Annotated in this window: 117 protein-coding genes, 1 tRNA gene, 4 pseudogenes and 2 riboswitches (2 of these 124 running past the window's edge); of the genes and pseudogenes, 54 read left to right on the top strand and 68 right to left on the bottom strand. The window is 71.9% G+C overall.

Annotated features, from left to right (window positions below; translation table 11 throughout):
• The 5 genes from JAO84_RS17325 to JAO84_RS17305 all read right to left on the bottom strand — a co-directional run.
• On the bottom strand, nt 1-36 hold the 5' end (the start) of the coding sequence (locus JAO84_RS17325) for an APC family permease (protein ID WP_370413699.1). It extends 1,470 nt beyond the left edge of the window; the window shows 36 of its 1,506 coding nt (coding positions 1-36); it begins with the start codon at nt 34-36; the stop codon falls past the left edge of the window.
• Nucleotides 37-298: 262 nt separating this feature from the next.
• Complete coding sequence (locus JAO84_RS17320) at nt 299-2,341, bottom strand: FUSC family protein (RefSeq protein ID WP_370413698.1); 2,043 nt, start codon at nt 2,339-2,341, stop codon at nt 299-301.
• Between the two features lie 58 nt (nt 2,342-2,399).
• Nucleotides 2,400-2,636 (bottom strand): DUF2630 family protein, encoded by a 237-nt coding sequence (locus tag JAO84_RS17315; protein WP_370413697.1) that lies wholly within the window; start codon nt 2,634-2,636, stop codon nt 2,400-2,402.
• A 79-nt stretch (nt 2,637-2,715) separates the two neighbouring features.
• A complete protein-coding gene (locus tag JAO84_RS17310) occupies nt 2,716-3,168 on the bottom strand; it encodes a hypothetical protein (RefSeq protein WP_370413696.1) in 453 nt (150 codons plus the stop codon).
• Entirely contained in the window at nt 3,165-3,617 is a 453-nt protein-coding gene (locus JAO84_RS17305) for a hypothetical protein (protein WP_370413695.1), read from the bottom strand. The genes JAO84_RS17310 and JAO84_RS17305 overlap by 4 nt, the downstream gene beginning before the upstream one ends.
• Nucleotides 3,618-3,714: 97 nt before the next feature.
• Between JAO84_RS17305 and JAO84_RS17300 the strand changes: the two genes are divergently transcribed.
• The 3 genes and pseudogenes from JAO84_RS17300 (at nt 3,715) to JAO84_RS17290 (ending at nt 4,981) form a co-directional block, all read left to right on the top strand.
• The gene (locus tag JAO84_RS17300; protein WP_370416792.1) at nt 3,715-4,188 is read left to right on the top strand and encodes an Rrf2 family transcriptional regulator; all 474 of its coding nucleotides are present in this window, start codon (nt 3,715-3,717) and stop codon (nt 4,186-4,188) included.
• A 3-nt stretch (nt 4,189-4,191) separates the two neighbouring features.
• Nucleotides 4,192-4,470: pseudogene (locus JAO84_RS17295) on the top strand (RidA family protein); the annotation flags it as partial.
• 106 nt (nt 4,471-4,576) lie between these two features.
• Nucleotides 4,577-4,981: a hypothetical protein gene (locus JAO84_RS17290; RefSeq protein WP_370413694.1), complete on the top strand. Its 405-nt coding sequence runs from the start codon at nt 4,577-4,579 to the stop codon at nt 4,979-4,981.
• A 61-nt stretch (nt 4,982-5,042) separates the two neighbouring features.
• Here JAO84_RS17290 and JAO84_RS17285 read toward each other — a convergent pair whose 3' ends face one another.
• Nucleotides 5,043-5,414 (bottom strand): VOC family protein, encoded by a 372-nt coding sequence (locus JAO84_RS17285; protein WP_370413693.1) that lies wholly within the window; start codon nt 5,412-5,414, stop codon nt 5,043-5,045.
• A gap of 131 nt (nt 5,415-5,545) precedes the next feature.
• Here JAO84_RS17285 and JAO84_RS17280 point away from each other — a divergent pair, with 131 nt between their 5' ends.
• Nucleotides 5,546-6,013 carry a helix-turn-helix domain-containing protein gene (locus JAO84_RS17280; RefSeq protein ID WP_370413692.1) on the top strand — a complete coding sequence of 156 codons (468 nt, stop codon included), beginning with the start codon at nt 5,546-5,548 and terminating at the stop codon, nt 6,011-6,013.
• A 37-nt stretch (nt 6,014-6,050) separates the two neighbouring features.
• The gene (locus JAO84_RS17275; protein WP_370413691.1) at nt 6,051-6,602 is read left to right on the top strand and encodes a PP2C family serine/threonine-protein phosphatase; all 552 of its coding nucleotides are present in this window, start codon (nt 6,051-6,053) and stop codon (nt 6,600-6,602) included.
• Here JAO84_RS17275 and JAO84_RS17270 read toward each other — a convergent pair.
• From JAO84_RS17270 to JAO84_RS17255, 4 genes are all read right to left on the bottom strand, one after another.
• Complete coding sequence (locus JAO84_RS17270; RefSeq protein WP_370413690.1) at nt 6,596-6,880, bottom strand: type II toxin-antitoxin system RelE/ParE family toxin; 285 nt, start codon at nt 6,878-6,880, stop codon at nt 6,596-6,598. The genes JAO84_RS17275 and JAO84_RS17270 overlap by 7 nt on opposite strands.
• Nucleotides 6,877-7,137: a type II toxin-antitoxin system Phd/YefM family antitoxin gene (locus tag JAO84_RS17265; RefSeq protein ID WP_370413689.1), complete on the bottom strand. Its 261-nt coding sequence runs from the start codon at nt 7,135-7,137 to the stop codon at nt 6,877-6,879. The genes JAO84_RS17270 and JAO84_RS17265 overlap by 4 nt, the downstream gene beginning before the upstream one ends.
• A gap of 106 nt (nt 7,138-7,243) precedes the next feature.
• Nucleotides 7,244-7,876: an FMN reductase gene (locus JAO84_RS17260; protein ID WP_370413688.1), complete on the bottom strand. Its 633-nt coding sequence runs from the start codon at nt 7,874-7,876 to the stop codon at nt 7,244-7,246.
• Between the two features lie 2 nt (nt 7,877-7,878).
• On the bottom strand, nt 7,879-8,964 hold the full coding sequence (locus JAO84_RS17255; protein WP_370413687.1) for an LLM class flavin-dependent oxidoreductase: 1,086 nt from the start codon (nt 8,962-8,964) through the stop codon (nt 7,879-7,881).
• Between the two features lie 128 nt (nt 8,965-9,092).
• On the opposite strand from JAO84_RS17255, the gene JAO84_RS17250 reads away from it, so the two are divergent.
• Genes JAO84_RS17250 through cobM form a run of 3 tightly spaced genes read left to right on the top strand, consistent with a single transcriptional unit; the run spans nt 9,093 to nt 11,281 of the window.
• Complete coding sequence (locus JAO84_RS17250; protein ID WP_362526901.1) at nt 9,093-9,227, top strand: DUF6126 family protein; 135 nt, start codon at nt 9,093-9,095, stop codon at nt 9,225-9,227.
• Between the two features lie 60 nt (nt 9,228-9,287).
• Entirely contained in the window at nt 9,288-10,535 is a 1,248-nt protein-coding gene (gene cbiE / locus JAO84_RS17245; RefSeq protein ID WP_370413686.1) for a precorrin-6y C5,15-methyltransferase (decarboxylating) subunit CbiE, read from the top strand.
• A complete protein-coding gene (gene cobM / locus JAO84_RS17240) occupies nt 10,532-11,281 on the top strand; it encodes a precorrin-4 C(11)-methyltransferase (RefSeq protein WP_265865108.1) in 750 nt (249 codons plus the stop codon). The genes cbiE and cobM overlap by 4 nt, the downstream gene beginning before the upstream one ends.
• Nucleotides 11,282-11,311: 30 nt before the next feature.
• Here cobM and JAO84_RS17235 read toward each other — a convergent pair whose 3' ends face one another.
• On the bottom strand, nt 11,312-11,386 hold the full coding sequence (locus JAO84_RS17235) for a 50S ribosomal protein bL37 (protein WP_099895366.1): 75 nt from the start codon (nt 11,384-11,386) through the stop codon (nt 11,312-11,314).
• 121 nt (nt 11,387-11,507) lie between these two features.
• Here JAO84_RS17235 and JAO84_RS17230 point away from each other — a divergent pair, with 121 nt between their 5' ends.
• Nucleotides 11,508-12,284 carry a hypothetical protein gene (locus JAO84_RS17230; RefSeq protein WP_370413685.1) on the top strand — a complete coding sequence of 259 codons (777 nt, stop codon included), beginning with the start codon at nt 11,508-11,510 and terminating at the stop codon, nt 12,282-12,284.
• On the opposite strand, the gene JAO84_RS17225 is transcribed toward JAO84_RS17230, so the two are convergent.
• Nucleotides 12,271-12,828, bottom strand: a complete 558-nt coding sequence (locus JAO84_RS17225; protein ID WP_370413684.1) for a GNAT family N-acetyltransferase — start codon at nt 12,826-12,828, stop codon at nt 12,271-12,273. The genes JAO84_RS17230 and JAO84_RS17225 overlap by 14 nt on opposite strands.
• Nucleotides 12,829-12,870: 42 nt before the next feature.
• Nucleotides 12,871-14,016 carry a cobalt-precorrin-5B (C(1))-methyltransferase gene (locus tag JAO84_RS17220; RefSeq protein ID WP_370413683.1) on the bottom strand — a complete coding sequence of 382 codons (1,146 nt, stop codon included), beginning with the start codon at nt 14,014-14,016 and terminating at the stop codon, nt 12,871-12,873.
• A 33-nt stretch (nt 14,017-14,049) separates the two neighbouring features.
• Between JAO84_RS17220 and JAO84_RS17215 the strand changes: the two genes are divergently transcribed.
• Both JAO84_RS17215 and JAO84_RS17210 read left to right on the top strand, forming a co-directional pair.
• The gene (locus JAO84_RS17215) at nt 14,050-14,784 is read left to right on the top strand and encodes a cobalt-precorrin-6A reductase (protein WP_370416791.1); all 735 of its coding nucleotides are present in this window, start codon (nt 14,050-14,052) and stop codon (nt 14,782-14,784) included.
• 37 nt (nt 14,785-14,821) lie between these two features.
• Complete coding sequence (locus tag JAO84_RS17210) at nt 14,822-16,453, top strand: serine hydrolase (protein WP_370413682.1); 1,632 nt, start codon at nt 14,822-14,824, stop codon at nt 16,451-16,453.
• Here the strand turns inward: JAO84_RS17210 and cobJ are convergent.
• From cobJ to JAO84_RS17195, 3 genes are all read right to left on the bottom strand, one after another.
• Nucleotides 16,425-17,858: a precorrin-3B C(17)-methyltransferase gene (cobJ, locus tag JAO84_RS17205; protein ID WP_370416790.1), complete on the bottom strand. Its 1,434-nt coding sequence runs from the start codon at nt 17,856-17,858 to the stop codon at nt 16,425-16,427. The two genes, JAO84_RS17210 and cobJ, sit on opposite strands and share 29 nt — an antisense overlap.
• Before the next feature lie 65 nt (nt 17,859-17,923).
• On the bottom strand, nt 17,924-18,577 hold the full coding sequence (locus JAO84_RS17200) for a precorrin-8X methylmutase (protein WP_265865113.1): 654 nt from the start codon (nt 18,575-18,577) through the stop codon (nt 17,924-17,926).
• Nucleotides 18,574-19,851 carry a cobalamin biosynthesis protein CobG gene (locus JAO84_RS17195; RefSeq protein ID WP_370416789.1) on the bottom strand — a complete coding sequence of 426 codons (1,278 nt, stop codon included), beginning with the start codon at nt 19,849-19,851 and terminating at the stop codon, nt 18,574-18,576. Before JAO84_RS17195 ends, JAO84_RS17200 begins: the two co-directional genes overlap by 4 nt.
• A gap of 64 nt (nt 19,852-19,915) precedes the next feature.
• A riboswitch (cobalamin riboswitch) is annotated at nt 19,916-20,055 on the top strand.
• A gap of 38 nt (nt 20,056-20,093) precedes the next feature.
• On the opposite strand from JAO84_RS17195, the gene cobN reads away from it, so the two are divergent.
• Nucleotides 20,094-23,720, top strand: coding sequence for a cobaltochelatase subunit CobN (gene cobN, locus JAO84_RS17190; RefSeq protein WP_370416788.1), 3,627 nt, complete (start codon nt 20,094-20,096; stop codon nt 23,718-23,720).
• Between the two features lie 92 nt (nt 23,721-23,812).
• Entirely contained in the window at nt 23,813-24,274 is a 462-nt protein-coding gene (locus tag JAO84_RS17185) for a hypothetical protein (RefSeq protein ID WP_370413681.1), read from the top strand.
• On the opposite strand, the gene JAO84_RS17180 is transcribed toward JAO84_RS17185, so the two are convergent.
• Together JAO84_RS17180 and JAO84_RS17175 are read right to left on the bottom strand one after the other, a co-directional pair.
• Nucleotides 24,252-25,934: an ABC-F family ATP-binding cassette domain-containing protein gene (locus tag JAO84_RS17180; RefSeq protein ID WP_370413680.1), complete on the bottom strand. Its 1,683-nt coding sequence runs from the start codon at nt 25,932-25,934 to the stop codon at nt 24,252-24,254. The two genes, JAO84_RS17185 and JAO84_RS17180, sit on opposite strands and share 23 nt — an antisense overlap.
• 157 nt (nt 25,935-26,091) lie before the next feature.
• Nucleotides 26,092-26,439 carry a DoxX family protein gene (locus JAO84_RS17175; protein WP_370413679.1) on the bottom strand — a complete coding sequence of 116 codons (348 nt, stop codon included), beginning with the start codon at nt 26,437-26,439 and terminating at the stop codon, nt 26,092-26,094.
• Nucleotides 26,440-26,548: 109 nt separating this feature from the next.
• On the opposite strand from JAO84_RS17175, the gene JAO84_RS17170 reads away from it, so the two are divergent.
• The 3 genes from JAO84_RS17170 to JAO84_RS17160 all read left to right on the top strand — a co-directional run bounded on the left by JAO84_RS17170 (nt 26,549) and on the right by JAO84_RS17160 (nt 28,456).
• Nucleotides 26,549-26,992 carry a MarR family winged helix-turn-helix transcriptional regulator gene (locus JAO84_RS17170; protein WP_370413678.1) on the top strand — a complete coding sequence of 148 codons (444 nt, stop codon included), beginning with the start codon at nt 26,549-26,551 and terminating at the stop codon, nt 26,990-26,992.
• 109 nt (nt 26,993-27,101) lie between these two features.
• On the top strand, nt 27,102-28,097 hold the full coding sequence (locus tag JAO84_RS17165; protein WP_370413677.1) for a hypothetical protein: 996 nt from the start codon (nt 27,102-27,104) through the stop codon (nt 28,095-28,097).
• A gap of 2 nt (nt 28,098-28,099) precedes the next feature.
• Nucleotides 28,100-28,456, top strand: a complete 357-nt coding sequence (locus JAO84_RS17160) for a GntR family transcriptional regulator (protein WP_370413676.1) — start codon at nt 28,100-28,102, stop codon at nt 28,454-28,456.
• 15 nt (nt 28,457-28,471) lie between these two features.
• Here the strand turns inward: JAO84_RS17160 and JAO84_RS17155 are convergent, their stop codons facing one another.
• On the bottom strand, nt 28,472-29,044 hold the full coding sequence (locus JAO84_RS17155; RefSeq protein ID WP_370413675.1) for a histidine phosphatase family protein: 573 nt from the start codon (nt 29,042-29,044) through the stop codon (nt 28,472-28,474).
• 63 nt (nt 29,045-29,107) lie between these two features.
• Nucleotides 29,108-29,247, top strand: a riboswitch (cobalamin riboswitch).
• Between the two features lie 35 nt (nt 29,248-29,282).
• Here JAO84_RS17155 and JAO84_RS17150 point away from each other — a divergent pair.
• The gene (locus JAO84_RS17150; RefSeq protein ID WP_370413674.1) at nt 29,283-29,510 is read left to right on the top strand and encodes a CbtB-domain containing protein; all 228 of its coding nucleotides are present in this window, start codon (nt 29,283-29,285) and stop codon (nt 29,508-29,510) included.
• Nucleotides 29,511-29,530: 20 nt separating this feature from the next.
• Entirely contained in the window at nt 29,531-30,394 is an 864-nt protein-coding gene (locus JAO84_RS17145) for a CbtA family protein (RefSeq protein WP_370413673.1), read from the top strand.
• A gap of 84 nt (nt 30,395-30,478) precedes the next feature.
• Here JAO84_RS17145 and JAO84_RS17140 read toward each other — a convergent pair whose 3' ends face one another.
• A complete protein-coding gene (locus JAO84_RS17140; protein ID WP_370413672.1) occupies nt 30,479-31,471 on the bottom strand; it encodes a D-2-hydroxyacid dehydrogenase family protein in 993 nt (330 codons plus the stop codon).
• A gap of 206 nt (nt 31,472-31,677) precedes the next feature.
• Between JAO84_RS17140 and JAO84_RS17135 the strand changes: the two genes are divergently transcribed.
• The 5 genes from JAO84_RS17135 (at nt 31,678) to JAO84_RS17115 (ending at nt 36,831) form a co-directional block, all read left to right on the top strand.
• The gene (locus JAO84_RS17135) at nt 31,678-33,153 is read left to right on the top strand and encodes an APC family permease (RefSeq protein ID WP_370413671.1); all 1,476 of its coding nucleotides are present in this window, start codon (nt 31,678-31,680) and stop codon (nt 33,151-33,153) included.
• 14 nt (nt 33,154-33,167) lie between these two features.
• Complete coding sequence (locus JAO84_RS17130; protein WP_370413670.1) at nt 33,168-33,608, top strand: hypothetical protein; 441 nt, start codon at nt 33,168-33,170, stop codon at nt 33,606-33,608.
• Nucleotides 33,605-34,966, top strand: a complete 1,362-nt coding sequence (locus JAO84_RS17125; RefSeq protein ID WP_370413669.1) for a hypothetical protein — start codon at nt 33,605-33,607, stop codon at nt 34,964-34,966. Before JAO84_RS17130 ends, JAO84_RS17125 begins: the two co-directional genes overlap by 4 nt.
• A 309-nt stretch (nt 34,967-35,275) precedes the next feature.
• The gene (locus tag JAO84_RS17120; protein WP_370413668.1) at nt 35,276-36,523 is read left to right on the top strand and encodes a Shedu anti-phage system protein SduA domain-containing protein; all 1,248 of its coding nucleotides are present in this window, start codon (nt 35,276-35,278) and stop codon (nt 36,521-36,523) included.
• Nucleotides 36,520-36,831, top strand: a complete 312-nt coding sequence (locus tag JAO84_RS17115; RefSeq protein ID WP_370413667.1) for a hypothetical protein — start codon at nt 36,520-36,522, stop codon at nt 36,829-36,831. Before JAO84_RS17120 ends, JAO84_RS17115 begins: the two co-directional genes overlap by 4 nt.
• 37 nt (nt 36,832-36,868) lie before the next feature.
• Here the strand turns inward: JAO84_RS17115 and JAO84_RS17110 are convergent, their stop codons facing one another.
• The 3 genes from JAO84_RS17110 to JAO84_RS17100 form a co-directional block, all read right to left on the bottom strand.
• Nucleotides 36,869-38,107, bottom strand: a complete 1,239-nt coding sequence (locus JAO84_RS17110; RefSeq protein ID WP_370413666.1) for an NAD(P)/FAD-dependent oxidoreductase — start codon at nt 38,105-38,107, stop codon at nt 36,869-36,871.
• Between the two features lie 123 nt (nt 38,108-38,230).
• Complete coding sequence (locus JAO84_RS17105; RefSeq protein WP_370413665.1) at nt 38,231-39,175, bottom strand: sigma-70 family RNA polymerase sigma factor; 945 nt, start codon at nt 39,173-39,175, stop codon at nt 38,231-38,233.
• Between the two features lie 51 nt (nt 39,176-39,226).
• Complete coding sequence (locus JAO84_RS17100) at nt 39,227-39,640, bottom strand: hypothetical protein (RefSeq protein WP_370413664.1); 414 nt, start codon at nt 39,638-39,640, stop codon at nt 39,227-39,229.
• 310 nt (nt 39,641-39,950) lie between these two features.
• Here JAO84_RS17100 and JAO84_RS17095 point away from each other — a divergent pair, with 310 nt between their 5' ends.
• The 6 genes from JAO84_RS17095 (at nt 39,951) to JAO84_RS17070 (ending at nt 46,663) form a co-directional block, all read left to right on the top strand.
• Nucleotides 39,951-40,400 (top strand): hypothetical protein, encoded by a 450-nt coding sequence (locus tag JAO84_RS17095; RefSeq protein ID WP_265865132.1) that lies wholly within the window; start codon nt 39,951-39,953, stop codon nt 40,398-40,400.
• A gap of 108 nt (nt 40,401-40,508) precedes the next feature.
• Nucleotides 40,509-41,081, top strand: coding sequence for a toxin (locus tag JAO84_RS17090; RefSeq protein ID WP_370416787.1), 573 nt, complete (start codon nt 40,509-40,511; stop codon nt 41,079-41,081).
• Between the two features lie 56 nt (nt 41,082-41,137).
• The gene (locus JAO84_RS17085) at nt 41,138-42,493 is read left to right on the top strand and encodes an MAB_1171c family putative transporter (protein ID WP_370413663.1); all 1,356 of its coding nucleotides are present in this window, start codon (nt 41,138-41,140) and stop codon (nt 42,491-42,493) included.
• Between the two features lie 59 nt (nt 42,494-42,552).
• On the top strand, nt 42,553-43,059 hold the full coding sequence (locus JAO84_RS17080; RefSeq protein WP_370416786.1) for a hypothetical protein: 507 nt from the start codon (nt 42,553-42,555) through the stop codon (nt 43,057-43,059).
• 337 nt (nt 43,060-43,396) lie between these two features.
• Complete coding sequence (locus JAO84_RS17075) at nt 43,397-45,838, top strand: endonuclease/exonuclease/phosphatase family protein (protein WP_370413662.1); 2,442 nt, start codon at nt 43,397-43,399, stop codon at nt 45,836-45,838.
• Between the two features lie 114 nt (nt 45,839-45,952).
• On the top strand, nt 45,953-46,663 hold the full coding sequence (locus tag JAO84_RS17070; protein WP_370413661.1) for a hypothetical protein: 711 nt from the start codon (nt 45,953-45,955) through the stop codon (nt 46,661-46,663).
• Nucleotides 46,664-46,721: 58 nt separating this feature from the next.
• On the opposite strand, the gene JAO84_RS17065 is transcribed toward JAO84_RS17070, so the two are convergent.
• Both JAO84_RS17065 and JAO84_RS17060 read right to left on the bottom strand, forming a co-directional pair.
• On the bottom strand, nt 46,722-47,066 hold the full coding sequence (locus tag JAO84_RS17065; protein ID WP_370413660.1) for a DUF3040 domain-containing protein: 345 nt from the start codon (nt 47,064-47,066) through the stop codon (nt 46,722-46,724).
• Entirely contained in the window at nt 46,993-48,111 is a 1,119-nt protein-coding gene (locus JAO84_RS17060) for a zinc-dependent alcohol dehydrogenase family protein (protein WP_370416785.1), read from the bottom strand. Before JAO84_RS17060 ends, JAO84_RS17065 begins: the two co-directional genes overlap by 74 nt.
• A 708-nt stretch (nt 48,112-48,819) precedes the next feature.
• Here JAO84_RS17060 and JAO84_RS17055 point away from each other — a divergent pair.
• Entirely contained in the window at nt 48,820-49,287 is a 468-nt protein-coding gene (locus JAO84_RS17055; protein WP_370413659.1) for a universal stress protein, read from the top strand.
• A gap of 65 nt (nt 49,288-49,352) precedes the next feature.
• Here JAO84_RS17055 and JAO84_RS17050 read toward each other — a convergent pair whose 3' ends face one another.
• Nucleotides 49,353-50,309 carry an aldo/keto reductase gene (locus tag JAO84_RS17050; protein ID WP_370416784.1) on the bottom strand — a complete coding sequence of 319 codons (957 nt, stop codon included), beginning with the start codon at nt 50,307-50,309 and terminating at the stop codon, nt 49,353-49,355.
• Between JAO84_RS17050 and JAO84_RS17045 the strand changes: the two genes are divergently transcribed.
• A complete protein-coding gene (locus JAO84_RS17045; RefSeq protein ID WP_370413658.1) occupies nt 50,205-51,023 on the top strand; it encodes an ArsR/SmtB family transcription factor in 819 nt (272 codons plus the stop codon). The genes JAO84_RS17050 and JAO84_RS17045 overlap by 105 nt on opposite strands.
• Before the next feature lie 78 nt (nt 51,024-51,101).
• Nucleotides 51,102-51,305 carry a hypothetical protein gene (locus tag JAO84_RS17040; RefSeq protein WP_370413657.1) on the top strand — a complete coding sequence of 68 codons (204 nt, stop codon included), beginning with the start codon at nt 51,102-51,104 and terminating at the stop codon, nt 51,303-51,305.
• Between the two features lie 199 nt (nt 51,306-51,504).
• Here the strand turns inward: JAO84_RS17040 and JAO84_RS17035 are convergent, their stop codons facing one another.
• The 3 genes from JAO84_RS17035 to JAO84_RS17025 all read right to left on the bottom strand — a co-directional run bounded on the left by JAO84_RS17035 (nt 51,505) and on the right by JAO84_RS17025 (nt 53,578).
• On the bottom strand, nt 51,505-51,924 hold the full coding sequence (locus tag JAO84_RS17035; protein ID WP_370413656.1) for an STAS domain-containing protein: 420 nt from the start codon (nt 51,922-51,924) through the stop codon (nt 51,505-51,507).
• Between the two features lie 144 nt (nt 51,925-52,068).
• Nucleotides 52,069-52,554, bottom strand: coding sequence for a DUF5990 family protein (locus tag JAO84_RS17030; protein ID WP_370413655.1), 486 nt, complete (start codon nt 52,552-52,554; stop codon nt 52,069-52,071).
• 28 nt (nt 52,555-52,582) lie between these two features.
• Entirely contained in the window at nt 52,583-53,578 is a 996-nt protein-coding gene (locus tag JAO84_RS17025) for an alkylmercury lyase family protein (RefSeq protein ID WP_370413654.1), read from the bottom strand.
• 82 nt (nt 53,579-53,660) lie between these two features.
• Here JAO84_RS17025 and JAO84_RS17020 point away from each other — a divergent pair, with 82 nt between their 5' ends.
• Entirely contained in the window at nt 53,661-54,062 is a 402-nt protein-coding gene (locus tag JAO84_RS17020; protein ID WP_370413653.1) for a heavy metal-responsive transcriptional regulator, read from the top strand.
• Nucleotides 54,063-54,401: 339 nt separating this feature from the next.
• On the opposite strand, the gene JAO84_RS17015 is transcribed toward JAO84_RS17020, so the two are convergent.
• Nucleotides 54,402-55,028 carry a TetR/AcrR family transcriptional regulator gene (locus JAO84_RS17015; protein ID WP_370413652.1) on the bottom strand — a complete coding sequence of 209 codons (627 nt, stop codon included), beginning with the start codon at nt 55,026-55,028 and terminating at the stop codon, nt 54,402-54,404.
• 351 nt (nt 55,029-55,379) lie between these two features.
• Here JAO84_RS17015 and JAO84_RS17010 point away from each other — a divergent pair, with 351 nt between their 5' ends.
• On the top strand, nt 55,380-56,867 hold the full coding sequence (locus tag JAO84_RS17010; RefSeq protein ID WP_370413651.1) for a hypothetical protein: 1,488 nt from the start codon (nt 55,380-55,382) through the stop codon (nt 56,865-56,867).
• A gap of 303 nt (nt 56,868-57,170) precedes the next feature.
• Here JAO84_RS17010 and JAO84_RS17005 read toward each other — a convergent pair whose 3' ends face one another.
• The 6 genes and pseudogenes from JAO84_RS17005 to JAO84_RS16980 all read right to left on the bottom strand — a co-directional run bounded on the left by JAO84_RS17005 (nt 57,171) and on the right by JAO84_RS16980 (nt 61,311).
• Entirely contained in the window at nt 57,171-57,509 is a 339-nt protein-coding gene (locus tag JAO84_RS17005; RefSeq protein ID WP_370413650.1) for a MerR family transcriptional regulator, read from the bottom strand.
• Nucleotides 57,510-58,147: 638 nt separating this feature from the next.
• The gene (locus JAO84_RS17000) at nt 58,148-58,435 is read right to left on the bottom strand and encodes a CBS domain-containing protein (protein WP_370413649.1); all 288 of its coding nucleotides are present in this window, start codon (nt 58,433-58,435) and stop codon (nt 58,148-58,150) included.
• Between the two features lie 475 nt (nt 58,436-58,910).
• Nucleotides 58,911-59,120 carry a cold-shock protein gene (locus JAO84_RS16995; protein WP_370413648.1) on the bottom strand — a complete coding sequence of 70 codons (210 nt, stop codon included), beginning with the start codon at nt 59,118-59,120 and terminating at the stop codon, nt 58,911-58,913.
• 321 nt (nt 59,121-59,441) lie between these two features.
• A complete protein-coding gene (locus JAO84_RS16990; RefSeq protein WP_370413647.1) occupies nt 59,442-60,008 on the bottom strand; it encodes a DUF5994 family protein in 567 nt (188 codons plus the stop codon).
• Between the two features lie 174 nt (nt 60,009-60,182).
• Nucleotides 60,183-60,839: pseudogene (locus tag JAO84_RS16985) on the bottom strand (PP2C family protein-serine/threonine phosphatase); the annotation flags it as partial.
• Nucleotides 60,840-61,038: 199 nt separating this feature from the next.
• Entirely contained in the window at nt 61,039-61,311 is a 273-nt protein-coding gene (locus JAO84_RS16980; protein ID WP_370413646.1) for a hypothetical protein, read from the bottom strand.
• Nucleotides 61,312-61,617: 306 nt separating this feature from the next.
• On the opposite strand from JAO84_RS16980, the gene JAO84_RS16975 reads away from it, so the two are divergent.
• Both JAO84_RS16975 and JAO84_RS16970 read left to right on the top strand, forming a co-directional pair.
• A complete protein-coding gene (locus JAO84_RS16975) occupies nt 61,618-61,974 on the top strand; it encodes a PRC-barrel domain-containing protein (protein WP_370413645.1) in 357 nt (118 codons plus the stop codon).
• Nucleotides 61,975-62,004: 30 nt separating this feature from the next.
• Entirely contained in the window at nt 62,005-62,175 is a 171-nt protein-coding gene (locus tag JAO84_RS16970; protein WP_370413644.1) for a hypothetical protein, read from the top strand.
• A 46-nt stretch (nt 62,176-62,221) separates the two neighbouring features.
• Here the strand turns inward: JAO84_RS16970 and JAO84_RS16965 are convergent, their stop codons facing one another.
• From JAO84_RS16965 to JAO84_RS16940, 6 genes and pseudogenes are all read right to left on the bottom strand, one after another.
• Entirely contained in the window at nt 62,222-62,443 is a 222-nt protein-coding gene (locus JAO84_RS16965; protein ID WP_370413643.1) for a hypothetical protein, read from the bottom strand.
• 325 nt (nt 62,444-62,768) lie between these two features.
• Complete coding sequence (locus JAO84_RS16960) at nt 62,769-63,380, bottom strand: TetR/AcrR family transcriptional regulator (RefSeq protein ID WP_370413642.1); 612 nt, start codon at nt 63,378-63,380, stop codon at nt 62,769-62,771.
• A 63-nt stretch (nt 63,381-63,443) separates the two neighbouring features.
• Nucleotides 63,444-64,160, bottom strand: a complete 717-nt coding sequence (locus JAO84_RS16955) for an ABC transporter ATP-binding protein (protein WP_370413641.1) — start codon at nt 64,158-64,160, stop codon at nt 63,444-63,446.
• Nucleotides 64,157-65,284, bottom strand: a complete 1,128-nt coding sequence (locus tag JAO84_RS16950) for an ABC transporter permease (protein WP_370413640.1) — start codon at nt 65,282-65,284, stop codon at nt 64,157-64,159. The genes JAO84_RS16955 and JAO84_RS16950 overlap by 4 nt, the downstream gene beginning before the upstream one ends.
• A 287-nt stretch (nt 65,285-65,571) precedes the next feature.
• Nucleotides 65,572-66,681 (bottom strand): annotated as a pseudogene (locus JAO84_RS16945) (PucR family transcriptional regulator).
• 124 nt (nt 66,682-66,805) lie between these two features.
• A pseudogene (locus tag JAO84_RS16940) lies at nt 66,806-67,120 on the bottom strand (cation:proton antiporter); the annotation flags it as partial.
• A 518-nt stretch (nt 67,121-67,638) separates the two neighbouring features.
• On the opposite strand from JAO84_RS16940, the gene JAO84_RS16935 reads away from it, so the two are divergent.
• A complete protein-coding gene (locus JAO84_RS16935; RefSeq protein ID WP_350972267.1) occupies nt 67,639-68,061 on the top strand; it encodes an STAS domain-containing protein in 423 nt (140 codons plus the stop codon).
• A gap of 458 nt (nt 68,062-68,519) precedes the next feature.
• Here the strand turns inward: JAO84_RS16935 and JAO84_RS16930 are convergent, their stop codons facing one another.
• From JAO84_RS16930 to JAO84_RS16905, 6 genes are all read right to left on the bottom strand, one after another.
• Nucleotides 68,520-68,792 (bottom strand): hypothetical protein, encoded by a 273-nt coding sequence (locus tag JAO84_RS16930; RefSeq protein ID WP_370413639.1) that lies wholly within the window; start codon nt 68,790-68,792, stop codon nt 68,520-68,522.
• 37 nt (nt 68,793-68,829) lie between these two features.
• Complete coding sequence (locus JAO84_RS16925) at nt 68,830-69,096, bottom strand: hypothetical protein (protein ID WP_030747627.1); 267 nt, start codon at nt 69,094-69,096, stop codon at nt 68,830-68,832.
• 105 nt (nt 69,097-69,201) lie between these two features.
• Nucleotides 69,202-69,411 (bottom strand): hypothetical protein, encoded by a 210-nt coding sequence (locus JAO84_RS16920; protein ID WP_370413638.1) that lies wholly within the window; start codon nt 69,409-69,411, stop codon nt 69,202-69,204.
• Nucleotides 69,412-69,415: 4 nt separating this feature from the next.
• Nucleotides 69,416-69,970 (bottom strand): DUF5994 family protein, encoded by a 555-nt coding sequence (locus tag JAO84_RS16915; RefSeq protein WP_370413637.1) that lies wholly within the window; start codon nt 69,968-69,970, stop codon nt 69,416-69,418.
• A gap of 217 nt (nt 69,971-70,187) precedes the next feature.
• Nucleotides 70,188-71,393, bottom strand: coding sequence for a PP2C family protein-serine/threonine phosphatase (locus JAO84_RS16910; protein ID WP_370413636.1), 1,206 nt, complete (start codon nt 71,391-71,393; stop codon nt 70,188-70,190).
• A gap of 263 nt (nt 71,394-71,656) precedes the next feature.
• Nucleotides 71,657-71,863, bottom strand: coding sequence for a hypothetical protein (locus tag JAO84_RS16905; RefSeq protein ID WP_370413635.1), 207 nt, complete (start codon nt 71,861-71,863; stop codon nt 71,657-71,659).
• Nucleotides 71,864-72,041: 178 nt separating this feature from the next.
• On the opposite strand from JAO84_RS16905, the gene JAO84_RS16900 reads away from it, so the two are divergent.
• A complete protein-coding gene (locus JAO84_RS16900) occupies nt 72,042-72,551 on the top strand; it encodes a DUF5994 family protein (protein ID WP_370413634.1) in 510 nt (169 codons plus the stop codon).
• Nucleotides 72,552-72,565: 14 nt separating this feature from the next.
• Here the strand turns inward: JAO84_RS16900 and JAO84_RS16895 are convergent, their stop codons facing one another.
• From JAO84_RS16895 to JAO84_RS16855, 9 genes are all read right to left on the bottom strand, one after another.
• Nucleotides 72,566-72,985, bottom strand: a complete 420-nt coding sequence (locus JAO84_RS16895) for an STAS domain-containing protein (RefSeq protein ID WP_370413633.1) — start codon at nt 72,983-72,985, stop codon at nt 72,566-72,568.
• 85 nt (nt 72,986-73,070) lie between these two features.
• On the bottom strand, nt 73,071-73,469 hold the full coding sequence (locus JAO84_RS16890) for an ATP-binding protein (RefSeq protein WP_128984279.1): 399 nt from the start codon (nt 73,467-73,469) through the stop codon (nt 73,071-73,073).
• A 739-nt stretch (nt 73,470-74,208) separates the two neighbouring features.
• Nucleotides 74,209-75,252: a serine hydrolase domain-containing protein gene (locus JAO84_RS16885; RefSeq protein WP_370413632.1), complete on the bottom strand. Its 1,044-nt coding sequence runs from the start codon at nt 75,250-75,252 to the stop codon at nt 74,209-74,211.
• 111 nt (nt 75,253-75,363) lie between these two features.
• The gene (locus JAO84_RS16880) at nt 75,364-76,485 is read right to left on the bottom strand and encodes a glycosyltransferase family 4 protein (protein ID WP_370413631.1); all 1,122 of its coding nucleotides are present in this window, start codon (nt 76,483-76,485) and stop codon (nt 75,364-75,366) included.
• On the bottom strand, nt 76,482-77,018 hold the full coding sequence (locus tag JAO84_RS16875; RefSeq protein WP_370413630.1) for a deoxycytidine triphosphate deaminase: 537 nt from the start codon (nt 77,016-77,018) through the stop codon (nt 76,482-76,484). The genes JAO84_RS16880 and JAO84_RS16875 overlap by 4 nt, the downstream gene beginning before the upstream one ends.
• Nucleotides 77,015-77,554 carry a dCTP deaminase gene (gene dcd / locus JAO84_RS16870; protein ID WP_128984487.1) on the bottom strand — a complete coding sequence of 180 codons (540 nt, stop codon included), beginning with the start codon at nt 77,552-77,554 and terminating at the stop codon, nt 77,015-77,017. Before dcd (JAO84_RS16870) ends, JAO84_RS16875 begins: the two co-directional genes overlap by 4 nt.
• Nucleotides 77,551-78,789 (bottom strand): bifunctional metallophosphatase/5'-nucleotidase, encoded by a 1,239-nt coding sequence (locus tag JAO84_RS16865; protein WP_370413629.1) that lies wholly within the window; start codon nt 78,787-78,789, stop codon nt 77,551-77,553. Before JAO84_RS16865 ends, dcd (JAO84_RS16870) begins: the two co-directional genes overlap by 4 nt.
• Nucleotides 78,786-80,108, bottom strand: coding sequence for a UDP-N-acetylglucosamine 1-carboxyvinyltransferase (locus JAO84_RS16860; protein ID WP_370413628.1), 1,323 nt, complete (start codon nt 80,106-80,108; stop codon nt 78,786-78,788). The genes JAO84_RS16865 and JAO84_RS16860 overlap by 4 nt, the downstream gene beginning before the upstream one ends.
• Nucleotides 80,105-80,509 carry an ATP-binding protein gene (locus JAO84_RS16855; RefSeq protein WP_370413627.1) on the bottom strand — a complete coding sequence of 135 codons (405 nt, stop codon included), beginning with the start codon at nt 80,507-80,509 and terminating at the stop codon, nt 80,105-80,107. The genes JAO84_RS16860 and JAO84_RS16855 overlap by 4 nt, the downstream gene beginning before the upstream one ends.
• A gap of 218 nt (nt 80,510-80,727) precedes the next feature.
• Between JAO84_RS16855 and JAO84_RS16850 the strand changes: the two genes are divergently transcribed.
• Both JAO84_RS16850 and JAO84_RS16845 read left to right on the top strand, forming a co-directional pair.
• The gene (locus tag JAO84_RS16850; RefSeq protein ID WP_128984485.1) at nt 80,728-82,011 is read left to right on the top strand and encodes a helix-turn-helix domain-containing protein; all 1,284 of its coding nucleotides are present in this window, start codon (nt 80,728-80,730) and stop codon (nt 82,009-82,011) included.
• Entirely contained in the window at nt 82,008-82,550 is a 543-nt protein-coding gene (locus JAO84_RS16845) for a flavoprotein (RefSeq protein ID WP_370413626.1), read from the top strand. Before JAO84_RS16850 ends, JAO84_RS16845 begins: the two co-directional genes overlap by 4 nt.
• Nucleotides 82,551-82,629: 79 nt before the next feature.
• Here JAO84_RS16845 and JAO84_RS16840 read toward each other — a convergent pair whose 3' ends face one another.
• The 4 genes from JAO84_RS16840 to JAO84_RS16825 form a co-directional block, all read right to left on the bottom strand.
• Nucleotides 82,630-84,336, bottom strand: a complete 1,707-nt coding sequence (locus JAO84_RS16840) for a relaxase/mobilization nuclease domain-containing protein (RefSeq protein ID WP_370413625.1) — start codon at nt 84,334-84,336, stop codon at nt 82,630-82,632.
• A 4-nt stretch (nt 84,337-84,340) separates the two neighbouring features.
• A complete protein-coding gene (gene mobC, locus JAO84_RS16835; protein ID WP_370413624.1) occupies nt 84,341-84,922 on the bottom strand; it encodes a plasmid mobilization relaxosome protein MobC in 582 nt (193 codons plus the stop codon).
• Nucleotides 84,923-85,029: 107 nt separating this feature from the next.
• Entirely contained in the window at nt 85,030-85,971 is a 942-nt protein-coding gene (locus JAO84_RS16830) for a DUF2637 domain-containing protein (RefSeq protein WP_370413623.1), read from the bottom strand.
• Nucleotides 85,972-86,315: 344 nt separating this feature from the next.
• Nucleotides 86,316-87,518 (bottom strand): DUF3631 domain-containing protein, encoded by a 1,203-nt coding sequence (locus JAO84_RS16825; RefSeq protein ID WP_370416783.1) that lies wholly within the window; start codon nt 87,516-87,518, stop codon nt 86,316-86,318.
• Between the two features lie 292 nt (nt 87,519-87,810).
• On the opposite strand from JAO84_RS16825, the gene JAO84_RS16820 reads away from it, so the two are divergent.
• The 5 genes from JAO84_RS16820 (at nt 87,811) to JAO84_RS16800 (ending at nt 91,833) form a co-directional block, all read left to right on the top strand.
• Nucleotides 87,811-88,305, top strand: coding sequence for a helix-turn-helix domain-containing protein (locus JAO84_RS16820; RefSeq protein WP_370413622.1), 495 nt, complete (start codon nt 87,811-87,813; stop codon nt 88,303-88,305).
• A gap of 184 nt (nt 88,306-88,489) precedes the next feature.
• A complete protein-coding gene (locus tag JAO84_RS16815) occupies nt 88,490-88,708 on the top strand; it encodes an excisionase family DNA-binding protein (protein WP_370416782.1) in 219 nt (72 codons plus the stop codon).
• Complete coding sequence (locus JAO84_RS16810; protein WP_370413621.1) at nt 88,708-89,847, top strand: tyrosine-type recombinase/integrase; 1,140 nt, start codon at nt 88,708-88,710, stop codon at nt 89,845-89,847. Before JAO84_RS16815 ends, JAO84_RS16810 begins: the two co-directional genes overlap by 1 nt.
• A gap of 153 nt (nt 89,848-90,000) precedes the next feature.
• Entirely contained in the window at nt 90,001-90,648 is a 648-nt protein-coding gene (locus JAO84_RS16805) for a hypothetical protein (protein ID WP_370413620.1), read from the top strand.
• Between the two features lie 30 nt (nt 90,649-90,678).
• A complete protein-coding gene (locus JAO84_RS16800) occupies nt 90,679-91,833 on the top strand; it encodes a helix-turn-helix domain-containing protein (protein WP_370413619.1) in 1,155 nt (384 codons plus the stop codon).
• A 233-nt stretch (nt 91,834-92,066) separates the two neighbouring features.
• Here JAO84_RS16800 and JAO84_RS16795 read toward each other — a convergent pair.
• Nucleotides 92,067-92,137 (bottom strand) — tRNA-Gly (locus tag JAO84_RS16795).
• A gap of 389 nt (nt 92,138-92,526) precedes the next feature.
• Here JAO84_RS16795 and dcd (JAO84_RS16790) point away from each other — a divergent pair.
• Together dcd (JAO84_RS16790) and JAO84_RS16785 are read left to right on the top strand one after the other, a co-directional pair.
• On the top strand, nt 92,527-93,102 hold the full coding sequence (gene dcd / locus JAO84_RS16790; RefSeq protein ID WP_030690788.1) for a dCTP deaminase: 576 nt from the start codon (nt 92,527-92,529) through the stop codon (nt 93,100-93,102).
• Nucleotides 93,103-93,115: 13 nt separating this feature from the next.
• Entirely contained in the window at nt 93,116-93,613 is a 498-nt protein-coding gene (locus JAO84_RS16785; protein ID WP_370413618.1) for a phosphoribosyltransferase, read from the top strand.
• Between the two features lie 79 nt (nt 93,614-93,692).
• Here the strand turns inward: JAO84_RS16785 and JAO84_RS16780 are convergent, their stop codons facing one another.
• Complete coding sequence (locus tag JAO84_RS16780; RefSeq protein ID WP_370413617.1) at nt 93,693-94,583, bottom strand: Yip1 family protein; 891 nt, start codon at nt 94,581-94,583, stop codon at nt 93,693-93,695.
• 205 nt (nt 94,584-94,788) lie between these two features.
• Here JAO84_RS16780 and JAO84_RS16775 point away from each other — a divergent pair, with 205 nt between their 5' ends.
• Nucleotides 94,789-95,727 (top strand): hypothetical protein, encoded by a 939-nt coding sequence (locus JAO84_RS16775; RefSeq protein ID WP_370413616.1) that lies wholly within the window; start codon nt 94,789-94,791, stop codon nt 95,725-95,727.
• Between the two features lie 79 nt (nt 95,728-95,806).
• Here the strand turns inward: JAO84_RS16775 and JAO84_RS16770 are convergent, their stop codons facing one another.
• Together JAO84_RS16770 and JAO84_RS16765 are read right to left on the bottom strand one after the other, a co-directional pair.
• Nucleotides 95,807-98,062, bottom strand: coding sequence for a heterodisulfide reductase-related iron-sulfur binding cluster (locus JAO84_RS16770; RefSeq protein WP_370413615.1), 2,256 nt, complete (start codon nt 98,060-98,062; stop codon nt 95,807-95,809).
• Between the two features lie 121 nt (nt 98,063-98,183).
• On the bottom strand, nt 98,184-98,693 hold the full coding sequence (locus tag JAO84_RS16765) for a sugar transferase (protein WP_370413614.1): 510 nt from the start codon (nt 98,691-98,693) through the stop codon (nt 98,184-98,186).
• 260 nt (nt 98,694-98,953) lie between these two features.
• On the opposite strand from JAO84_RS16765, the gene dnaK reads away from it, so the two are divergent.
• From dnaK to JAO84_RS16745, 4 genes are read left to right on the top strand one after another with little or no spacing between them, the layout of a single operon-like run.
• Nucleotides 98,954-100,798: a molecular chaperone DnaK gene (gene dnaK, locus JAO84_RS16760; RefSeq protein WP_370413613.1), complete on the top strand. Its 1,845-nt coding sequence runs from the start codon at nt 98,954-98,956 to the stop codon at nt 100,796-100,798.
• A complete protein-coding gene (gene grpE, locus JAO84_RS16755; protein WP_370413612.1) occupies nt 100,798-101,436 on the top strand; it encodes a nucleotide exchange factor GrpE in 639 nt (212 codons plus the stop codon). The genes dnaK and grpE overlap by 1 nt, the downstream gene beginning before the upstream one ends.
• 51 nt (nt 101,437-101,487) lie before the next feature.
• On the top strand, nt 101,488-102,672 hold the full coding sequence (dnaJ, locus tag JAO84_RS16750) for a molecular chaperone DnaJ (protein WP_265865156.1): 1,185 nt from the start codon (nt 101,488-101,490) through the stop codon (nt 102,670-102,672).
• Nucleotides 102,673-102,676: 4 nt separating this feature from the next.
• Entirely contained in the window at nt 102,677-103,123 is a 447-nt protein-coding gene (locus JAO84_RS16745; protein ID WP_265865157.1) for a heat shock protein transcriptional repressor HspR, read from the top strand.
• Nucleotides 103,124-103,182: 59 nt separating this feature from the next.
• Here JAO84_RS16745 and JAO84_RS16740 read toward each other — a convergent pair whose 3' ends face one another.
• Nucleotides 103,183-104,187, bottom strand: coding sequence for a helix-turn-helix transcriptional regulator (locus JAO84_RS16740; protein WP_370413611.1), 1,005 nt, complete (start codon nt 104,185-104,187; stop codon nt 103,183-103,185).
• Nucleotides 104,188-104,508: 321 nt separating this feature from the next.
• Here JAO84_RS16740 and JAO84_RS16735 point away from each other — a divergent pair, with 321 nt between their 5' ends.
• A complete protein-coding gene (locus tag JAO84_RS16735) occupies nt 104,509-104,844 on the top strand; it encodes a (2Fe-2S)-binding protein (RefSeq protein WP_128984295.1) in 336 nt (111 codons plus the stop codon).
• Nucleotides 104,845-104,962: 118 nt separating this feature from the next.
• Here JAO84_RS16735 and JAO84_RS16730 read toward each other — a convergent pair whose 3' ends face one another.
• The gene (locus JAO84_RS16730; RefSeq protein ID WP_265865159.1) at nt 104,963-105,376 is read right to left on the bottom strand and encodes a pyridoxamine 5'-phosphate oxidase family protein; all 414 of its coding nucleotides are present in this window, start codon (nt 105,374-105,376) and stop codon (nt 104,963-104,965) included.
• 142 nt (nt 105,377-105,518) lie between these two features.
• Here JAO84_RS16730 and clpB point away from each other — a divergent pair, with 142 nt between their 5' ends.
• Nucleotides 105,519-108,110, top strand: coding sequence for an ATP-dependent chaperone ClpB (clpB, locus tag JAO84_RS16725; RefSeq protein ID WP_370413610.1), 2,592 nt, complete (start codon nt 105,519-105,521; stop codon nt 108,108-108,110).
• 26 nt (nt 108,111-108,136) lie between these two features.
• Here clpB and JAO84_RS16720 read toward each other — a convergent pair whose 3' ends face one another.
• Nucleotides 108,137-108,369: the 3' portion of a hypothetical protein gene (locus JAO84_RS16720; protein WP_370413609.1), read on the bottom strand. It continues 214 nt past the right edge of the window; only the last 233 of its 447 coding nucleotides appear in the window; its start codon lies beyond the right edge, outside the window; its stop codon occupies nt 108,137-108,139.

Raw genomic sequence — 108,369 nt, 5'->3', positions numbered from 1 at the left:
GCCGGAACTGCCGGAACTGCCGGGAGCTGTGCGCATGGCGGTGTCCTCGGGTACGCGGGGAGCGGGGGGAGGGGTACGGCGTGGGGAGGCGTGCGGCGTGGGGACGGGTGCGGCGTGGGGACGGGCAGGCGGGGACGGCGTGATCGTGCCACCAGAGCTCGCTCGTGGCCGGAAAGGGGCGCGGATCACGGTGAATTCGAGCGCATCGTAGTCGTACCCGTGAGTTCCGGTAACGGCGGTGGGAGGGTTCGGTTCCGCAACCGCCGGTAACCGCTTCCGTACGCCCCTTTGGCCGGGTTTACGGCGCGGGAGGCGCGGAAGAGATGGCGCGCGCCGCGCGCACCTCCTGCCGGAGCGGGCCGAGCACGCCCTCCTCGTCGCCGCCGAGATCGGCCCGTACCTCCACGAGCACGTCGCTGGAGCGCAGCCCGTCCGCCAGCTCCCGCAGCTGCTTCTCCACGGCGGCCACCTCGGCCGGTTCGGGCGGTGGAGCGCCGTGGTCGACGCGGATCCGGGCGGCGGTGGTGGCGTCCACGATCCGTTCGACGGCGATGGCGAGCGGCCACCACGCGGCGGCGAGGTCCCCGGCGGGCGGCGGTTCGGTCAGCGCGCGCTGGAACTCCGAGCGTACGGAGGACATGTCGCGGTACAGCTTGCGGCGGGCGCGGTGCCGGGCGGTCGGGTCGTCGTTCTGACCGGACAGGGGCGCGGCGAGGGCAGCGGGGGCGAAGGCCAGGGTCACGTACGCGGCGGTGTCCGCGACCGCGTCCGCGAGCCGGTCCGCGACCCGGGTGTGCCAGGACTCCGGCCACAGCAGATAGCCCGCGACCAGCGCGATGCCGCAGCCGATCAGCGAGTCGTACAGCCGCGGCAGGACGAGGTCGAAGCCCTGGTGGTTGAGCAGGTCGGAGAGGAGCAGGATGACCGGGGTGATGGCGGCGGTCTGGAAGGCGTACCCCTTCGCGGAGAAGGCCGGGATCAGCGCGGCGAGCACCACCATCACCGGCACGTCCCACCACCCGCGCGGCACCGAGGCGAGCAGCGGCGCGGCGATGACGAGCCCGCCCGCGGTGCCGAGGGCGCGCAGCACCGCGCGCGAGAACACCGAGCCGAAGTCCGGCTTCAGGACGAACGTGACGGTGAGCGCCACCCAGTACGAGCGGGGCACGGCGATCAGCGACACCAGCGCCTGCGCGAGCCCGATGCACAGCGCGAGCCGCAGGCCGTAGCGCCAGGAGGCGCCGGAGAGCAGCACGTTGCGGGCGGTGCGCCGGATCCGTACGCGCAGCGCGGCGGGGCGGCCGAGCCGGTCGTCCACGTTGTGCGGGTCCGGCTCGGTCCGGTGCACGACGCTCGCCGCGTGCCGCAGCGCCGTGTCGACGGCCTTCTCGGAGGGCCGGCGGGCCTCGGGCAGCTTCAGCTCGTACGGGCGCCGGCCGGCGCGGTCCCGCTGCCCCTCCCGTCCGACCCTGTCGGCGAGTTCGTGCACGGCGGCCGGGATCTCCGGCGGCAGCGGCCGGTGGAACCGGCGGGCCGCGAGATGGGCGGCGGGCGCGGCCTCCAGGAGCGGGATGAGCACGTTGAGCTCGGCGAGCAGCCGCACCAGGGTGGGCGCCCGGCCGTGCTGCCGGGCACGGCGGGCGAGCACCAGGTCGTAGGACTGGTTGAGCGAGCCGGTGACGGCCTGCCGCTTCTCGTCGTACGCGTCGGTGCCCGCGGCCTCGAAGAGTTCGGCGACCGCCCGGTAGGTCCCGGCGACCGCCGTCCGCTCCGGCGCGCCGCCGCGCAGCGGCCAGCCGAGCAGGGTGAGGGCCAGGACCACGACCCCGCCGAGCCCGAGTAGCAGCGGCGCCTTCCACCACGGGTCGGGCATCGGCAGACCGGCGCCGACCACCGCGTTGAGCAGGAGCAGCAGACCGGAGACGGAGGCGACGGCGCCGATCGACGAGATCATCCCGGAGACCAGCGCGACGAGCGTGAGCGCGGCGACGGCGAGCCAGCCATGGCCGAAGACCAGGGTGCCGAGGGTGACGCCGAGGGCGCCGAAGAGCTGCGGTACGGCGATGTTGAAGAACCGCATCCGGTACGCGTCGGCGGTGTCGCCGATGACCCCGGACAGGGCGCCCATCGACACGAGCGCCCCGTACGCGGGCTGCCCCGCGGCGAGTCCGGCGGCGAGCGGCGCGGCGAGCGCGACCGAGGCGCGGCCGACGGCCGGCCAGGGTACGGGCGTCGGCTGCGGGCGCAGACCGGCGGTCAGCCAGGCGGGCGGGGAGAGCCGTGGGGACTGCCTCGACCGCTCCGATCGCTCTGACCGTTCCGATTGCGCCGATTTCGCCATGGTCAAACGTTACGGCGGAGGCGAGCCACGTGGAGCAACGGCCCGGTCAGGTGCCCGGTCAGCTGCGGTAGCCCTCGACCTCGGCCGCCGGGCGGACGGCGGCGGTGTCCGGGTCCTCGCCGAACTCGGCCTTGGCGCGGCGCTGCCGCAGCAGGTCCCAGCACTGGTCGAGCTGGACCTCCAGCTCGGCGAGCCGGGACCGCTCCTCGTCACGGAGGCCGCCGACGCGCTGGCGCAGGGAGCGTTCCTCCTCGACGAGAGAGCCGATGTTCTCGAGGATCTCGTCGTTCTCCATGTCTTCCAGCGTGGCCGATCGGCGCCAGCTCCGCGAGGCGGGCGGACGCCGATCGGGTACGCAGGACGGGTCGATGCGCTCAGTGCCGCAGGGCCTGGGCGATCTGGGCCTGGGTGGCCCCGGAGAGGGTCCGGTTGCTGCGGGCGGTGCCGGTCTTGGACTGCCCCGGCGCCACGCCGTCGATGTTGAGGACGACGGAGTCGAGGAAGTTCCCGTCCGCGTCACGGAAGTTGACCATCACCGTGTAGTCGGCGGCCTTGTCCGTGGGGTTGGTCGCGGTGATCTCGGCGACCGTGCGGTCCCCGTCCGTGGACGTCGACCCGGCCTTCACGTCGCCGGTCGCGTTGATCCCGTCCTTGACCTCGTCCATCTTCTGCTGCGCGGCCGAGGCCACTGCGGCGGTGGCGGAGGAGACGATCTCGCCCGCCTTGTCCGCGGCCTCGTCGCAGCCGGTCAGGGCGACCGGACCGAACACGGCCAGGGCGAGGAGCGCGGCGGCCGGGGCTGCCGGGGCCGTACGACGCCGGCTCACCAGGTCTCACTCCCGTAGTCCTTGTCCGCCGCCAGCGCCCAGATGACGAAGACGGACACCGCCATGGAGAACAGCGCCCACCACGGCTGGTACGGCAGGAAGAGGAACTGCGCCACGATGTTCAGCGAGGCGAGGGAGATACCCGCGATGCGGCCCCACTCGGCGCCCTTGAGGATGCCGGCGCCGGCGATGGCGACGATCACGCCGAGGCAGAGGTGGATCCAGCCCCAGGACGTCAGGTCGAACTTGAAGACGTAGTCGCCGACGCGCGTGTAGATGTCGTCCTCGGCGATGCCGGCGATGCCCTGGAGGATGTCCATGACGCCGGTGACCAGCATGAGGACACCGGCGAACATGGTGCCGCCGGACGCCCAGGCGCCGGACGTCGACTGCTGCGGTTGCCGCGGCTGCCGGGGTGGCTGCTGCGGGGATGCGGTGTTCTGGCTCATGGGCTCATCGTGGGAGCGTCTGTTCGGTTTCGAACCTTCTGCTGAGCCGTACGAGTGACAGGCCTATCCTGGACAGGTAGCATCCAGAATCATGAGGATGAACGAGGGTGTGGAGTGGGCGCTGCACAGCTGCCTCAACCTCGCCTGGATCGGCGAGGAGCGGGCGGTCACGGCCGCCCGGCTCGCGGCGTACCACGAACTGCCCGCGCCCTACCTCAACAAGCAGCTCCAGGCCCTGGTCCGGGCCGGCATCCTGACCTCCGTCTCCGGACCCCGGGGCGGCTTCCGGCTGGCCCGGACGCTCGACCGGATCACGCTGATGGACGTGGTCGTGGCGATCGAGGGCCCCGACGAGGCCTTCCGCTGCACCGAGATCATCGGCCAGGGCCCCGGCGCGGTGACGACGGGCCGCCCGAGCGCAGAGTGTGCCATCGCCGAGGCGATGGGCCGCGCGGAGCTGGCCTGGCGGCGCGAACTGGCCGCGCGGACCCTGGCCGACGTGCGCGCCCAGGCGGAACGGCGGGCGCCGTCGGCGCCGGACCGGATCCGGCGGTGGTTCGCCGCGGCGTGAGTGAGCGCCGGCGCGCCCGTCCCCGGAGACTTCGCCGCCCAGGTCGAGCTGTCCCTGACCAACCTCCGGCACGCCCTCGCGGGCGCGGGCCTCGGCTTCGAGCACGTGGTCCGGCTCGGCTCGTACATCGTCGAGCACGACCTCGCCAAGCTGGAGGTCCTCGGCAAGGCCCTGCACGCCGCCTTCGGCGACCGGCTCCCGGCGCAGACCCTCAGCGGGGTGGCGGCTCTGGCGCTGCCCGGGATGCTGTTCGAGATCGACGCGGTCGCCGTCCGTCCGTAAACGGGCGGGCCTTTATCCGCTCTGATCCACTTGCGGCGGGCGGGGCGGGGGTGTGCCCTGGAGGGTGCACCCTCAGGTGCGCACCGTGCGGGAAAGGAGTTCCGCCATGGCAGCACACGCAGCCGCCCCCGCCCGCAGGCAGTTCAGCACCCACGGCTGGGGACTGCCCGTCCTCGTCGGTATCAGCTACGGCCTGTACGCCCCGGTCGTCGTCCGGGACGGCGGCCCGCTGGCCTGGAGTCAGTTCTGGATCGGTCTGATCAGCGCCGTCGTGCTGGCCGTCGCCATCCACACGCTCCACCGCTACGGCCGGCGGCTGCGGCGCGAGCTGCACGCGGTCGCCTGGGGCGCCCTCGCCGGCATCGCGCTCGGCTACCTGGTGAGCCTCTCCGGCAAGAGCGTGTTCTCCTCGTCGATGCTCGGGCTGATCACCTGTGGGGTGGTGACCGCCGCCACCTTCTACACCTTCTACACCCACGAGGACGCGGTCGGCCGCCCCGCGCCGTACTGACGGGATCCCCGCGAACAGTCCGGCGCTGCCCACCAGGGCGGCGCCGGGCTCGTAACTTCTCCTACTGCCCGCGGGGCTTGGTCTGCTGCACCGCCCAGCGGTTGCCGTCCGGGTCGGCGAAGTAGACGAAGGAGCCCCACGGCTGGTCGTCGATCGGGCTCACGTCGATGCCGCGGCCGGTGAGGTCGGCGTGTGCCTCCTCGATGTCGGTGACGACGACCTGCATGTTGTCCAGGGAGCCCGGGGTCATCTCGGTGATGCCCTTGCCGAAGGCGATCGAGCAGGCCGAGCCGGGCGGGGTCATCTGGACGAAGCGGATCTCCTCGCTGACGGTCACGTCGTGGTCGGCGTGGAAGCCGACCCGTTCGTAGAAGGCCTTGGCGCGGTCGATGTCGGTGACGGGAACGCCGATCAGCTCCAGCTTGATGTCCATGCCCGCCATCATGCGTCGGGCGGTTGCGGGCCGCCCGTTGACCTTCCCCCACGGGGAAGGCCCACCGTGGCGGATGCCGGGCCACGGGGTCCGGTACAGGGAGGCTTCGGGCTTCGGGGAGGCTGGGGACCATGGACGCGCTGCTCACGATCGGCGACTTCGCCCGCGCGACGGGCCTCACGCCCAAGGCCCTGCGCCGCTACGACGAACTGGGCCTGCTGCGGCCGGCCCGCGTCGATCCGTTCTCCGGCTACCGGTACTACGCCGGCGAGCAGGTGGAGCGGGCCCGTCTGGTGGGCTGGCTGCGGCGGATCGGCATGCCGCTGGCCGAGATCGGGCGGGTCTGCGCGCGGTACGAGACGGATCCGGCGGTGCGGCCAGGGCGATCCGTGCCGCCTCCGTTGTGGCCCTTCGCCCCGTCGGGGCGGCGCCCCGTGCCACCTCCGTTGTGGGCATACGTTCCGCAGGGGCTGGGGGTCCCCCCAGGGCGAAGCCGTCGGGGGAGGGTGGGTGGGCACAACGGACGGCGCCCCTTGCCGGGCCTAGGCTTCCGCGCCTGGACGTTCAGCCCGAGGGCGCCGCGCTCGTGGTGCGGGTAGGCCCGGGTGCGGAGCGCGCCCGCATGGGCGCCGTCCCGTGTGCCCACCCTCCCCCTGGCTTCGCCGGGGGGACCCCCAGCCCCAGCGGGACGAATGCCCACACGGGGGTGGCGAACCCCGGCACCGCCCCCGCCGGGGTGCGGGAGGCACCACCCTCACCGCCGCCCTCCTCGCCGGGAACCGGCTCGCGCTCGCCCACGTGGGCGACTCCCGGGCGTACCTGCTCCGGGACGGCGCCCTGCGCCCGCTCACCCGGGACCACACCGTGGTCCAGGTCCTCGTCGACGCGGGCGAGCTCTCGCCGGCGGAGGCGGCCGCCCGCCCGGACCGGGCGCTGCTCCTGAAGGCCCTCGACGGCGCGGCCGTACCGCCGGAACCGCAGCTGGCCCTCCACGAACTCCGCCCGGGCGACCGCCTGCTGCTCTGCACGGACGGCCTCTCGGCCGTGGTCCCGGAGCAGGAGCTCGCCCCCGCCCTCACCCGGGGCGCCGACCCGGCGGCCACCGCCCGTGACCTCGTCGCCCGGGCCCGCGACCGGGGCGCCCCGGACAACGTGGCGTGCGTCGTCGCCGACGCCGTGGATCAGTAGGGGTCTCTCGCCGCCCACCCCGTACCGCCCCCTCGGCGCAGGCGGCCGAGGTGGATCACACTGACCCGGACCTGCAGGTCACTGATCTCGTACAGGACGCGGTAGATCCCGACGTGGATGCGCAGGATCTCGGAACTTCCGAACGAGCCGTCGGGGCGGGGATCGTCTGCCAGGCGGTCGACGGCGGCGAAGACCTGGCGCACCCCGTGGGGGTCGTCCTTGGCGAACCGCTCCGCCTGGACGAGGGCCTCGGGCTCCCAGATGACCTGGTACGTCACGCCTCATCTCCGCCGAAGACGCGGCGAAGTGCCTCGTCGTGCGGGATGCCGGCGGACTCGCCGCGCTCTCGCCGCGCCCGGTAAGCGGCCAGCGCTCGCATCTCCTGGAGCTCAAGAGCGTCGGCGGGGCTGATCAGTATGGCGATGATGTGTCCGTGGTCGGTGATGGCGACCGGCTCGCGGGTGGCGCTGACCTCGCGGGCGATGGCACCGAGCCGGGCGCGGGCCTCGACGATCGAGTAGGTGGTCTCCGTCATGCTCACCACCTTACAGAAGTGTGCACTTTCCTGTGATCGGATCGCGAGGTCCGGGCCTGGTCGACCAGGCCCGGGGTCTGTCCGACCCTGATCCGCCGGACAGGCCCTAGTCCAGGCGCAGATCCGCCAGCCCCGCCAACTGCTGCTCGAACGGCACGACCTCGTCCTCTGCCGCCGCCCGTTCCGGCCGGCCCGCGATCAGTTCGGCGAATTCGGCGCCCGCCCGGTTGATGCGGTTCGGGAGGCCCTCGGTGTATTCGTCGCCGCCCGTGCCCCAGTCCTCCGAGGCCGCGTAGACGGCGGTCGGGGCGACGAAGGCGCGGAGGTACGCGAAGAGCGGGCGCAGGGCGTGGTCCAGGACCAGCGAGTGGCGGGCGGTGCCGCCGGTCGCGCCGAGGAGGACCGGGGTGCCGGTCAGGGCGGTCGGGTCGAGCAGGTCGAAGAAGGACTTGAAGAGACCGCTGTACGAGGCCGTGAAGACCGGGGTGACGGCGATGACCCCGTCCGCGCCCGTGACCTTGTCGAGCGTCTCCTGGAGCTTCTCGGAGGGGAAGCCCGTCACGAAGTTCTTCGCGATGTCGACGGCCAGGTCGCGCAGTTCGACCACCTCGACGTCGACGGCGTACTCCTGCTCGGCGAGCCGGTAGCGGGCCGCCTGGAGGAGCCGGTCGGCGAGCAGCCGGGTCGAGGACGGGCTGCTGAGGCCGGCGGAGACGGCGACCAGCTTCAACGTACGCACGGTCAGACCTCCTGGTTCTGGGCCTGCTGGACGGCCGGGTGGAGCGGGGCGGTGGCGGGGACGTCGGCCGGGCGCAGGTTCTCGAACTCCTTGCGCAGCACCGGCACGACCTCCTCGCCGAGGATGTCGAGCTGCTCCAGGACGGTCTTCAGGGGCAGTCCGGCGTGGTCGATCAGGAACAGCTGGCGCTGGTAGTCGCCGACGTAGTCGCGGAAGGACAGGGTGCGTTCGATGACCTCCTGCGGCGAGCCGACGGTCAGCGGGGTCTCGCGGCTGAACTCCTCCAGGGACGGCCCGTGGCCGTAGACCGGCGCGTTGTCGAAGTACGGGCGGAACTCCCGTACCGCGTCCTGCGAGTTCTTCCGCATGAAGACCTGCCCGCCGAGCCCGACGATCGCCTGCTCGGGCGTGCCGTGCCCGTAGTGGGCGTAGCGCTGGCGGTAGAGCCGGATCATCTTCTCGGTGTGCTGCTTCGGCCAGAAGATGTGGTTGGCGAAGAAGCCGTCACCGTAGTAGGCCGCCTGCTCGGCGATCTCGGGCGAGCGGATGGAGCCGTGCCAGACGAACGGCGGGACGCCGTCGAGCGGGCGCGGGGTGGCCGTGAAGCCCTGGAGCGCGCTGCGGAACTTGCCCTCCCAGTCGACCACGTCCTCCCTCCACAGCTTGTGGAGCAGCGCGTAGTTCTCGATGGCGAGCGGGATGCCCTGGCGGATGTCCTGCCCGAACCACGGATAGACCGGGCCGGTGTTGCCGCGGCCCATCATCAGGTCGACGCGGCCGTCGGCGAGGTGCTGCAGGGTCGCGTAGTCCTCGGCGATCTTCACCGGGTCGTTGGTGGTGATCAGGGTCGTGGAGGTGGAGAGGATCAGGTTCTCCGTGCGGGCCGCGATGTGCCCGAGGAGCGTGGTCGGGGAGGACGGCACGAACGGCGGGTTGTGGTGCTCGCCGGTCGCGAAGACGTCGAGCCCGACCTCTTCGGCCTTGAGCGCGATGGCGACGGTGTTCTTGATCCGCTCGTGCTCGGTGGGGGTGCGGCCGGTGGTGGGGTCGGTCGTCACGTCACCGACGGTGAAGATCCCGAACTGCATCGTGCTCACCTCTCGCGGGGTCCGCTGCTGATCACATTGGATCGCTATTGGTTGAATTTTAAACTGTCTCGCTCAACGGCGCCACCCGCCGCCCTATTCCCCCGCAATTCACCCGTACTCTGGTGGGCATGGCGGACTTCGATCTGGAACGGTGGAAAGAGCGGGGCGTGATGCTCCGCGTCTTCATCTACGTGTTCGTGACCCACGCCCTCGCCGGCTTCATCTGGCTGCTCTTCTACGTGGGCGAGCACGCCCCGAAGTGACCCGCGAGTGACCCACACCGCGTAGCGGCCGACCGGCAGGGCTCACGTAGAGTCGCCGACGTGAACGCTGCGACATCGGTGCCCGCCATATCGGTCGTCGGGATCGGCGCGGACGGCTGGGACGGGCTCCCCGAGGCCTCCCGCCGCACCCTCCGCGCCGCCGACGTCCTGATCGGCGGCCCCCGCCAGCTCGACCTGCTGCCGTCCGCCGAGTGCCCGGGCGAGCGCGTCCCCTGGCCGAGCCCGCTGCGCCCCGCGATCCCCGGCCTGCTCGCCGCCCACCAGGGCCGCGCCGTCGCCGTCCTGGCCAGCGGGGACCCCATGTTCTACGGAATCGGGCGCACCCTCGCGGAGACCGTCGGCCCCGACCGGCTCCGCGTCCTGCCGCACCCGTCCTCCGTCTCGTACGCCTGCGCCCGCCTCGGCTGGGCCCTGGAGCACACCGAGACGGTCTCGCTCGTCGCCCGTCCGCTCGACGCGCTCACCGCCGCCCTCCACGACGGGCGGCGGCTCCTCGTCCTCGGCGAGGGGCCCGAGAGCCCCGCGCGGGTCGCCGCGCTGCTGCGCGAGCGCGGCTGGGGCGGCACCCGGATCCGGGTCCTGGAGCAGCTCGGCGGCCCGGCCGAGCGGGTCCTCGACGGCACCGCCGCCGACTGGCCGTACGAGCGGACCGACGCCCTCCACGTCCTCGCGCTCCACTGCCTGCGCGACCCGGCCGCCACCGCCCCGCGGCTCGCCCTCACCCCCGGCCTGCCCGACGAGGCGTACGAGCACGACGGCCAGCTCACCAAGCGGTACGTGCGCGCCGCGACCCTCGCCGCGCTCGCGCCCGCGCCCGGCGAACTCCTCTGGGACGTCGGCGGCGGCTCCGGCTCCATCGGCATCGAATGGATGCGGGCACACCGCGCCTGCCGGGCCGTCGCCGTGGAGAAGTCGGAACAGCGGGCGGCGCGGATCTCCCGCAACGCGGCCGCCCTCGGCGTACCGGGCCTGAAGGTGGTCACCGGCCCCGCGCCGGCCGCCCTCGCGGACCTTCCGGTCCCCGACGCGATCTTCATCGGCGGCGGACTCACCGCCCCCGGCCTGCTCGACGCCTGCTGGGACGCGCTCCCGGCCGGCGGCCGGCTCGTCGCCAACACCGTGACCCTGGAGTCCGAGGCGCTGCTCGCCCGGTGGTACGGCCGCCACGGCGGCGAACTGATCCGGCTCGCGGTCGCCGCCGCCGTGCCGGTCGGCGGCTTCACCGGCTGGCGCCAGGCCATGCCGGTCACCCAGTGGTCCGTAACGAAGGGTTGTACAGAGGAATGACCGTCTACTTCATCGGCGCGGGCCCCGGCGCGGCCGACCTGATCACCCTGCGCGGCGCGCGGACCCTCGCCAAGTGCGGCGTCTGCCTCTACGCGGGCTCGCTCGTGCCGCGCGAGCTGCTCGCCGAGTGCCCGCCGGACGCGAAGCTGGTCGACACGGCGAACCTGGACCTCGACCGGATCGTCGCGGAGATCGCCGCCGCGCACGAGGCGGGCCAGGACGTGGCGCGGCTGCACTCCGGCGACCCGTCCGTGTTCAGCGCGATGGCCGAGCAGATGCGGCGCCTGGACGCGGCCGGCATCCCGTACGAGGTCGTGCCCGGCGTCCCGGCCTTCGCCGCCGCCGCGGCCGCTCTCAAGCGCGAACTGACGGTCCCGACCGTCGGCCAGACCGTCATCCTCACCCGCATCGCCCAGCAGGCCACCCCCATGCCGGACGGCGAGGACCTGGCCACCCTGGGCCGCAGCGGCGCGCTTCTCGTACTGCACCTCGGCGCGCGGTACGTCGACCGCATCGTCGCCGAGCTCGTCCCGCACTACGGGACCGACTGCCCGGCCGCCGTCGTCGCCATGGCGTCCCGGCCGGACGAGGTGGTGCTGCGCGGCACCCTGGAGGACATCGCCGCCCAGGTGAAGGCGGCGGGCATCACCAAGACCGCCGTGATCGTCGTGGGCCGCACGCTGGCCGCCGCCGAGTTCCGCGACAGCCACCTCTACGACCCGGCCCGGGACCGCCACACCTGCTGAAGCGCGAGCGGCCCCCGCGGCCGGACGGACTCAGGCGTTGGGCCGCTTGCCGTGGTTCGCCTTCTTCTTCTTGCGGGCCCGCTTCTTGTTGCCGCGCTTCGCCATGGGACTCCCTTTCGGTTCTTCCGGTAACGCGTAGGGGACTGCCGTGGCCAGCCTAGGGTCGGGGGCGGGGGCCCGCATGCGGAATCGCCCGACTGTCAGTGCCGTGCGCTTCCATGTCCCCGTGACCGTCTACGACGTGGCCCGGGCGCTGCCGGGCATCGGGGAACTGCGCGACCACTGCCGGGGGCTCGCGATGCTGGAGGCCGTGCTGAGCCCGGAGTGGGACGGCAGGTACTACTCGTTCGACGCCCACTGGGCGGAGGGCGAGGAGCTGGCCTCCATGCGGGACGGTCAGGGCGACGAGTTCCGGATCGTCTTCTCGGCGGCGGGGGCCTACGCGGAGGGCTTCGCCCACGAGGCCCCGATGAGCCCCTGGGCGCAGCAGGACGACCCGGAGGTCTGGCTGGGCGTCCTGGACTCCGTACCGGAGGCCTTCCGCCCGTACGTCTCCGAGGCCGAGGACGGCGAGCCGGCGCCGGCCGTCACCGCCTGCCTCTGGCGTGAATCCGCCGACGCCGCCTGGCGCACCGGCACCATCGACTTCCCGGCCCGGGGCGACGGCGAGCCGGACGGCGCCGATCACCTCTTCGAGCTGCTCGTCGACCGCTCGGCGGAGGCGTACGCGGAGTGGGCCGCCGACTACTACGAGACGGAGGTCGACGTCGCGGCCGTCCGCCACGTCCTGGCGCTGGAGCCCCTGACGCAGGAGGTCGTCACGGTGCTCAACCCGGAGCTGGAGCTCGCCGACCTCGCCGAGGACATCGCGGAGATCGGCTATCCGCAGGACGAGGAACTTCCGTTCCCGCCGGTCACCGAGGCCGAGCCGGCCGCAGGCCGCGCCGAGCTCGCGGAGCTCCACGCCGAGCACGAGCGCCGCAGAGCGCTCAGGCCCGAGTAGTCCCCCACTCCGGCGCCAGCGCCGCCATCACCGTCGCGTCCACCCGCTCCCCCTCCCACAGCAGCGCCCCGCGCAGCACGCCCTCCGCGCGGAAGCCGGCCTTCTCGTAGGCCCGGCGCGCCCGCGGGTTGAAGGCGTACACCTCAAGGGAGACCCGGTAGAGGCCCACGGCCTCGAAGCCGTAGCCGACGATCAGCCGGGTCGCCTCGGTGCCGAGGCCGTGGCCGAGGACGTCCGGGGCGAGGCAGATGCGGAAGTTGCAGCTCTCGTTGGCCTGGTCCCAGTCGTTCAGCACCACCTCACCGACCACCCGCCCCGTCGCCCGCTCCACCACCGCCAGGTCGAGCCGGTTGCTCTGCGCACCCCGCGACCCGTACCAGGCGCGCAGCGCGGACTCCTCGAAGTCGGCGTGGGAGCCGGTGAGCCGGCCGATCTCGGGGTCCTGAAGCATCGGGAGGAGCGCGGGGACGTCGTCCTCGGTGACGGGGCGGAGCACGACGAGTTCGCCGGTGAGCGTGGGCTTGTGCGAGAAGTCGGTCGTCATGCGGGCATTGTCCGGAGCCGGTCGGCCCCGTGTCCCGCGGTTTTACGCATCGTGCGCATCGGGCGCGGCGCCCGGTCCCCTCACCTCAGACCGGCCCACCACCGTGCCCGCACGGTCGATGCAGATGACGTCGACCGCGACCGGGGCGCCGCGGAGGACGGTGAGGGCCTCGTCGCGGGCGCGGGCGGCGACGAGGTCGCCCAGGGGCACCCCGGCGGCCTCGCAGAGGCGGAGGGCGGCGAGGCCGGTGTTGGCGGTGGCGATCTCCGCGGCCAGGGGGTCGGACGCGCCGCCCGTGCGGGCGAGGGCGGCGAGGAAGGGCTTGTCGACCTGGGAGCGGGCGGAGTGGAGGTCGAGGTGGCCGGCGGCGAGTTTGGAGAGCTTGGCGAAGCCGCCGCAGATGGTCAGCCGGTCCACGGGGTGGCGCCGCACGTATTTGAGGACGGCGCCCGCGAAGTCGCCCATGTCGAGCAGGGCGATCTCCGGCAGGTCGTACAGCTCGGTGACCGTGCGCTCGGAGGTGGAGCCGGTGCAGCCGGCGACGTGGGTGAGGCCGCCGGCGCGGGCCACGTCCACGCCGCGCCGGATCGAGTCGATCCAGGCGGAGCAGGAGTAGGGCACGACGATGCCGGTGGTGCCGAGGATGGACAGGCCGCCGAGGATGCCGATCCGGGGGTTCCAGGTGGAGCGGGCGATCTCGGCGCCGTCGTCGACGGAGAGCGTGATCTCGACGTCGCCGGTGCCGCCGTGCGCGGCCGCGACCTCGGCCACGTGCTCGCGCATCATCTGGCGCGGGACCGGGTTGATCGCCGGTTCGCCGACCTCCAGGGGCAGGCCGGGCAGGGTGACCGTGCCGACCCCGGGACCCGCCCGGAAGACGACGCCGGAACCGGGCGGCAGGAGCCGTACCGTCGAGCGGATCAGCGCGCCGTGCGTGACGTCCGGGTCGTCGCCCGCGTCCTTCACCACACCGGCGGTGGCCGAGTCCGTGCCGTCCAGGGACTCCACCGCCAGCGCGAACCCCGGCGTCTGGCCCTTCGGCAGCGTGATCGTCACCGGGTCCGGGAACTCGCCGGTGAGCAGCGCCGTGTACGCGGCGGTCGTCGCCGCCGTCGCACAGGCACCGGTCGTCCAGCCGGGCCGCAGACCGGTGTGCTTGAGTTGGGCCGCACGCCCGCCGGCACTCACGAACGGACCCCCCGGACTCCCATGCGGCCTCTCCTGCACGTACTCATTCTCGGCGGGACGACCGAGGCCCGCGCCCTCGCCGGGCTGCTGCACGACGACGTGCGCGTGACGAGCTCCCTCGCCGGGCGGGTCGCAACGCCCCGGCTGCCCGCCGGGGAGGTCCGGATCGGCGGCTTCGGCGGCGCGGACGGGCTCGCCGCGTGGCTGCGCGAGCACTCCGTGGACGCGGTCATCGACGCCACCCATCCCTTCGCCGAGCGGATCAGTTTCAACGCGGCCGGGGCGGCCGCCACCGCCCATGTTCCCCTGCTGGCCCTGCGCCGTCCCGGCTGGGTCCCGGTGGAGGGGGACGACTGGCACGAGGTGGCCTCGCTGGAGGCCGCGGCCGCCGCCCTCGACGGGCTCGGCGACGGGGTCGACAGGGTCTTCCTCACCACCGGGCGGATGGGACTCGCCGCCTTCGCCGACCGCCCCGAGTGGTTCCTCGTCCGCTCCGTCGACGCCCCCGAGGCCCCGATGCCGGCCCGCACCGAAGTCCTCCTGGACCGGGGCCCGTTCGGCCTCGACGGCGAGCGCGAGATCCTCTCCCGCCACCGCATCGACGTCCTCGTCACGAAGGACAGCGGCGGCGCCGCGACCGCCCCGAAGCTCCAGGCCGCCCGCGAGGCCGGCATCCCGGTCGTGGTCGTCCGCCGCCCGCCCGTGCCGCAGGGGGTCCCCACGGCAGCCACCCCCGAGGAAGCGGCGGCCTGGGTCCGGAAGGCCTGAGCGCGACAGACGCGGCCGGGCGGCCTTCAATGGAGAAATGAGCACCGCTCACCGGAGTACCGCTCGCCGGAGTGCCGTTCGACGGCTTGCCACGGTCGGTCTCGCGGCCCTCCTCGGCGCCACCGCCCCCACCCTGGCCGGCGCCGCACCCGGCCCCACCCCGACCCCCACCCCGCCTCCACCGTCCCCGCCGCCACCCCAGCCCCCGCCCCAGCTCGACGACGCGGACGTGAACCGGGCCGTCGGCCGGCTCGACGGGGTCGTGCGGGACGCGATGAAACGCACCGGCGTGCCCGGCGTCGCCGTCGCCGTCGTCCACCAGGGCAAGGTCGTCCACCTCAAGGGCTACGGCGTGCGCAAGGCCGGCGAGCAGGCCGCCGTCGACGCCGACACCGTCTTCCAGCTCGCCTCCGTCTCGAAGCCGATCGCCTCGACGATCGTCGCCGGCGCCGTCGGCACCGACGGCTGGACCGAGCCCGTCGCCCCGCACGTGCCGGGCTTCGCCCTGAAGGACCCGTGGGTCACCTCCCACGTGACCGTCGAGGACCTCTTCTCGCACCGCAGCGGGCTCCCCGACCACGCCGGGGACCTCCTCGAAGACCTCGGCTACGACCGCGCGTACATCCTGTCCCACCTGCGCCACGAGCCCCTCGCACCGTTCCGCGCGAGCTACGCCTACACCAACTTCGGCCTGACGGCGGCCGCCCAGGCCGTCGCCGACGAGAAGGGCGTGCCCTGGGAGAAGCTGGCCGACGACATCCTCTACAAGCCGGCCGGCATGGACGCCACCAGCTCCCGCTTCGCCGACTACGCGAACTCCCCCGACCGCGCCTGGGGCCACGTCCAGGTCGACGGCGCGTGGAAACCGGAGTTCGTCCGCGACCCCGACGCCCAGTCCCCGGCCGGCGGGGTCAGCTCCTCCGCCCGCGACATGGCGACCTGGCTGCGCCTCCAGCTCGCGAACGGCGAGCTCGACGGCCGGCGGATCGTCGACGCCGAGGCCCTGGAACGCACCCACTGGCCCGAGTCGGTCTCCAACCCGCCGCACGCCCCCGCCGCCCGCACCGGCTTCTACGGCCTGGGCTGGAACGTGAGTTACGACGACGAGGGCCGGCTCCGCCTCTCGCACACCGGCGCGTTCGCCTCGGGCGCGCACACCAACGTGACGATGCTGCCCGGCGAACAGCTCGGCATCGTCGTCCTCACCAACACCTCACCGGTCGGCGTCGCCGACGCCGTCGCCCTCGACTTCTTCGACATCGCGCAGACCGGCGAGATCAGCCGCGACTGGATCCCGCTCGTCGACGCGCTCTACCAGCAGGAGGCGGACGCCGGCCGGTCGAAGACCGACTACGCCCACCCGCCCGCCGACGCGGCCCCCGCGCAGGCCGCCGCCACCTACACGGGCCGCTTCGCCAACGCGTACTACGGCCCCGCCGAGGTCGTCGCCGCCCCCGACGGGACCCTGACGCTCCGCCTGGGGCCGAAGTCCCAGTCGTATCCGCTGACGCACTACGACGGCGACACGTTCAGCTTCGAGACCCGCGGCGAGAACGCCGTCGGCCGCACCGGGGTCACCTTCGCCTCGGACGGGAAGTCGTTCACCGTCGAGTACCTCGACACCGAGGGCCTGGGCACCTTCACCCGTAACGCCGCGGCGTCCAGGTGATCGTGCGGCCGTCCGCGCGCTCCGTGACCTGCGTCTGCGACGACCCGACGAGCAGCAGCGTGCGCATGTCGACCTCGGCGGGCTCCAGGCTCTTCAGGGTCAGCACGCGCACCGACTGCTCCGGACCGCCGACGTCCCGCGCCACGACCACCGGGGTCTCCGGCGCCCGCAGTTCGAGCAGCAGCTCGCGGGCCGCGGCGACCTGGTGCGTACGGGACTTGGAGCCCGGGTTGTAGATCGCGAGGACCAGGTCGGCCTCGGCGGCGGCGCGCAGCCGGCCGGCGATGACGTCCCAGGGCTTGAGGCGGTCGGAGAGGGAGATGGTGGCGTAGTCGTGGCCGAGCGGGGCGCCCGCGGCGGCGGCCGCGGCGTTCGCGGCGGTCACCCCCGGGAGGACCCGTACGGGCACGTCGGCGTAGCGCTCCTCCGCCGCGATCTCCAGGACGGCCGTGGCCATCGCGAAGACGCCCGGGTCGCCGCCCGACACGACGGCGACGCGCCGCCCGCGCCGGGCCAGGTCGAGGGCGAACTCGGCGCGCTCCGACTCGACCTTGTTGTCGGAGCCGTGGCGGCGCTGCGAGGCGCGCAGGACCGGGACGCGGTCGAGGTAGGTGGTGTAGCCGACGAGGTCGTCGGCGTTGACGAGCGCGCCGCGCGACTCGGGGGTCAGCCAGGGCGCCCCGGCCGGGCCGGTGCCGACGACCACGACCTCGCCCTGCTCCCGTACGGGTGCCTGCTGGTCGATACGGGAGGGCAGCACGGCCACCGAGAAGTACGGGACCGACTCCGGGTCGATGTCGGTGAGCCGCCCGGTGCGCTCGCCCGCCATGAACGCCCGCTCCACGTACCGCGCGTCGTCGATCCGCCCGGCCCGCTCCAGGGCCCGCTTCACGGTCGGGAAGGTGCGGCCGAGCTTCATCACGACGGCCGAGTCGGTGCCCGCGAGCCGGGCCGTCAGCTCGTCCTCCGGCAGCGTGCCGGGGACGATCGTCAGCACCTCCTCGGCCTCGCACAGCGGCTCGCCGAGCCGCGCCGCGGCGGCGCTCACCGACGTCACGCCGGGGATGACGGTGGTGTCGTAACGGTCCGCGAGGCGCTTGTGCATGTGCTGGTACGAGCCGTAGAACAGCGGGTCGCCCTCGGCGAGCACGGCGACGGTGCGGCCGGCGTCGAGGTGCGCGGCGAGCCGGGCCGCGGCCTCCTCGTAGAAGTCGTCGAGCGCGCCCCGGTAGCCGCCGGGGTGGTCGGTGGTCTCCACGGTGAGCGGGTACATCAGCCGCTCCTCGACGTGGTCCTCGCGGATGTGCTCGGCGGCGATGGAGCGCGCGATGGACCGGCCGTGGCGGGCCGAGTGGTAGGCGATGACGTCGGCGCCGGCGATGGCCTTCACGGCGGCGACGGTCATCAGGTTCGGGTCGCCGGGCCCGAGCCCGACCCCGTACAGCTTGCCCTTGGCCACCTGGATGTCGCTCACTTCTGGATCTCCGCTTCGTGCGCGAGGGCGTTGAGCGCGGCCGCCGTCATGGCGCTGCCGCCGCGCCGGCCGCGGACCACCAGGTACTCCAGGCCGAGGGTGTTGGCGGCGAGCGCGTCCTTGGACTCGGCGGCGCCGATGAAGCCGACCGGGATGCCGAGCACGGCCGCCGGCTTCCCGGCGCCCTTCGCGATCATCTCCAGGAGGTGGAAGAGCGCGGTCGGCGCGTTGCCGATGGCCACGACGGAGCCCTCCAGGCGGTCCCGCCACAGCTCCATGGCGGCGGCCGAGCGGGTGGTGCCGAGCTCGGCGGCGAGCCCCGGCACGGCCGGGTCGGAGAGGGTGCACAGCACGTCGTTGTCGGCGGGCAGCCGCTTGCGGGTGACGCCGCTGGCGACCATCTGCGCGTCGCACAGGATCGGCGCGCCGGCGCGCAGCGCGGCGCGGGCGGCGGCGACCACGCCGGGGGAGTACGCGAGGTCCCGGACGAGGTCGGTCATGCCGCACGCGTGGATCATGCGCACCGCGACGGTGGCGACGTCGTCGGGCAGCCCCGCGAGGTCCGCCTCGGCGCGGATCGTGGCAAAGGACCGGCGGTAGATCTCCGCCCCGTCCTTCTCGTACTCGAACATCGTGTCGCTCTCGCTCATCTCGTGGTGGTGCGGGCCGTGGCTATGGCTTCGTGGAGGGAGGTACGGGGGGTGGGCGCGCCGTTCACCAGGTAGGCGCCGTCGCCGGTGGTTCCGGTGGCGCCCGTCGCGAGGACGTCGACCCACGTGCCGTGGGGGTGGCCGCAGCGGCGCTCGCACCCGGAGAAGTGCACGGGCAGCGGGCCGGCGGGCGCGCGGACGGCCTCCGCCCGTACGTCGGCGAGTGACTTGGCGCAGCCGGGCCGCCCGGTGCAGGCGGTCACGCCGACGGCGGGGGCGTCGGGGGCGGTGACGAGCCCGTGCGCGGCGAGCTCCGCCGGAGTGGCCGTGGGTTCGGCGAGGACCACTCCGCGCCAGGGCGTGAGCCGGACCTCGGCGGCCGGGAGCAGGGCCCGCGCCTGGGCGGCGGTGAGCCGGCCGAGCGGCGCGAGCACATGCAGGGCGTCGGCGCCGAGCGGCCCGGGGGCGAGCGGCGCGGCCTGCGGGGTCTGTGGATCTTGTACGGGCTCCGCGGCGATCCCGGCGGCGCTCAGGGCGGCGGCGAGCTCCGGCGCGTACCCCTCGGGCAGCTCGCGCACCCGCCAGGCACCGTTTCCGGCCGCCTCGGCGGTGTCGAGGAAGGCGAGCGCGACGGCGAGCGCGGCGCGCGGCGCGTCGGCGCCGGAGACCCGGAGGGTCTGCCCGGCGCACCGGATCAGCGCGGCCCCGCCCTCCGCTGATCCCGCCGCCGATCCCGCCGCTGCGAGCAAGGTCACATCCCCGCCGAGCCCGGCGACGTCCCCGCGCCCGTCGTCCAGGACGAACAGGAACCGCCCCGAAAGCGCCGCGGCGCGCGGCGTCGCACACAGCAGCCCGTCGAGCTCCCGCACCCACAACTGCACGTCTCCGTGCCCGAGTCCGTCAAGCCCGGCGGCCGGCGAGGCGACCAGATTCCGCACCCGTTCGTGCGTCTCGGACGGCAACAGCCCGCCCCGCCGCAGCCGCGCGGCCAGCTCCGCGCCGCACCCGTCCCCGAGCCCCCGCAGCTCGGCGTTCCCGCGCGAGGTGATCCCGATCCCGCCGTCGCCCAGCTCTTCGGCGGCCGCGGCCAGCACCTCGACCTGATGATCCGTCAACCTCCCGCCGGGCAGCCGGAGTCGGGCGAGGAACCCGTCATCGGCGCGATGCAGACGCAGCGCCCCGGGGCAGGCGTCACCGCGGTCCCGTATGAGAGGTTCGTCCTGTCCGGGGCGTCCGGACGAGGTGTGTCGGCTGGCGGGCATGGCGGCGAGCATACCCACGCGTTTCCCGCCCCCACCCTGTGATCAGCACCCCACCCCATCGCGGGACGAACCCCATAGGATGCAGATCGGCATGGGGTCCCAGGACCCCGGGGAGGAAGCCCGGTGAGAATCCGGCGCGGTCCCGCCACTGTGAGCCGGCCTCGGGGCGATCCCGGGTGCCGGCGAGTCAGGAACTCCCGCCGTCCAACGACCACCCGGGGCGCGGACACCCCGAGGAAGGCCTGAGCCTCGCCATGCTCCTGCTGCTGTCGCATTCCGACACCGACCTGCTCAGTGCCCGCGCGGCGAACGCCGCCGCGACCGAAGGCGAGGGCGTGGAGTGGCGGTACGCCAACCCCGCCCGGCTGCCCCAGCACGAACTCCCCGGCCTCCTCGACGGCGCCGAGCTCGTCGTCGTACGCCTCCTCGGCGGCGTCCGCTCCTGGCAGGAGGGCCTGGACGCGGTGCTCGCGGCCGGGAAGCCGGTGGTGGTGCTGAGCGGGGAACAGGCGCCGGACGCGCAGCTCATGGGCGCCTCCACGGTCCCGGTCGGCGTCGCCACCGAGGCGCACGCCTATCTCGCGCACGGCGGCCCGACGAACCTCGCCCAGCTCGCCCGGTTCCTGTCCGACACCGTGCTGCTCACGGGCCACGGCTTCGAGGCCCCGGCGCCCGCGCCGACCTGGGGCGCGCTGGACCGCACGCCCGGCCGGACCGAGGGTCCGACGGTCGCCGTGCTCTACTACCGCGCCCACCACATGAGCGGCAACACCGCCTTCGTCGGCGCCCTCTGCGACGCGATCGAGGCGCAGGGCGCCCAAGCCAGGCCGCTGTACGTGGCCTCGCTGCGGGCCCCCGAGGACGAGCTGCTCGACACCCTCCGTACCGCCGACGCGATCGTCACCACCGTGCTCGCCGCGGGCGGCACCAAGCCGGCCGAGGCGCAGGCGGGCGGCGACGAGGAGGCGTGGGACGCGGGTGCGCTGGCCGCGCTGGACGTGCCGATCCTGCAGGCGCTGTGCCTCACCGGGTCGCGGTCCGCCTGGGAGGAGAACGACGAGGGCCTCTCCCCGCTGGACGCGGCCAGCCAGGTCGCGGTGCCCGAGTTCGACGGGCGGCTCATCACGGTGCCGTTCTCCTTCAAGGAGATCGACGAGGACGGACTGCCGGCGTACGTGGCGGACCCCGAGCGCGCCGCCCGCGTCGCCGGGATCGCCGTCCGGCACGCGCGCCTGCGGCACATCCCGAACGCCGAGAAGAAGCTGGCGCTCGTCCTCTCCGCGTACCCGACCAAGCACTCGCGGATCGGCAACGCGGTCGGTCTCGACACCCCCGCCTCCGCCGTGGAGCTCCTGAAGCGCCTGATCGCGGAGGGCTATGACTTCGGGCCCGTCGAGGACATCCCCGGCCTGGTCTCCGGCGACGGCGACGAGCTGATCTACGCCCTCATCGAGGCCGGCGGCCACGACCAGGACTGGCTGACCGAGGAGCAGCTCGCCCGCAACCCGGTCCGCATCCCGGCCGCCGACTACAAGCGCTGGTACGCCGAGCTGCCCGCCGAACTGCGCGCGCAGGTCGAGGAGCACTGGGGCCCGGCGCCCGGCGAGATGTTCCTGGACCGGTCCCGGAACCCCGAGGGCGACATCGTGCTCGCCGCCCTGCGCCGCGGGAACCTGCTCGTGCTCATCCAGCCGCCGCGCGGCTTCGGCGAGAACCCGATCGCGATCTACCACGACCCCGACCTGCCGCCCTCGCACCACTACCTCGCCGCCTACCGGTGGATCGCCGCCCGGGCCGAGGACGGCGGCTTCGGCGCCGACGCGATGGTGCACCTGGGCAAGCACGGCAACCTGGAGTGGCTGCCGGGCAAGAACGCCGGCCTGTCCGCCGCCTGCGGCCCGGACGCGGCCCTCGGCGACCTGCCGCTCGTCTACCCGTTCCTGGTCAACGACCCGGGCGAGGGCACCCAGGCCAAGCGCCGCGTGCACGCGACGCTCGTCGACCACTTGGTGCCGCCGATGGCGCGCGCCGACTCGTACGGCGACATCGCGCGCCTGGAGCAGCTGCTCGACGAGTACGCGCAGATCAGCAGCATGGACCCGGCGAAGCTGCCGGCGATCCGCGCGCAGATCTGGACGCTGATCCAGGCCGCCAAGCTGGACCACGACCTGGGCATGGCCGACCGGCCGGACGACGACGGCTTCGACGACTTCCTGCTGCACGTCGACGGCTGGCTGTGCGAGGTCAAGGACGCCCAGATCCGCGACGGTCTGCACGTCCTCGGCGGCGCCCCGACCGGCGAGGCCCGGGTCAACCTGGTCCTCTCGATCCTGCGCGCCCGCCAGATCTGGGGCGGCACGCAGGCGCTGCCCGGGCTGCGCGAGGCCCTCGGCCTGGACGAGTCGGCCGCGACCCGCACCACCGCCGACGAGGCGGAGGCGAAGGCCCGTGAGCTGGTCGAGGCGATGGAGGCGGCGGACTGGGACCCGGCCGCCGTCGCGACCGTCGCCGCCGGTCACGTGCGGGCCGTCGCCGACGTCCTGGAGTTCGCCGCCACCCAGGTGGTGCCGCGCCTGGCCGCCACCACCGACGAACTCGCCCACGCCGTGCACGCCCTGAACGGCGGCTTCGTCCCGGCCGGCCCCTCCGGCTCGCCGCTGCGCGGCCTGGTCAACGTGCTGCCGACCGGCCGCAACTTCTACTCCGTCGACCCCAAGGCCGTGCCCTCCCGGCTCGCCTGGGAGACCGGCCAGGCCCTCGCCGACTCGCTGCTCACCCGCTACCGCGACGACAACGGCGAGTGGCCCACCTCCGTCGGCCTCTCCTTGTGGGGTACGAGCGCGATGCGCACCGCCGGCGACGACGTCGCCGAGGCGCTCGCCCTGCTCGGCGTCCGCCCGCTGTGGGACGACGCCTCGCGCCGCGTGAACGGTCTGGAGGCCGTCCCGCTCGCCGAACTCGGCCGCCCGCGCATCGATGTGACGCTGCGCATCTCCGGCTTCTTCCGAGACGCGTTCCCGCACGTCATCGGGCTTCTCGACGACGCCGTGCGGCTTGTCGCCGGTCTGGCGGACGAGTCCGCCGAGGACAACTTCGTGCGCGCCCACGCCCAGGCCGACCTCGCCGAGCACGGCGACGAGCGCCGCGCCACCACCCGCATCTTCGGCTCCCGGCCGGGTACTTATGGCGCCGGTCTGCTGCAGCTGATCGACTCGCGGGACTGGCGCACCGACGCCGACCTCGCCGAGGTGTACACGGTGTGGGGCGGTTACGCGTACGGGCGCGGGCTCGAAGGGCGCCCGGCGCGCGCCGAGATGGAGTCGGCGTACAAGCGGATCGCGGTCGCGGCGAAGAACACCGACACCCGCGAGCACGACATCGCCGACTCGGACGACTACTTCCAGTACCACGGCGGCATGGTGGCGACCGTCCGCGCGCTGCGCGGCACCGCCCCCGAGGCGTACATCGGCGACTCCACCCGGCCCGAGACCGTCCGCACCCGCACCCTCGTCGAGGAGACCTCCCGGGTCTTCCGCGCCCGCGTGGTCAACCCGCGCTGGATCGAGGCCATGCGCCGGCACGGCTACAAGGGCGCGTTCGAGCTGGCGGCGACCGTCGACTACCTCTTCGGCTACGACGCCACGACCGGGGTCGTCGCCGACTGGATGTACGACAAGCTCACCCAGGAGTACATCCTCGACGAGACGAACCAGGCCTTCCTGAAGGAGGCCAACCCCTGGGCTCTGCACGGCATCGCCGAACGCCTCCTGGAGGCCGAGTCCCGCGGCATGTGGGAGAAGCCGGACCCGGAGACCCTGGCCGCGCTGCGCCGGGTGTTCCTGGAGACGGAGGGCGACCTGGAGGGCGACGACGACGCCTGAGGGCCCTGGGTCCGAGGCCTCCGACCTCGCGTTACGATCCCGGCCGCACATGTGTGCGGATCGAGGACGTGACCAGGGGTGGGGTGGTGGGCATGCGTGCCCGCGGAGCGGTGGCGGTGTCGGTGGTGCTCGGACTGAGCCTGGCCCTGGGGGCCTGCTCGGGCTCGGGGCCGGACGAGGACGGGGACGACAAGGGCCGGAAGAAGCCGGGCGCGACGAGCACGGCGACGCCCACGGCCCCGCCGACCCCGTCCGCGACCCCCTCCGAGGAGCCCTCGGCGAAGCCCACCGGCGCGCCGCCCTCGCCCACCCGGACCCCGCCGACCATCGGCCGCTCGGCGAAGCCGTACCCGACGGGCAGGACGAAGGTGACGAAGAAGACGGCGGCGGTGGAGCCGCAGAACCCCTACGCCGGCCCGAACCCGCCGCCGGCGCCGCCCCGTCCGTCGCCGACGCCCGAGGTGCCCGTGACGACCGGGCCGCCGGAGCCGGTCATGGTTGTCACGATCACCCCGCCCCCGCAGCCGGTGTTCACGCCGGACACGGTGCGCTGACCCCGCCGACCCCGACCTCGCCGACCCCGCTGTGCCACGGCGCCAGGTCGAGCCGCCGGCCCCGGAACCCGGCCCGCAGCCGCCGGTCGTGGCTGACCACGACCAGGGTGCCGGAGTAGCCCGCGAGGGCCGCGTCCAGCTCCTCCACCAGTCCGGGCGACAGATGGTTGGTGGGCTCGTCGAGCAGCAGCAGGTCGGCCGGCCGGGTCACCAGCCGGGCCAGTTCGAGCCGCCGGCGCTGTCCGGCGGACAGCGCGCGGACCGGCATCGTGAGGTCCCGGGCGGTGAACAGACCGAGCGCGAGCAGTTCCGCCTCACGGCCGGTGCCGCCGAACGCCTCGGCCACCGTGCGCGGGTCCCCGGCTCCCGCCGTGTCCTGCCGCAGCAGCCCGATCCGGTCCGGCCCGGCGGTGATCGCCACCGTGCCGGCGTCGGGGGCGAGTTCGCCCGCGAGCAGCCGCAGCAGGGTGCTCTTCCCCGCCCCGTTGGGGCCGGTGACCAGCAGCCGCTCGCCCGGCACGAGCCGCAGGGCGTCCAGCCGGAGCCGGCCCTCCACCCGTACGTCCGCGAGCGCGAGCCCGGCCGGCTCGCCCTCGATGCGGGCGGCGAACCGCAGCGGCTCGGGCGGCCTCGGCACCGGATGCTCGGCGAGCTCCTGGAGCCGGGTGCGGGCGACCCGGATCCGGACCGTGGCGCCATGGGTACGGGAGCGGGCCCGGAAGGCACCCGCGCCGCTGAAGCCGCGCGGCCCCTTGCGGGGGATCGCGGCCAGCCGCCCGCTGTTGGTCTCGGCGACGGCCGCGTGGCGCACGGTCTCGGCCCGCCACTCCTCGTACTCCTGCTCGCGGCGCGCCCGGTCGGCGGCCCGCCCGGCGAGATAGCCCGGGTACCCGTTGCCGTACCGCCGGACCGTACGGGTCTCGTGGTCGACCTCCAGGACCGCGGTGGTGACCCGGTCGAGGAAGGCGCGGTCGTGGGTGACCGCGACCACGGTGCCGCGGTGGCGCCGCAGCCGCTCCTCCAGCCAGGCCACGGCCTCGTCGTCGAGGTCGTTCGTCGGCTCGTCGAGCAGCAGCAGCTCGGGGTCCGAGGCGAGCACCCCGGCGAGCGCGAGGCGGGAGTGCCGCCCGCCGGAGAGGGTGCCGAGGGCCCGGTCACGGGCGAGCGGTGCGCGTTCGCCGAGCCGCCGCAGCACGGTCTCCACCCGCCGGTCGGCGTCCGCGCCGCCGCGCGCCTCGTAGGCGGCGAGGAGTGCGGCGTACGCGTCGAGGTCGCCGTCGGACGAGCCGGATGAGCTGGACGAGCCGGATGAGCCGGTTCCGAGGGCGGCCTCGGCCTCGCGGATGCGCCGCTCCAGCTCCCGTACGTCGGCGAGGGCGCGGTCGATCGCGTCCCCGACGGTGGCGGTGCCGGGCAGGTCCAGGGTCTGGGCGAGGTGCCCGACGCCGCCGGGGGACTCGACGGTGACGGTGCCGCTGTCGGGGGCCTCCAGGCCGGCGAGCAGCCGCAGGAGGGTGGACTTGCCGGAGCCGTTGTCCCCGACGACGCCGACGCGTTCGCCGGCGCGGACGGTGAGGGTGACCCGGTCGAGGACGAGCCGGTCGTGGACGTCCCGGTCGTCGTAGCGCTTGGTGACGTCGGTGAGTTGGGCACGGAACAAGGGCGACCTCCCGGGGCTTGGCGACAGGGCAGGTCACGGGACGGGCCCGGCGCGGATGGCAATACGCGACGTCTCGTCTCGTGATGTGCCCCACCGTACGGCAGCCCGGACGGGCGTGCAAGACGGTCCGTCTCGTCTTGTGGGGAGGGGGAGGGGATCAGGCGGAGGCTATGCGCAACACCAGCGCGGCCACCGCGAGCAGCGTGAGCACGACGACCGGCGCCACGTTGAAGTCCTTCACGCGCAGGTGGGAGGTCACCGCACCGATGAAGTAGAGCGCCAGGCCCACCGCGGCGGCCGCGCCGAGCGCCGGGACGAACAGACCCACGAGCAGGCCGAGCGCGCCGGCCGCCTTCGCCGTCGCGAGCCAGGGCAGCCAGGAGTCCGGCACGCCCACCTTCTCCATGCTGCTCACGACCTGCGGATTGCGGGTGAAGGTGAGAAAGGCGGAGGCGGTGGACGCGAGCGCGAGCAGCGCGGCGACGACGACGTAACCGATGAACATGGTGGTGCTCCAACGATGATGCGGGGACGATGATCCAGCTTCGAAAACCATTGAACAGTAACAATGATTCCCGTCGCTCCACAATGGAGCCGCTGTTACGGTGGACGACATGGCAGATGCGCACCCCGACGACCGCCTCGGCTTCCTCCTCTCCTTCCGTGGGGAGCTCACCGGCGCGCGCATCCGCGCCGCGCTCGCCGTCGACGGCCTGCACCCGCGCAACGCCATGACCCTGATGCGGCTCGCCCCCGGCGCCACCAGTCAGCGCGAACTGGCCGCCGCGATGGAGGTCGACCCCAGCCAACTGGTCGCGATACTCAATGAGTTGGAGTCCGCCGAGCTGTGCGAGCGGCGCCGCGACCCGGCCGACCGCCGACGACACATCGTGGAGATCACCCCGGCCGGCCGGGAGGCCCTGGAGCGCATCGACGAGGCGGTGAGCGCGGCCGAGCGCGAGCTCTTCGGCGACCTCAGCGCCACCGAACAGGCCCTGCTGCGGGGCCTGCTCGACCGGGTGGTCGTGGATCCGGCCGCCCATGAGTGTGGCGAGTAGTCGCCACCCACACCTTCCCCGGACGGTCTCGCCCCTCCTCCTCGGGGAGGAGTGTGCCCCGAAAGTTGTTCTAGTAAAGTGCTAACAACTAGAACCGAGGGAGGGTCTCGTGAACCGTCTTCGCGCGCTCGCCGCCGCGCCGTTCGTCCTCGCACTCGCCGCCCATCTGCTGCTGCTCGCCCTCTGGCACGACCGGCTGCCCGACCCGCTCGCCACCCACTTCTCCGCCATCGACGGCGGCCGCGCCGACGGCTTCACCGGCCTCGCCGCCTACACCGCCATCAGCTCCGGCCTGCTCCTCCTGCTCGGCGCCGGCTGGGTCGCGTTCGTCCGCCGCTCCGCGCTCTGGGGCGCCTGGGCCACCGCCGGCTTCACCGGCGGCCTGCTCGACCTGCTGCTCCGCGACAACCTCGACGCCGCCGACGCGGCCGAGGTCAGCACCCCGCTCGCCGTGTTCACCGTCGCCGCCGCCATCGGCGCCCTCGCCGGGCTCACCGGCGTGGCCCTCACCCGCCTGCCCCGCCTCGTACCGCCCGAGCCCGTCGTCCCGGTCCCGCCCGTCCGGGCGCCCCGCCTCGACCTCGGCGCGCACGAGCTCGCCGGCTGGTCGCGCGCCGCCACCTCGACGGCCGGCACCGCGTTCGGCGCCGTCTTCGTGGTCGCCGGCGCGGGCGCGCTGTTCCCCGCGGTCCTTGTCACGCCCTGGCCGTACGCCCTGATCGCCGCGGTCGGCCTGGTCATCGGCGTGCCCGGGGTGGCCCTCTCCCGGGTCCGGGTCGGCGTCGACCGGCGCGGCCTGACCGTCACCCCCGCGCTGCTCCCCCGCCCCCGGATCCGCATCCCGCTCGACGAGGTCGCCTCGGCCACCGTCCACGACGTGCGGGCCGTCGCCGAGTTCGGCGGCTGGGGCTACCGCACCCGGCCGCGCCGCTCGGCCCTGCTGCTGCGCTCCGGCGAGGCCCTGTCCGTACGCCGCACCAACGGCTTCGAGTTCCTGGTCACCGTCGCCGACGCCGAGACCGCGGCGGCGCTGCTCAACACCCTCGCCGCGCGGGGATCCGGGAGCGGGTCCGGCGCGCACACCCCTCCCGGTGAGAGGATCTGACCGTGCTCTTCCGGGTCGACCCCGCCTCCGCCGTACCGCTCGGCGACCAGATCGCCGCCTGCGTCCGCGGCGCCCTCGCCGACGGCAGCGCCGCGCCCGGCGAACGCCTGCCCGCCGCCCGGGAGTTGGCCGACTCCCTCGGCGTCAACGTGCACACCGTGCTGCGCGGCTACCAGCGCCTGCGCGAGGAGGGCCTGATCGAACTGCGCCGCGGCCGCGGTGCCGTCATCGTCCCCGGCGCCCAGGCCCCCGACCGCGCCCAGTTCGTCGAACGCCTTCGCGCCCTCGTCGCCGAGGCCCGCCAACTGGGCGTGACGGACGAGGAGTTCCTGGAGCTGGCGCGTACGAGCCTGAGCTGACCGGGGCGACGCGGCTCAGCCGACCGGGGCTCCGAGCTGCAGGTTCCACCGTCCGGCGCGCCCGCTCAGCGTCGTACGGGACAACGGGCGCACGTCGAGCCGCCAGAAGACCTCCTCCGGCGCGCCGAGCGCGTGCGCCACGGCCGCCCGGATCACATCCGGCTCGGCGACGGCCCACACGTCCCGCTCCCCCTGGCCCAGGCCCTTCAGCCCCTCCAGCCACTCCGCGACCCGGGCGCGCAGCTCCCGCAGCGACTCGCCGCCGTGCGGGGCCGCGCCCGGGTCGGTGAGCCAGGCGGCCACCGACTCCGGCTCCTCGGCGGTGAGTTCGTCGAGCCGCCGGCCCCGCCACCGGCCCATCGCGCAGCCCGCGAGCGCCGGCTCCACCTCGTACGCGTCCGACAGGCCCAGCGCCTCCGCCGTCGCCCGGCAGCGCCCGGACGGCGAGCTCACCACCCGTACCCTCGGCGCGAGGCACAACGGATGTACTCCTGTCGGCGGCAGCTCCACCGGCCCCGCGTCGTCGAACCTGGCCTCGCGCAGGGCCGCGTTCATGGCGGGCGCGATCAGGGAGACCCGTACGGTCATGGGTGATTCATCCCTCACTTCGCCGTCCCGGGAACCATGCGCTCTTGGCGCGGAGTGGTCGGCGCGGTACGGTCAGTCGACATTTCCACAGAACGACGACGGCGAGACGGAAGTCCGGTGCAAGTCCGGCACGGTCGCGCCACTGTGAGCCGCCCCGAGCCCCGGGGTGGTGAGTCAGACCCGACGACCGTCGTCGCGCACCACCGTATGGGACGCGAGTTCCCGAGGAGGTACCACCATGGCCGAGGCCATCGCGTCGCCCGCCGTCACGTCCACCCCTGCCGTCGCTCCGGTCTCGCTGCCGGTCCGCGCCGTGCTGCCGTGGGCGCTGTTCGCCGGCGTCCTGATGCTCGTCGCGCTCTACTTCGTCGGTGCCGAGCAGGGGGCGACCTCCCTGTTCGCGGGCAGCGACGTGCACGAGTGGGTCCACGACGGGCGTCACCTGCTCGGTTTCCCCTGCCACTGATCCGAGGGGCTTCCGGGCACATGTCAGTCACCACCACACCCACGGGTGCGCCTTCCGGCTCGCTCGTGGGCAGACTTCTGCTCCGCGGCATGCTCGCGGGCCTGATCGCCGGACTGTTCGCCTTCGGCGTCGCGTACGTCGCGGGTGAGCCGTCCGTCAACGCCTCGATCGCGGTCGAGGAGGCGGCGGCCGCGAAGGCGGAGCACGCCGGGCATGCCGAACACTCCGCCTCGGCACACGATCACGGCGCGAACGGCGCGGCCACCCAGGCCGACGCCGAGGACGCCGAGGAGGAGATCGTCAGCCGGGACCTCCAGTCCACGGCGGGTCTCGCCACCGGCGTCCTCGTCTACGGGGTCGCGCTCGGCGGCATCGCGTCGCTCGCGTTCTGCTTCGTCCTGGGACGGGTCGGCAGGTTCACCGCGAAGGCCACGGCCGCGCTCGTCGCGGCGGCGGCCTTCACCACGGTCTATCTGGTGCCGTTCCTCAAGTACCCGGCGACCCCGCCGGCGGTCGGCAACCCGGACACCATCGGGAAGCGCACCACGCTGTTCTTCCTGATGATCCTGCTGAGCGTGCTGCTCGGCATCGCCGCGGTCATCGCGGGCCGCCGGCTCGCCCCGCGCCTCGGCAACTGGAACGCGACGGTCGTCGCGGGCGCCGGCTTCGTCGCCGCGGTCGCGATCGCCTGCGCCTTCCTGCCCGCCAACACGGACGCGGTGCAGGCCGACTTCCCGGCCGCCGTGCTGTGGGACTTCCGGCTCGCGACCCTCGGCATCCAGGCGGGCCTGTGGGCGGTCTTCGGGCTCGCCTTCGGGCTCCTCGCGGAGCGTCTGCTCGCCCCGAAGCCGGCCCCGGAAGCGGTTCCGGCCCCGGCCGCCTGAGTTCTCGTACGTTCTCGTACGTTCTCGTACGCGCCACTCGTCGGCCCCGTACACCGCGCCTGGTGTACGGGGCCGACGCGCGTCCTACCCCAGTTCCCGCACCGGCTTCCCGGCCAGCCACGCCTCGACGTCCTCCACCGCCTGCCCGAAGTAGCGGCCGTAGTTTCCGCGGGTCACATACCCCAGGTGCGGCAGCGCCAGCACGTTCGGCAGGGTGCGCAGGGGGTCGTCGGTGGGCAGCGGCTCCGTCTCGTACACGTCCAGACCGGCCCCCGCGATCCACCCCTCGCGCAGAGCGCGGAGCAGCGCGGCCTCGTCGACGAGCCCGGCGCGCGAGGTGTTCACGAGGTACGCGTCGGGGCGCATCGCGCGCAGTTCCGCCTCGCCGATCAGCCCGCGGGTGCGGTCGGAGAGCACCAGGTGCAGCGAGGCCACGTCGGCGGCGGCGAGCAGGTCGGTGAGGCTCGCGGCGCGCCGTACGCCGTGCGCGGCGGCCCGCTCGTCGTCGAGGTGCGGGCTCCAGGCGACTACGTCCATGCCGAAGGCGAGGCCGATCCGGGCCACCCGGCCGCCGATCTTGCCGAGGCCGACCAGGCCGAGCGTGCGGCCCGCGAGGTCGAGGCCGACGGTGGACTGCCAGGGCCCGCCGGCCCGTATCGCGGCGCTCTCCGTGTGCACCTGCCGGGCCAGGCCCAGGATGAGCGCCCAGGTCAGCTCGGTGGGCGGCTCGGAGGCGCTGGCCGTGCCGCAGACGGTGATCCCGCGGGCGCGGGCGGCGGCCAGGTCGATCGAGGCGTTGCGCATGCCCGAGGTGACGATCAGCCGCAGCCGGGGGAGCCGGGCGAGGAGGTCGGCGCCGAGCGGGGTGCGCTCGCGCATCACGACGAGGATCTCGCAGTCCTCGACGGCGACGACGAGCCCGTCGGGGTCGGCGAGCGGGTCGATGTGCTCGCGCAGCGCGCGGACCTCGACCCGTCCGTCGAGCGGGCTCCAGTCGGCGGAGGCGAGGGCGACGCCCTGGAAGTCGTCGAGGATCGCGCAGCGGGGCAGGACCGTGGTCGGGGCGTCGGGATTCATGCACGACATGATCGCGTACGGGTACGGGGTGGCGGGCGTCGATCGTAGAGCCGCCCCGGGCCTTCCGCGCGCCGAGCTGCGGCAGGCGAGTGAGCGTCTCCCCGGAGGTCCCCCAGAGGTAGTTGCCGATGCGACAAACCCACACCTCCCCCACAGAATCGGGATGATCCGCCGATCACGGGGGACGGGGAGAGGGAGCCGCGCAGATGAGTTCCATGGACGTACCCGCCGAGGTGCCGCGCCAGGTGAGCCAACGGCCTGCCGCCGCCGACCGCAGGCCCGCCACCCCCACCATGACGTGGGTGACGCTCGCCCTGATGACCACCGCCTCGGTGGCCAGCCTCCGGGCCGCGCCCACCATGGCCGTGTACGGCCTCGCGTGCGTCTTCCTCTACCTCGTACCGGCGATCGTCTTCCTCCTCCCGACCGCGCTGGTCTCCGCCGAGCTCGCCTCGGGCTGGAGCGGCGGCGTGTACCGCTGGGTCGCGGAGGGCCTGTCGAAGCCGCTCGGCTTCCTCGCCGTGTGGTGCCAGTTCGCGATGACGATCTTCTACTATCCGAGCCTGCTCGCCTTCGTGGCGTCGACCATCGCGTACGTCATCGATCCGTCGCTCGCCGCCAACGGCCTGTACACGGCGATCGTCATCATGGTCCTGTACTGGACCGGTGTGTGGGTGTCCTCGCACGGCACCAAGACGCTTGCCGGACTGTCCAGTTGGGGTCTGGTCATCGGCACGCTCGTCCCCGGCACGATCCTCGTCGTGCTCGGCATGGTCTTCCTGGCGCAGGGCAACCCGTCCGCCGCGCCCATGACCGCCGACCATCTGCTGCCGCAGTGGACCGGGCTCGCCAGCCTGGTCCTGATCGTCAACAACTTCCTCTCCTACTCCGGCATGGAGATGAACGCGGTCCACGTCTCCTCGCTCAAGAACCCGGCGAAGGAGTACCCGAAGTCGATGTTCCTGGCGGTGGGGCTCGTCCTGCTGATCTTCATCCTGCCCGCGCTCGCCATCAGCTGGGTCGTGCCGGCCGACAAGCTCAGCCTCACGGCGGGCGTGATGCAGGCGTTCCAGGCCTTCTTCGCGTACTTCGGCGTGGGCTGGATGACCCCGATCGCCGCCGTGATGCTGATCTCCGCCTCCCTCGCCGGCATGCTGACCTGGCTCGCCGGGCCGTCCAAGGGCCTCCTGGAGATCTCCCGCCAGGAGGGCTATCTGCCGCCGTTCCTGCAGAAGCTCAACAAGTACGGCATCCAGCAGAACATCCTCGTCACGCAGGGCGTCGTCACCTCGGTCATCGCCCTCGGGTACGCACTCATCCCGAACGTGTCGAGCGTCTACTGGATCTTCTCGACCATCACCACCCAGGTGTATCTGATCGTCTATCTGCTGATGTTCGCGGCGGCCATGCGGCTGCGGAAGACCCGGCCCGACCATCCGCGCGGCTATCGCGTCCCGGCCATCGGCGTGGTGTGCGTGACCGGACTGCTCGCCTCCGCCGCGGCGCTCGCCATCGGCTTCGTACCGCCCTCGCAGTTCGGCGGCGGCAGCGTCTGGTCGTACGTCCTGATCGTCGGCGGCGGTCTGGTGATCCTGGGGCTGTTGATCCCCTGGGCCTTCCTGAAGTTCCGCAAGCCGAGCTGGAGGCAGCCGGCCGCCGCGACGGAAGCACGGGAAGCGTAGGAGGGAGAGGCGTCATGAGTCCCACCGAGTTCGCCGCCCGGCACAAGTGGATCTACGCGGGCGCGGTCGTCATCCTGGTCGGCCTGGTCGTCACCGGGCTCATCCGCTACAGCACCGTCAAGCGGACCGGCGAGACCTCGAAGAAGGCCGACCAGCTGAGCGAGGCGCTGGTGAAGGCCGGCTACCCGGCCCCCGACAAGGACACCACCGAGCGGCTGCTCGGCACCGACGGCGGCCAGGTCTGCGAGGCACCCGGCAACGCCCTGAAGACCGCCCTCTACCAGATCCAGGCGCTCTCCAACGGCGCCACCGGCCCCGGCATGCGGCCGGTCATCGCCGACAGCAAGGCGGTGGAGGCGGAGCGGATCGTCCTCCAGGTCTACTGCCCCGACAAGCTCGACGAGTTCGACGACGCGGTCGACGACCTCAAGACGGATGAGACGGTACGCCGATGAGCACGCCCGACACCCCGGCCCCGGAGGGGTCCTCCTCGAACGGCGCGGACGAACTCGCGGCGCTGCGGGCTCGCATCGCGTCGCTGGAGGCAGCCGCCGCGACGCCCCCGCGCCCGCCCCACCACCGGGTCCGCTCGTTCTTCGCGGCGCTGCTGATCGTCATCGGCTGCGTCCTTGCCCCGCTCGGACTGGTGGCGGCGTGGACGGCGGACGAGATCGGGGACACCGACCGTTACGTCGCCACGGTCGCGCCGCTCGCCTCCGACGCCGACGTCCAGGCGGCGGTCGCCAACCGCGTCACCGACGCCGTCATGGAGCACATCGACCTCCAGTCCCTCCTCGAGGACGTCGCCCCCGCCGATCGCCCGCGGCTCACCAAGGCCCTGGGGAAGCTGGGCGATTCGCTGGAAGGCGCGGTGAAGAGCTTCGTCCACGAGAAGGCGCAGGACGTCGTCGCCTCCGACGCCTTCGAGACGGTGTGGACGGACGCCAACCGGGCCGTCCACACCTCCCTCGACCGGGCGCTGACCGGCAGCGACCAGGGCGCGGTGAAGATCAACGAGAACACCGTGACCCTCGACCTCGCGCCGATCGTGGAGCAGGTGAAGCAACGCCTGGTGGACGCCGGAATGGGCGTCGCGGCGAAGATCCCCGAGGTCCACACCAACTTCACCATCGTCAAGGCCGACGACATCGGCAAGGTCCGGACGCTCTTCAACCTGCTCCAGAAGATGGGCTTCTGGCTGCCGGTCCTCGCCGTCCTCTTCGTCGCCGGCGGCGTCCTCCTCGCCGTCCACCGCCGCCGCACCCTGATCGCCGCGGCCCTCGGCTTCGCGGTGGCCTCCCTGCTCCTCGGCATCGGCCTCACCGTCTTCCGCACGGTCTACCTCAACGCCCTCCCCTCCGGCGTCAACGCGGCCGCCGCCGGCTCCGTCTACGACATCCTGGTCCGCTACCTCCGCACCTCGATCCGCGTCTTCGTGGCCATCGGCCTGATCGTCGCCCTCGCCGCCTGGCTCTCCGGCCCCGGCCGCGCCGCCCGCCTGGTCCGCGGCCTCTGGCGCTCTGGCATCACGGCCACCCGCACCACCGCCGACCACGCGGGCATGCGCCTCGGCCCCGTCGGCCCCTTCGTCCACCGCCACTCCACCCTCCTCACCTGGCTCCTGGTCGCGGCCACCGTCGTCACCTACGTCCTCTGGTCCCACCCGACCGGCCTGGTGGTCGTGGCCCTGGCCCTGGCGTTCGTCTTCGCGCTGGCGGTGAAGGACTTCCTGGGGGAGGAGCCGGGAGAGACAGGGGCTGGAGCGGAAGACGGCGCGGATACGGAAGGGAGCCCGCCGGCGGCGGAAGCCTGAGGGCAGCCGTGGGCGGGCTGATCCGGCCGAGGACCGGCTGAGGCCGGCGACCCCGCAGGGCTCTTCTATTCCCGGACCTCGTGCCTTCGGACGCCCGGCTCAAGGACCCCCAACCGAATGAGACGCGACCGGATCCCACCCGACTGCCGCCCGAATGCCACCGACAGCCGATTCGTATCGGTGATTCCCTCTCGGTACATCTCAAGGAGCCGGTCCTCGTCCTCCGCCGTCCACGTGGACGGCCCGCCGGAGGCAGTCGGTGTCGTGGTCGCTGGTATGACCTTCCGATCCAGCCTGACACTCCTTGACATGGTGAGCGACGCGTACGAGCTCAGCGCGCATTCCAGCGTGCGGGAGCGGATCGACGTGGTGCGACGTGTCATGGGTCCGGTGCTCGGGGGTCAGGGCTATGGCAAGGGCCGGCCATTGGTCGATGCGCTGGAGGACGTGGCACAGGAGGCGGTGCTGTGCGGTGATTTCGGGCTGGCGCAGCGGTTTCAGGACTTCGCTGCGTACGCGGGCGGGACGATGTACTTACGGGTGCTGGCCGCCAAGTACGACGAGAAGGCACGGGCGCGCAGCGAGGCGTACGCGCGGCGGATGATCGGCCTCGGAGCCGAGCGGGCGGTCGCCGTGCTGGACGAGCTGTGCCGCTCCGATCCGGAGGCCACGGCCGCGGACGCACGGGAGCTGTTCCGTGGGGTGGCCCTGTCGTCGGAGCACGTGGCCGTCGGGGACGGGGAGGGCGGGGTCCGGCTTTCCGCGGAGGAGAGCGGTCAGCTCGTGGAGCTCGGACGCATGGAACTCGTCCTCAGGAATCTGCGGCGGTCGGCCTCCACCGAGGCGGCGCGGATGGTGGGTGGCTTCCTGGCGGACGCCGACGCGGGGCTGCTGGCCCAGTTGCTGGAGCTCAGGGCCCGGCAGGCCGGACTCGAGGCGCTTCGGGCGGTCGTGGACGATCCGGACAGCTCCGAGCACGCCCTCCATACGCGCCTCAAGAACCAGGAGTGGATCTTCGGCGGTGCGTACGTCACCGAGCTTGCGCGCCGCCAGTACACCCCGGACACCATCCTCGACATACCGCTGTTGCGCGGCGACGGCTCCCTGCACGTCGTGGAACTCAAGCGCGCCCGCATCACGGACCTGGTCATCCGCCGCAGCGGCCACCTCATGTTGGGCGCCTCCGCGCACCACGCCGTTTCCCAGGCGCAGAACTACCTCCGCGTCATGGACGAGAATCGCGCGGACATCCTTGCGCAGCACGGCGTCGACACCCGCAGGGCGTCGGCCACGGTGGTCATCGGGCATCCGAAGTACGTGACCGGGGCCGTCACCCGCCGCGAGATCGCGGAGACCTTGCGCACGTACAACGCACACGCATCGCGCGTCGAAGTGATCACGTACGAGACCCTGTTGGACTCCGCGGCCCGGATGCTGGCCCTCGCCTCGGCCCGCCAGGACCAGGACCAGAGCCAGGCCCAGAGCCGGGACCGGAGCCGGGACCGGGACCGGGACCGGGACCGGAATCGGGGCAGGAGCGAGGAGCCACCGGCATGACGATCAACCAACAGCTGGCCCGACTCTGCGGCGGCACCATCGCCGACGAGGACTACGTGGGCTACTTCCTCAACGAGCACGGCGAGGAACTCGTCTTCGCCCAGAGTCACGGGGACAAGAGCGGCCGGCTCTGGCACAGCGACATGGACTGGCAGATGTATCGCGTCGGCGACCACTCGATACGGGTCGGCGGTGTCATGGAGGGCGTGATCACCGTCGGCGACCTGATCGTCGACCAGGCGGAGGCGACCTGGCTGTCCTCCTGCCTGGCCGCCTCGCGCCATCTGCGCCGCCCCGTTCGCCGCTGAGTCCGAGTCAGTTGTCACTCTGCCCCCGCGCCGCTCCTCAGGCCGTCGCCGTTGCCGTCGCCGTCGCCAGAGCCGGGACGCCCTGGTGTACGACGTGGCGGCGGCGGGTCGGGAGGCCGGCGGTGGGGTTGGCGACGCCCCAGGCGGCGCCCTTGCAGATCAGCTCCTTGTAGAGGGCGGCGACGCGGCCGGTGAGGGCGCGGTCGACGGCGCGGTCGTCGGCGGTGACGAACTGGATCAGGCCCTCCTTGCGGCCGAGGGAGACGCACTGCTGGAAGTAGCGGATGGCGACCCGCGGGACCTTGGTGCCCGACAGGCGGGCGGCGATGGCGTCGGCGGCCTGCCAGGCCATGGGGACGCCCGAGGCGCAGGACATGCGCAGCGGCTTGCCGTTCGGGCCGATGGCCATGGCCGCGTCGCCCACCGCGTACACGTCCGGGTGGGACACCGAGCGCATGGTCCCGTCGACGACGATCTGGCCGCGGTCGGTGAGCTGAAGGGCGGTGGCCTCGGCGATCGGGCGGACGGCGAAGCCGGTGGTCCAGACGGTGACGTCGGCGGGGACGGCGGTGCCGTCGGCCGTGATCACCCGGTCGGCGGTCACCTCGGCGACGGCCGCGTGCTCGTGGACGGTGATGCCGAGCCCGTCGACCACCTTCCGCAGGTGGGCGCGGCCCTTGGCGGAGAGCCAGTCGCCGAGGACGCCGCGGGCGGCCAGGGCGACGTCGAGGTCGGGGCGGGCCTCGGCGATCTCGGTCGCGGCCTCCAGGCCGGTCAGGCCGCCGCCGACGACGACCACGGTCCGGCCGGCGCCGAGCGCGGCCAGGCGCTCGCGGAGCCGGAGCGCGCCGGGGCGGCCGGCGACCTCGTGGGCGTGGGTTGCGGCGCCGGGGACACCGCCGTCGTTCCAGCCGCTGCCGAGGGCGTAGACGAGGGTGTCGTACGGCAGCTCCGCCGGCCGCCCGTCGCCCTGGCCGTCCGTACCGGCGACGGAGACCGTCTTCCGGTCCACGTCCACCGCGGTGACGTGTCCGAGCCGCAGCTGGACGCCCGTACCCGCGAACATCTCGGCGAACGGCCGCGGCTTCAGGTCCTGCCCGGCCGCGACCTGGTGCAGCCGGACGCGCTCGACGAAGTCGGGCTCCGGGTTGACGAGGGTGATGGTGACGTCCTCGCGGTGCAGCCGCTTGGCGATGCGGCCGGCCGCGACGGCGCCGGTGTAGCCGGCGCCGAGAACGACGATGCGGTGCTGCTGCGTGGGCTGCGTGACCTGCATGTCCGTGCTCCTGTCTGGGCGGTTCCGCCGTGGTCCGGCGTGGTGTCGCCCCTTGAACCGGGCAGCCCCGCGTTTCCTGACAGGATTCGGATGTGACCCGTGTCACATTGATGGTGGGTGGGGTCAGAGGGTGTGGAGCGGCGCCTCGCCGTGCCCCTCCGCCGCCCAGCGCTCCGTCGCGCGGACCAGCTTGTCGGGGTTGACCTGGCTGCGCACCGCGACGATCCCGTCCGCGGCGACCTCCAGGCAGAGGAGCCCGACGACCCGCCCGTCCACGACCGCCAGGACGGCCGGCCCGCCGTTGGCGGTGATGGCGTAGATCTCGGACGTTCCGCCGACGATGGCCCGCTGGGCCGGGCCCCCCTTGAACAGACCGCGCAGGAAGGTGGCCACCGCGACCGCGCCCTCGAACGCCTTCGCCCGCGCCGGCACCTTGCCGCCGCCGTCGCCGACTGAGATCGCGTCCTGGGTGAGCAGTCGCAGCAGGGGCTCGGTGCGGCCGCTGGTCGCCGCCGCCAGGAACTCCTCCACGATCCGCCGGGCCGCGGCCTCGTCGATCTCGGTGCGCGCCCGGCCGTCCGCGATGTGCTTCTTCGCCCGGTGGTACGTCTGCTGGCTCGCGGCCTCGCTGATGTCGAGGATCTCGGCGATCTCCCGGTGCGAGTGGTCGAAGGCCTCCCGCAGCACGTACACGGCCCGCTCGCCCGGCGACAGCCGCTCCATGAGGACGAGCACGGCGTACGACACCGACTCGCGCTGCTCGGCCGTGTCGGCCGGCCCGAGCATCGGGTCGCCGGCGAGCAGCGGCTCGGGCAGCCACTGCCCGACGTACGTCTCGCGCCGGGCGCGCGCCGAAGTCAGCTGGTTGAGGCAGTAGTTGGTGAGCACCTTCGTCCACCACGCCTCGGGCACCTCGATCCGCCCGACCTCGGCCGCCTGCCACCGCAGGAACGTCTCCTGTACGGCGTCCTCGGCCTCGCCCGACGACCCGAGCAGCCGGTACGCGATGGCCTCCAACCGCGGCCGCGCCGCCTCGAACCGGTCCACGTCACTCGCGATCAGGGCCATGCGCCCATCCTAGGCGCGGCGCTGCTCCGACGGAGGGTCAGTTCTGCCGGGTCAGTTCTGCGGGATCAGTTCTGTCGGGTCAGTTCGGCGGGGTCCGGAGCCGCAGTCGGAAGTCCGGGCAGACGTCGGGGTCGACGTCGTCGTAGACGAAGGTCCGCTCGCCGTCGATGCCGATCGAGAGAAGGAGCCGGTGGGCCAGTTCTCCGCCGTCATGGTGCCGCCCTGCCCCGCCCCGGCCGTGCCGGCGAGGGTGAGGCGGACGCCCTCGGCCTCCAGGGACCCGTCGTAACTCCCGACGAGTTCGGCGGCCCCCGCCGTACTCGACGCCTCCGGCACACAGCGCTCGGGACCGACGCCCGAACCGCAGGCGGTGAGCGAGCCGACGAGAACGACCAGGGCGGCCAGCGCCGCCGGGGCCCGGTGGGCGCCGTGGGCCCTGCGGTCCAGGTGGGTTCGATGGTGCACAGGACTACTTTCCCTCGGCCGGAAGGCGCTCGGTCCAGGTGCGGCCGCGGGCCGGGGGAAGGCCGCCGCCCCCAGATGCGCCCTGTGGAGCGGCTCCTGACGGGCTGGCATACTGCACGGGTAGCCCTTCGTGCATCCCCCGTCGCGAAGGGCTACGCCTGTAAGTGCGGGTCCGCGCAGGGTGGTTCACACGGCCAGGGGACTCCCCTGTGGTCCCCTGGCCGTGTTTTTTGTAGTTAACAGTGACGTAGAGTGTTTACGCAAGCCCGGCACATGCGCCGGTGCGTGATGCGAACAGTGGGTAAACAGGATGGACATCGGCGGAGAACGCGCGCCCGAACTGCAATCGCTGCAGCAGAAGGTCGAGTACATGCTGGAGAAGACCTTCCCCGGCCAGAAGGTGTCCGGACGGACCTTCGCCGAGCTGGTCAGGGAGCGCGGCGGCGCCCTCTCCCACAGCTACTTCTCGAACATCCTGGCCGGCAAGGTCACCCAGCCCTCCGAGGAGATCCTCAAGGCGCTCGGCCTTGGCTTCGGCGTGGACTGGCGGTTCTTCAAGGAGGAGTCGGAGGTCGTGGGCGACGTGGTCGCCGGGCTCCAGTTCCTCGCCAAGCGCCGCACCGGCGAGATCAGCGGCGTCGCGGGCCGGGGGGTCGACGACGACGGGCTGCCGGCGGAGCTCCTGGAGTTCGCGCTGTCGCTGCTCGCGGACACCAAGGCCAAGCAGCAGCCCGACGGCGCGGCGGACGACCTGGCGTAGGGCGGGGAACCCGGGCACCGGCGGACGCGTCTTTCGTGTGTGCGATCGGCATTGGCTAAAATCGTCGAGCGCATGTCACACACGCGTGACGACGACCAAGAGGCCCCCATGTCCCTGCGCGAACTGCGCAAAGAGTGTGAAGCTGGACTGGCCGACCTGCCCATACCGGCCCCCTTCACCATCGACGGCCTGGTGGCCAACATGGAGGCGGCCCGCGGCCGGACCATCGTCCTCCAGGAGCTGCCCGAACGCCTGGCCCGCGTCAACGCGGCCTGCGGTCTGCGGCTGAAGTCCGGCACGACCAGTTACGTGCTCTACCGGCGCCGCCCCACCGCGTACCAGACCCAGCACGTGATCCTGCACGAGCTCTGCCACGAGTGGTTCGACCACGGCACCAGCCTCGACGCGGACCAATTGCGGGCGCTGCTCCCGGTGTTCGACACCTCGCTGATCAAGCGGGTGCTCTCCTCCGACACGGTCCAGGCCCGCGCCCAGTACGACACCCACGACGAGCGGGTCGCCGAGTTCGGCGCCTCCCTCATCCCGCGCATGGCCAGAGACGTGACCAGCGACGACATGGTCGGACGGCTCGCCAACTCGCTCTCCCGGCCCGTCGCGCACCGGCGCCGTGCGTTCTTCAGCGGCTCGTTCCTGCGCGACACGCTCTTCCGCCGCTCGTAGCGCCATCGCGGCAGTCACCCCCCCCACCCTCCCGTAGAAGACCCCGAGGAACCCACGTGACCGGACTCGACCTCGCCGGCTACCTCGTCGCCGGTCTGATGACCGCCGTCGCCCTGTGGCGCATGCCCGCCGCGCTCTGGGGTGACGAGGAGGACAAGCGCCGCCGCGCCCTGTGGGGCTGCTACGCGGGCTTCGCCGTCGCCCTGTGGACCAAGACCCAAGTGGTCCGAATAGGCCTCAACAACAGCTCCGTCGTGGACCTCGCGGTGCTGATCAAGCACTACACGTCCACCATCGCCATCCTGGCGATCCTCAGCTACATCGTCGCCATCTACGGCCACTTCCCGGCAGACGGGGAGATCCCGCGCCACGTGCGCTTCGCCCGGATCGTCCAGCGGGTGGCGGCCAAGGCCTCCGTGGCCACCCTGATCCTCCTCACCGTGCTCTTCTTCACGGTGGTGGACCGCTCCGTCCCCGCGGACCGGTTCGTGGCCGAACACGCCGGCCAGTGGGGCGCCACGCTCTACATGAGCGTCTTCTACCTGTACTTGGGCGCCGCGTCCGCCGTCTGCGCCTATCAGTGGGCCCTGGCCACGGCCGACGCCAAGGCGCTCCACCTCCGGGTGGGCCTCGGCATGATGACCTTCGCGATGTTCATCGGCGTCGGCTACACCCTCAGCCGCACCCTGTTCCTGTGGATCAGCGTGGCCGACCGGCCCAGCGAGGGCTTCGCGCTGGCCTTCGACGAGATCACCGAGGCCGCCCAGGTGGTCCTCTTCGCCTTCTTCGCGCTCGGCGCCTCCATCCCCGCCTTCAGCAAGGGCTGGCGGCGGGCCCGGTTGTGGCGGGCGCAGGCGGATCTGCATCCGCTCTGGCGCGAGCTGATGACGGCCTTCCCCGACCAGCCCTTCGCCCCGCCCGCCTCGCTCGCCCGCGAGCTGACCCGCTTCGGCACCCCCGCGGACCTGCGCGTCGACCGCTGGGCGGCCGACATCGCGGACGCCGTCGAGAAGCTGCGGCACTACGTCCCCGACGGCCTGCTCACCGCCGCCAAGGAGGCCGCCGAGGCCGAGGCCGCGGACCCCGGCAGGGCCGGCTCGCTCGCCGACGCCTACTGGATCAAGGCGGCCCTGGCCGCCAAGGCGGAGGGCGCGCCCGCCGGGAAGGCCGCCGCCTTCGAGACCAAGCCCGCCACCGACCAGGACGGCGAGGTCGCCTGGCTGGTACGGGTGGCCGCCGCGTACAAGGGCATCCCGGAGCAGCGGGCCCGCGCCGTCCTGCGGACCGGCCTCGGGGCGGGTCCGGAGTCCGGTACGGCTCCGGAGTCCGGTACGGGCCCGGGGTCCGGTACGGGTCCGGAGTCCGGTACGGGTTCCGGTCTGGCGTCGTCCGGTCTGGAGGCCGGCGCGTGAACCGGACCGCCCGCGTCGTCACCGACGTCCTCCAGCCCCGCAACGTCCTGCTCGCGGGCATGCTCGGGATCGGCCTCGCCGCCGCGTCCGGTCACTGGACCGGCCTGCTGTGGGGGCTGCTCGGCGCCCTGTGCGCCGGGCTGATCCCGGCCCGCTACATCGAATGGGAGCGCAAGCGCGGCACCTGGGGCGACCGCCACGTCGTCGACCGCACCCAGCGGGCGCCCATCTTCTTCGTCATCCTCGGCTCCATCGGCACCGGTTCGGTGGTCATGCTCCTGGGCGGGGCGCCCACGGCCATCCTGGTCGCGATGCTCGCCCTGTGGGTGATGACGATCGGGCTGCTCGCGGTGAACACCGTCTGGAAGATCTCGGTCGACGCCGCCGTCGCCTCGGCGGTGGTGGCCCTGCTCGCCGCCGTGCACTCGCCCTGGTGGCTGATCGCCTACGCGCTCACGGCCGCCGTCTGCTGGTCCCGGGTCGCACTGACGTACCACACGGTGGCCCAGACCGTGGCCGGCGCCTCGCTCGGCGCGTCCACCGCGGCCGCGTTCCTCCTCGTATAGCCCGGGCTCGAACTTGTACGGGTCGGGCTCGGCCTCGTAGCGCGCCCGAGCCCGTCTGCGTACGGCCCGGGCCCGCGCTCGTATAGGCCGCGCCCGACCCGTACAAGTTCGAGCCCGTCCTCGTACCGCGCTCGCGCCCGTCCTCGTAAGTTCACGTCCGAAGCCTTGTTACGCCATGTTCTACGCGCGTATCTTCGCCCCTGGATCCGCGTGAGACGCCCGAAGGCTCCCTCCGCCGCCACTTTGACGACCCCTCATGGACCCTCAGCGACCCCGGTTGCCGCGCCGGCGCGGCGACGGGGTCGGCCCCGTCCCGTCACGAAGGAGCTCCGCAACGGTGCCCAGCCCCAGCCCCATATCCACTCGCCGCCGCTCCCCCCGCCTGCTGCTGCGTGCCGCCCTGCCTGCCGCGGTCACCGCGTCCCTGGTGCTCGTCCCGCTGCCCGGCGCCCTCGCCGCCCCGTCGACGGGCGCGGTCATCGCGGAGGTGTACGGCGGTGGCGGCAACTCCGGCGCGACGCTGAAGAACGACTTCATCGAGCTCGCCAACCCGTCCGCGGCCGCCTTCGGCCTGGCCGGCTACAGCGTGCAGTACCTGCCGGGCAACCCGAGCGCCACCAGCAAGTGGGGCGTCACTCCGCTGACCGGTTCCGTGGCCCCCGGCGGCCGCTACCTGGTCGCCGAGGCGCCCGGCGCCGGCGGCACCGTGGAGCTGCCGGCCGCCGACGCCGCCGGCAACCTGGCCCTGTCCGCCACCACGGGCACCATCGCGCTGGTCAACGGCACCGACGCGCTGACCTGCAAGACCGCCGCGGACTGCGCCGCCGACCCCCGGGTCGTCGACCTGGTGGGCTTCGGCACCGCCGTGGTCCACGAGGGCTCCGCCGCCGCCCCGGGCGCCTCCAACACCGCCTCGGTGGCCCGCGCCGCGTCCCTCGCCGACACCGACGACAACGCCGCCGACCTCCAGGCCGGCGCGCCCACCCCCGTCAACGGCAAGGGCGAGTCCACCCCCGGCGGTGGCGGCGACGGCTCCGGCGGCGGCCCGACCGAGCCCGGTACGGTGCGGATCCACGACATCCAGGGCGCCACCCGCCTCTCGCCGCTGGCCGGCAAGACGGTCACGGGCGTCCCCGGCACCGTCACCGGCGTGCGGACGTACGGCTCCAAGGGCTTCTGGATGCAGGACCCCGACGCGGACGCCGACCCGGCCACCAGCGAGGGCGTGTTCGTCTTCACCGGCAGCGCCGCCCCCGCCGTCAAGGTCGGCGACGCGGTGCTCGTCACCGCCAAGGTCAGCGAGTACTACCCGAACAGCTCGGGCGGTTCGCAGTCCGTCACCGAGCTGACCGGCCCCAAGGTCACCGTGGTTTCCTCGGGCAACCCGGTGCCCGCGCCGGTCGTCCTCGACGGCACGAACATCCCCGCCGCGTACGCCCCCGAGGCGGCGGGCGGCTCGATCGAGTCCCTGCCGCTGCGCCCCGGAACGTACGCGCTCGACCTGTACGAGTCCCTCGAGGGCATGGACGTCCAGGTCGCCGACGTACCGGTGACCCAGGCCAGCAACGAGTACCACGAGCTGTGGGTGGACGCCCGCGAGCAGGACCCGCGCTCGTCCCGCGGCGGCGTCGTCTACCTCGGCTATGACCGGCCCAACTCCGGCCGCCTCATGGTCCAGTCGCTCGGAGCGGCAGCCGACTTCCCGGTCGCCGACGTCGGCGACCGGCTCACCGGCGCCACCGGCGGCCCGCTGGACTACACCTCGTTCGGCGGCTACTCCGTCGCGGCCACCCGCATCGGCGGCGTCGAGTCCGGCGGGCTGCAGCGGGAGGTCACCGCCTCCGGCCTGCCGAGCGAGCTGAAGATCGGCACGTACAACGTCGAGAACCTCGACCCGGGCGACCCGGACACGAAGTTCGCCGAGCTGGCGGCCGGCGTGGTCACCAACCTGCGCTCGCCCGACATCCTGGCCCTGGAGGAGATCCAGGACGACAACGGCCCGGTCAACGACGGCACGGTCTCGTCCGACGCCACCGTCGCCAAGTTCGTCGAGGCGATCAAGGCGGCCGGCGGCCCGGCGTACGACTGGCGCTCCGTCGACCCGGTGGACGGCAAGGACGGCGGCGAGCCCGGCGGCAACATCCGCCAGGTCTTCCTCTTCAACCCGGCCCGCGTCTCCTTCACCGACATCCCCGGCGGCGACGCCACCACCCCCGTGGACGTGACCGGCACCGGCAACCGCACCTCGCTGACCGCGTCCCCGGGCCGGATCGACCCGGGCAACGAGGCCTGGAACAGCAGCCGCAAGCCGCTGGTCGGCCAGTTCAAGTTCCACAACAAGCCGGTCTTCGTGATCGCCAACCACTTCAACAGCAAGGGCGGCGACCAGGGCCTCGACAGCCGCTTCCAGGCCCCGACCCGCAGCTCCGAGACCCAGCGCGCCAAGCAGGCCGCGGCCGAACAGGCCTTCGTCGCCAAGCTCCTGGCCGCCGACCCGCGCGCCCGGGTGGTCTCCCTCGGCGACTTCAACGACTACCAGTTCTCCCCCGCGCTCCAGACCCTCACCCAGGACGGCGTCCTGCGCGACCTGGTCAACGAACTCCCCGAGTCCGAGCGCTACTCCTACGTCTACCAGGGCAACTCCCAGGTCCTCGACCACATCCTGGTCAGCCCCGCCCTGAAGCCCCAGCACACCCACTACGACGTCGTCCACATCAACAGCGAATTCGCCACCCAGGCCTCCGACCACGACCCGCAGGTCGTCCGCATCAAGCCCTGACATCCCGGCAGGGCCGGTCATCGGCGCAGGATGGGCAGAGCCCCAGGTCCCCGACCTGGGGCTCTGGTAGTGGGAGTGAGACTGAAGATCACGTCACCGCTACCCTGCACACTCGTGACGCTACTTTCCGTAACCAATGGATCGCTCGGCGGCCCTCACCCGGCGGGCGACGCCCCCGCCGCCCGCCACCTCCGGTCGGAGGGGTATCTGCCGCTGCCCGGTCTGCTGACCGCGGCCGGCCTGGCCGAGCTGCGCGAGGAGGTGGGGCGGCTCGAACGGGCGGCGCGGCGGCGGGACTTCGAGATGGAGTGCATGGGCGGCTCGCCCCGGCGCATGACGACCCTGGGCGGCCAGGTCATCGCCGAGATGTCGCGTCTCGTCCCCGAGCTGTACGCCGACACGGAGCTGCTGACGTTCCTCTCCGGGCTCATCGGGGAGACGGCGCTTCCGGTGTCGGACCCGGTGGAGCGGCACGTGCTGAACATCCTCCACCGCGAGGGCGACACCCATGGCGCGCACACCGACGACTACCCCTACGCCCTCGTGATGTTCCTGGAGGCGCCCGATACGCCGGAGGAGGGCGGCCTGTTGGAGTACGTCCCCGACGCCGCCTCCCTACGGGACCTCACCGCCGGTTCCGCGTCCGCGCGGCGCACCGCGCACCACCGCGCCGGCGACGCCTACCTGCTGCGGAGCGACACCACCGCGCACCGGGTCACCCCGCTGACCCGGCCCGAAGCGCGGCGCACGGTGCTGAACTTCGCGTACACCACACCTGGCGCCGCCCCGCGGTCCACGCCGTCGGCCCGTCGCCTGTACGGGTGAGCGGCTCGTTCGGCCCCGCCCCGCCCCGCCCCGCCCCGTCAGCGGGACGCGGCCGTCGCTATGGCGTCGTCGCCGCCTTCCGTCGGGCCGCTGCGGTCCTCCGGCGGCGCCACCCTCGCTCCACCCACCGGATGAGGCACACCGCGGTGACCACCCACACGGCGGCGAAGAGCCACAGCAGCGCCGGGGACGAGGTGGCGACCGTCGGTACGAACAAGGCCACGCAGACGATGCCGAGGCATGCCGTGGCCAGGCCGAGGCGGTGCCGGCGTATCCAGCCGCCAGGGCTGTTCTCCTCTCCGAGGGCGCGGAGCCGGTGATCGAGGGGTTCATCGCCCCGCAGGTCCTGTTCGATGCCGTCGAGGATCATCTTCTCCTCGCGGGAGAGCTTCCGTTCGTTCATGACGAGCCTCCTGCGGTTCGGGCGGTACGGGCATGCGGAGGACCGCCGCGCCGTGGACGCGGCCGGCGGCGAGGTCGTCCAGGGCCGTGTCGGCGGCGGCGAAGTCGTAACGGGACAGGGTCGGGCGCAGTCGGTGTTCGGCGGCCGCGGACAGGAACGCGCGTCCGTCCTCGCGGGTGTTGGCGGTGACGCTGCGGACGGTCCGTTCCCGGAAGAGGTGCTTGCGGTAGTCAAGGGGCGGGATGTCGGAGAGATGGATGCCCGCGACGGCGAGCGTTCCGCCGCTGCCCAGCGCCTCCAGGGCCACCGGTACGAGCTCGCCCGCGGGGGCGAAGAGGACGGCGGAGTCCAGCGGTTCGGGCGGCCCTCGCAGGGCGTCGCGGGCCGAGGCGGCGCCGAGTTCCAGGGCGAGGGTCTGGGCGGCGGGCGAGCGGGTGAGCACATGGACGGTGGCGCCCTCGGCGAGGGCGAGCTGTGCGACGAGGTGCGCGGAGGCGCCGAATCCGTAGATGCCGAGCCGGCCGCCGGCGGGCAGATCCGCCCGGCGCAGGGCCCGGTAGCCGATGATCCCGGCGCAGAGCAGGGGCGCCAGCTCCTCGGCGGAGTACCCGGGGGATTTGGGAGATCCGGTGGGGAGCTCGTAGGCGTACTCCGCAGGGACGGTCGCGTACTCGGCATAGCCTCCGTCCGCGTCCCAGCCGGTGTAGCGCGAGGACAGGCACAGGTTCTCCCGGCCGCGCGTGCAGTACGGGCATGCGCCGCACGTGCCGCGGAGCCACGGGATGCCGATCGGCGCGCCGGCCCGGGGCCGCTGCTCCCCGGTGACCTCGCTGCCGGTGGCGACGAGGTCGCCGACGGCCTCGTGGCCGGGTACGACCCGGTCCTGGTGGGGCAGCAGGTCGTGGTCGCGGACGTGCAGATCGGTACGGCACACGCCGCAGGCCCGTACGCGGACCAGCAGCTCGTCCGGCGACGGGACCGGTACGGGGAGCTCCGCGCGCTCCAGGCTCCCCGGGCGGTCGGCGGAGACGACCCAGGCCGCCATGGTCTCCGGAAGGGTCTCCGGAAGCGAGGTGTCCATGCCGTCTCCTCCCGCCGTCTCCTCACCGCTCACGCCACTCCTCTGATGAGCGCGTTCCCGGACGTCGTGCCGCTATGCCCGGCAGGGGGCAGGGGGCAGGGGGCAGGGGGCAGAGGGCAGGGGGCGGGGAATGGGCGGGCCCTGTCCGGGCAGCCGAGAGAGTGGAGAGCTACCGCCCGAGGACCTTGTGAACGGGTGTGATCATGGTGAGCGACGCGCAGACCGGTCTCCCTCCCCCGACCCCGACCCGTCCGATGCCGCCGGACCCCGCGGATCCGTCGGAGCCGCGGCCGGCGCCCCCGACGAACCCGTTCCCTGGCCGGCCGCCGGCACCCCGTCCGGGGCCGGGGCCGAGGCCCGGTCCGGGTCCTGGCCCCGCACCGGCACCAAGGCCGGGGCCGGAGCCGGCGCGAGCAGCACGGGCCTCGATGGGCACTCCGCCGAATGATCCGGTTCCGCCGAGCCCCACGCCGGCACCGGGCCCGGGGCCTGGTCCGCAGCCGGGGCCGGTTCCCGGTCCGGGCCCGGCGGCCCCGACCCGGTGCCGCCGACGCCTCCGCAGCCCGGGCCGGATCCGCAGCCGGGGGGCCCGCGCCCGGAGCCGCGACCCCAGCCGGGGCCGTTGCCCGGTCCGGTGCCCGCGCCGGAGCCGGTGACGTGAAGGGACTCGCCATGAACACCAGTGAGCAGAGCGGGCAGAGCGAGGAGCCCCGGCGCATCGTCGTCGGAGTGGACGGCTCCCCGACCTCGTACGAGGCCCTGCGATGGGCGGTACGGCAGGCCCGCCTGACCGGCGCGAAGCTGGAGGCGTGGGGCGCCTACGACGTGCCCGGAGCCGTGGGCTGGTCCGCGTCGGGCGTGGACGCCGCCTTCGACCCGCAACAGGCCAGACAGGCGGTGTCCGACGAGATCCGCGCCGTGATGGACCAGTCGGGCGACGTGCCGTTCGAGGAGCACGTGGCCCCGGGCAACCCGGCCGCGGTACTGACCGAGGCGTCCGTGGGCGCGGACCTGCTGGTCGTGGGCAGTCGGGGCCGTGGCGGATTCGCCAGCCTGCTCCTCGGCTCCGTCAGCCAGCAGTGCGCCGTCCACGCCTCCTGCCCGGTCGCCATCGTCCGCCCCGGCACCACCGCCGCCTGACGCACGGGGGCGTCCGAACGCGGGCGGCGCCGGCTCGGGGCCGCGACGTCATCGGGCTGCCTTGCTCACGCTGTCGTTTCGGCATCGAGGGAGTGCGAGTCCAGGACGGCCAGTTCGTCCCCGGAGAGGCGCAGCGAGCCGGCGGCCACGTTCTGGGCGAGGTGGTCGAGATCGCCTGTTCCGGGAATGGCCAGGACGTGCGGGCCGCGGTGCAGCGTCCACGCAAGCCGGACCTGGGCTGTGCTGACCCCGTGGGCGCGGGCGATGGTGTGCACCTTGCTGCTGTCGACGCCGCTTGCGCCGGCTGTGCGTCCGGTGCCGGCGATCGAGTAGAACGGCACGAACGCGATGTCCTGTTCACCGCAGAGGCGCAGGAGCTCCTCCTGCTCACGCGACGCGCCGATGCCGTACATGTTCTGGACGCAGACCACCGGTGCGATGGCCTGGGCCTCGGCGAGGTGGTGCGGGCGGACGTTGGACAGGCCCAGGTGGCGGATGAGTCCGGCGTCGCGCAGTTCGGCGAGCGCGCCGAAGCGGTCGGCGACGGAATCGGTACCGACGATGCGCAGGTTCACCACGTCGAGGTGGTCGCGGCCCAGCCGGCGCAGGTTCTCCTCGACCTGGCCGCGCAGCTGCTCGGGGGTGGCGTGCGGCAGCCAGTCACCGGAGGGGTCGCGGCCGGGGCCGACCTTGGTGGCGATGACGAGGTCGTCCGGGTAGGGCGCGAGGGCGCGGTTGATCAGTTCGTTGGCGCAGCGCAGCGGCGAGAAGTAGAACGCGGCGGTGTCGATGTGGTTCACGCCGAGGTCGACCGCCCGGCGCAGCACCTTGATCGCCTGGTCGCGGTCGCGAGGGACGGCGTCAGGGGCGAACGCCTCGCCGTGCTGGGGCAGGCGCATCGTGCCGAAGCCGATCCGGTGGACCGTGCGGTCGCCGAGCTGATCGGACCCTCCGGTTACGTGCCCGACTTCCTCAACCCGGCCCCCGCCGGACCGGCCCCCACACCGGCGGACGAGTGGGATGCGATCTCGGCCTCGCCCGCCGACCGGGTCCGTCAGGACCTCGACCACCTCGCCCGCCACCAGGGACACCTCGGCCCGCGGCTGTCGAGCCTGCACGCCGACCCGCCCTCCCGTCTGGCCAAGGTCACCAGAGAGGTCGAAACGTACTGGGAGCTGGCACTCGCCCCGTACTGGGCACGGATCAAGGCCGTGCTGGACGCCGACATCCTCCACCGGGCCCGCACCGTCGCCGAGCACGGCACGGGCCACCTCTTCAACGACCTGCACACCTCGGTGAGCTGGGCCGACAACACGCTCACACTGGTCCGCCGGAAACGAAACCTGCCCCGCCGGTCCACAGGCGCGGGACTGCTGCTGATCCCCTCCGCGTTCACGGGCCCCGGTCTGCGCACCCGTGTGCGACCGCCGGACCCGCCACAACTCGCCTATCCGGCCCGCGGTATCGGCACGCTCTGGGTGACACGGCCCGCCACAGGAACCGGCGCTCTCGCCCCGGTCCTGGGCCGCTCACGAACGCTGCTCCTGGCCGAACTGGAGACCCCGGCCTCCACCACCGAACTGGCCCACCGCACCGGACTCTCCCCGGCCGGGGTGTCCCAATACCTCACCGCGCTACGCAACGCGGGTCTGGTCAGCGCCCACCGTGCCGGCCGCTCCGTCCTCTACGCCCGCACCGCTGCCGCCGAAACCCTCCTCCAAGCCGCCTCCGCCTGAAACCGACCGACGCTTCTGAGCGGCGTACCGTGACTCAGGGCGCCGGCGCCTCCGCCCGTGTCGACGTTGACGTAGAGGGTGCTGGCGCCCGACGGCACGGTCACGGTGCCGGTGACGGTGGAGCCGCTTCCGCCCGCGCCTCCGTCGGACCCGTTCTGCCCTGCGGCGCCGGTGGCGGTGATGGTCAGCTGGGTGACGCCGGACGGGACGGTGAAGGGCTGGTTGGCGCCGGCGGTGGAGGTGACGCTCACGGGCGCCGCCTCGACCGGAGATGCCGACTGAGTTGGATGCTCGGGTCCCTGCCTGGGACCGCCCGACGATCAAGCCACAGCAGGCTGGTGCCGGACACGCGGACACACCGTCACGTCACTCTCCGGCGCCACCCGTGCCGGCTCAAGGGCGCCGGCAGCGAGAAGGCCGAGGAACGCACGACGATCCCGCCCGCCCCGACTACGTCGTACCGACCCAGGCGCAGGCCCGGTCATGTGAGGCCGATGCTCCTGCGGCTTCTGACGGTGTGGAACAGCCGGAGGGTTCCGGTCAGGAGGAACAGCTCGCGCAGTTGGTCGGGGATCGGGCCGGCGAGGACGAGCCGGTGGTGGTGGCTGAAGTGGGCGGCGACCAGTTCGTGCAGGAAGGAGGAGTCGCCGAATCCGACCTGCGAGATGTCCAGGACCGTCTGCCGGGCACCGGCGTGGCGGGCGTCGGCGAGTGCCTCGTGCAGGCACTGCACGGTGTCCATGTCGAATTCACCGGTCGCGGAGAGCACCACGGTGCCGGGCCCGGGGGAGGGCTCCCGGACGACCCAGGTGGAGCCGACGGGCGCACGGTAGACCCGCCGCTCCTCCGGCGAGGGGGAAGGCTCGCGTATGTCCGAAGCCGGGCGATCGTTCGTGATCATCATGGCGGTCCTTCCGCCGTGCGGAACTGCTACTCCGCGAGGGATCACCTGCGCGCCTCCATTATCCGCCGACGGCCGCCGACGGGCGGCTGCGGCCCTGTCCGGCTGCGGCCCTGTCCGTGGGCGGCCGGCGCGCCGTACGCCCTACGGGGTCGCGGTGTCGACGCCGCGTGGCTGCGGTGCGGCCGACCACTCGATGTGCGGTGGCCGGACCTGGGCGCACAAGGGTTGGCCGCGCCCGTCGGTGAGACGCAGGCGCGCGAGGAGCCGTCCGGAGCTCATCGCGGCGGTGACGGTGGCGGGGGCGATCGCGTCGAGCATGAGCTTGGCCCGCCGGAACATGGTGAAGGTCCCCGCTTCGTCCATGGTGCCCCAGGACAGGTAGACGAAGCGGGCTCCGGGCCGGCCCTGGATGTAGGGACCCCTGATGTCGATGCCCGCGTCGGTCGCCGTCGCCGTACAGTCCAGCGTCCACGTCGCCGAGGCGGCGTCGCCGGGGTGCGGGTCGAGCAGCTCGTCTCTGCGGTCGCGCCGCTGGACCGCGACGTGGATGTTGTCGTAGCCGGGGAAGTCCGGGGCGGCACCGCACGTACGGCCGGGAAGGTCGACCGCTTCGATCCGCATCTGCATGGGGTCATCCTCCTCGATCGACGGTACGTCAGGGAGCGCTCGGGGAGTCGGGGGCCTCCGTGGCGAGCAGCGGGCCGAAGACCGCCCGGCCCAGTTCCTCGGCGCGGTCCTGGCCGACGATCTCGCCGGGCACGTCCGGATGCCGCTTCGACCAGGTGGTGGCCGATGCGCGGCTGGTGAAGAAGTTCAGCGTGTCGCAGCACACCGTCTCGGCGGGACCGGAGCAGCCTCGGCGGCCGACGTAGACCACGGCCGATTCCGGCTCCCACACCGTCGTCCCTCCCGTCGAGGTGACCGTGACCGGCTCGCCGGTGACCGGATCGGTGGAGGAGATCACCGCGTCCCGGCCGAGCATCGCCGGGATGCCGAGGGCGTCGACGGCGCACATCGAGAACACCTCCGCCCCGCCGTCGATACGCACCCGGTGCGAGGTCGGTACGGCGGAGAACGGATACGCCGCCCGGACCTGCCCGTCCTCGTCCAGTGTCAGGAAGTCCTCCCGGTCGAGCTCCGCCAGCACGTCCCGGGCCGTACGCCCGGCAGCAGCCGCGACAGGCTCAAGCAGCGCCACCCCGGGCGCCCGGCCGGTGGTCGCGAAGTGGCGCAGTACGGCTCGATGCACGGCCCGCAGCCCGCCCTCGACCGGAGCCACCCGTCCGCGGCCGCCCCGCCCGACCAGACCGAGCAGGTCCTCCTCGCAGCAGTTCCGCTCCGCAGCCTCGCCAAGGCCCGCTTCGGCGAGGGCGGTACGCAGGGCGGCCACGCTCGGCGCGCCGTCCACCTGGCCGCCTTCGCGGTAGACGCGGCACGCCACGCTCGGCGCCGCCCCTGCCACCGCGAACGGGTCGGTGCCGTCGAGCAGGACGGTCGGGGATCCGGCCATGCCCCAGCGGCCGGCATCGGTCTCCTCGTGCACCTCGATGTGCTCGACCTCGGCGGCCCGGCCGGCCAGCGCGGCGGTGATCCGTTCCGTCACGACCGGGCCGTTCGGGCAGTCCGGAACCGTCAGAACCGTGATCCGCATGGCAGCGTCCTCTCGGCTTGTCGCCTCTGAACCGAACGTAGACCTTCCAGTGCACTGGAAGGTCAAGCGCTAGCCTTGAGGCATGCGCATCGGAGACCTCGCCGACGCCGGCGGAGTGACGGCCAAGACCATCCGCTACTACGAGCAGGCCGGCCTGATGCCCGCCCCACCCCGGACCTCCGGTGGCTACCGCGACTACCCGCCCGAAGCCACCACCCGGCTCGCCTTCATCCGCGACGCCCAGCACGCCGGCCTCACCCTCGCCGAGATCCGCGGCATCCTGGCCCTCCGCGACGGCGGGCAAGCCCCCTGCGTCCACGTCACCGACCTCATCGACCAGCACCTCGAAGAGATCGACCGCCGCATCGCCGAACTCCGCACCACCCGCACCGCACTTCGTACTCTCGCCCACCGCGCCGCCGAGACCGACCCGGCCACCTGCGCGGAGGACGGCATCTGCACCATCTTCTCCACCCAGCCGTAGACACCCCGCAGTCCGGCCCGCGAAGGGGTCTGGATGCACTGGCTGCAGGTCCACCGCTCCCGCAGTTCAGCGGCGTGGCTGTTCTCGTCGGAGCTGTCAGGGGGCGTCGGACGGAGTGGTCACGACCCCCAGCCCGAGCAGTCGCTCACAGAAAGCTCCGCCACTGCGGCATCCCGCACCTCCGGCCGACCACGCGGCCGGCCTCGGCTACGACCACCTGATCTCCCGTACCGACTTCCCTGATGTGCTCGAAGACGAGGTGTTCGACGGCTGACCGCTGTTCACCGCGCCTGCCGGCACGTTGTGGCACGGCCTCGCGAGGGGTGTCGGTGCCTGGGCTCACCGGTCGGTGGCGGTCCGGAGGGTGTCGAGGGTGGCCTGGAAGCCGCGGATGAGGGCGGCCAGGCCCGCGTCGAACGCGATGTCGCGGTAGTCGGGCGGGGCGTTCAGGAACGGGTCCAGGCCGGGCGGGAGTTCGTCGTCCGGCAGGGGCAGCGCGATGGGGGCGTCGACCAGGGCGAGGGCCGAGCCGGCGAGGAAATACTCGAAGGACTGCACGAAGGGCATCAGGTGGTCCTCCGGCCATCCGGCGGCGCGCAGCACGTCGAATGCCGCCGCGTAGCCGCGTAGGGCAGAGGCCGAGCGCACCGGCCGTCCTGCGAGGAGTGGGATCGCGTGTGGGTGGGCGGCGATCGCGGCCCGGTAGGCGCGGGCCCAGCTGTCCACCGCCGCGGTCCACGGGTGGATGCTCGCGTCGAGGTCCATCTCGGCCGCGATCAGCTCCCGGATGCCGTCGATGATCTCGTCCCGGCTGGAGACATGGTTGTACAGGGAGGGGCCCTTGACGCCCAGTCGGGCGGCGAGTCGGGGCGTCGACAGCGCGGCGGCGCCCTCCTCGTCCACCAGCGCCAGGGCGGCCCGCAGGATGCCCTCCCGGGTCAGCGGGGAGCGTGGCGGCTTGCCCATCTCCTGCCCTCCCTGGCTTCTCGCCCATGCGTGCGTGGCCTGATGTCGTCGGTTCGTCAGGGGTCTTGACTGCCCGGTTTTCGTGTGTGGTTACCGGCTAGTGTACGGTCTGCCCAACGGAACTACAGGCTGTAGTTTCGCCTCTGCGGTCAGCGCGCCGGGCGCATCCGTGCACCCGGCGACGGGCGTGGCCTGCCCCCCATTCAGGCCACAGCCTCGCGCGGCACCGCAGGTCATGTCATGGACCTGACATTGGCTGGCATCGCCTGTGTCAGGCCCATGCGCCTGTGTTCCGCCTCCCTCCCCACACATCGAACCTGACCAACTCGACGTCGAAGGTGACCACTCCGCATGTCCATACGCACCCGAGCACTGACCGTGCTCACGGTGGCCGCCGCCCTCACCCTCAGCGGCTGCGGCACGACGCCACCGGCGGCCCGCTCCGCCGACGCCAACGCCCCCGCCCCCGCCGTCCACGCCACCGTCACCCCGAGTGCCGCCTCCCCGTCGGGCGACCCCACGGTCACCCCCACCCCCACCCCCACACCGCAGGTACGCCGGCACACCCCCGGCCCCAGGAGCCTGCCGGTCACGGTCGTGCCGAGGGAGAAGCCGGCGAAGCTGGCGATCGTCACTCCTCCCGCGAAGTCCGGCAGGCCTGTCCAGGCCGGCACCCCGGACCTCGAGCTCGCCTTGTACGACCGGCGGACCGGCGAGGCCGTCCTGGCCCCCGCCGACGACGCTCCGCAGAACGCCACGACCGCGGCCGACGCCGGGGTCCGGCCCGGTCAGCTGATCGACAGTCCGCCGACCCCGGCCGCCCCGCGCGGCGCCCTCCTCGCGGTCACCGAGGTCAAGCAGACCGAGGACGGCAAGACCGCCGTCAGCACCCGCCCGGCCACCGTCTCGGAGCTCCTCGGCGACAGCTCCGCGAGCCTGCGTACCGCCCTCGACCCGCGCAACATCACCGTCGAGCCGCAGGTCAAGGACCTCAAGCTCTCCTTCACCAAGCGCGCCGACGGCGGCGACGGCTCCGTCTCGGCCGGCCTGAAGCTGGACGCGGACACCACGATCCCGCTGCCCCACGGCGCCTCGGTGTCCCTGGCCGGCTCGGTCCAGCTCGACCCGACCCTCGACTTCTCCTACGACGGCCGCATGCTCAGCCCCCAGCAGGCCAGCGTCGGCTTCCAGGTCGCCGCCCGTGCCGACTGGCGCGTCCGCGCCGGGATCGCCGGGTCCGCCGAGCCGGTCCGGATCCCGCTCGCCAAGCTCCACTCCACCCCCACGGTGATGGCCGGTCCCGTGCCGATCGTGTTCACCCTGGACCTGACGCTCTACGCCACCGTCGGAGCCGACGGCAAGGTCACTATCGACGCCGAGCAGCAGCTCGCCGCCACCTGGGGCATCCACTCCGACTACACCAAGGGCAACGGCTGGAAGACGCTCACCGACCCCGGCACGCTGAACATCTCGCCGGTCCGCGCCACGCTCAGCGGCCAGGCGTCCGTCCGTACCGGACTGAACATCGAGGGCTCGGTCGCCCTGTACGACGCGGTGGGCCTGAAGGCGTCGATCAAGCCATACCTCCGTACGGCGGTCGAGGGCTCGGTCACCATCGACTCCACCGGCGCCGCCCCGGTCGTCAACGGCAAGGCCGGCGTCTACGGCGGTCTCGACATCAGCGGCGCCCTGATGGCCCGTATCGCCATCCTCGGCACCCCGCTCTTCGAGAAGGAACTGGCGTTCCCGATCTACCAGCGTGAATGGCCTCTCGCGGCGTACAGCACTTCCGGCGCGGCCACGGCGTCGCCCCAGCCGGCCCCGTCAGTGACGGGGTGACAGACCACTCTCCCGGCCCGCCCCCTGTCATCCCCCGGCAGCGGGGCGGGCCACCTTTCCTGCTGCTTGGGAATCACCGCCGCGCTTACCGCCAATATGGCCTCTGGCCTGCGGACAAACCTCTCCTCCGAGCCTGTCGAGAAGGGCACGGATGCACAGCTCGGCCTGGGTGGGGCCCGCCGGCAGCTACGGGAACCACGTGGTCGATGGCTGCGGACAGCGGGTTCGGCCACGGTGCTGCCGGGTCCACTGGGTAGTCGCAGAGTCGCAGAGTCGCAGAGTCGCTGCGGGCGCCGGCGCCGCTCAGCCCTCGGCCGGAGGCTCTCCCTCGGCTGCCGCGCGGCGGAATTCGGCGTTGATGCGCTGGGCTTCTTCGAGCTGGTCCTCGAGGATGATGATGCGGCAGGCGGCCTCGATGGGCGTGCCCTGGTCGACGAGTTCCCGGGCGCGGGCGGCGATGCGCAGCTGGTAGCGGGAGTAGCGCCGGTGGCCGCCCTCGGAACGCAGCGGCGTGATCAGGCGGGCTTCCCCGAGAGCGCGGAGGAACCCGGGGGTCGTGCCGATCATGTCGGCGGCCCGGCCCATGGTGTAGGCGGGGTAGTCGTCATCGTCGAGACGGCCGAGGGCATCGTCTGCTGTCATTCTCACCTCTCTGGGGGAGGGGCCGAGGAGACCTGCGCGCTGGCGCCTTCGGACACCGGAGCGCCCGAGGAGGACCGTGATCCGGTGGTGGTCCGCACGCGGAGCCACACGCCGGCACAGTCCTCGCGGTGCCGTGTCCGCTCGGGCACGGATGCTCTCCGCCCAACCTTCCGGTGTGCGTCGGGGGCCCGACGCCTTCACCGAGGGTAATGCTCCCATCCGAACTGCCGTTACCACGGAGCCGTGCCGTGATCCCGGGCGTGCCCGCATCACGGCTGACGTCCGCCGGTCCTCCGCCGCGCGACTCCGTCGGGCGAGCGTCTCCCGCTCGCGAGACCGGCCGGACGACAGCCGGAGGTCGGCGTGAACGCAGCCGGTCCCCGCGTCTCGTACGGGATGTGCGCCCGCCGCAGGGTCAGACCGCCGCGGACGTGCCGGACCGGGCCGTCCGTGGCCGCGGAGCGGGTACGGCAGGTGAAGCCGAGCCGGGTCAGGGCCCTGACGACCTCGCGGGCGCTGAAGTCGCGGCGGTATGACGCAGCGCATAGGAGCTCGCGGAAGCTCGCAGAAGAAGGAGGAACGGGATCGGCCGGTACGGCGGTGGGGCGGGTGGATGTGCTCGGCCTCGGCCCGCGTCGTCAAGGACGGGACGGAAAGCCCGCGGGGCGCAGGTCACGCAGCTGTACCCGGTCGGTGTAGGCGGAGGTGGCGCGGAAGCCGTTGAGCTGGGCACGGGTGACGAGGCCGGTGGGCAGCCCGTCGTCGTCCCGGACGATGAGGCGCCCGGTGCGCGCGCCGCTCATGACCGCCAGAGCCACCTCGACGGTCATGTCGGCCCAGACATGCGGCTCTGCCTCGCCGGTCTGGGGCGCGGGCGGGCCGCCGGCGGTGAGCGCGGGGTGGAGCTGTGCCTGAGTCGGTGTCACATGCGACTCCTGGGTGGGAGAGAGAAGAGTGTCGGCCCCGGGTACGAGATCGGGTTCTGGCCGCCGGGGCTCGGATCCGGAGCGCATGACGGGGTCGGAAGTATCGCGCCGAGCCCCGCCTTCGACGCCGGGCGCGGCGAGCAATCGTCTCGGCATGTCGAGATCGGCGAAATTCGTCACGGCGGGGAGCGTGGGGCGCGCGGGGAGCGTGGGGGGATCGACGGAGCCGGCGTGAATCCACCCGGCCTCGGTCCGTCATTGTCGTCGCGGACGTCCGGGGAAACGGTGCGTCGTGGCCGTGCTGTTCATGCGGGCCCTCTCGACTCGGCGTCCATCCATGAATTGTCCGACGATCGATTGGCGAGGAGAATTCCGAGGCGGATTCGAGCGGACATGAAAGGCCGTGTCGGCGGAGAAGAGAATGCGGCTGGGGCCCGCACCCCGAGGGATGCGGGCCCCAGCCACGTCGTGCGCGTCAGCCTCGGACGGGAACGATGTTCTCGGCCGTCGGGCCCTTCTGGCCCTGCGCGACGTCGAAGGTGACCTTCTGGCCTTCCTGCAGCTCGCGGAAGCCCTGGGCGGCGATGTTCGAGTAGTGGGCGAACACGTCGGGGCCACCGCCGTCCTGCGCGATGAAGCCGAAGCCCTTTTCTGCGTTGAACCACTTCACGGTGCCACTGCTCATGTCAGATCTCTTTCTGGGGGCTCATCGGCATCCGCACTGCGCGAATGCTGTGTCGCCGTGATGATTACCCCGCCGGAGAGACCGGAGACGAAAAAGCACTCCCAGGGGCCGATGGGCTTGACTGGGGGCTTGAAGTTTTGGGAACCACAACTGCAACTGAAATCGAGACTAGCACGCGGACTCGGTCGTTCCCGGTTCGATGGCGCCACTATTTCTGGACGCCAATAAGCCTGGCGGCGCCACTCCTCGCATTCTCATCCCGCCGGCACAGATACTTGTTCGCGGCGCGAAGAGGCCGGGGAGACGACAGACCGGCAGCCGTCACCTCCGCATGTTCTGCGGCAGGTAGATCATGCGTGCCCCGACGACGGGGCGGGGGCGGGGACGGGGCCGGAGCCGCGAGGAGACCTCGCCGTCCGCCTCCCGGGCGTCTTCACCGGCTCGCGCCTCCCGCAGGCGGCGAGCGGTGGCGTCCTCGTCGGACATGAGGGTGTCCGTGGTGTGGAGGTTGCCCGGAGCGGAGGCGACGGCCATCAGCCTTGCGGCGGAGGCGGGTTCGGTCTCCGGGGGAATCACGAGCAGGTCGCAGCGGCCGAGGTGGTACGAGAGCAGGATCATCGTGTCGGGAGCCTGGTCGGTGAACCAGCCGACGTGCACGGCGTATCCGCCGACGGGGACCTGGTACGGGGCGACGGGCCAGGGCACGGGGTTCGCGGTGATGCGCGTGACGCGCCCCCAGCGGTCCCGCAGCGCGTCCACCAGGGGCGGCAGCTCGACGACGAGATCGCGTGAGTACGGCCACCAGGCGCCGTCCAGCAGCCCGGCCAGGGAGGTGTTCGGTGTCAGTGCCAGGCGTGCCTGGCGGATGGGAGCGGTGGTGCTGGTCATGAGACCGGGACCTGTCCCCGGGCCGCCCATGGACGGCCCAGTGTCTTGATCGCCGGGAACGACGTCCGCGTGAGGGCGGGTGCTCGAGGTGCTCCCGGTACCTCCAACGTACTCCGCGCCGGAGCTGGACGCGCCGAGCCCCCGTCACCCTCGTCCGCGCCACTCGACGAGGACGAGGGTGGTGGGGCTGTCCAGGCGGCGCACGACGTGGTGGTCGCGGATGAGTATGGGGGCGGGGTGTCCGGCGTTGACCCACTGGAGGCGGCCGGTGCCGGTGTCGAGTCGCAGCATCTGCGCGGTGACGAAGTGGTCGGGGGCGAACTGTTCGGCGACGGCCCGGTCCATGAAGAGGTAGATCTCGGACAGCTCGACGCTGGTGCGGCGGGCGTGCCGGTACGCGCCGATGACGACGGTCGCCATGGTCGCCGCGTCCAGGCCGTGGCCCATGGCATCGATCATGGCGAGGTGGAGGACGTCCCCGTTCAGGGCGTGGTCGAAGCTGTCGCCGGCCACGTCGTAGGCGGGCTCCAGGACGCCGGCCTGGTCGCCGCCGTCCAGCAGCGGGACGTGGACCCGCACCCCGTCGGCGAGCGCCACCTCGACCGGGTGTGCGGTGAGAAAGCACCGGCCGGCCTCCGAACCGTCGATGGGCAGGGGATCTCCGTCCTCGAGCCCTTCCCCGGCGAGGGGCACCAGCCTCTGCTGCCCGTAGTCCTGGAGCAGGATCCGCGTCTCCCGGCCGCCGATCCGGGCGACCGCGTCGGCGAGGGCCCGCCCCATCCGGTCGGGCGGAAGCACATGGGCGTGGTCCAGGAGACTGCCCAGCAGCATCTCCCCGAAGCTCTCCGAGCGGTCGGGATCCCGGTCCTCGTACCGTCTGCCGGTCGTCGGGGCGCCTCCAGACGGGCGGCGGAGCGATCACCGGGCTGGTGCCGATGGGGGGCCGGATCCGACGGCATCGCGGTGCGGCTTCCAGGATGCTCCGTGGCGGCCGGGGCCGCCACGCGCGCCCGTCGGCTCCGCTGCCTTGTCAGGGTTCTTCGGAGTGCGGCCCGGTGCCGCTCGGGGGCCTGCTGGTGGCCAGCCAGGACCGGGCCGGTTCGGCGGCGTGGGCGGTGTCGACGGTGAGGTGGAGGCGGGTGCCCCCGCCAGGGGTGGGGTAGCTGCGCTGCTCGCCGCCGGCGAAGCAGTGGCGCAGGACGTCGGCCACCATCCGGGCGGCGTCCGGGGTCGCGGCGACGATCCGGACTTCGGCGTGCCCCGGCGGCGGCAGGGCTTCCGCTTCTGGCTCGTTGCGGTCCACTGCGACACCGTCCTTTCCTGCCGGAAGCCCGCCCGAACGACCGGCGCGGGGCGCGCACGCCTCCGTACGTCCACGGTACTTCCGGAGCCGCCGGCGCCGGTCTGTTCCGGAGCGTGGAGCGGCGCTTGGGCACCGCCTCGCGGAGTACGGTGAAAGAACGGGGCCGTGGCCCCGCCCGCCGGACACGACACCCGGCGCGGCACGAGACGCCATGGCCCGTGCGGTCCATGCCGACAACGTCGCCCGGGCCGACGAGATCCTTGTCGCCACGCATCCCCAACCACCGGACGAGCGCGAGGAGTCGGGATGATCCAGATGGCGGACATCCGCGAGTGGCGCACCCACGACGTGGTGGACACGCGGGGCCACCGGATCGGAGAGCTGGAAGCGATCTACGTCGACACCAGCACGGACGAGCCGGCCATGGCCACGATCCGGGTCGGCCTGCCCACCCGCCACCGTCTGGTGTTCGTTCCCCTGGACGGTGCGACGCTGGGGCCGGGCTACGTGAAGGTCGCCCATGACAAGGCGCTGGTGAAGCAGTGCCCTTCGATCGGCACCGACGACGTCCTGCCCGCCGGGGCCGAGGAAGCGGTCTTCGGACACTACGGCCTCGCCTACAAGCCCGGGGCGAACGGCGAGCGGCAGCTGGCCCGCCGCTGAGACCCCCGTCGGACCGAGGAGGCGCCCCTCATGTCACTCTTCCTGGCCCTGATCATCGTCGCGATCGTGCTGGGCATCATCGGCGCCGTCGTCGACGGACTCCTCTTCCTGCTCATCATCGGCATCGTGCTGTTCGTGGCCGACCTCGTCTACGCCGCCTGGCGCATGCGCCGCTCCTTCCACCGCCGCCCGGTCCGGTGACGGACGGGAGCCGGCCTGCCGTTGCACCGGAGGCGCTTCAACAGTCCTACAGCTTGCTCATCTTGGCGTAGGGACTCAGGATCCGCTCTTGCGTCGAACCGAAATCCACGACCGCCGCGATCCCGTCCTCGATGCCGATGATCCGGCCGAGGCCGTGTACGTCGTGTGTGACCTGGTCGCCTACGGCGAACTGCTTGGGAGGCAGCGTGACCGGGGCCTTGAAGGGGCTGGTGGGCAAATGGCGCTTCGGTGCACTTGGCTTTGTCATTGCCGCCAGTATGCGCCCGCGCGTATCCGTCCGCTGCGGCCGTGCACGGCCGCAGTGCGAGGTGGCCGAGAAGAGTCTCGATGAAAAACAACAGCCCCAGGTCGCTGACCTGGGGCTTTGCTATGGAGCGGATGACGGGAATCGAACCCGCGCTATAAGCTTGGGAATCACCCGGTCCTTGAGCGCGCACTTGGCCTCTGAACAGGGGAAATGACGTCCGGAGAGGTGGTCCTGGGCGTCTTCCTCGGTCCGCTGATGACCGCTGTTCACCGCCCTTACTGGCACGTTGTGGCACGGCTGCCGGACCGTCGGTGGCACGAGGGCTTCAGGCCCGTTCCTCCGGTCCGCGGGCCGTGCCGCCGGCTGGGGTGAGGCAGCGGCGGACGAGGGCGAGGGTGCGCTGGGTGACCGTATCGAGGGGGGTGCCGTTCTCGACGGCGGCCAATGCGGTGTGCAGCATTCCGGCGATCAGGTCGGCCGTGAGCGCGGGCTCGGGAGCGCCGAGTTCCCGGACGGCGGCGCGGAACGGTTCGACCTGTTCCAGGTGGAGTTCCATCAGCCGCTGCTGGCAGGCCGGAGGCAGGCCGGCGTTCATGAGGGCGACGGCGGGCCGGTGTGCGCCCTCGGCGCCGAGGCGGAGGCTTTCCCCGAAGAACGCCTCGACGCGTTCCAGTGGGCTGTTCGCGGTGGCTATGGCGCGGGTGAGTGCCTCGTTGGAGCGTCGGAAGGCTTCCTCCGTGATGGTGGCCAGGAGGGCTGCCGAGGAGTCGAAGTACTGGTAGACGCTGGAGCGGGCCAGGCCGGCGCGGGCGCCGACCGCCGCCGGCGTGACGGCGGCGGCGCCCTCGTTGACCAGGATGTCGATCGCCGCCCCGATCAGCGCCTCGCGTTGCTGGGCACGGTGCTCGGCGACGGTGGAGGCGTTGATCTTCGGCATGCGGGGCGGGCTCCTGGAAGGGCGGACGGGGCCGGGAGCGAGGTTACGGTCCGCGGCCGCCGGTCAGGACAGGCGGCCGTCGACCATCTCGTACACCCGGTCGGCTGCGTCCATTATCGCCGTGTCGTGGGTGACCATGACCGTGGCCGTGCCGCGCTCATGGGTCTGCTCGGCGATCAGCCGCACCGCCTCGGCCGAACGCACCCGGTCCAGTGCCGAGGTGGGTTCGTCCACCAGCAGGACGGCGGGGGAGGTCATCAGGGCGCGGGCCAGGCCCGCGCGCTGGCGCTCTCCGCCGGAGAGCTGGTGGGGGCGGGAGCCGACGCGGTGGGTCAGTCCGACGGCTTCGATGAGTTCGTCTGCGCGGGCCCGGGCAGTGGTGTCGAGGCGTCCGTCGATGTGCAGGGGCAGCAGGAGCTGTTCCCTGACGGTGAGGGAGGCCAGCAGGTTCGACTGCTGGAAGACGAAGCCGATGTGGCGAAGACGGGTGGCGGTGCGCTCCTTGTCCGACAGGGCGGTCAGCTCGGTGCCGGCGATGTGCACGGCGCCCGAGGTGGGCCTCTGGAGGCCGCCGGCGACGGCCAGGAGGCTGGACTTGCCGGATCCGGAGGGGCCGACGACGGCGACGAACTCGCCGGGGGCGACGGTCAGGACGACGTGGTCGAGGGCGGTGACGGCGGTATCGCCGTCACCGAGGGTGAGGGTGACGTCGTCCAGGCGCAGCCCGCCGGAGCCCGTGGTGTCCGTGGCGCTCTGGTGGTCGGTGGCGGGTGTGGTCATCGGGTGGCTCCCAGAGCGGTCAGGGGGTCGACGGCGGTGATGCGGCGGACGGCGACGACGGCGCCCACGGTCCCGAGGACGACGAGGAGGCCGGAGGAGGTGGCGATGGCCGGGGCGGAGAGGGAGAAGGGGGCCTTGCCGATCATCGCGCTGCCCAGGGCCAGGCCGACGGCGGTGCCGAGGGCCGTGGCTCCTACGAGCACGGCGACGACCTGGGCGAGCGCGTCGCGCAGGATGTATCCGGTGGGGGCGCCGAGCGCCTTCAGCAGGGCGATCTCGGCCTTGCGCTGCACGGTCCACACGGTGAAGAACGCACCGACGACCAGGGCGGAGATGACATGCAGGAATCCCTTGATCAGGGCCATGGTGCTGGACTCGGCCTCGTAGCCGGGGGACGCGTCGTACGTGGCCTCCTTGGTCTCGGCGAGGGTCCCGGTTGCCTTTTCCACGGCCGCGACGTCGGTGCCCGGCTTCAGGGTCAGGGCGACGGCGGTGGCCTGCCGGCTCGCGGCCTCGGGCAGGTCGCCCGGCAGTCCGTAGTGCAGATGCCGCCACGTGTCGAGGTCCGCGTAGACGACCCCGATGTGGCCGTAGGAGACGGTCTCGTCGACCAGTCCCACGACCTTCAGCCGCACCTCGCTCTTGTCCGCGGTCAGGACGTCCCCGACCTCCACGCCCAGGTCGGCGATCTCCTGGGTGATCACGATGCCCGCACTGCCCTCTTCCAGGCCCTCACCCCTGCTGGGACTGGGGGCCAGGGGGGAGTCCGGTGCCATGCCGAAGACGGCGAGGTTGACCTGCTCGCCCTTCTTGGCGCCCTGGGTCACCTGGGCATTGGCCAGGGTGTTCCCGAACGGCTCCGCCCGCTCCACCCCCGGGGCTGCGGACCACGCCTGCCAGTCCTCCTGCTCCACGGTCGAACGGGAGAACTGCTCGCTGGTCGCCTTCTCGTCGAAGGCCATGTGGGTCACGGGCAGTGCGCGCAGACCGGATATACCGGCATTCGCCAGACCGGAGGCAAGCCCGGACAGGAGCACGCCGAGCACGGCGATGAGCGCGACCACCGCGCCCATCAGAGCGAAGCGACCGCGGGCGAAGCGCAGATCGCGTAGGGCAAGGAACACGGAGCTCTCCGAGCGATGGAGGGGGATGGGGGCACGACGACTGGACGCGCCGCCCTTTTTCCTGAACTTGACGACGCACGTGTCGGCATCTTATCGAATGTTGTCGACACATCTGTCGGTACGTTGTGTCGCAGCTGCCGCCGGACGCTCTCGGCGAGACCGCCGCCCCTGGCTATGCGGCCTGGATCCGCGGCGGTTCGTGCCGGGCCCGCCGACCGGTCGGATCGTTTACGAGGCCGGTCATCGAGTTGCCGATCACCACTTCGGATGGCGATCACCCGGTACGGCTAACGTGTCCGGCGCCTTGTCGGCCGCTGTCCGACGCCGACGGGGGAGCTGCCCAGGGGGTGCAGAGGTCGGGTGGGCCAGTCGAGCAGGGGGGCACCGATGACCGCGGTCTGGAGGGAGTAGCGGTGTGCGGGGTGGGCCAAGTCGTTGCCGGTGAGTGTGCGGACGCGTTCCAGGCGGTAGGTCAGTGCCCGCACGCTCAGTGAGAGGTGGCGTGCCGCCTCGGCGGCGACGCAGCCGGTGTCGAAGTACGCGGTCAGCGTGTCCAGGAGTGGCCGGGCGCCGCCCCGGGCCTGTTCGAGGGGGCTGAGCGTGCTGTGGACCAGATCGACCAGGGCCTGCCGGTCCCGGGCCAGGACGGGGAAGACCAGCAGGTCGGCGGCGCGCAGCAACGGCTCGTCGAGGCTCATGCGCTGGGCCACGTCGAGGGCGTTGAGGGCTTCTTCGTAGCTGTGGCCGATTCCGACAGCTCCGGGCCGTGGCCGCCCGATGGTGACCCGGCCGCCGTCGGTCGCCGCGTGTGCCTGCTTGGCGAAGTGGAGGAGGACGTCCTCCTGGTCGCCAGGGGCTACGCACACCATGCGGCCGTCCTTGGTGGTGGACAGGATGCGGCGCTTCTCGAAACGCTGGAACAGCGCCGTCTCCACCCGCCGAGGCACGGGGTCGGCCTCGTCGTACTCGGCCGGGCCTTCGGCGACCGCGACCACGTGGGCGCGGGACAGCCGCAGTCCGAATCTTTCGGAGCGCTCCACAAGATGTCCCGCCTCGCCACGCCCATGGAGCAGATCCTCGATGAACTCGCGTCTGGCTGCTTCCTCCTGCCGTATGACGAGGCGTTGGGCGTGTTCGTACCCGTCGGCGAAGGCGTCGACGGCCTGCTCGATCGTGGACAGCACCGTGTCCGGGGTGGCCGCGGCCGGCCAGGCGGCACGGCCGGCGGCAAGGTGCTCGCGGATCAGCCCGCGCTAGCCGCGTCCCGCCGCCGCAGCCTGTGCGCCCAACGCGCGGCGGGACAGGAGTTCGTCGCGCGTGAGGCGACGGCCCGTCGCGGACGCGTCCGTCAGGATCTGGACGTAACCGTCGAGGAAGTCCTGTCTCTGGTCGTGCACGGTCTCGTACCCTTCCTGGAAGGCCGCAAGCCGGTGGTCGCTCCACGGGTGTTCCAGTCGTCGGCAGGCCGGTGCGAACGGCGCTGTGCGGTGGTGGTGTCAGGCGTCGACGGTGATCGCGTCGCCCCGTTCGGCCTCGGCCCGCGCCCTGGATGCCCGCCCGGTGTGCGGCGTACCAGCCGGTGGCGACCTTGGTGAGCGCGGTGACGACGGCGAGGATCAGGGCGGGGACGAGGGCGGGTGGGATGTCGGCGGGGTCGGTGGACAGGCCGAAGAAGACGAAGAACACGGCCGCGAACAGGTCCCGGAGCGGGGTGAGTAGCGTGCTGGAGCCTTCGGCGACCTCGCCTGAGACGGCGATGCCGACGAGGAAGGCACCGACGGCCGCCGATACCTGGAGGTGCTGGGCGATGCCGGCGACCAGCAGCGTCAGGCTGACGCCCCGTTGGGGCGCTTATGGCACGCGAGCCCAAAGAGGTCTAGACAACAAACAAGCCCCAGGTCGCTGACCTGGGGCTTTGCTATGGAGCGGATGACGGGAATCGAACCCGCGCTATAAGCTTGGGAATCACCGTCGCCTTGGCCGCCCACATGGCCTCTGACCTGCGAGCAAGCATCTCCGCAGAGTGTTCCGAGGGGTTCCGCCCGCACCCCTGGTGACCGCTGTTCACCGCCGTGAAGGGCACGGATGGGGCACGCGACGGGTCTCCGGTCGAAGTCCACGGTCCATCGAGGTCTCGAGTCGGCAGGGTGCCCGGAGAGCCGCTCCCCCTCGCAGCCGCTCCCACTCGGGGCGCGGTCGCGGCGATTGCGGAGGACAGCGGTCGCATCATGGGCGTCCGCCTGCCTCGTTCGGGTGGAATCTTTCCCCCTTGTCGGGGATCAGTGCTGGTCACATGGGGTGAAAGGGTCGCGTGGCTCGTTCCCCGTCCCCGGGCGGGAGGCGTTGATGGGGACGTGAGTACTTCAAGCGCCGCACCGATACTGTCCGCCGCTCTCGCCGCCCCCGCTCCTCCCGTCGTGCACGACTCGGGCGCGGACACCGCGCCCGGTGTCATAGTCGTCGACTCCTGCACCACCCTCGGCACCACCCTGGTCCTCCGCCTCGCCGGAGAGATCGACCACTTCAGCGCCGCCCCGCTGCGGGCACTGCTGGCCTCGGCGGCCGACGACGGCTGCACCGGGCTCGTCCTGGACGCCTCCCGGGTCACCTTCTGCGACTCCGGCTTCCTGGCCGTCCTCGACTGGTGGCCCCGGCAGGGGCGCCGTCTCAGACTCGCGAACCCCTCCCGGGCCGTTCAGCACCTTCTGAACGCCGTTGCACCAGCACGACGGCAGCGGGCCCATGCAGGCTCCCTGACGGCGGCAGGCAGGTCATGACGTTCCTGCTCCTGACCTGCGTCCCGATGCTCGCAGCGGTTCTCCTCGCACACGGGGAACCGCGCGAACCAGGGCACCGCCGTCCCGCCCCGCCTCCGCGACCCGCACCTCGCAGGACTCTGATCCACTGCCGCCCGGCGCCCCCGCTCCTCTGCGCCATGCAGTAGACGACGGAAGGGGCCGGGGGCCCGCGACAGCGCGCGGGCCGCGACGGCGCATCTCCGGGCCGGCGCTGACTGCCGTCGCGAGGACGACGGGCGCCGACGTACCGGCCGGTGCCACGTCCGAGACGCCGGGTGCGCGGGCCTGGCGGCGGTCGTCACAACGGCCCCGGCGCATTCACTCCGTCGGGGCCGCCCTTCCGGATCGTCACACGTGAGCGTGCTCGATCCGTGTTCAATCGTACGACTTCTCGGCCGGGCGGGCCGGGCGAGAGCGGGACGCCGGGGTGGTCCGGCTCACCCGCGCTCTTGTTCCTCGGTCTCCATGCGGAGGATTCCCTGGTGGGTGAGGGAGACCATCGCGGGTGTGTTGCCCGGTTCCCAGTCGACGCTGATCAGGCCCTCGCCGGTGAGGTAGGTGCAGGCGGCGGCCAGGTCTTCCTCCGGGATGCGCAGATCGTTGCGCAGCTTCCGTCCCGTGATGCCGAGGAGGCGGTTGCCTTCGGTGGCTTCGTAGAGGGCGGTCAGGACCCGGTCGCGGTACCCCTGTCGCTCGTGGAGTGTGGCCATGACCGAGTCCTTTCGTCGTGTGAAGGTCCGATTCCGCTCAGACTTCGTCGACGTGGGTGCCGGTGAGAGGGGACGATCTGCTGGTGGTGAGCCAGGAGCGGGCGGGCTCTGCGGCGGTTTCGGTGTCGACGGTGAGGTGGAGCCGGGTGCCGCCGTCGAGGACGGGGTAGCTGCGCTGTTCCGTCCCGGCGAACGAGCGGCGGATCACCTCGGCGACCGCGCGGGCGGCTTCGGGGGTGGCGGCGACGATGCGGATCTCGGCCTGTCCGGCCGAGGGCAGGGCCGCGGTGTCGGTGCGGTACAAGGGGCGGGTCCCTTCACGGATGAGCGAGAGGCCGGCGGGTGGGTTGTCCCGGATGTCGGGTGCCCCACCCGCGGCCTTCGGGCGGAGGAGTGGTCTCTGGAGCGGTCAGGGCCAGGTGCCCATGGCCCTGCGGCGGGCTGCTTGCTCTGTCGGCGTGCGGGGGCTGTGACCGGGCGGTCGGAAGATGGCCGGGAAGGGGTCGCTGTAGCGGCGGGCGGCGATGCGTGCGTCGTGCTGGGCGTTGAGCCGGTGGACAAGGCGCGTGCCGAGTGTGATCAGCACAGCGGCGGCCACGAGCGCGATCAGGGTCTCCATGTCGTCACCACCGCCTGTTCTTCGGCAGCGGAATCATCCGCGCGCCGACGACCGGGTGCCGGAGGGGCGGCAGGGCGGCTCCTCCGTCCGTCTCCCAGGCGTCCTCGCTGCTGCGGGCGACGCGCATGCGGCGACCGGTCGCTGCTTCGTCGGACATCAGGACACCGGCGGTGAGGACGCTGCCGGGGACGGCGGCGGCCGCCATGAGCCGGGTGGCCGCGGCGGGTTCGGTCTCGGGCGGTATCACCAGCAGGTCGACGCGGCCGACGGTGTAGGAGAGCAGGATCATCTTGTCGGGATCCTGTTCGGTGAACCAGCCGACGTGCACGGTGTGCCCGGTGACGGCGACCTTGTGCGGGACGACGGGCCAGCGGGTGGGGTTCACCGTGGCCCGTGTGATGCGTCCGAAGCGCTCTTCCAGCGCGTCGACCAGGGGCGGAAGCTCAGCGGCGAGGTCACGCGAGCGAGGCCACCAGGCGCCGTCCAGGAGACCGGCGAGTGTGGTCTTCGGCGTCAGCGAAAGGCGCGCCGAATGCGAGGGTGCGAGGGTGGTGGTCATGATCGCGGACCCGTCTCCGGGCCGCCCTGCAGGGCGGCCCAGTGTCTTGATCGCCGGAAACGACGTCCGCATGGGAGCGGGTGTTCGAGTTACTCCCGGTACCTTCAGCCTACTCCGCGCCGGGGGCGGACGAGTGGTGTCCGTCCAGCCGATTTCCCGGGCCGGGAGCATCCGCCCGGTCGGCGTCGGTGACCCCACCTCGCGGCACGTCCCCCCGTCACCCGCGCCACTCGACCAGGAGGAGCGTGGCGTCGTCCGAAGTGGCCTCGCCACGTGCCCGCTTGAGGGTGTGGGACAGGTCCCGCGCCACCGCGTGCACCTCCCGGTCCGCCCTGTCCATCTGATTCACCCAGTTGATCAGCTGGTCCTCGCCGAACTCCTCCTGTCCGCTCTCGTGTTCCTCGATCAGGCCGTCGGTGAAGCAGAGGATCCGGTCCCCGGGATCGAGCGCCACCTCGCTGACCTGCGGCTGGTCACCGCCGAAGCCGACGGGGAGGGTGGTGGGGCTGTCGAGGCGGCGTACGACGCGGTGGTGGCGGATCAGCATGGGGGCGGGGTGCCCGGCGTTGACCCACTGGAGGCGGCCGGTGCCGGTGTCGAGCCGCAGCATCTGGGCGGTGACGAAGTGGTCGGGGGCGAACTGCTCGGCGACGGCCCGGTCCATGAAGAGGTAGATCTCGGAGAGTTCGACGCTGGTGCGGCGGGCGTGCCGGTAGGCCCCGATGGTGACGGTCGCCATGGTCGCCGCGTCCAGGCCGTGGCCCATGGCGTCGATCACGGCGAGGTGGAGGACGTCGCCGTTCAGGGCGTAGTCGAAGCTGTCGCCGGCCACGTCGTAGGCGGGTTCCAGGACTCCCGCCACGGCGACGCGGGGCATCGTCATGGCCAGCGGTGGCAGGAGCGACCACTGGATCTCGGCGGCGACGCTCATCGCTTCGCCCCGGCGGGTGCGGAAGAACAGGTCGGTGTAGCCGTTCTTGGTCCGGATGATGTCGGAGCCCAGGGCCGCGAGCCTGCGCAGGAGGCGGTGGGCGTCGTCGTCGACCGCGTCCAGCGTGACGGCCAGGACACCGGCCTGGTCGCCGCCGTCGAGCAGCGGGACATGGACCCGCACCCCCTCGACCACCGGCACCTCGACCGGACGCGAGGTGAGGAAGCAGCGACCGGCCGCCGAACCGTCGATGGGCACGGGATCGCCGTCCGCCAGTCCGTCCCCGGCCAGGGGGACCAGATTCCGCTGGCCGTAGTCCTGGAGCAGGATCTGCGGATCCCGGCCGCCGATCAGGGCGAGGACGTCGGCGAGGGCCGGCCCCACGCGGTCGGGCGGCAGTGCGTGGGCGTGGTCCAGAAGCCCGCCCAGCAGCATCTCCCCGAAGCTCTCCGAGCGGTCGGGATCCCCGTCCTCGTACCGTCCGACGGTCATCCGGGGCCTCCAGGCGGGCGGCGGGGCGACACTGTGGACCGGTGCCGACGGGCCGGTCCGACGGCATCGCGGTGCGGCTTCCAGGATGCTTCGCGGTGGCCGGGGCCGCCACGCGCGCCCGCCGACTCCGGCTGCCCGGTCAGGGTCCCTCGGAGTGGGGCCCGGTGCCCCGCTGGGGACGGCCGGTGGTCAGCCAGGCCCGGCCCGGCGGTGCGGGTGGTGTCGACGGTGAGGCGGAGGCGGGTGCCCTTGCCCGGGGCGGGTCAGCCGCACCGCTGACCGTCGGCGAGACGGTGGCGCAGGGTGTCGGCCACTCTGCGGGCGGCGTCCGTCGAGGCGGAGACGATCCGGACTTCGGCGTCCCCGGCGGCGACGGCTCCGGCGTCCGGCTCGTTGCGGTCCAGGACGTCGCCGTGTCCTTCCCACCGGGGCCTGCCCGGGCGACCGAAGTGAGGCGGGGACGCCCCCATACGTCCACGGCACGTCCGGAGCCCGGGAGCCGATCGGTTCCCCGACGGAGAGCTGCGCGTCCGCGCGTCCTCCCGGAGTACGGTGAAAGTGCGGGGCCGTCGCCCCGCCCGCCGGCCCGGCGTCCACTGTGGCACCGACCCGGCGGAAGCGGCACCACCCGTGGACGGGCGGACCACCATGACCGACGCGAACGTTTCCCCCCACCACGTCCCGGCGCCCCCGCGCCTCCTGCCGGACGAGATCCACCGGTCGGTCGGGCCGGGCACCGCGCTGCTCCGGATGGAGACGACCGGGTCCCGGCAGAGCCTTCTGGACGGCGCGTGGTGGCCGCGCTCACGTGACGTCGAGCGGGAGCTCCCGTCGCTGCTCACCGCCCTGACCGAGTACCTCGGGCCCGTCACCCGGGTCGGCCTGGACGCCTCCGCCTGGAACGCCATCCCGACCCGCCTGGTGGTCGACGGCCGGGTCGTGCACCTCGACTCCTTCCCCGTCGGCGACGACACCGTCCTGGTCACCCGCGGCGAGAACGACCACTTCTCCCTGATGGTCGTCCCGCCGGACACACCACCGGAGGCCGCCCGCGAGGCCATGGCCCGCGCCGTCGACGCCGACAACGCCACGCAGGCCGCCGAGATCCTCCTCGCCGAGCCGCCCGGGTCGGCGGGCCCGCCGCGGGAGTCGGCCTGATCAGAGGGTAAGACTCAGACGAAGCCGGAGGCGCCGCGGTCCGTCGCGAGGGGGAACAGACGCAGAGTGCCCGTGATCTCGAACAGGCGCCGGATCCGGAAGGGAAGCGGCCCGACGAGGACGAGCCCGGCGGGTCCGCGATGCGCCTCGACCAGTGCGTGGAGGAAGGTGGGGTCCCCGAAGCCCACCTGAGAGACATCGAGCAGGATTCGCTCGGCGTCGTCCCGGCGGGCATCGCCGAGTGCCTCGCGCAGGCAAGCGACGGTGTCGGCGTCGAACTCGCCCGCCGCACGGAGAAACCACGTCGCGGATGCCTCGTTGCCCACACGCTCGACGCGTGCGTATCCGTTCGCCGCTCGGTAGACGCGCCACGCGGAGTGAAGGGCGACACGCGGCGCCTCGCCGCTCGGGATCCGTGGGTTGTTCGCTTCCATCACAATCAGACCCCCCTCACCGGTGTGGGTTGTCTGGAGGATCCTTCGGCCGTTTTTCCAGTGTGCATCCCCGCGTCATCGTCTGTCAGCGGGGTAGGTCGATCCGGGCATGGACGGTCTTGCCGCTCCCGTGGCACATCACGGTCAGCTCGCTGGTCAGACGGGCGATGATGCCCCAGCCGTATCCGCCGTCCCCGTCAGAGCTGGGGCTCCTGGGATGCGGTGGTTCGCGGCTTTGATCGCTCACGTCTATGTCCATGGCGTCCGGTCGCAGGGTGAGGTCCACGGAGCATCCGCCTCCGGCATGACGGACGGCGTTGGTCACCAGTTCGCTGACCACCAGCATCGCGTCGGCCTCGGTCACCTCACCGACCGCCTTGCCCGCCAGGAGGGCATCGGCCACGAGGCCGTGCATCTCGCGGCGTGCCTCGGCGGCGGCCCACGGGCCACGGATGGTGCGGTGCCGTCGAATCGAGGCCGCCATGTCGGTCCTCTCTGCGAGGGAGTGCGCCGGCTCTTACGGGGCCGTCTGCCCACATGTGGGCCGCCGATGCGCAGCCCAGCCGGGAAACGGCGGTTCCCGGACGGCTCTCCGGGGACCACACGAAGGCCGGACGCTCGGAGGAGACCGGGAGCGGCGGTCGGCCATCAGCGGTCAGCTCGCGGACCACGGGCCGGTTCGGCCTGCTCAGGGTGCTGGTCGTGGCGGATGTCGTACGGTCCTGGTGCGCTCGTGGGGACGTCGGGTGGCGCGCCGTGAGACGTCGTGCGAACCGGCGCGCGGCTTCTGACGGAGGGCATGAGCCGCCGGCAGGCCAGCCCGTCCAATGTTCCGCGGCCGAAGGCCCTCTGACCATGAAACGCGTCTCCACGCCGAGACGGCTGCGGGAGGGGGCGCCCCGTATGCGGACCGTTCGCCCCCTGCCCCGGGCCGAGAGCCCGCGCGATGCTGGGAAGGAGGAGGACTCGTCGCACGTATTCACCACCGCCGACTGGGGCGTTGAGGTCACCCTGGCCGAGCTGAAGGACATCCAGCTGCCCGAGAGCACGAAGCGCGCCATGGCGCGCCAGGCGAAGACCGAGCGGGAGAAGAGAGTGAAGATCATCATTGACGTTGAAGGTCTTCAGGCGGGCGGCCTTCTGCAGCCGTTCGGAGTGCCGCGGCGGAGAGTCGGTGGAGCAGCCGCTCATGAAGGCGGCGCGCAGGCCGGAGCGACCGCTGTTCAGTCGAAGGCGAGCTCGCGGAACGCGTTGCGGACGTCGGTCAGTGGCTGGCGGTCGCGGGTGTAGTAGAGCTTGTTGGTGAGGAGTACCGCCCACCGCTCCTGGGCGGGGGAGATCCACATGCCGGTGCCGGTGAAGCCGTAGTGGACCCAGACGTCCTGCTCGGCGGTCGTGCCGGAAGCCGGGTGCCAGAACAGGCCGCGTTCCGGCTGGAGGCCGCCGGTCTGCACGGTGAGGGAGTGGGCCCTCCAATCGGCGCCGAAGCCGACGTCGCCTGGGGCCGTGGTGTGGTCGAGCATGTAGCGGAGGAAGACGGCCAGGTCGTCGAGGACGGTGAAGGCGCCGGCGATGCCGCACACCCCGCCGAGGAGCCGGGCGGAGAAGTCGTGGGCGGTGCCCTTGAGGTGGGTGCCGGTGTGCTGGTCGAGTTCGGTGGGGGCGCAACGGGCGGCGATGCCGGCGGGCAGCGGGCCGAAGTGGGTGGTGTTCATGCCCAGGGGGCGCCATGTCCTAGCCTCGGAGAGCTGGTCGAGGGGCTGGCCGGAGAGGTGTTCGGCGAGGTAGCCGAGGATGAGGGCAGCCCGGTCGGTGTACTCGACGGCTTGGCCGGGCGGCCGGTTGAGGACTTCGTGCAGGACTCCGCGGCGGATGGCGGCGACGTCGGTGCCGTAGAGGCTCTTCAGCTGGGCCCGGAGGGGGAGGCCGGCGGTGTGGGTCAGGAGCTGCCGCGCGGTCACGGTGCCGAGGGGGTGGCCGGTGACCTCGTCCCAGAAGGTGCCGAGCGGGGCGTCGAGGTCGAGGACGCCGTCCTCCCACAGGGCGCCGATGGACGCCCAGACGGCGAGGATCTTGGTGAGGCTGGCGGCGTCGAAGACGGTGTCCGGCCGCATCCTCACGTTCGGCTCGTCGGGGTCGAGGACGCCGGTGGTGCCCGTCGCCCGGACGCCGGCGGAGTCGCCTACGGCCCACACCGCGCCCGGGTAGACCTTGTCGCGGACGCCTTCGTTCAGCAGGTTCTCGATGCGCTCGGTGCGGTACGGCATGGTCTCCCTCTTCGTGTGGGCATCCCAGCGGCCAGCGTAGTGACGTGGGCCGGTCGGGCTGGGCAACGGCGTGCCGCTGGTCGCGGGGGCGTTGCCCGCCCCGGCTGGTTCTCAGGTGAGCTGTCGGCCGAGGCCGGCCAGTTCTCGGGCGGTCTTCGACAGGGGGTACCGGGCGGCGTTGGCGTACCCGGCCTGCCGGAGGGCGGGGAGGAGACCGGGTTCGGTTCGCAGGCGGTCGAGATCCCGGGCGAGGGCGGTGGGCTGGGTGAAGTCGGTGGCCATGCCGGCGTGGGCGAGGGCTTCGCTGAGGCCGGGGACGGGCTGGTAGAGGACGGGGAGGCCGCAGGCTTGGGCTTCCAGGGCGACCAGGCCCATGGCCTCCAGGGTCGTGGAGGGCATGACGAGCACGTCGTGCTCGGCGAAGGTCTTCCACAGCTGGGGACGGCGTAGCCAGCCGAGATAGTTGGCCCTTACCCCGGTCCGTTGCAGCCGTGGGGCCAGGGCATGGAACTGGGCGCTGGGGGCGGCGATCGACAGCTCGACGCCCTGGAGCGGGGCCACGCTCCGGATCAGGGCCTCGACGCCCTTCTCTGAGGTCAGCCGGCCCGCGTACAGCAGGCGCAGATGGCTCCTCGACGGATGGGTGGTGCGGACGGGCGGGCGGCTGAGGAGCCGGTCGGGGATGCCCCAGGAGATGTGGACGATCTTGCGGCGTTCGGTCTGCGGGGCGAGCTTGAGGAGGTGGTCGGCCATGGCCCCGGTGGGGACGACGATAGCGTCGGCGGCCCGCGCGGTCGCCCGCAGGACCTGGAGCTGGTCTCGGTACGTTTCGGCGAAAAGCAGGTCGGTGCCGTGGACCAGGGCGATGCGGGGGTGCGTGGGCAGGGCCCTCATCAGGGCAGGGGTGGCGCCGAAGGCCAGGTGGTGCAGGTGCAGGACGTCGACCTGGGAGGGGTTGATCGCCGTCGTCAGGGCTCTGCGCAGGGCGGCGACGTAGCGGCCGAAGGCCGGTCCCTCCAAGCACTTGCCGCCCGCGCTGAGCAGGTCGAGGCCGGCCGGGGTCCGGGGCCGGGGGCCGGGCGGGGCGAGCATGAAGGCCCTCGCGGGGATGAGGGGCTTCTCGCCGGTGTAGAGGTCGAGGAAGAGTTCGACGCTGCCGCCGGGGCTGCCGGCGGGCAGGTCCAGGAAGGTGGCGGCCAGCGGCCCCGGGGCAGGACTGGCGAGGGAACTCATCGGCTGCCTCCGGCGATTTCCTCGTAGAGGCGGGAGACGTCGATGCCCTCGGTGGCGGCGTACTTCGCGAGCTGCTGTTGGTAGCTGGCCGGTGTGCCCTGGGCGGCCAGGAAGACCAGCTTGCCGAACGTCATGCCCGGGTAGACGCGGACGGGCCGGGCGGCCCGGATCTCCAGGGTCCAGCGGATCGCGTGGCCCTGGTGGCCGAGCGGGGCGGAGACGTGGACCCAGATGCCGAGTGCGCCGATGGTGCGGTCGCCGTTGAGCATCTGCGCGTACGCCTCCGATCCGGTCCGCTCGTGGGTGACGCCGAGGTAGAGCAGCCCGGGCTGGAGGACCAGGCCGGTGTTGGGGATCGTCTGCTCGGTGTAGGCGGTGGGGACGGCGGCGTCGAGGTCGCCGGAGCACACGCGGAGGGTGTCGCCGAGGCGCCAGTCGTAGGCGTTCGGGGAGACGCGGGCGGGGTCGTACGGGTCGATGGTGATCTCGCCGGCGTGGACGGCGGCGATGATCGCGGGGCCGGTGAGGATCACGGGGCGACCGCCCCGACGCGGGCGGCGTCCCGCCAGTAGCGGGAGGGCTGGGGGCCGTCGGCGGCCTGGTACTTGCCCGCGTACAGGTCGACGTCGCCGGTGGAGACGAAGAACATGATCTGCCCGATCTTCATGCCCGCGTACACGCGCAGGGGCCGGATCGGGGAGAGCATCAGGGTCCACTGGCCGTGGAAGCCGATGTCGCCGATGGGGGCGGTGATCTCGACGAACAGCCCGAGTCGGCCGACGGAGGAGCGGCCGAATAGCAGCGGGACGAAGGTATCGGAGCCGACCTGTTCGAGGGTGTGGCCGAGGTAGAGCTCGCCGGGCTGGAGGACGTACCCGTCCTCGCCGATCTCGACCGTGGCGGTCGGGTTGGGCTGGTGGGCGTCGATGACGGCGGTCGTGTAGGTCAGCAGGGTGGGGCCGAGGCGGACGTTGTAGCTGTTGGGGTTGACCTGCCCGGGTTCGAACGGGCTGATGGCCAGGCGGCCGTCACGGGCGGCGGCGGTGATCTCGGGGCCGGTGAGGATCATCGGGCACCGTCCTTGTTCGAGGGCGCGGGAAGCGGCGTGGCGATGGTTCCGCGGACGGCCTCGCCGAGGCGGAGGCCGGCTTGGTGGGTGCGTCCGCTGAGGTAGGTGTCGGCGAGGTAGTGGGTGGTCAGGATGGACCGGATGCCCCGAGGAAGCGGTCGGGGGGTGAAGGCCAGCGGGCCGACGTGCTCGGTCAGGTGTGTCAGCAGGCCGTCTAGGTCCTTCGTGTACCGGTCGGGGAGGAAGGCGTGGACGAGCTGGTTGTCGAACGGCTCGATGGCCAGCAGGTCTCCGAGTGTTAGGACGTCGCCCAGGCGGGTGGAGCGCAGGGCGGTTTCGTTGAGGAGGACAGCGTCGGCGCCGAGGCCGGTGTGCAGCCGGGTGGTGATGTCCTGGAGGAGCCGGTGGCGGTCGAGGACGGTGTCGCGGTAGGGCTCGTGGAGGGTGCCGAGGGGAGTGGCGAGCATCCGGCAGGTGGAGGCGATCTTCTCGTCCAGGGCGGCGAGGCTGTCCGGGACCGTTGTCGGGGCGGGGAAGGCGGTGGTACGGGCGGCCCAACCGGAGCCGACGGGTTCGGCGGCGGCGTATCCGGTGGCCAGCTCACGGCCCTTGACCACGAGGGTGTCGCCGATGTGCACCGGTCCGTAGGTGTCGCTGTGGCAGTGGCCGGCGAAGATGACGTCCACGAACGGGCAGGCGCCAGCGAGCTTGAGGTCCTCGTCGAAGCCAGAGTGGGACAGCACGATCCACGAGTCCACGTGGTGGTGGTGTTCCAGCATCAGCTCGCGTAGCGCGGTCACGGGGTCGGTGACGTGGTGTCCGGTCCGCTGGTCGGCGGGGATGGTGTGGAACGCGTTCACGCCGATGACCGCGGTGACGGCGACCCGGCGGCCGTGTACCTCGACGACACGGAGACGGTCGAACAGCGGTTGTCCGGTGGCGTCGTCGACAACGTTGGCGCAGACCGTCATCTCGCGCAGGCCGGGCTCGAAGTAGTGGGGCCACCCGTGGTTTCCGGGTGCGAGCACGTCGTACAGCGTCGTGAGGATCTCCCACTCGATGGCTCCCTTGCCCAGCCGGTAGTAGCCGGTGCCCTCGAAGAAGTCCCCACAGTCGACGACGAGGCCGTCGTGCCTCATGGCGTGCAGGTGCGCGAGCATCGGCAGGGCGTCGGCGAAGGCCGAGTGGACGTCGGTGGTGGCGATGATCCGTTGGAAGCGCCTGGTCGCGGTCACGGGGTGACCTCGCAGATGTCGGCTCCGAGGGCGAGGAGCTTTCCGGGCAGGTCGGCGTGGCCGCGGCGGATCTGGTCGACCCCGCCGAGGGTCGTGACGCCACGGGCATTGAGGCCGGCGACCATCAGTGCCGAGCCCGTGCGGATGTCGGTCGCCTCCACTCCGGCACCCGTCAGCCTCTGGGGGCCGGTGAACCGGCACTCGGTGGAGGACAGTTCGGTGATCTCGCCGCCCATGCGAACGAGCTGGGGGATGAGGTTGCTGTGGCGCCCGGGGTTGATCGGATCCGAGAACACGTGGGTGCCGGGGAAGCCCAGGGCCAGGCCGAGGAGCGGTGGCTCGAAGTCGGCGTCGAGGCCACCGGGAGTCAGCGTGGCCATGGCCCGCAGGGGGCGGCCGGTCGGCTGGGTGTCCCGTCCGTGGACGATCAGGGTCTCCGGTTCGTCGGTCGTGGGGATGCCCATCCGGTTCAGCGCCGTGATCAGCGGTGCGACATCGGGTCCGTGGACGCCCTCGATCCGCGCGGTGCCGCCGGTTGCGGCCACGGCGCAGGCCAAGGTCCCGGCCTCGATCTTGTCTCCCGGCACCTTCCAGACGGGTACGTCCCCTTCCGGGACGGAAGACGGCGGCACGAGGGTGAGGACGCGCTCGCCGGGGTGGCACTGGTACCCCACGGCCGTCAGCGCGTTCAGGACGCCGAGGACCTCCGGGGAGAGGTTCGGCTGCCCGAGCCGCAGCGGCGTACCAGCGACCACGGCGCGCAGGACCGCGGCGATCGTCGCTCCGCGCGACCGGAACGGCAGGACCAGCGACACCGTGCCACGAACCGCCTTGCCGGCTTCGACGGCGTACCCGTTGTCGTCTACGCGGACGCGGTCGCCGAAGGCTTCGTACACCTTGAAGTGCTGCTCCATCCCGCGGTCGCCGATCCGGCAACCGCCCGGCCAGGGAAGCCGGGCCCGGCCGCACAGGGCGATCAGGGCGGGGACGAGGTAGTACGAGGCACGGATGCTGGACGCCGCCTCGCCCAGGCCGTCGGGCGTCGGGGCGGTCTCGCGGGGAAGGACGAGGACGGTGTGGTCGTCGCCGACCGGATGGGCGGTGTTCCAGCCCGCCTGCCGCAGCAGATCCAGCAGGGTCTGGACGTCGGAGCTGGCGGGCACGTTGTCGAGATGGACGGGGCGAAGGAGGGCCGCCGCAGCGGCTACGAGCGGGAGCGCGGCGTTCTTTGAACCGTCGACCGTCACGGCACCGGTGAGGGGCCGGCCGGGCCGGATCGCGATGACCTGGGACATGACGGCGGGGACGGGAGTACTCACGTACAACTCCTCTGCGTGGGAAGGGACAAGGCGGCGGCAGTCCCGGCCGGGGGCGGGGCAGCCAAGTCGATCTCGGCCCAGCAGCACTTGCCGGAGTCGGTCGGCGTCGTGCCGAAGCGGTCTGCGAGGACACCGACGAGGAAGAGACCGCGTCCGCCCTCGCTGTCCTCGCTCGGGAGCGCCGGTTTCGGCAGAGTGCGGCTCACGTCGCTGACCTCCACCCGCAGAACCGCGTCGGAGAGCTGAGCCACGACGCTGATCGGCTGATGACCGGCGTAACGGACCGCGTTCGTGACGAGCTCGCTGACGACCAGCTCGGCCGTGTGGACGGCTTCCGACGCCGTGGGCACCGCCGGCCAGGCGGTTATGGCCTCCCGCATCCGGCGTCGTGCCGTGGGCACGGCGACCGGTGTGGGCGGGAGAGTCAAGGTGAGCTGGTGCGCTTCCACGAGCGGCCTCCAGGAGTCGGATCGACCACCCCAAGGAACCGCGCGGTCAGCCTCGTTCGCGACGCCGTGTGCCCGTCCGGCATCTTCTATGCAGAAGCTGCATGAAGCCTCTGCATCACTCGCCTACGCTCGACCGCAGGGGCATGCTCGACGCGGACGGAAGGGCATGGATGGCAGACGTGAAGACCGAGGCCGAGAAGATCGGCGAGGCGATCAAACACGCCCGACAGCGCGCCGGCCGCTCGCAGACGGACGTTGCCACCGCGCTGGGCTACCACCAGTCGAAGCTCAGCCGCCTGGAGAACGGACGGGGCACGGAGGACACCCGGGTCTTACGCGCCGTCGCCGCCGAACTCGGCATCCCGCTCCACATCCTCGGCCTGAGCGACCCCGCCCCGTCAGCAGCACCAACCGACGATCCCGAGACAGAAGACATGCGCCGCCGCACCTTCCTCGCCGCGAGCATCGCCTCCCTCACGGCCCCGCCGACGCCCGCCACCGCCGCCCATGACGACCTTGTACGCGCACTTCTCCCTGGTCCCAGAGCAGGATCCGCCTCTTCGTGGAACGGAGAGATGCAGCCCCTGCGGGACAGACTCACCACCGCCCGCCGCCTCTTCTGCACATGCGACTACGCGGAGCTGGAGGCGATGCTGCCCGGTCTCATCGCCGATCTGCGGGAGGCGACAGGTGATCACCGCAACGCCGAGGAGACGGCCGGGCTTCTGGCCACCGCGTACCGGACCTCGACGAGCCTGCTGCTCAAGCAGGGCGACCAGGGCAACGCCTGGTTGGCGGTGGGACGAGCCATGGCAGAGGCCGAGCGCTCCGGTGATCCCGTCGTCCTCGCCTCCAGCGTCCGCCTTCACGCCCACGTCCTGACGCGCGAGAAACACACCGCCCAGGCCGTCACCCTCGTCCGCCACACTGCGGGCCAGCTCGCCGGCTCCTACGATCGACACCCGCCCCGATACCTCGCCGCCGTCGGTCTGCTGCTTCTGCGGGGAGCGACCGCGGCCAGCCGTGGCGGTGACCGCGCAGCCACCCGGGAGTTCCTCGACGAGGCACGGGAGGTCGCCCGGTACGTCGCGCTCGACCAGCCCGACGCCTGGGCCAACTTCAGCCCGACCAACGTCGCGATCCATGCCGTCAGCGCCTCGGTGTCCTTCGGCGACGCCGGTATCGCCCTGAACGCCGCGGCACCCCTCATGCGCCGACACATTCCCGCGCCTGAACGACGAGCAGCGCTCTGGGTCGAAGCCGCGCGTGCCTACAACCAGCAGGGCCGCCTTGCCGAGGGCTACCAGGCCCTCCGCATCGCCGAGACCTGCGCCGCCCAGGACGTACGCCGCCCCGCCGTCCGCGACCTGGTCGCCGACATGGCCGCCCGCGACCGGCGACGTACGCTGCCCGAGCTCCACCACTTCAGCCGCCGACTGGGAGTCCCCGCGTGACCGCACAGCCGTTCCTGTACGTCGTCGTCTGCGCCGCCGGCATCGCGGGCGACGCCCACAAGCTGATCACCGCCGCGCAGGAGAAGGGCTGGGGCGTCGGCGTCATAGCCACGCCCCAAGGGCTCGGCTTCCTCGACACCGAAGCGATCGAGAACCAGACCGGCTACCCAATCCGCTCGGCCTGGCGCAGCCCGGGCGACCCACGCCCGCTCCCACCCGCCGACGCCATTGCCGTTGTCCCGGCCACGTTCAACACGGTCAACAAGTGGGCGGCAGGCATCGCCGACACCCTCGCCCTCGGCATCCTGTGCGAGGCGTACGGGATGGGCATCCCGACAGTTGTCCTGCCGTACGTGAACGCAGCCATGGCCGCACACCCGGCCTACGGCCGGAGCCTCGACCAGCTTCGCGGCATGGGCGTGCTGGTCGGGTCGTACGAGCCTCACCGCCCCAAGGCAGGCGGTGGAGCGGACCGCTTCCGGTGGGAGGAGGCGCTGGAGCTGCTGGACGGCAAGATCGCAGGCTCTTCCGGAAGGTGATCGCCGTTCCCTTGGGGAACGCGACGGCTGTTCCCCAAGGGAACGCATTCGATGTTCCTTCGGGGAACACATCGGCCGGTCAACGTCGCCGCACGTGTGGCTGCTGCGGTGCAGCGGCTGGTGTGGCCGTCGGCGGGTGGATCTGGGCGCTGGGACGGCGTGTGGTGCTGCGGGCCATGGCTGCCTGGGCGAGGGGGCTGGGTGCGTGGCGTTGCCCGAGGCGGTGGATGCGCCAGGTCAGGGCGCGGGCGGGGTTGCGGGCGTCGTCGAGGGTGCGTTGGCCGAGGGCCTGGTCGAGGAGGGTGGCCGGGTTGTGGCCGGCTGTCTCTGCGTCGGCGAGGACAGTGGCAAGGGAGTCCCAGGCGGGATCCTTCAGGATGCGGTCGGCGTGATCGGGGGCGGCCTGCTGGAGATGGCGGGCGTAGCGGTGCTTGGTCTGGATGCCGGGGGCGCGACGGGCGAGGTCGTCCAGGACCGGGACGGCGACCTGGGCGTACGCGGTCTGGAGGTGGACGAGGGCCTGCTGGGCTGCTGCCTCCTGTTGGGCGTGCTGGTGGGTGCGGTGCCAGTGCTTCGCGAAGGCCACGGCTATGAGGGCTGCGTCCAGCAGCATCGCCAGCCCGGCGCCGTCGCGTGTTGCGGCGCGGGTGCGCAGGATCGTTTGGACGCTGCGGCGCAGGACGCGGGCGCTGTCGAAGTCGGCGGTGATGCGGGAGCGGGTTGCGCGCTCGAAGACGGCGGCGGCACGTTCGAGCTCGCTCCTCGCGGCGGCTGGTGCGGTAAGGGGGAGCAGGTCGAGGGCTCCGCCGAGGGCGACGAGCTGGCCCTGGGCGACGTGGTCGTCTCCGTGGGTGAGGCGGTGGGGGATGCGTTCGGTGGCGGCGGTGGCCTGGTGCCAAGGGTCGGCCGCACGGGCGGTGGCCGGTTCGGGGCGGGTGGCGGTGAGGCGGTGGCGGATCTTGGGCAGGGAGAGGTCGCCGGCGAGGGTGGAGCCGGAGAACCACACCGGCTCGTCGTGCTTGTTGAGGTCGCCGGGCAGGGCGACGCTGTAGCCGAGGACGTCGCCGGACGGTCCGGTCTTGGGGCGCACTGCGACGCCGGTCGCCTCCAGCAGGGCGAAGAATTCGGTCTCGGTGGAGGCGGCTGCCACCGCTTGCCGTACGCGCGTGCGCAGGATCTCGCGGGTGGTGGTGTCCTGGCCCTGGCGCTTGGCCTTGAAGTGCTCCTTGCTGGTGGGGCGTTTGGCGGCGGTGCCGTCGCCGGGGTTGAGGCGGCGCAGGCCGAGGTCGGCTTCGATCTTGCGGGCTTCGCGCTGGACGGCGCGGATGTCGTGGTCGCGGCGGGGGCGGCGTCCGTCCTGGCGTACGAGGGTGGCGGCGATGTGGATGTGGTCGTCGGCGTGGCGGACCGCGACCCAGCGGCAGGCTTCCTCGTCGCCTTCGGGGGCGATGCCGGCGGCGGCCACGATCCGGCGGGCGATGTCCGCCCACTGTGCGTCGGTCAGGATCGGGTCCTCGGGCGCGGCACGCATGGGGCAGTGCCACACCGTGGTCGTCGGGGCCTTGTCGCCGAGCATCTTCACGGGCTGGTCGAGCTGCGCGGCGAGCTGGTCCTCGACGTCCCTGGGATTGCGGCGGGGGCTGCGGCCGGGGTCGGGGGCGAAGCCGTTCCAGGACGCCACCAGGTGCGGGTCGGTGTGCTCGTTGGCGGAGCCCGGGCCGTAGAGGTAGCCGATCAGGCGGCGGGTGGCACGCGCACCCTTGCCAAGGATGATCTTCGGTATCACGCCGTCACCGCCCCGAGATCACCTGGGCGACGGCCAGGTCCACATCGTCGACCGATGTCTCGACCCGGTCCAGCAGCCGCGCCACGATGTCCGGCGCGGGCCAGGCGCCGTCCTTGTTGAGGTGCCAGGCGAGCTGGTTGAGGTTGTTGCCGATCAGTGCGAGCTGGCGATTGGCGGCCATCAGCGCCTTGACCATGGCGCGGTAGTCGGCGACCGCGGCGGTGGGGTCGTCGGAGCGGGCGGCGGCGAGCGAGGTCTCGGCGACGTAGCCGCCGATCTGCATGCGGTTGAGGTGAGCGGCGGTTGCGAGGAGGGCGAACTCATCGTGGCTGTAACGGGGGTGGACGCGCTTCTCGCGCAGCGTGGGTTCGCGAAGACGGCGGCGCGGTGCGGACGGCTGTGTGGCTTCTCCCCGAGTCGGCTCCCCCGGGCCGGCCGACAGCGGCGTCCCCTCAGCGCCGGACGCCTCCGCCTCCCCTGGGGCGGAGGCCGGGTAAGGACTCCTTACCCGACAACTTGCTGCGCTGTTGAGGCCGGTGATCGTCTCCTGCTGGGTGGTGGGGAGTTCGTGGTGCGGGTCGTGCATGGGTCGGTTCTCCGCTGGGCGTTTGGTTGTGCGTGGTCTCCGGGTCCCTGTGCGCTCGGCTGCACAGGGACCCGGGATGCGACGGAAGGGCGAGGTCGGTGTGAGGGTCAGGCGATGCCGACGGTGGCAGTGGCGCCGTCGAGTCCGTCGAGTGACCCGATCGCGGAGCCGTCGTGCAGGGCGGGCTGGTCCTGGCCGGTCCGCTCGGTCTGCAGTCGGTCGCGCAGGATGCGGGCGCGGTTCTGGCCGATCCGTAGTTCGGTCCGCAAGCGCTCGGCGGTCAGTTGGTCACCGGTCCAGTCGGCGGTCAGGAGTCGGGCCTTGTCGAGGAGGTCGGCGTCGGTGCGGGTGCGGTCGGCGGTCGACTTGGCTGCGGCGGGGACCCGACCGGTCGCCCGACGCGGGGCGGCACCGGTCGACGCCGCCGCTGTGACTGACCGGGGCGGTCGGGCGCCAGGGGCGTCGACTCCCTCGGCCGACTCCGTCACGGGCGCTTCGGTGACCTTCCTGGGGGTCGACTCGGTCAGCTGCTCGGGGATCGATCCGGGCCGGTCAGGCGTCGACTGCGGGGCCTGCTCGCCGACCGACTGGCCGGAGGCCGTTTCGGGGGAGTCGGCCGACTCGGGTTTGTGGTGCAGCACCTTCGCCACGAGGTCCGACCCGAAGTAGATCGACCCGACCGGCAGTGAGGTCGCCAGCAGGACGAGGGCCCAGTTCGCGTAGTCCAAGTCGGTCAGTCGGCCCCACTGGATCGAGTCGGTGTGCAGGGCCGGTACGAGGCCGTGCACGTAGTTCAGTAGGAGGCTGGCGATCGTGTAGGTCGCCAGGACCCGTAGCGCGAACTTCCGGTCGGCCCCGGTCAGCACGAGCGTGGCGATCAGCGCGAGGGCCATGAGCCCGTCGACCACGATCGGGTAGAGCAGGGCGGCGGTGGAGTCGGCGCCGATGGCGCGGGCCACGTCGGACAGCGCGTTCCACGAGACTCGGAAGGCCATGAGGACGACGGCCACCAGGCCGATGACGAGGGCGATGCGTCCCGTGCGGTTCACGCGCCGACTCCCAGCGGGTGTGGGTGCTCGGCGAGTGTTGCCAGGGTCGGCACGCCGCTTGAGGTCGTCGTTCTTGGCGCCGGAGGCGAACCGCGCGATACCGGCGCGGATGCTGCGCATGGCTGCCGGGGCGCTTGGAGCAGGGAGGTGCAAGGTGGAGGGCTCCAGGGCTGGGTGTGGCCGCCGGCGTGGGCGGCCGTGAGCGGTGGGGACTCGTCCCACTCGTCCCGCTGCTGGTCAGGGCTGGTACGGGTGGGGCGGTGATGTCGAGTCGACTCGTTGCGGGTCGCTGACTCGTCCCCGCGCTGACCTGCGCGGGGACGAGTGGGACGAGTCGGGGAGGGTCAGGCGCCGGGCTCGACCGGGAGGGTCGCGGTTGCCTCGGGCGGGCAGTAGCGGGTCCAGGCGTCGGTGAACTGGGCGCGGGTGAAGCCCTTGGCCTGGTGGCCGCCGGGGAAGCGGCGGTTGGCCGACTTGATGCCGTAGTCCTGGAGCAGGATCTGCAGGCCGCGCGGGGTGAGCCCGTTGGGGCTGTGCTCGGCCCAGGGCGCCTCGGGGTCGGCGTTGAGGATCTCCAGGAGGCGGCTGGTGCGGATCGCCGGCTGGTCTCCTTTGGAGGCGAAGGCGCGGCGGATGTCGGCGAGGATGCGGATCTTCAGTCCGCCGTCCTCGTCGCGCCCGGCCTCGTAGTCGGTCATGGCCGTGCACGCGGTGCGGGCGAGGACGGGCCAGTGTCCGCCCGCGAGGTCGGCGACGCTGATCAGCGGCGCCCAGGTGTCGGCGGCTCGGTCCTCGACCGGCATCTTCGGTTCCAGGGCGAGTGCCTTCTCGCGTACGGAGGCGAGCCAGGCCGCCAGCCCGGTCCGGAGCTCGCGTACGGTCAGGCCGTCGCGGCCGTAGCGCCAGGCGCTGACCTTCTCGGTCTCGGCTCGGCGGCGCATGCGGATGACGACCGACCGGTCCATGATCGTGTCGGGGAGGTCGCCGATTCCGGCGAGGGCGGCCATGGCGAAGGTGTCGAACTTGACCACCTCGTGGTTGGGGCCGGTGACGCGCAGGGTGGGCCGGTTGCGCTGGTGGCCGGCGTTGAGCAGGCCGCGCATCTCCTCGTTCTTCTCCGCGACCTTCGCGCTGCCGAAGATCGTGTCGACCTCGTCGACCAGGAGCGTGGGCGGGTTGCCCTCGCCGATCGACCGGAAGATCGCCGCGGCGGAGGCGTTGACCGTGATCAGCGGCTCGTGGACCGCCTCGATCAGGACTTCGAGCAGCCGCGATTTCCCGCAGCGCTTGGCGGGCCCGACCACCGCCAGGCGCGGTGCGTGCTGCCACACCGTCTGCAGGTGGGTCGCCGCCGCCCAGAGCGTGGTCGCGGTCAGGGCTTCGTCGCTCGGCATCACGACGTAGCGCCGGATCGCGTCCCGGAGCAGGTCCAGGACCTCTACGCCCTCGGGGTCTGCGGCGGGCGGCGGGGCGGTCGGCTGGCCGGGGATCGCTGTCGGCGGCCACTCGACGGGAAGCGATGGCGTGTTCGGGGTGGCTTCGTCCATACTGGACATCGAGCTCCTCAATCTGCAGGCCATATGGGACGGCAATCCCGGCGCTGCAGCTAGTCGTTCAGGGATGGGCGGCGTGAGGTTTGCGCTTTGAGCCCCTCGGTGTCGCAAGCACTGGGGGGCTTTTTGCATGTCTGGCTAGGTGCTGGCGGTCTCCTGCGGACAGCAGCGGTCCAGTACATCAACCATGCCACACGCAGAGCGGCTATGCAAGCGGCAGAACATGGTGTACTGTTTAGGCTGCTGCGAATTGCAGGGACATGCTGCGAGAGGAAGGATGGGGTCAATGCCCGACGACGACGGCGAGGACGCATCCGAGGGCGTTCTGCTCAAGGGCGAGGACAACGCCGCCAAGCGGATTAAGGCCGAGCGTGAAAACCGTGGCTGGAGCACCACCACGCTCTCCGACCGCCTCAACGAGGCCGGCTACGAGATGAACCCGTCGGCGGTATGGCGGATCGAGAACGGCAAGCGCCGCATCAACCTCGACGAGGCCATCGGCTTCGCCGAGGTCTTCGGCGTGTCGCTGTCCAATCTCGTCGGCCCGCCCGCCCTGGCCGCCGCCGGCCGCGCCATGGAGCTGATCGACACCGTCGTGGCCGCCAACGCGGCTGCTCAGAGAGCCCAGCACGCGTATCGGCGGGTCAACGCCGAACTCGCTGCCTACCTCGACGAGCACCCGGACATTCGCGAGGAGGCCAACGCGGTGGTCAGCAACGCCATCGCCGAGAGCACCATGAAGATCAACCAGGAGGAGTTCGGCCTGCCGCCCCAGCCGTAGCCCGCTCCTCCGGCCGCCCTGGACCGCAAACCCCAGGCCACGGCCGCACCACACGCCCATCCCATCCCTGAACGACACCGGCCCGGCCGGGGTTGCCGCCCCACCAGCCGAGGCCAGGAGAGGACCCTGCTTGCGCCAGACGGCGATACCCCACGCCTCCGCCCAGCCCCGCACCGCGGAGGAGGTGAACAACAACGACCGCCTGCTCACGGTCGACGAGGCCGCCGAACGCCTCGGCACCGGCGTCCGCTTCATCCGCCGGCTCATCCAGGAACGCCGGATCCGCTACGTGAAACTCGGCAAGCACGTCCGCATCGCCGACAGCGTCCTGACCGCGTACGTCGAGGAGCGCACGATCCCCACGATCCGCGAAACGCGCTCCCGCTTCGGGAAGGCGGCCTGATGGCGGGCCGCAAGCCGCAGCGGCGGCGCGAGTTCGGCACCGTACGCCAACTTCCTTCCGGACGCTGGCAGGCGCGCTACTGGGCGCCGGACGGCTCACGTCGCACAGCCCCGGAGACGTTTGAGACGAGGACCGGGGCGCAGGACTGGCTGACCCTCACCAAGGCGGACATCCAGCGGAACGTCTGGGTGGACCCGGAGGTCGGGGCGGTCAACTTCGAGGAGTACGCCTTGAAGTGGGTGGAGGAGCGCGGCCTGTCCGCCACGACGGACGAGCTGTACCGCCGCCTCCTGCGCCTGCACCTCCTCCCCTTCTTCGGCGAAGTGGACCTCGACGAGATCACCCCGCCGACGGTGCGGACCTGGCGGGCCGAGCGTCTCGCCGCCACCGGGGCCACGACCGTCGCTAAGTCCTACCGCCTGCTCAAGGCGATCATGGAGACAGCGGCGGACGACGAGCTGATCCGCCGCAACCCGTGCCGCATCAGGGGCGCCGGCAGCGAGAGGGCCAAGGAGCGCACGACGGCCACCGTCGAGCAGGTCGACGCCCTCGCCGAGGCCATCGGGATCCGCTGGCGGCTGATGGTGTACCTCGGCGCCTACGGCCCGATGCGCCCGGAGGAGCTGGCGGCTCTGCGCCGGACCTCGGTCACCCTCGACCCGCTCGCTGTACGGGTCACGGAGGCCGCTCCGGAACTGAACACCGGACGTCGCGTCGAGGGCGACACCAAATCCGCGGCCGGTGTCAGGACCATCCATTTGCCGGCCTTCCTGTACATGGAGGTCAAGCGGCACCTGGACTGGTTCGCGGAGAAGGAGCCCGACGGACTCCTGTTCGTGGGGGAGAAGGGAGCGCCCTTCCGGCGGACCACCTTCGGCCGGAAGTGGGCGAAGGCTCGTGCGGCGGTCGGCCTGCCGAAGGACTTCCGCTTCTACGACCTCCGGCACACGGGCCACACCCTCTCCACCCAGTCCGGCGCCACGCTCAAGGACACGATGGTTCGCGCGGGCCAGTCCTCGGAGAAGGCCGCGATGATCTACCAGCACTCCGACGACGCCCGCCAGCAGGAGGTCGCCGGAGGTATCGACGCCAAGGTCCGTGAGCTGCGCGGACGTGCGGCTCGCGTCGAGTCCGACTGAGATCCGTTACGTCCCCGGTCAGAGCGATTCACGATCGGCTCTGACCGGGGATGCCCGAAGCCCGACAGTCGACTGACCAGCAGCGCTTCTTGATTTCCTCCCTCGTATGAGGGAGGATTTCCGGAAATCGCACTTCGTGGTCAGGGGCTGAATATGGCAGTCATGCACGTTGAGGACTCACGCGGCCAGAGCCGTCTCACAGACCTGGGGCTCTCGGCCGAAACCATCGAGAACGTGCTGCGGCGTGCCGAGGCGGAGCGCAACTTCTGCACGCCCCTCGACCCGGTCTCGCTCCCGGGCAACATCTTCTGGGGTAGGACCATCCGCTTCCTTCGCGAGGCGTACATCCCTGACGGATGGCGCAGCGTGAGCCCTCAGAACGTCTCGCTCCTGCTGTCGCCGGAAGAGGACTTCGCCATCACCGCCTCCAGCGGTAACAAGGCCACCGGCTACGCCGCGCTCACCCCTGCTACCCGCTACTCGAAGGGCACGGCGGTCATCCGCCGGGTTGAGACCAACCGGCAGCTGGTGTTCCCTGGCTACGAGGCCGATCCCGAGTCTCAGGGAGTCGGGGAGGGGATCCCGACCTGGTTCCTCCTGTACCAGCACGTGAACACCCTGACGGGTACGCGGCTCTACTACGAGCTGTCACTGCCGACCAACCCGGGGAGCCGTGGCAAGATCGACAGCTGGCACGAGCGGATCATCTTCCCCTACATCGACTTCGAGGGCTTCAACCCGTTCCCGAACGACGACGACGGCGAAGGCGGCATCGACATCCCGATCGAGCGTCTGGGCTGATCGTCCACCCCACAACCCATTGGCACTCCCATGACCACCGCATCCCGGCTCGTCCTGGCGCGCAAGCGCCGCGGGCTCACCGTCACCCGTCTCGCCCAGATGGTCGGACTCACCGCCCGCCGGCTGTCCGACTACGAGAACGGCCGGGCCTACCCTCCCCCGGCCTCCCTGGCCAGCCTTGCTGAGGCTTTGGAGTTCCCAGAGTCCTTCTTCGTTGCCGAAGAGGTCGCCGACCTGCCCGTGGAGTCGGTCAGCTTCAGGGCGCTGAGCAAGATGACGGCCTCGCAACGGGACATCGCCCTGAGCAGTGGTCGCCTCGCCCGGATCTTGCAGGACTGGATCCGGGCGCGCTTCAAGCTGCCGGCGCCGGACCTTCCGACCTTGACCTCGTTCAGCCGTCTCGGCAGCGACGGCGAACCGGTGTTTCCCGGCGAGGCCGGGGCCGAGAACTGTCCCGCCGAGCGCGCAGCTGAACTGGTTCGCACTCGATGGGGGTTGGGAGTGGCCCCGATCCCCAACATGGTTCACCTGCTCGAAGCGCACGGGGTGCGCGTGTTCTCGCTGTCCAGGGACTGCCCGGAAGTGGACGCCTTCTCCTTCTGGGACCGCGGCGTTCCGTTCGTACTGCTAAACACAGAGAAGACCGCCGAGCGCGGACGCTTCGACGCCGCACACGAGCTGGGGCACTTGGTTCTGCACGGTGAGGAGCAGGTACCCCACGGGCCTCAGGCCGAAGGCGAAGCACACCGCTTCGCTGCGGCCCTGCTCATGCCGGCCGCAGACGTTCTGGCACACGCCCCTCGCAACCCGAGCACCACCTGGATCCTGCAGGCGAAGCGACGCTGGAAAGTCGCCGCCATGGCACTCGCCCACCGCCTGCACGAACTCAACCTCACCACCGAATGGCAGTACCGCACGCACTGCGTCGATCTCAGTCGCATGGGCTTCCGGAAGTCGGAGCCCCAGAGCACGCTCACGCGGGAAACTTCCCAGGTGCTGGGCAAGGTCTTCGCCGCTCTCCGAGCGGAAGGCACCCCGCTGGCGGAAATCGCACGCGATCTTGACCTGAGGCCGGCGGATCTCAGTGACCTGATCTTCGGCTTGGTGGTCATCGCCCAGGAGGGCGGGCGCGGTGGCGCCCGTACGATTGCCTCCCGTAGACCGCAGCTCTCCGTCGTGCGCTGACACTCGCCTTTGCATGTGGGGAGGAACGTTCCGCCAGTCGGAAGTGGCGCGAGTCACAGCGAAGTCGCGCTCGCATTCTGCGACAGGTCTGCCCCTGCACCACCTAGGTGGTGCAGGGGCAGACCTGTCTACAGGGCATATCCCCGAGTTGGGGCACGCGGAGGGCACGGCAGTCCCCGACAGGTCTAGACAACGACGAAGGCCCTGGTCTCTGACCAGGGCCTTCGCACAAGAGCGGATGACGGGAATCGAACCCGCGCTATAAGCTTGGGAAGCTCATGTTCTACCATTAAACTACATCCGCAAATGCCGCCAAGATCGATGCGGCATCGTTGCACACTGTACCCCATCCCGCATGCCGAGGCGAAGCTCGGGTCTGCGGAGTGCCGTCCGTGGGGGAGGGGTGGGGATCCCCTAATGTGGCTGTCTCGTCCACCACTTGTCGGGGAAGGGACTTGATGGGTTCGATGGAGCGCACCGTCGTTCGTTGTGCCGAGGGGCACGTGTTCAGTACCGCTTCGTTCCCGCTCGCGCATCTCGGTGCCGGGCGGATCGGGCCCGGGCGGCTGATTCGGTGTCCACGGTGTGCGCGGTTGCGGCATGCCGTGCCGGTGGAGCTTGAGCGGCGCTGACCTGGGCGGGCGCGGACGGTCCCGATTGGGGAGGTCCGCGCCCTCTGCGTATCGTGGGGGCGTGCTTCTCTCAGACAAGGACATCCGGGCCGAGATCGACGCCGGACGGGTTCGCATCGACCCGTACGACGAATCCATGGTGCAGCCCTCGAGCATCGACGTGCGGCTTGACCGCTTCTTCCGGGTGTTCGAGAACCACCGCTACCCCCACATCGACCCCGCCGTCGAGCAGCTCGACCTGACGCGTGAGGTCGAGCCGGAGGGGGACGAGGCGTTCATCCTGCATCCGGGCGAGTTCGTGCTCGCCTCGACCTACGAGGTCATCACCCTGCCGGACGACATCGCCTCGCGACTGGAAGGGAAGAGCTCCCTCGGGCGGCTCGGCCTGGTCACGCACTCCACCGCCGGGTTCATCGACCCCGGGTTCTCCGGGCACGTGACCCTGGAGCTGTCGAACCTCGCGACCCTGCCGATCAAGCTCTGGCCGGGCATGAAGATCGGCCAGCTGTGCATGTTCCGGCTCAGCTCGCCCGCCGAGTTCCCGTACGGGAGCGAGCGCTACGGCTCCCGGTACCAGGGCCAGCGGGGGCCGACCGCCTCCCGCTCGTACATGAACTTCCATCGGACCCAGGTGTGAGGCGGTAGCACGCATGACTGAAGTACGCGAGAACCTGACCTACGAGGGCTTCGGGCGGGCGATCCGCGAACTCGCCCAGACGATCGCCGACGACGGCTACGAGCCCGACATCGTGCTCTCCATCGCCCGCGGCGGAGTCTTCGTGGCCGGCGGACTCGCCTACGCCCTCGACTGCAAGAACATCCACCTCGTCAACGTGGAGTTCTACACCGGCGTCGGGACCACTCTGGAAATGCCGGTCATGCTGGCACCCGTACCCAACGCGATCGACTTCTCCGACAAGAAGGTCCTGATCGCCGACGACGTCGCCGACACCGGCAAGACCCTCAAGCTCGTGCACGACTTCTGCGTCGACCACGTCGCCGAGGTCCGCTCCGCCGTCATCTACGAGAAGTCGCACTCCCTCGTGAAGTGCGAGTACGTGTGGAAGAAGACCGACGACTGGATCAACTTCCCCTGGTCCGTCGAGCCGCCCGTCGTCAAGCGCGAAGGGCAGATCCTCGACGCCTGACAAGGCGAAGAGCAGATACGCAGGACATGTGAAAGGCCCTCACCGGCGTGCGGTGAGGGCCTTCGCGGTTCCCGGCGTCCTACAGCGTGCCCAGCTTGATCAGGCTCAGCAGCGCCACCAGCTGGATCGCCGACGCGCCCAGCGCCTTCGGCCACGGCAGGTCGTGGGAGCGGCTCACCATGATCGTGAGGAGCGCGCCGGCCGCCAGCCAGCTCAGCCAGCCGACGATCTGGACCAGGCCGTTCTCGCCGCCCAGGAAGAGCGCGAAGACCAGGCGGGGCGCGTCCGTGATCGACATGATCAGCATGGACAGGCCGACCGTCGGCTGCCAGCTGCCGTCGCCGCCGAGCTGGCGGGCGAGCGTGTGGGTGACGGCGCCGAGGACCAGGCCGCCGACGACGAAGCCGACGCCGGTCAGCAGGACGTACGGGATCGCCGTCGAGAGCGTCGCGTTGATCGCGTCCTCGCGGGCCTGGTCGAAGCCGAACAGGGCCAGCAGGCCGTAGAGGAACGTGACGATCAGCGCCGGGCCCCACACCGCGTGGTCCCGCATCCGCATGAAGGTGTCCGCCGGGCGCAGCACGATGCCGCTGAGCAGGGCCTTCCAGGGCAGCCGCGGGCCCGTCGGTACGGGGGCGGGGGCGGCCTCGTACGGGGCGCCCTGGCCGTACGGGTCGTCGTGGACGCTGAACACCTGGGTGTGGCCCGGGTTGTTGGCCGCGTAGTTCTGCTGCGGGTGCTGCTGCTGCGGGGCGTAGGGGTCGCCGAAGTACTCCGGCTCCCCGTGCGCCGCCCGGCCGCCGCCCTGCCGCTGTCCCCACTGCTGTTGCTGCGGATACTGCTGCTGCTGCGGGCGCTGCTGTTGCGGGTAGCCCGGCGGGGGCGCGTTGTACCCGTACGGCGCCTGCTGCTGCGGTTGTTGCTGCGGGGGGTTGTTGGCCCGGCCGCGTCCGTTCCTGAATCCAGCCACGTCAAGAACGTACCCGCTCCGGCTGTGGACTCGCGCCCTCCGGGGATTGTGCGGCAGAGCTGTGACATCCCCTAGGGGGTCCCGGAGGGGTTACGCGGGCGAGGGGGAGGCGTGCGGTGGTCGTTACATTTCCTACGCAAAAGGGATGGGTCGGGCATCTACCTTCGAAATGTCGCCGAACAAGTCAGGCAGAAGGAAGAATCCCATGCGAATCACCCGTCGGACCCTCCGTACCGCCGCCGTCGCCACCGGCACCATCGCCGCCCTCACCCTTCCCGCGGCCGCCGCCTTCGCCGACGACCAGCCGGCGCCGAACCCCGACAATCAGTCGCAGGATCAGGGGCAGGACCAGGACAGCGCCGATCCCGTCGTCGGGCGCATCTTCGTCCAGTCGTACAAGCTCGCCGACGGCTCGGTCGCCAAGGTCTACATGACCACGCCCAACGACTACCAGGCCGAGATCTGGGCCGGCGGCACCCTGCTCGACACCCTCACCACCTCCGGGCAGCCCGCGTACGGGCAGAACAACGGCCTCCACGTGGTCCTCCAGCCGGACGGCAGCGTCTCCTCCTGGATGGACGAGGCCCCCACCCCGAAGCCGACCCCGACCCCGACCCCGAAGCCCACCCCCAAGCCGAAGCCCAAGCCCGCGCCGCACACCCACGCCAACGCGCGCGTCACCCTCCCCGACGGCTCCGTCGCCAAGTTCTACAAGAAGAGCAACCGCGTCGAGCTGCGCTTCGGCACCCTCACGCCCAAGAAGCCGACCCTCAGCCACCACGGCTGGACGTTCAAGCTCGCCCCGCAGCCGGGCAAGGGCGTCTACCGCCTCGTCGTCATCGACACCCCCAAGCAGGGCGGCAACAGCTGGGTGTACGACTTCGACGGCAAGCTCGTACGGAAGTACACCGCCCAGAAGAGCAACCCCCAGAAGACCAGCCCCCAGAAGACCGGCACCGTCGTCGTGCCCCGCGGCACCGTCCCCCAGGGTGCCGTGAAGGCCGGTGCCGAGAACGTGCCCGAGGTGTCCCACGACACCCACCAGGCCGCCCTCATCGGCGCCGGCGGTGGCATGGCCGCCCTCGGTGCCGCCGGGCTCGGGTTCGCGCTCTACCACCGCCGCGGCAGCGGACAGGAGAGCTGATCCCGCTCACGTACGGCGAAGGGCCGCCCCGCATCACGCGGGGCGGCCCTCAGCCACGTACAGCAGGTACAACCGGCGCTTACGCGTCCGCCGGCTCCGGCTCGGCCGGCTCGGCCTCCGGCTCCGCCGGGGTCTTCACCGAGTCGAGCAGCAGCTGCGCCACGTCGACGACCTGCAGGCTCTCCTTCGCCTTGCCGTCGTTCTTCTTGCCGTTGACGGAGTCCGTCAGCATGACGAGGCAGAACGGGCACGCGGTGGAGACGATGTCCGGGTTGAGGGACAGGGCCTCGTCGACGCGCTCGGTGTTGATGCGCTTGCCGATCCGCTCCTCCATCCACATCCGGGCACCACCGGCGCCGCAGCAGAAGCCGCGCTCCTTGTGGCGGTGCATCTCCTGCTGGCGCAGGCCGGGGACGGCCGACATGATCTCGCGCGGCGGCGTGTAGACCTTGTTGTGGCGTCCCAGGTAGCACGGGTCGTGGTAGGTGATGAGGCCCTCGACCGGGGTCACCGGGATCAGCTTGCCCTCGTCGATGAGGTGCTGGAGCAGCTGGGTGTGGTGGATGACCTCGTACTCGCCGCCGAGCTGCGGGTACTCGTTGGCGATGGTGTTGAAGCAGTGCGGGCAGGTCGAGACGATCTTCTTCGCCGACTTCGGCTTCTTCGTCGACTCGTCCTCGTCGTCCTCGCCGAACGCCATGTTCAGCATCGCGACGTTCTCCTGGCCGAGCTGCTGGAACAGCGGCTCGTTGCCCAGACGGCGCGGGGAGTCACCCGTGCACTTCTCCTCGCCGCCCATGATCGCGAACTTGACGCCCGCGATGTGCAGCAGCTCCGCGAAGGCCTTGGTGGTCTTCTTGGCGCGGTCCTCCAGGGCGCCGGCGCAGCCGACCCAGTAGAGGTAGTCGACCTCGGTGAGGTCCTCGACGTCCTTGCCGACGATCGGGACCTCGAAGTCGACCTCCTTGGTCCACTCGACGCGCTGCTTCTTGGCCAGACCCCAGGGGTTGCCCTTCTTCTCCAGGTTCTTCAGCATCGTGCCGGCCTCGCTGGGGAAGGCGGACTCGATCATGACCTGGTAGCGGCGCATGTCGACGATGTGGTCGATGTGCTCGATGTCGACCGGGCACTGCTCGACGCAGGCGCCGCAGGTGGTGCAGGACCACAGGACGTCCGGGTCGATGACGCCGTTCTCCTCGGCGGTGCCGATCAGCGGGCGCTCGGCCTCGGCCAGGGCGGCCGCCGGGACGTCCTTCAGCTGCTCCTCGGAGGCCTTCTCCTCGCCCTCCATGGTCTTGCCGCCGCCGGCGAGCAGGTACGGCGCCTTGGCGTGCGCGTGGTCGCGCAGCGACATGATCAGGAGCTTCGGGGAGAGCGGCTTGCCGGTGTTCCAGGCGGGGCACTGCGACTGGCAGCGGCCGCACTCGGTGCAGGTGGAGAAGTCGAGGATGCCCTTCCAGGAGAACTGCTCGACCTGGGAGACGCCGTAGACGTCGTCCTCGCCCGGGTCCTCGAAGTCGATCGGCTTGCCGCCCGAGGTCATCGGCTGGAGCGCGCCGAGCGCGGTCTCACCGGTCGCGTTCAGCTTGAACCAGATGTTCGGGAAGGCGAGGAAGCGGTGCCAGGCGACGCCCATGTTGGTGTTGAGCGACACCACGATCATCCAGATGAACGAGGTGCTGATCTTCACCATGGCCGTGAAGTAGATCAGGGTCTGCAGCGTGCTGACGCTCAGGCCCTTGAAGGCCAGGACGAGGGGGTACGAGGCGAAGTACGCCGCCTCGTAGTGCTCGACGTGGTGGATCGCGCCCTCGAGACCGCGCAGCACGTAGATCGCGAGGCCGATGGTGAGGATGACGTACTCGACGAAGTAGGCCTGGCCGGCCTTGGAGCCGGCGAAGCGGGACTTGCGTCCGGCCCGGCCCGGCAGGCTGAGCAGGCGGATCACCATCAGGACGGCGATGCCGAGGATCGTCATGACGCCGATGAACTCGATGTAGAGCTCGAACGGCAGGAACCCGCCGACGATCGGCAGCGTCCAGTCGGCCTGGAAGAGCTGGCCGAAGGCCTGCGCGAGGGTCGGCGGCAGGGTCAGGAAGCCCACGGCGACGAACCAGTGGGCGAAACCGACGATGCCCCAGCGGTTCATCCGGGTGTGGCCGAGGAACTCCCGGACCAGCGTCACGCTGCGCTGGTAGGGGTTGTCGGTCCGGGTGCCGGCCGGGACGGGCTGGCCGAGCTTGAAGTAGCGGATGAACTGACCGATGGCGCGAGCGAGCAGAGCAACGCCGACCACGGTCAGGGTCAGCGACACGATGATCGCGGCGAGTTGCATGACGGGCTCCTCGAGCGGGCCTCTGCGACGGGCCTACTAAGCGGTAACTTATTTAGTCCGTGCCGAGATTACCCTGGGGGAGCGCCCCACTTGTAGCGGAGCTCACGGTGATCTGTGTCGCTCAGGCAACCCTTGCCGTCGCGAGCGGCGTCCGCGCGGCCGCGCGACGTTTACGGACTGCTGGAAGCGTACGCGCCAGAATCGCCAGATCCATCCCCAGCCAGTGGTGGTCCACATAGTGGAGATCGAGCAGCTCGCGCTCCTCCCACGGCAGCTCCGACCGCCCGCTGATCTGCCACAACCCGGTCATCCCCGGCCGTACGGAGAGCCGGCGCCGCCCGTCCCCGGTGGACTCCCGGTGGCCGGGCGCCAGCGGACACGGTCCGACCAGCGACATCTGGCCCCGTACGACATGCAGCAGGAGCGGCAGCGCGGCCAGCGGGCTCTTGGTGCGGAAGGTCAGCATGGTGAAGGTCCGGCCGCCGAGGCCGCCGACCGGGCGGCGGCGCAGCGCGCCCGCCGTGCTGCCGGCGCCAAGGGTGAGGGAGAGGGCGACGGCGGCGATCAGCGGGGAGAGCAGGAGCAGGAGTGCGAGCCCGCCCGCGAGGTCGACCGCGCGTTTCACCGTCATGCGCCCACACCTTCCGGCGAGAATCATGGGATCGGGAATCATCGGGAATCATGGGATGCGGGACATGTCCGGATTCCGTTCCCCGGACTCTCCCACCTCGGGCCCTCCGGATCCGGGAGCGACGCACCTGGCGACGCACCCGTTGAGCCGCTGGAATGGCGAAGAGTTGAGTCGCCTCCACTCAGGTCTGTTGACTCGCGCCCGACCCTCGTGCATCCTTGAGTCAGTTCCACTCAAGTCAGTCAGCTGGAGGAATTGAAATGGCACGTGCGGTCGGCATCGACCTGGGCACGACTAACTCCGTCGTCAGCGTTCTGGAAGGCGGCGAGCCCACCGTCATCACCAACGCCGAGGGCGCCAGGACCACGCCGTCCGTCGTCGCCTTCGCGAAGAACGGCGAGGTGCTCGTCGGCGAGGTCGCCAAGCGTCAGGCGGTCACCAACGTCGACCGGACCATCCGGTCCGTGAAGCGCCACATGGGCACCGACTGGAAGATCGAGCTGGACGGGAAGAACTTCAACCCGCAGCAGATGTCGGCGTTCATCCTCCAGAAGCTGAAGCGCGACGCCGAGGCGTACCTGGGCGAGAAGGTGACCGACGCGGTCATCACCGTCCCGGCGTACTTCAACGACTCCGAGCGCCAGGCGACGAAGGAGGCCGGCGAGATCGCGGGCCTCAACGTCCTGCGCATCGTCAACGAGCCGACCGCCGCCGCCCTGGCGTACGGCCTCGACAAGGACGACCAGACGATCCTCGTCTTCGACCTCGGTGGCGGCACCTTCGACGTGTCCCTCCTGGAGATCGGCGACGGCGTCGTCGAGGTGAAGGCCACCAACGGTGACAACCACCTCGGTGGTGACGACTGGGACCAGCGCGTCGTCGACTACCTGGTGAAGCAGTTCCAGTCCGGTCACGGCGTGGACCTGTCCAAGGACAAGATGGCCCTCCAGCGTCTGCGCGAGGCGGCCGAGAAGGCGAAGATCGAGCTGTCCTCCTCCACGGAGACCTCGATCAACCTGCCCTACATCACGGCCTCCGCCGAGGGCCCGCTGCACCTGGACGAGAAGCTCACCCGCGCCCAGTTCCAGCAGCTCACCGCCGACCTGCTCGAGCGCTGCAAGACCCCGTTCCACAACGTCATCAAGGACGCGGGCATCAACCTGTCCGAGATCGACCACGTCGTTCTCGTCGGTGGCTCCACCCGTATGCCGGCCGTCGCCGAGCTCGTCAAGGAGCTGACCGGTGGCAAGGAGGCCAACAAGGGTGTGAACCCGGACGAGGTCGTCGCCATCGGCGCCACCCTCCAGGCCGGTGTCCTCAAGGGCGAGGTCAAGGACGTCCTGCTGCTCGACGTCACCCCGCTGTCCCTCGGCATCGAGACCAAGGGCGGCATCATGACCAAGCTGATCGAGCGCAACACCACGATCCCGACCAAGCGCTCCGAGATCTTCACGACGGCCGAGGACAACCAGCCGTCCGTGCAGATCCAGGTCTACCAGGGCGAGCGCGAGATCGCGGCGTACAACAAGAAGCTCGGCATGTTCGAGCTGACCGGCCTCCCGCCGGCCCCGCGCGGCGTCCCGCAGATCGAGGTCGCCTTCGACATCGACGCCAACGGCATCATGCACGTGACCGCGAAGGACCTGGGCACGGGCAAGGAGCAGAAGATGACCGTCACCGGCGGCTCCTCGCTGCCGAAGGACGAGGTCGACCGGATGCGCCAGGAGGCCGAGCAGTACGCGGAGGAGGACCACCGCCGCCGCGAGGCCGCCGAGACCCGCAACCAGGGCGAGCAGCTCGTCTACCAGACCGAGAAGTTCCTCGCGGACAACGCGGAGAAGGTCCCGGGCGACGTGAAGACCGAGGTCGAGGCCGCCGTCGCCGAGCTGAAGGAGAAGCTCAAGGGCGAGGACTCCGCCGAGATCCGCACCGCCACCGAGAAGGTCGCGGCCGTCTCGCAGAAGCTCGGCCAGGCGATGTACGCCGACGCCCAGGGCGCGCAGGCCGCGGGCGGCGCGGACGCCGGCCACGCCCAGGCGCAGGACGACGACGTCGTCGACGCCGAGATCGTGGACGAGGACAAGCCGAAGGGCGGCGCTGCCTGATGTCGGAGGACACCCCGGGCTTCGAGGAGAAGCCCGACGTCCCCGCCGACGGCACGCCCGAGGAGACCGAGGCCGCCGACTCCGCCGCGCAGGCGGAGGGGGCGGCCCCGGCCGGGGACGCTACGGACGTAGCACTGCTCGCGCAGCTGGACCAGACCCGGACCGCGCTCTCCGAGCGCACCGGTGACCTCCAGCGGCTCCAGGCCGAGTACCAGAACTACCGCCGCCGTGTGGAGCGGGACCGGGTCACGGTCAAGGAGATCGCCGTCGCGAATCTCGTGACCGAGCTCCTGCCCGTGCTCGACGACATCGGCCGGGCCCGCGACCACGGCGAGCTCGTGGGCGGGTTCAAGTCGGTCGCCGAGTCGCTGGAGACCGTCGTCGCCAAGATGGGTCTGCAGCAGTTCGGCAAGGAGGGCGAGCCCTTCGACCCGATGATCCACGAGGCCCTGATGCACTCGTACGCGCCGGACGTCACCGAGACGACCTGCGTGGCGATCCTGCAGCCGGGGTACCGGATCGGCGAGCGCACGGTCCGCCCCGCGCGGGTGGCCGTCGCCGAGCCGCAGCCGGGCGCCCAGCCCGGTGCCGCGGCGAAGGCGGAGGAGTCGGACGACTCCGAGAAGGACAACGATTAAGAGCCGCACCGGCTCCACCGGTCACACCCGCCAGCGGGAGGAGGGACGTCGATGAGCACGAAGGACTTCGTCGAGAAGGACTACTACAAGGTTCTCGGCGTCCCCAAGGACGCCACGGACGCCGAGATCAAGAAGGCGTACCGGAAGCTCGCCCGCGAGAACCACCCGGACGCCAACAAGGGCGACACCCAGGCGGAGGAGCGCTTCAAGGCGATCTCCGAGGCGAACGACGTCCTCGGCGACCCGAAGAAGCGCAAGGAGTACGACGACGCGCGCGCCCTGTTCGGCAACGGCGGCTTCCGAGCCGGCGGGCCGGGCGGCGCGGGCGGCTCGTTCAACTTCGACCTGGGCGACCTGTTCGGCGGCCAGGGCGGCGGTCCCGGTGGGGCCGGCGGCTTCGGCGGCGGTCTCGGCGACGTCTTCGGCGGCCTGTTCAACCGCGGCGCGGGCGGTGCGGGCACCCGCACCCAGCCGCGCCGCGGCCAGGACATCGAGTCCGAGGTGACGCTCAGCTTCACCGAGGCCATCGAGGGCGCCACGGTGCCGCTGCGGATGTCCAGCCAGCAGCCCTGCAAGGCCTGTTCGGGCACCGGCGACAAGAACGGCACGCCGCGGGTGTGCCCGACCTGTGTCGGCACCGGGCAGGTCTCGCGCGGCAGCGGCGGCGGTTTCTCGCTGACCGATCCGTGCGTGGACTGCAAGGGCCGCGGCCTGATCGCCGAGAACCCCTGCGAGGTCTGCAAGGGCAGCGGGCGGGCCAAGTCCTCCCGCACCATGCAGGTCCGCATCCCGGCGGGGGTCAGCGACAACCAGAAGATCCGGCTGCGCGGCAAGGGCGCCCCGGGCGAGCGCGGCGGGCAGAGCGGCGACCTGTATGTCGTCGTGCACGTCGACGCCCACCCGGTGTTCGGCCGCAAGGACGACAACCTCACCGTCACCGTGCCCGTCACCTTCGACGAGGCGGCGCTCGGCGGCGAGATCAAGGTGCCCACCCTGGGCGGCCCGGCGGTGACGCTGAAGCTGCCCGCCGGCACCCCCAACGGGCGCACCATGCGGGCCCGCGGCAAGGGTGCGGTCCGCAAGGACGGCACCCGCGGCGACCTCCTCGTCACGGTCGAGGTCGCGGTGCCCAAGGAGCTGGCCGACAAGGCCCGCGAGGCCCTGGAGACCTTCCGCGAGGCCACCGCGGGCGAGGACGTCCGGGCAGAGCTGTTCCAGGCCGCGAAGGGAGCTTGAGGAGATGGACCGTCGCCGGAACCCCTATGAACTGACCGAAGAGACCCCGGTGTACGTCATTTCGGTGGCGGCCCAGCTCTCCGGCCTGCACCCGCAGACGCTGCGTCAGTACGACCGCCTCGGCCTGGTCTCGCCGGACCGCACGGCGGGCCGGGGCCGGCGCTACTCGGCCCGGGACATCGAGCTGCTCCGCCAGGTGCAGCAGCTGTCCCAGGACGAGGGCATCAACCTGGCCGGCATCAAGCGCATCATCGAACTGGAGAACCAGGTCGCGGCGCTGCAGGCCCGGGTGGCCGAGCTGTCGACGGCGGTCGAGGGCGCGGCGGCGGCCATGCGCCAGCGCGAGGCCCAGGTGCACGCCTCGTACCGGCGTGACCTGGTCCCGTACACGGACGTGCAGCAGGCCAGCGCGCTGGTGGTCTGGCGTCCGGGCCACAAGCGCGGCGAGTAGCGCTCCTCATCTCAAGAAGCCCCCTTCGCTCCGGCGGAGGGGGCTTCTGCGTGCCGAGGCTAGCTGTCCGCGTCGAGGATGCCCGAGCGCGCGATCAGATAGCCGAGCTGGGCGCGGCTGCCGCTGCCGAGGGCGGCGGCGAGCTTGGCGATGTGGGCGCGGCAGGTGCGCACGTTCATGCCGAGGCGGCGGGCGATGGCCTCGTCGACATGGCCCTCGACGAGGAGCTTGGCGATGGAGCGCTGGACGCCGCCTATGCCGTCCACGGAGGGCGTGTAGGGCACTTCCTCCTCCCAGGGGGCGCCGTGCAGCCAGAACTGGTCGAAGACGCCGACGAGATACTGCACGAGGCCCTCGTGGCGCAGTTCGAGCGCGACCTGGCGGTCGCTGCGGGCCGGCACGAAGGCGACCTTCCGGTCGACGATGATCAGCCGGTCGATGATCTCCTCGAGGGTGCGCAGCTCAAGGCCGTAGGGAGCGACGCGTTCGACGTAGGCCAGGGTCGCGGGGTGGTGCCGGGCGGTGTGCTGGTAGAGCGTGCGCATACGGACCCCGCGGTCGAACAGCGGCTCCATCCGGCGCAGGGCCTTTTCGAGGGTCTCGGGGCGCCGTCCGCTGCCGGGCTGGATGGTGAGCAGTTCTTCCGTGCACTCGCTGATGACGCGGTCGAGGGTCGCGTTGATCGCGCCGAGGCCTTCGAGCACGGTGATCGCGCTGCCGGTGGAGGATTCCCGGGTGCTCATCGCCAGGAACGGCTCGAACGCGTCGGCCAGGGCGATGGCCTGGTGTCGCCCGGTCTGGATCTCCTGCTCGATCGGATGTATGAGCCGGTTGAGGGCGACCGAGGGCGGCACCGGATACAGCCACTCGGCGTCGTCCGGGTCGGGGCGGAGCAGGACGAGTTCGGTGAGGCACGGTGCTGCATCGGCTTCGGCGCGGGCGAGGCGACCCGTCCGCAGAGCACGTGCATACAGCTCTTTGGCCACGTCGCACAGTTCCCCGCGACTGTGGTTATGTCCGGATTCGCTGGATTCTCGCCCCATTTGCACCCCCCTCAGGGTCATGAATTACAGGAACATGATGCCCGGCGCGGCTGGTGCAGGGGTCGATCGTGGGCCATCGTTTTGGACGCGGGGGGGAGGTAGTGATCAAAAGAGGTGGAGATCGGCCATGACCAGGATGGTTCGTGCACTTGGCGCCATAGCCGTTGCGGCGGCTGCTCTCGGCGCACTCGCCCTGAGCGGCGAGCCCTCGTGGGAGGTTCCCCCGTCGCTTTCCGTGATGGCGGAGCCGAATGAGCCCTCGTGGGAGAGCACCCCTGCGAACGTCGTCCTCGCATCTCCCGGTGAGCCGTCCTGGGAGTTCACCCCGGCGGGCCAGGAAGCATGATCGTCCCGCCGGACGACCGGTCCTTCCGACGGGAGATGGCCTCGGCCTATCGCTCCGGCTGGCACTTCATCGATCTCGTCACGGCCATCCCCCACCGTGGTGACTCGCTGATGGTGACCCTGTTCGGAGAGCCGATCGTGGTCGCTCGTGAGCAGGACGAGGACGTCCGGGCCTACCGGTGTCTTCGCCGCCCCCGCGGCGCCCCACAGCCCGTCCGCTGTGCCATCCGGTACGGCATGATCTTCGTCAATCTCGATCAGCGCGACCACCAGTTGGTCGAGTCCCCACTGGTCGGGACCGAGACCATCACCGCCACCCCCCGCAGTGCCTGAACGATTCCCCCGTCGTTGTAGATCGTTCAGGTGCTTCCCCCACACAGCGGCGCCATCGCGGACCTGAAACGCGATGGCGCCGCTGTGCTTTCCCGTACAGGCGTAGGGCCGGCCGGCCTCAGGCGCGGCCCATCGCGCGGGTCAGCGCGATCTCGATGACCACCCGGTCCGGGTTCGGCGTCGGGACCCGGTTGTAGCGCGCCGCGTAGCGGTCCACCGCGTCCGCGACGACCTCCGCCTCGGTGCGGATCCGCGCCACGCCCTCCAGGGTGGCCCAGCGCCCCTTGTCCACCTGGCAGACCGCGACCCGCGCGCCCTCCGCGCCCGCCGCCAGGACGTTGGCGACCTTCCGGCTGTGCTTGTTCGTGATGACCCGGGCGATGCCCTTCTCGCCGCCCTCGGGGTCGTACGTGACACCCACCGCCACCACGTGCGGGGTGCCGTCCGGCCGGGGCGTGGTCAGCGTGCACATGTGGTACTCGCGCCAGAAGCTGAGGTACGAGTCGGTGGGCTTGCTCGGATCGATGGCCATGCCCCGGAAACTACTCCCGTCCTCGCCCTCGTCGATACCTTGAGCGGAATGGACTCAACTTTGTGTACGCTGGAAGAGTCATAAAGAAGGAGTCGTCGCAAAGTCGTCGAGAGCCGCCGTATCCGAGGAGGAGACCCCGCACGTGGACGCCGAACTGACCAACAGGAGCCGGGACGCGCTGAACGCGGCGAGCAGCCGCGCCGTGTCCCAGGGGCACGCCGATCTGACCCCCGCGCACTTGCTGCTGGCCCTGCTGGCAGGCGCGGACAACGAGAACATCACCGATCTGCTGGCCGCCGTCGAGGCCGACCAGGCCGCCGTACGGGCCGGGGCGGAGCGACTGCTCGCCGCGCTGCCCAGCGTCACCGGGTCCACGGTCGCGCCCCCGCAGCCCAGCCGTGAGCTGCTCGCCGTCATCGCCGACGCCGACGCCCGCGCCAAGAAGCTCGGCGACGACTTCCTCTCCACCGAGCACCTGCTGATCGGCATCGCCGCCAAGGGCGGCCGGGCCGGCGAGCTGCTCGACGGGCAGGGCGCCACCGCCGCCCGCCTCCAGGACGCCTTCGCCAAGACCCGCGGCACCCGCCGGGTGACCAGCGCCGACCCCGAGGGCTCGTACAAGGCCCTGGAGAAGTTCGGCACCGACTTCACCGCCGCCGCCCGCGAGGGAAAGCTCGACCCGGTCATCGGCCGCGACCACGAGATCCGGCGCGTCGTCCAGGTCCTCTCCCGCCGCACCAAGAACAACCCGGTCCTCATCGGCGAGCCCGGCGTCGGCAAGACCGCCGTCGTCGAGGGCCTCGCCCAGCGGATCGTGAAGGGCGACGTGCCCGAGTCGCTGCGCGACAAGCGCCTGGTCTCCCTCGACCTCGGCGCGATGGTCGCCGGCGCCAAGTACCGCGGCGAGTTCGAGGAGCGCCTGAAGACCGTCCTCTCCGAGATCAAGGAGAGCGACGGCCAGATCATCACCTTCATCGACGAGCTGCACACCGTCGTCGGCGCGGGCGCCGGCGGCGACTCCGCCATGGACGCCGGCAACATGCTCAAGCCGATGCTGGCCCGCGGCGAGCTGCGCATGGTCGGCGCCACCACCCTCGACGAGTACCGCGAGCGGATCGAGAAGGACCCCGCCCTGGAGCGCCGCTTCCAGCAGGTCCTGGTCGCCGAGCCGTCCGTCGAGGACACCGTCGCCATCCTGCGCGGCCTCAAGGGACGCTACGAGGCCCACCACAAGGTCCAGATCGCCGACTCCGCGCTGGTCGCCGCCGCGACCCTCTCCGACCGCTACATCACCTCCCGCTTCCTCCCCGACAAGGCCATCGACCTGGTCGACGAGGCCGCCTCCCGGCTGCGCATGGAGATCGACTCCTCGCCTGTCGAGATCGACGAGCTCCAGCGCACCGTCGACCGGCTCCGGATGGAGGAGCTCGCCCTCTCCAAGGAGACCGACGAGGCCAGCCGCCAGCGCCTGGAGAAGCTGCGCCGCGACCTCGCCGACCGCGAGGAGGAGCTGCGCGGCCTCACCGCCCGCTGGGAGAAGGAGAAGCAGTCCCTCAACCGGGTCGGCGAGCTCAAGGAACAGCTCGACGGGCTGCGCGGCCGCGCCGAGCGCGCCCAGCGCGACGGCGACTTCGACACCGCCTCCAAGCTGCTCTACGGCGAGATCCCGACCCTGGAGCGCGAGCTGGAGGCGGCGAGCGAGGCCGAGGCCCAGCAGGAGGCCGCCAAGGACACCATGGTGAAGGACCAGGTCGGCCCGGACGACATCGCCGATGTCGTCGGCGCCTGGACCGGCATCCCCGCCGGCCGCCTCCTGGAGGGCGAGACGCAGAAGCTGCTGCGCATGGAGGACGAGCTCGGCCGGCGCCTGATCGGCCAGAGCGAGGCCGTGCGGGCCGTCTCCGACGCGGTGCGCCGCACCCGGGCCGGCATCGCCGACCCCGACCGGCCCACCGGCTCCTTCCTCTTCCTCGGCCCCACCGGCGTCGGCAAGACCGAGCTCGCGAAGGCCCTCGCCGACTTCCTCTTCGACGACGAGCGGGCCATGGTCCGCATCGACATGTCGGAGTACTCGGAGAAGCACTCCGTCGCCCGTCTCGTCGGCGCGCCCCCCGGCTACGTGGGCTACGAGGAGGGCGGCCAGCTCACCGAGGCCGTCCGCCGCCGCCCGTACAGCGTCGTCCTCCTGGACGAGGTGGAGAAGGCCCACCCCGAGGTCTTCGACATCCTGCTCCAGGTCCTCGACGACGGGCGGCTCACCGACGGCCAGGGCCGGACCGTGGACTTCCGCAACACCATCCTGATCCTGACGTCCAACCTGGGCAGCCAGTTCCTCGTCGAACCCCTGACGGGGCCGGAGGAGAAGCGGGAGCGGGTCCTGGAGGTCGTCCGGGCGAGCTTCAAGCCGGAGTTCCTGAACCGGCTCGACGAGATCGTGGTCTTCTCCGCCCTGGAGCGGACCGAGCTGGCCCGCATCGCCCAGCTCCAGATCGACCGCCTGGCCCGCCGTCTCGCCGACCGCCGCCTCACCCTGGAGATCACCCCGGAGGCCCTCGCCTGGCTCGCGGAGGAGGGCAACGACCCGGCCTACGGCGCCCGCCCGCTGCGCCGCCTGATCCAGACCTCGATCGGCGACCGCCTCGCCAAGGAGATCCTGGCGGGCGAGGTCCGCGAGGGCGACACGGTCCGGGTGGACCGCTTCGAGGAGGGGCTGATCGTGGGGCGCGCGGAGTAGGGCCCGGGGCCCCGGGGCCCGGAAGGCTAGGAGTCGTAGGCCGTGACGCGTACGAGGGCGGTGTCCCCGCCCTCGTACCGCACGTGGATCCCGACCTCGTACGCCCACCCGGCCTTCGGCGGGTACGAGACGTGGAGCCCTTCCGCGTACGACGAGGCCTCCGCCGCGGGATAGGTTCCGGCCACCCAGCCGGCCACCTCGGCGGCGGGCATCCGGAACTGTGCCTCGACGTAGGTGTCCTGCCAGTGCATCGCGGTGC

It is taken from the genome of Streptomyces fradiae, assembly GCF_041270065.1.
In the GTDB taxonomy this organism is placed as follows: domain Bacteria; phylum Actinomycetota; class Actinomycetes; order Streptomycetales; family Streptomycetaceae; genus Streptomyces.
The sequence above is the reverse complement of the archived record's forward strand: the minus strand, read 5'-3'. Positions and strand labels throughout refer to the sequence as shown.

Excerpts from the sequence above, each read along its gene's own strand:
- JAO84_RS17285 (WP_370413693.1), bottom strand. The coding sequence starts at position 5,414 with ATGGACATCAAGCTGGAGCTGATCGGCGTTCCCGTCACCGACATCGAC.
- JAO84_RS17170 (WP_370413678.1), top strand. The coding sequence starts at position 26,549 with ATGGCAGATGCGCACCCCGACGACCGCCTCGGCTTCCTCCTCTCCTTC.
- JAO84_RS17125 (WP_370413669.1), top strand. The coding sequence starts at position 33,605 with ATGAGCACGCCCGACACCCCGGCCCCGGAGGGGTCCTCCTCGAACGGC.
- JAO84_RS17115 (WP_370413667.1), top strand. The coding sequence starts at position 36,520 with ATGACGATCAACCAACAGCTGGCCCGACTCTGCGGCGGCACCATCGCC.
- JAO84_RS17015 (WP_370413652.1), bottom strand. The coding sequence starts at position 55,028 with ATGGGCAAGCCGCCACGCTCCCCGCTGACCCGGGAGGGCATCCTGCGG.
- JAO84_RS17155 (WP_370413675.1), bottom strand. The coding sequence starts at position 29,044 with ATGACCGTACGGGTCTCCCTGATCGCGCCCGCCATGAACGCGGCCCTG.
- JAO84_RS17140 (WP_370413672.1), bottom strand. The coding sequence starts at position 31,471 with ATGAATCCCGACGCCCCGACCACGGTCCTGCCCCGCTGCGCGATCCTC.
- JAO84_RS16960 (WP_370413642.1), bottom strand. The coding sequence starts at position 63,380 with ATGCCGAAGATCAACGCCTCCACCGTCGCCGAGCACCGTGCCCAGCAA.
- JAO84_RS17005 (WP_370413650.1), bottom strand. The coding sequence starts at position 57,509 with ATGACAGCAGACGATGCCCTCGGCCGTCTCGACGATGACGACTACCCC.
- JAO84_RS17035 (WP_370413656.1), bottom strand. The coding sequence starts at position 51,924 with ATGATCACGAACGATCGCCCGGCTTCGGACATACGCGAGCCTTCCCCC.
- JAO84_RS16970 (WP_370413644.1), top strand. The coding sequence starts at position 62,005 with ATGTCACTCTTCCTGGCCCTGATCATCGTCGCGATCGTGCTGGGCATC.
- JAO84_RS17065 (WP_370413660.1), bottom strand. The coding sequence starts at position 47,066 with ATGAACGAACGGAAGCTCTCCCGCGAGGAGAAGATGATCCTCGACGGC.
- JAO84_RS17020 (WP_370413653.1), top strand. The coding sequence starts at position 53,661 with ATGCGCATCGGAGACCTCGCCGACGCCGGCGGAGTGACGGCCAAGACC.
- JAO84_RS16905 (WP_370413635.1), bottom strand. The coding sequence starts at position 71,863 with ATGGGGGCGTCCCCGCCTCACTTCGGTCGCCCGGGCAGGCCCCGGTGG.
- JAO84_RS17305 (WP_370413695.1), bottom strand. The coding sequence starts at position 3,617 with ATGAGCCAGAACACCGCATCCCCGCAGCAGCCACCCCGGCAGCCGCGG.
- JAO84_RS16990 (WP_370413647.1), bottom strand. The coding sequence starts at position 60,008 with ATGACCAGCACCACCGCTCCCATCCGCCAGGCACGCCTGGCACTGACA.
- dnaK (WP_370413613.1), top strand. The coding sequence starts at position 98,954 with ATGGCACGTGCGGTCGGCATCGACCTGGGCACGACTAACTCCGTCGTC.
- JAO84_RS17055 (WP_370413659.1), top strand. The coding sequence starts at position 48,820 with ATGAACACCAGTGAGCAGAGCGGGCAGAGCGAGGAGCCCCGGCGCATC.
- JAO84_RS17010 (WP_370413651.1), top strand. The coding sequence starts at position 55,380 with ATGTCCATACGCACCCGAGCACTGACCGTGCTCACGGTGGCCGCCGCC.
- JAO84_RS17255 (WP_370413687.1), bottom strand. The coding sequence starts at position 8,964 with ATGCAGTTCGGGATCTTCACCGTCGGTGACGTGACGACCGACCCCACC.
- JAO84_RS17195 (WP_370416789.1), bottom strand. The coding sequence starts at position 19,851 with ATGCTCGCCGCCATGCCCGCCAGCCGACACACCTCGTCCGGACGCCCC.
- JAO84_RS16975 (WP_370413645.1), top strand. The coding sequence starts at position 61,618 with ATGATCCAGATGGCGGACATCCGCGAGTGGCGCACCCACGACGTGGTG.
- JAO84_RS17185 (WP_370413681.1), top strand. The coding sequence starts at position 23,813 with ATGCGTGCCCGCGGAGCGGTGGCGGTGTCGGTGGTGCTCGGACTGAGC.
- JAO84_RS17145 (WP_370413673.1), top strand. The coding sequence starts at position 29,531 with ATGTCAGTCACCACCACACCCACGGGTGCGCCTTCCGGCTCGCTCGTG.
- JAO84_RS16770 (WP_370413615.1), bottom strand. The coding sequence starts at position 98,062 with ATGCAACTCGCCGCGATCATCGTGTCGCTGACCCTGACCGTGGTCGGC.
- JAO84_RS17030 (WP_370413655.1), bottom strand. The coding sequence starts at position 52,554 with ATGCAGATGCGGATCGAAGCGGTCGACCTTCCCGGCCGTACGTGCGGT.
- JAO84_RS17210 (WP_370413682.1), top strand. The coding sequence starts at position 14,822 with ATGAGCACCGCTCACCGGAGTACCGCTCGCCGGAGTGCCGTTCGACGG.
- JAO84_RS16785 (WP_370413618.1), top strand. The coding sequence starts at position 93,116 with ATGACTGAAGTACGCGAGAACCTGACCTACGAGGGCTTCGGGCGGGCG.
- JAO84_RS16805 (WP_370413620.1), top strand. The coding sequence starts at position 90,001 with ATGGCAGTCATGCACGTTGAGGACTCACGCGGCCAGAGCCGTCTCACA.
- JAO84_RS17320 (WP_370413698.1), bottom strand. The coding sequence starts at position 2,341 with ATGGCGAAATCGGCGCAATCGGAACGGTCAGAGCGATCGGAGCGGTCG.
- JAO84_RS16955 (WP_370413641.1), bottom strand. The coding sequence starts at position 64,160 with ATGACCACACCCGCCACCGACCACCAGAGCGCCACGGACACCACGGGC.
- JAO84_RS16745 (WP_265865157.1), top strand. The coding sequence starts at position 102,677 with ATGGACCGTCGCCGGAACCCCTATGAACTGACCGAAGAGACCCCGGTG.
- JAO84_RS17135 (WP_370413671.1), top strand. The coding sequence starts at position 31,678 with ATGAGTTCCATGGACGTACCCGCCGAGGTGCCGCGCCAGGTGAGCCAA.
- JAO84_RS17080 (WP_370416786.1), top strand. The coding sequence starts at position 42,553 with ATGCTCGGGATCGGCCTCGCCGCCGCGTCCGGTCACTGGACCGGCCTG.
- JAO84_RS16765 (WP_370413614.1), bottom strand. The coding sequence starts at position 98,693 with ATGACGGTGAAACGCGCGGTCGACCTCGCGGGCGGGCTCGCACTCCTG.
- JAO84_RS17200 (WP_265865113.1), bottom strand. The coding sequence starts at position 18,577 with ATGAGCGAGAGCGACACGATGTTCGAGTACGAGAAGGACGGGGCGGAG.
- dcd (WP_128984487.1), bottom strand. The coding sequence starts at position 77,554 with ATGATCCTCACCGGCCCCGAGATCACCGCCGCCGCCCGTGACGGCCGC.
- JAO84_RS16920 (WP_370413638.1), bottom strand. The coding sequence starts at position 69,411 with ATGGAGACCCTGATCGCGCTCGTGGCCGCCGCTGTGCTGATCACACTC.
- JAO84_RS16730 (WP_265865159.1), bottom strand. The coding sequence starts at position 105,376 with ATGGCCATCGATCCGAGCAAGCCCACCGACTCGTACCTCAGCTTCTGG.
- JAO84_RS17110 (WP_370413666.1), bottom strand. The coding sequence starts at position 38,107 with ATGCAGGTCACGCAGCCCACGCAGCAGCACCGCATCGTCGTTCTCGGC.
- JAO84_RS16850 (WP_128984485.1), top strand. The coding sequence starts at position 80,728 with ATGGCAGACGTGAAGACCGAGGCCGAGAAGATCGGCGAGGCGATCAAA.
- JAO84_RS17120 (WP_370413668.1), top strand. The coding sequence starts at position 35,276 with ATGGTGAGCGACGCGTACGAGCTCAGCGCGCATTCCAGCGTGCGGGAG.
- JAO84_RS16915 (WP_370413637.1), bottom strand. The coding sequence starts at position 69,970 with ATGACCACCACCCTCGCACCCTCGCATTCGGCGCGCCTTTCGCTGACG.
- JAO84_RS16800 (WP_370413619.1), top strand. The coding sequence starts at position 90,679 with ATGACCACCGCATCCCGGCTCGTCCTGGCGCGCAAGCGCCGCGGGCTC.
- JAO84_RS17060 (WP_370416785.1), bottom strand. The coding sequence starts at position 48,111 with ATGGCGGCCTGGGTCGTCTCCGCCGACCGCCCGGGGAGCCTGGAGCGC.
- mobC (WP_370413624.1), bottom strand. The coding sequence starts at position 84,922 with ATGCACGACCCGCACCACGAACTCCCCACCACCCAGCAGGAGACGATC.
- JAO84_RS16895 (WP_370413633.1), bottom strand. The coding sequence starts at position 72,985 with ATGGAAGCGAACAACCCACGGATCCCGAGCGGCGAGGCGCCGCGTGTC.
- JAO84_RS17105 (WP_370413665.1), bottom strand. The coding sequence starts at position 39,175 with ATGGCCCTGATCGCGAGTGACGTGGACCGGTTCGAGGCGGCGCGGCCG.
- JAO84_RS16810 (WP_370413621.1), top strand. The coding sequence starts at position 88,708 with ATGGCGGGCCGCAAGCCGCAGCGGCGGCGCGAGTTCGGCACCGTACGC.
- cobN (WP_370416788.1), top strand. The coding sequence starts at position 20,094 with ATGCTCCTGCTGCTGTCGCATTCCGACACCGACCTGCTCAGTGCCCGC.
- JAO84_RS16965 (WP_370413643.1), bottom strand. The coding sequence starts at position 62,443 with ATGACAAAGCCAAGTGCACCGAAGCGCCATTTGCCCACCAGCCCCTTC.
- JAO84_RS17265 (WP_370413689.1), bottom strand. The coding sequence starts at position 7,137 with ATGACGGAGACCACCTACTCGATCGTCGAGGCCCGCGCCCGGCTCGGT.
- JAO84_RS17250 (WP_362526901.1), top strand. The coding sequence starts at position 9,093 with ATGGCGGACTTCGATCTGGAACGGTGGAAAGAGCGGGGCGTGATGCTC.
- JAO84_RS16735 (WP_128984295.1), top strand. The coding sequence starts at position 104,509 with ATGATCGTCCCGCCGGACGACCGGTCCTTCCGACGGGAGATGGCCTCG.
- JAO84_RS17025 (WP_370413654.1), bottom strand. The coding sequence starts at position 53,578 with ATGCGGATCACGGTTCTGACGGTTCCGGACTGCCCGAACGGCCCGGTC.
- JAO84_RS17175 (WP_370413679.1), bottom strand. The coding sequence starts at position 26,439 with ATGTTCATCGGTTACGTCGTCGTCGCCGCGCTGCTCGCGCTCGCGTCC.
- JAO84_RS17090 (WP_370416787.1), top strand. The coding sequence starts at position 40,509 with ATGTCCCTGCGCGAACTGCGCAAAGAGTGTGAAGCTGGACTGGCCGAC.
- JAO84_RS16900 (WP_370413634.1), top strand. The coding sequence starts at position 72,042 with ATGACCGACGCGAACGTTTCCCCCCACCACGTCCCGGCGCCCCCGCGC.
- JAO84_RS16995 (WP_370413648.1), bottom strand. The coding sequence starts at position 59,120 with ATGAGCAGTGGCACCGTGAAGTGGTTCAACGCAGAAAAGGGCTTCGGC.
- JAO84_RS17280 (WP_370413692.1), top strand. The coding sequence starts at position 5,546 with ATGGACGCGCTGCTCACGATCGGCGACTTCGCCCGCGCGACGGGCCTC.
- JAO84_RS17315 (WP_370413697.1), bottom strand. The coding sequence starts at position 2,636 with ATGGAGAACGACGAGATCCTCGAGAACATCGGCTCTCTCGTCGAGGAG.
- JAO84_RS16930 (WP_370413639.1), bottom strand. The coding sequence starts at position 68,792 with ATGGCCACACTCCACGAGCGACAGGGGTACCGCGACCGGGTCCTGACC.
- JAO84_RS17130 (WP_370413670.1), top strand. The coding sequence starts at position 33,168 with ATGAGTCCCACCGAGTTCGCCGCCCGGCACAAGTGGATCTACGCGGGC.
- JAO84_RS16825 (WP_370416783.1), bottom strand. The coding sequence starts at position 87,518 with ATGGACGAAGCCACCCCGAACACGCCATCGCTTCCCGTCGAGTGGCCG.
- grpE (WP_370413612.1), top strand. The coding sequence starts at position 100,798 with ATGTCGGAGGACACCCCGGGCTTCGAGGAGAAGCCCGACGTCCCCGCC.
- JAO84_RS16775 (WP_370413616.1), top strand. The coding sequence starts at position 94,789 with ATGCGAATCACCCGTCGGACCCTCCGTACCGCCGCCGTCGCCACCGGC.
- cobJ (WP_370416790.1), bottom strand. The coding sequence starts at position 17,858 with ATGACCGTCGCCGCCGTGAAGGCCATCGCCGGCGCCGACGTCATCGCC.
- JAO84_RS16740 (WP_370413611.1), bottom strand. The coding sequence starts at position 104,187 with ATGACCCTGAGGGGGGTGCAAATGGGGCGAGAATCCAGCGAATCCGGA.
- JAO84_RS16910 (WP_370413636.1), bottom strand. The coding sequence starts at position 71,393 with ATGACCGTCGGACGGTACGAGGACGGGGATCCCGACCGCTCGGAGAGC.
- JAO84_RS17095 (WP_265865132.1), top strand. The coding sequence starts at position 39,951 with ATGGACATCGGCGGAGAACGCGCGCCCGAACTGCAATCGCTGCAGCAG.
- cobM (WP_265865108.1), top strand. The coding sequence starts at position 10,532 with ATGACCGTCTACTTCATCGGCGCGGGCCCCGGCGCGGCCGACCTGATC.
- dnaJ (WP_265865156.1), top strand. The coding sequence starts at position 101,488 with ATGAGCACGAAGGACTTCGTCGAGAAGGACTACTACAAGGTTCTCGGC.
- JAO84_RS16890 (WP_128984279.1), bottom strand. The coding sequence starts at position 73,469 with ATGGCGGCCTCGATTCGACGGCACCGCACCATCCGTGGCCCGTGGGCC.
- JAO84_RS17150 (WP_370413674.1), top strand. The coding sequence starts at position 29,283 with ATGGCCGAGGCCATCGCGTCGCCCGCCGTCACGTCCACCCCTGCCGTC.
- JAO84_RS17300 (WP_370416792.1), top strand. The coding sequence starts at position 3,715 with ATGAACGAGGGTGTGGAGTGGGCGCTGCACAGCTGCCTCAACCTCGCC.
- JAO84_RS17225 (WP_370413684.1), bottom strand. The coding sequence starts at position 12,828 with ATGACGACCGACTTCTCGCACAAGCCCACGCTCACCGGCGAACTCGTC.
- JAO84_RS16880 (WP_370413631.1), bottom strand. The coding sequence starts at position 76,485 with ATGAGTTCCCTCGCCAGTCCTGCCCCGGGGCCGCTGGCCGCCACCTTC.
- JAO84_RS17290 (WP_370413694.1), top strand. The coding sequence starts at position 4,577 with ATGGCAGCACACGCAGCCGCCCCCGCCCGCAGGCAGTTCAGCACCCAC.
- JAO84_RS16820 (WP_370413622.1), top strand. The coding sequence starts at position 87,811 with ATGCCCGACGACGACGGCGAGGACGCATCCGAGGGCGTTCTGCTCAAG.
- JAO84_RS16885 (WP_370413632.1), bottom strand. The coding sequence starts at position 75,252 with ATGCCGTACCGCACCGAGCGCATCGAGAACCTGCTGAACGAAGGCGTC.